87 protein-coding genes and 4 pseudogenes (2 of these 91 cut by a window edge) are annotated in these 115,343 nt (G+C 71.8%); 53 read left to right on the forward strand and 38 right to left on the reverse strand.

The genetic code is table 11. The features are described 5' to 3' along the window. On the reverse strand, positions 1–203 hold the 5' portion of the coding sequence (locus tag ACFYST_RS00275; protein ID WP_387858778.1) for a hypothetical protein. 61 nt of this gene lie to the left of the window's left edge; 203 of the gene's 264 nt are visible here — the first part of the coding sequence; it begins with the start codon at positions 201–203; the stop codon falls past the left edge of the window. 27 nt (positions 204–230) lie between these two features. Further along, complete coding sequence (locus tag ACFYST_RS00280) at positions 231–575, reverse strand: serine hydrolase (RefSeq protein ID WP_387858779.1); 345 nt, start codon at positions 573–575, stop codon at positions 231–233. 169 nt (positions 576–744) lie between these two features. Between ACFYST_RS00280 and ACFYST_RS00285 the strand changes: the two genes are divergently transcribed. The 3 genes from ACFYST_RS00285 to ACFYST_RS00295 all read left to right on the forward strand — a co-directional run bounded on the left by ACFYST_RS00285 (position 745) and on the right by ACFYST_RS00295 (position 5,001). Then, positions 745–2,409, forward strand: a complete 1,665-nt coding sequence (locus tag ACFYST_RS00285; protein WP_387858781.1) for a serine/threonine-protein kinase — start codon at positions 745–747, stop codon at positions 2,407–2,409. Then, positions 2,406–4,109: a serine/threonine-protein kinase gene (locus ACFYST_RS00290; protein ID WP_387858783.1), complete on the forward strand. Its 1,704-nt coding sequence runs from the start codon at positions 2,406–2,408 to the stop codon at positions 4,107–4,109. The genes ACFYST_RS00285 and ACFYST_RS00290 overlap by 4 nt, the downstream gene beginning before the upstream one ends. A gap of 481 nt (positions 4,110–4,590) precedes the next feature. Next, positions 4,591–5,001, forward strand: a complete 411-nt coding sequence (locus tag ACFYST_RS00295) for a hypothetical protein (protein ID WP_387858784.1) — start codon at positions 4,591–4,593, stop codon at positions 4,999–5,001. Between the two features lie 388 nt (positions 5,002–5,389). Here the strand turns inward: ACFYST_RS00295 and ACFYST_RS00300 are convergent. Next, positions 5,390–5,632 (reverse strand): annotated as a pseudogene (locus ACFYST_RS00300) (transposase); the annotation flags it as partial. Positions 5,633–6,031: 399 nt separating this feature from the next. Here ACFYST_RS00300 and ACFYST_RS00305 point away from each other — a divergent pair. The 8 genes and pseudogenes from ACFYST_RS00305 (at position 6,032) to ACFYST_RS00340 (ending at position 20,631) form a co-directional block, all read left to right on the forward strand. Continuing rightward, positions 6,032–7,492 (forward strand): hypothetical protein, encoded by a 1,461-nt coding sequence (locus tag ACFYST_RS00305; protein WP_387858786.1) that lies wholly within the window; start codon positions 6,032–6,034, stop codon positions 7,490–7,492. A 22-nt stretch (positions 7,493–7,514) separates the two neighbouring features. Continuing rightward, positions 7,515–8,039, forward strand: coding sequence for a hypothetical protein (locus tag ACFYST_RS00310; protein WP_387858788.1), 525 nt, complete (start codon positions 7,515–7,517; stop codon positions 8,037–8,039). Positions 8,040–8,669: 630 nt separating this feature from the next. Next, positions 8,670–8,756, forward strand: a pseudogene (locus ACFYST_RS00315) (hypothetical protein); the annotation flags it as partial. Positions 8,757–8,963: 207 nt separating this feature from the next. After that, positions 8,964–16,529, forward strand: a complete 7,566-nt coding sequence (locus tag ACFYST_RS00320) for a LamG-like jellyroll fold domain-containing protein (protein WP_387858790.1) — start codon at positions 8,964–8,966, stop codon at positions 16,527–16,529. 317 nt (positions 16,530–16,846) lie between these two features. Further along, positions 16,847–17,131 (forward strand): hypothetical protein, encoded by a 285-nt coding sequence (locus tag ACFYST_RS00325; RefSeq protein WP_387636500.1) that lies wholly within the window; start codon positions 16,847–16,849, stop codon positions 17,129–17,131. A 422-nt stretch (positions 17,132–17,553) separates the two neighbouring features. Continuing rightward, a complete protein-coding gene (locus ACFYST_RS00330) occupies positions 17,554–17,883 on the forward strand; it encodes a hypothetical protein (RefSeq protein ID WP_387858792.1) in 330 nt (109 codons plus the stop codon). A 1-nt stretch (position 17,884) separates the two neighbouring features. Then, positions 17,885–18,910: a hypothetical protein gene (locus ACFYST_RS00335; protein WP_387636495.1), complete on the forward strand. Its 1,026-nt coding sequence runs from the start codon at positions 17,885–17,887 to the stop codon at positions 18,908–18,910. Next, positions 18,907–20,631 (forward strand): hypothetical protein, encoded by a 1,725-nt coding sequence (locus ACFYST_RS00340; protein ID WP_387858794.1) that lies wholly within the window; start codon positions 18,907–18,909, stop codon positions 20,629–20,631. The genes ACFYST_RS00335 and ACFYST_RS00340 overlap by 4 nt, the downstream gene beginning before the upstream one ends. A gap of 48 nt (positions 20,632–20,679) precedes the next feature. Here ACFYST_RS00340 and ACFYST_RS00345 read toward each other — a convergent pair whose 3' ends face one another. Next, a complete protein-coding gene (locus tag ACFYST_RS00345; RefSeq protein ID WP_387636490.1) occupies positions 20,680–22,395 on the reverse strand; it encodes an APC family permease in 1,716 nt (571 codons plus the stop codon). Positions 22,396–23,041: 646 nt separating this feature from the next. On the opposite strand from ACFYST_RS00345, the gene ACFYST_RS00350 reads away from it, so the two are divergent. Both ACFYST_RS00350 and pcaB read left to right on the forward strand, forming a co-directional pair. Beyond that, on the forward strand, positions 23,042–24,961 hold the full coding sequence (locus tag ACFYST_RS00350; protein WP_387858796.1) for an FAD/NAD(P)-binding protein: 1,920 nt from the start codon (positions 23,042–23,044) through the stop codon (positions 24,959–24,961). 11 nt (positions 24,962–24,972) lie between these two features. Continuing rightward, positions 24,973–26,370, forward strand: coding sequence for a 3-carboxy-cis,cis-muconate cycloisomerase (pcaB, locus tag ACFYST_RS00355; RefSeq protein WP_387858798.1), 1,398 nt, complete (start codon positions 24,973–24,975; stop codon positions 26,368–26,370). A gap of 115 nt (positions 26,371–26,485) precedes the next feature. On the opposite strand, the gene ACFYST_RS00360 is transcribed toward pcaB, so the two are convergent. The 3 genes from ACFYST_RS00360 to ACFYST_RS00370 form a co-directional block, all read right to left on the reverse strand. Beyond that, positions 26,486–26,767: a MerR family transcriptional regulator gene (locus tag ACFYST_RS00360; protein WP_387860039.1), complete on the reverse strand. Its 282-nt coding sequence runs from the start codon at positions 26,765–26,767 to the stop codon at positions 26,486–26,488. A gap of 1,018 nt (positions 26,768–27,785) precedes the next feature. Next, positions 27,786–28,040, reverse strand: coding sequence for a hypothetical protein (locus ACFYST_RS00365; protein ID WP_387858800.1), 255 nt, complete (start codon positions 28,038–28,040; stop codon positions 27,786–27,788). Then, the gene (locus ACFYST_RS00370; RefSeq protein ID WP_387858802.1) at positions 28,015–28,701 is read right to left on the reverse strand and encodes a type III effector protein; all 687 of its coding nucleotides are present in this window, start codon (positions 28,699–28,701) and stop codon (positions 28,015–28,017) included. Before ACFYST_RS00370 ends, ACFYST_RS00365 begins: the two co-directional genes overlap by 26 nt. Positions 28,702–28,810: 109 nt before the next feature. On the opposite strand from ACFYST_RS00370, the gene ACFYST_RS00375 reads away from it, so the two are divergent. The 3 genes from ACFYST_RS00375 to ACFYST_RS00385 all read left to right on the forward strand — a co-directional run bounded on the left by ACFYST_RS00375 (position 28,811) and on the right by ACFYST_RS00385 (position 30,122). Next, complete coding sequence (locus ACFYST_RS00375) at positions 28,811–29,245, forward strand: Hsp20/alpha crystallin family protein (protein ID WP_387636477.1); 435 nt, start codon at positions 28,811–28,813, stop codon at positions 29,243–29,245. Positions 29,246–29,379: 134 nt separating this feature from the next. Further along, positions 29,380–29,721: an STAS domain-containing protein gene (locus ACFYST_RS00380; RefSeq protein ID WP_387858804.1), complete on the forward strand. Its 342-nt coding sequence runs from the start codon at positions 29,380–29,382 to the stop codon at positions 29,719–29,721. Next, positions 29,718–30,122 (forward strand): DUF2267 domain-containing protein, encoded by a 405-nt coding sequence (locus tag ACFYST_RS00385; protein ID WP_387858805.1) that lies wholly within the window; start codon positions 29,718–29,720, stop codon positions 30,120–30,122. The genes ACFYST_RS00380 and ACFYST_RS00385 overlap by 4 nt, the downstream gene beginning before the upstream one ends. A 177-nt stretch (positions 30,123–30,299) precedes the next feature. On the opposite strand, the gene ACFYST_RS00390 is transcribed toward ACFYST_RS00385, so the two are convergent. Further along, positions 30,300–31,292: an alpha/beta fold hydrolase gene (locus ACFYST_RS00390; RefSeq protein ID WP_387858807.1), complete on the reverse strand. Its 993-nt coding sequence runs from the start codon at positions 31,290–31,292 to the stop codon at positions 30,300–30,302. 821 nt (positions 31,293–32,113) lie between these two features. Between ACFYST_RS00390 and ACFYST_RS00395 the strand changes: the two genes are divergently transcribed. The 3 genes from ACFYST_RS00395 (at position 32,114) to ACFYST_RS00405 (ending at position 36,323) form a co-directional block, all read left to right on the forward strand. Beyond that, positions 32,114–32,647 (forward strand): PH domain-containing protein, encoded by a 534-nt coding sequence (locus tag ACFYST_RS00395; RefSeq protein WP_387858809.1) that lies wholly within the window; start codon positions 32,114–32,116, stop codon positions 32,645–32,647. A 366-nt stretch (positions 32,648–33,013) separates the two neighbouring features. After that, complete coding sequence (locus ACFYST_RS00400) at positions 33,014–33,436, forward strand: hypothetical protein (RefSeq protein WP_387858810.1); 423 nt, start codon at positions 33,014–33,016, stop codon at positions 33,434–33,436. A gap of 121 nt (positions 33,437–33,557) precedes the next feature. Beyond that, entirely contained in the window at positions 33,558–36,323 is a 2,766-nt protein-coding gene (locus ACFYST_RS00405) for a tetratricopeptide repeat protein (protein ID WP_387858812.1), read from the forward strand. A 7-nt stretch (positions 36,324–36,330) separates the two neighbouring features. Here the strand turns inward: ACFYST_RS00405 and ACFYST_RS00410 are convergent, their stop codons facing one another. From ACFYST_RS00410 to ACFYST_RS00425, 4 genes are all read right to left on the reverse strand, one after another. Next, positions 36,331–38,310: a hypothetical protein gene (locus ACFYST_RS00410; RefSeq protein ID WP_387858813.1), complete on the reverse strand. Its 1,980-nt coding sequence runs from the start codon at positions 38,308–38,310 to the stop codon at positions 36,331–36,333. Then, positions 38,307–39,170 (reverse strand): protein phosphatase 2C domain-containing protein, encoded by an 864-nt coding sequence (locus ACFYST_RS00415; protein WP_387858814.1) that lies wholly within the window; start codon positions 39,168–39,170, stop codon positions 38,307–38,309. Before ACFYST_RS00415 ends, ACFYST_RS00410 begins: the two co-directional genes overlap by 4 nt. A 164-nt stretch (positions 39,171–39,334) precedes the next feature. Next, positions 39,335–40,018, reverse strand: coding sequence for a VWA domain-containing protein (locus ACFYST_RS00420; RefSeq protein WP_387636449.1), 684 nt, complete (start codon positions 40,016–40,018; stop codon positions 39,335–39,337). Between the two features lie 187 nt (positions 40,019–40,205). Beyond that, positions 40,206–40,676 (reverse strand): hypothetical protein, encoded by a 471-nt coding sequence (locus tag ACFYST_RS00425; RefSeq protein WP_387636447.1) that lies wholly within the window; start codon positions 40,674–40,676, stop codon positions 40,206–40,208. A 244-nt stretch (positions 40,677–40,920) separates the two neighbouring features. On the opposite strand from ACFYST_RS00425, the gene ACFYST_RS00430 reads away from it, so the two are divergent. Next, a complete protein-coding gene (locus ACFYST_RS00430; RefSeq protein ID WP_387858815.1) occupies positions 40,921–41,688 on the forward strand; it encodes an SDR family NAD(P)-dependent oxidoreductase in 768 nt (255 codons plus the stop codon). A 12-nt stretch (positions 41,689–41,700) separates the two neighbouring features. Here ACFYST_RS00430 and ACFYST_RS00435 read toward each other — a convergent pair whose 3' ends face one another. Both ACFYST_RS00435 and ACFYST_RS00440 read right to left on the reverse strand, forming a co-directional pair. Then, positions 41,701–42,147 (reverse strand): MarR family winged helix-turn-helix transcriptional regulator, encoded by a 447-nt coding sequence (locus ACFYST_RS00435; RefSeq protein ID WP_387858817.1) that lies wholly within the window; start codon positions 42,145–42,147, stop codon positions 41,701–41,703. Between the two features lie 219 nt (positions 42,148–42,366). Continuing rightward, positions 42,367–43,716, reverse strand: a complete 1,350-nt coding sequence (locus ACFYST_RS00440; protein ID WP_387858819.1) for a YhgE/Pip domain-containing protein — start codon at positions 43,714–43,716, stop codon at positions 42,367–42,369. A 267-nt stretch (positions 43,717–43,983) separates the two neighbouring features. Here ACFYST_RS00440 and ACFYST_RS00445 point away from each other — a divergent pair, with 267 nt between their 5' ends. The 10 genes from ACFYST_RS00445 (at position 43,984) to ACFYST_RS00490 (ending at position 58,193) form a co-directional block, all read left to right on the forward strand. Further along, positions 43,984–44,655, forward strand: a complete 672-nt coding sequence (locus ACFYST_RS00445; protein ID WP_387858821.1) for a MerR family transcriptional regulator — start codon at positions 43,984–43,986, stop codon at positions 44,653–44,655. Positions 44,656–45,275: 620 nt separating this feature from the next. After that, positions 45,276–47,255 carry a TOMM precursor leader peptide-binding protein gene (locus ACFYST_RS00450; protein ID WP_387858823.1) on the forward strand — a complete coding sequence of 660 codons (1,980 nt, stop codon included), beginning with the start codon at positions 45,276–45,278 and terminating at the stop codon, positions 47,253–47,255. 105 nt (positions 47,256–47,360) lie between these two features. Further along, positions 47,361–47,534 (forward strand): hypothetical protein, encoded by a 174-nt coding sequence (locus ACFYST_RS00455; protein WP_387636431.1) that lies wholly within the window; start codon positions 47,361–47,363, stop codon positions 47,532–47,534. Positions 47,535–47,714: 180 nt separating this feature from the next. Further along, the gene (locus tag ACFYST_RS00460; protein WP_387858825.1) at positions 47,715–49,643 is read left to right on the forward strand and encodes a TOMM precursor leader peptide-binding protein; all 1,929 of its coding nucleotides are present in this window, start codon (positions 47,715–47,717) and stop codon (positions 49,641–49,643) included. Between the two features lie 170 nt (positions 49,644–49,813). Continuing rightward, complete coding sequence (locus ACFYST_RS00465; RefSeq protein WP_387858827.1) at positions 49,814–51,361, forward strand: SagB family peptide dehydrogenase; 1,548 nt, start codon at positions 49,814–49,816, stop codon at positions 51,359–51,361. 93 nt (positions 51,362–51,454) lie between these two features. Then, complete coding sequence (locus ACFYST_RS00470) at positions 51,455–54,106, forward strand: lantibiotic dehydratase (protein WP_387858829.1); 2,652 nt, start codon at positions 51,455–51,457, stop codon at positions 54,104–54,106. Next, the gene (locus tag ACFYST_RS00475) at positions 54,106–55,170 is read left to right on the forward strand and encodes a thiopeptide-type bacteriocin biosynthesis protein (protein ID WP_387636421.1); all 1,065 of its coding nucleotides are present in this window, start codon (positions 54,106–54,108) and stop codon (positions 55,168–55,170) included. The genes ACFYST_RS00470 and ACFYST_RS00475 overlap by 1 nt, the downstream gene beginning before the upstream one ends. Continuing rightward, entirely contained in the window at positions 55,167–56,408 is a 1,242-nt protein-coding gene (locus ACFYST_RS00480) for a hypothetical protein (RefSeq protein ID WP_387858831.1), read from the forward strand. Before ACFYST_RS00475 ends, ACFYST_RS00480 begins: the two co-directional genes overlap by 4 nt. After that, positions 56,401–57,351: an ATP-binding cassette domain-containing protein gene (locus ACFYST_RS00485; protein WP_387636416.1), complete on the forward strand. Its 951-nt coding sequence runs from the start codon at positions 56,401–56,403 to the stop codon at positions 57,349–57,351. The genes ACFYST_RS00480 and ACFYST_RS00485 overlap by 8 nt, the downstream gene beginning before the upstream one ends. Continuing rightward, complete coding sequence (locus tag ACFYST_RS00490) at positions 57,348–58,193, forward strand: ABC transporter permease (RefSeq protein WP_387636413.1); 846 nt, start codon at positions 57,348–57,350, stop codon at positions 58,191–58,193. Before ACFYST_RS00485 ends, ACFYST_RS00490 begins: the two co-directional genes overlap by 4 nt. A 101-nt stretch (positions 58,194–58,294) precedes the next feature. On the opposite strand, the gene ACFYST_RS00495 is transcribed toward ACFYST_RS00490, so the two are convergent. Continuing rightward, the gene (locus ACFYST_RS00495) at positions 58,295–59,812 is read right to left on the reverse strand and encodes an alpha/beta hydrolase (RefSeq protein WP_387858833.1); all 1,518 of its coding nucleotides are present in this window, start codon (positions 59,810–59,812) and stop codon (positions 58,295–58,297) included. A gap of 40 nt (positions 59,813–59,852) precedes the next feature. Here ACFYST_RS00495 and ACFYST_RS00500 point away from each other — a divergent pair, with 40 nt between their 5' ends. Then, positions 59,853–60,782, forward strand: a complete 930-nt coding sequence (locus ACFYST_RS00500; protein ID WP_387858835.1) for a MerR family transcriptional regulator — start codon at positions 59,853–59,855, stop codon at positions 60,780–60,782. 106 nt (positions 60,783–60,888) lie between these two features. Here ACFYST_RS00500 and ACFYST_RS00505 read toward each other — a convergent pair whose 3' ends face one another. The 6 genes from ACFYST_RS00505 to ACFYST_RS00530 all read right to left on the reverse strand — a co-directional run bounded on the left by ACFYST_RS00505 (position 60,889) and on the right by ACFYST_RS00530 (position 67,391). After that, complete coding sequence (locus ACFYST_RS00505; protein WP_387858837.1) at positions 60,889–61,959, reverse strand: SDR family oxidoreductase; 1,071 nt, start codon at positions 61,957–61,959, stop codon at positions 60,889–60,891. A 51-nt stretch (positions 61,960–62,010) separates the two neighbouring features. Continuing rightward, a complete protein-coding gene (locus ACFYST_RS00510; protein WP_387858839.1) occupies positions 62,011–63,294 on the reverse strand; it encodes a wax ester/triacylglycerol synthase domain-containing protein in 1,284 nt (427 codons plus the stop codon). Positions 63,295–63,501: 207 nt separating this feature from the next. Further along, positions 63,502–64,272: a class I SAM-dependent methyltransferase gene (locus ACFYST_RS00515; protein ID WP_387858841.1), complete on the reverse strand. Its 771-nt coding sequence runs from the start codon at positions 64,270–64,272 to the stop codon at positions 63,502–63,504. 38 nt (positions 64,273–64,310) lie between these two features. After that, positions 64,311–65,459, reverse strand: coding sequence for an N-methyl-L-tryptophan oxidase (gene solA / locus ACFYST_RS00520; protein ID WP_387858843.1), 1,149 nt, complete (start codon positions 65,457–65,459; stop codon positions 64,311–64,313). A 120-nt stretch (positions 65,460–65,579) separates the two neighbouring features. After that, complete coding sequence (locus ACFYST_RS00525) at positions 65,580–66,170, reverse strand: hypothetical protein (protein ID WP_387636396.1); 591 nt, start codon at positions 66,168–66,170, stop codon at positions 65,580–65,582. Between the two features lie 222 nt (positions 66,171–66,392). Beyond that, a complete protein-coding gene (locus ACFYST_RS00530) occupies positions 66,393–67,391 on the reverse strand; it encodes a zinc metalloprotease (protein ID WP_387636394.1) in 999 nt (332 codons plus the stop codon). Positions 67,392–67,751: 360 nt separating this feature from the next. Here ACFYST_RS00530 and cynR point away from each other — a divergent pair, with 360 nt between their 5' ends. The 3 genes from cynR (at position 67,752) to ACFYST_RS00545 (ending at position 71,263) form a co-directional block, all read left to right on the forward strand. Beyond that, positions 67,752–68,660 carry a transcriptional regulator CynR gene (gene cynR, locus ACFYST_RS00535; RefSeq protein WP_387858845.1) on the forward strand — a complete coding sequence of 303 codons (909 nt, stop codon included), beginning with the start codon at positions 67,752–67,754 and terminating at the stop codon, positions 68,658–68,660. Between the two features lie 191 nt (positions 68,661–68,851). Next, the gene (locus ACFYST_RS00540) at positions 68,852–70,150 is read left to right on the forward strand and encodes a cation:proton antiporter (protein WP_387858847.1); all 1,299 of its coding nucleotides are present in this window, start codon (positions 68,852–68,854) and stop codon (positions 70,148–70,150) included. Positions 70,151–70,282: 132 nt separating this feature from the next. After that, positions 70,283–71,263 carry an alpha/beta fold hydrolase gene (locus ACFYST_RS00545; RefSeq protein WP_387858849.1) on the forward strand — a complete coding sequence of 327 codons (981 nt, stop codon included), beginning with the start codon at positions 70,283–70,285 and terminating at the stop codon, positions 71,261–71,263. 31 nt (positions 71,264–71,294) lie between these two features. Here ACFYST_RS00545 and ACFYST_RS00550 read toward each other — a convergent pair whose 3' ends face one another. The 7 genes from ACFYST_RS00550 to ACFYST_RS00580 form a co-directional block, all read right to left on the reverse strand. Beyond that, complete coding sequence (locus ACFYST_RS00550; protein ID WP_387858851.1) at positions 71,295–71,933, reverse strand: class I SAM-dependent methyltransferase; 639 nt, start codon at positions 71,931–71,933, stop codon at positions 71,295–71,297. A 318-nt stretch (positions 71,934–72,251) separates the two neighbouring features. Further along, entirely contained in the window at positions 72,252–72,770 is a 519-nt protein-coding gene (locus tag ACFYST_RS00555) for an isochorismatase family cysteine hydrolase (protein WP_387858852.1), read from the reverse strand. 92 nt (positions 72,771–72,862) lie between these two features. Continuing rightward, positions 72,863–74,053 carry an ATP-grasp domain-containing protein gene (locus ACFYST_RS00560; protein ID WP_387858854.1) on the reverse strand — a complete coding sequence of 397 codons (1,191 nt, stop codon included), beginning with the start codon at positions 74,051–74,053 and terminating at the stop codon, positions 72,863–72,865. A 13-nt stretch (positions 74,054–74,066) separates the two neighbouring features. Then, a complete protein-coding gene (locus tag ACFYST_RS00565) occupies positions 74,067–75,362 on the reverse strand; it encodes an MFS transporter (RefSeq protein ID WP_387858856.1) in 1,296 nt (431 codons plus the stop codon). Positions 75,363–75,441: 79 nt separating this feature from the next. Continuing rightward, a complete protein-coding gene (locus tag ACFYST_RS00570; RefSeq protein WP_387858858.1) occupies positions 75,442–80,451 on the reverse strand; it encodes an amino acid adenylation domain-containing protein in 5,010 nt (1,669 codons plus the stop codon). 44 nt (positions 80,452–80,495) lie between these two features. Then, complete coding sequence (locus ACFYST_RS00575) at positions 80,496–84,212, reverse strand: amino acid adenylation domain-containing protein (RefSeq protein WP_387858860.1); 3,717 nt, start codon at positions 84,210–84,212, stop codon at positions 80,496–80,498. Between the two features lie 211 nt (positions 84,213–84,423). Next, positions 84,424–85,701, reverse strand: a complete 1,278-nt coding sequence (locus ACFYST_RS00580; protein ID WP_387858862.1) for an acetyl-CoA carboxylase biotin carboxylase subunit family protein — start codon at positions 85,699–85,701, stop codon at positions 84,424–84,426. Between the two features lie 261 nt (positions 85,702–85,962). On the opposite strand from ACFYST_RS00580, the gene ACFYST_RS00585 reads away from it, so the two are divergent. Further along, positions 85,963–87,108, forward strand: coding sequence for a LuxR C-terminal-related transcriptional regulator (locus ACFYST_RS00585; RefSeq protein WP_387858864.1), 1,146 nt, complete (start codon positions 85,963–85,965; stop codon positions 87,106–87,108). Positions 87,109–87,139: 31 nt separating this feature from the next. Here the strand turns inward: ACFYST_RS00585 and ACFYST_RS00590 are convergent, their stop codons facing one another. After that, positions 87,140–88,177 carry an aldo/keto reductase gene (locus ACFYST_RS00590; RefSeq protein ID WP_387858865.1) on the reverse strand — a complete coding sequence of 346 codons (1,038 nt, stop codon included), beginning with the start codon at positions 88,175–88,177 and terminating at the stop codon, positions 87,140–87,142. A 93-nt stretch (positions 88,178–88,270) separates the two neighbouring features. Between ACFYST_RS00590 and ACFYST_RS00595 the strand changes: the two genes are divergently transcribed. Continuing rightward, positions 88,271–88,876, forward strand: a complete 606-nt coding sequence (locus tag ACFYST_RS00595; protein ID WP_387858867.1) for a TetR/AcrR family transcriptional regulator — start codon at positions 88,271–88,273, stop codon at positions 88,874–88,876. A 75-nt stretch (positions 88,877–88,951) separates the two neighbouring features. Here ACFYST_RS00595 and ACFYST_RS00600 read toward each other — a convergent pair whose 3' ends face one another. Continuing rightward, entirely contained in the window at positions 88,952–89,836 is an 885-nt protein-coding gene (locus tag ACFYST_RS00600) for a LysR family transcriptional regulator (RefSeq protein ID WP_387636359.1), read from the reverse strand. Between the two features lie 103 nt (positions 89,837–89,939). Between ACFYST_RS00600 and ACFYST_RS00605 the strand changes: the two genes are divergently transcribed. Together ACFYST_RS00605 and ACFYST_RS00610 are read left to right on the forward strand one after the other, a co-directional pair. Beyond that, positions 89,940–90,401 (forward strand): PACE efflux transporter, encoded by a 462-nt coding sequence (locus ACFYST_RS00605; RefSeq protein ID WP_387636356.1) that lies wholly within the window; start codon positions 89,940–89,942, stop codon positions 90,399–90,401. A gap of 143 nt (positions 90,402–90,544) precedes the next feature. After that, the gene (locus tag ACFYST_RS00610) at positions 90,545–92,056 is read left to right on the forward strand and encodes a M1 family metallopeptidase (protein WP_387858869.1); all 1,512 of its coding nucleotides are present in this window, start codon (positions 90,545–90,547) and stop codon (positions 92,054–92,056) included. A gap of 66 nt (positions 92,057–92,122) precedes the next feature. Here the strand turns inward: ACFYST_RS00610 and ACFYST_RS00615 are convergent, their stop codons facing one another. Beyond that, the gene (locus ACFYST_RS00615; RefSeq protein ID WP_387858871.1) at positions 92,123–92,365 is read right to left on the reverse strand and encodes a hypothetical protein; all 243 of its coding nucleotides are present in this window, start codon (positions 92,363–92,365) and stop codon (positions 92,123–92,125) included. Here ACFYST_RS00615 and ACFYST_RS00620 point away from each other — a divergent pair. Beyond that, positions 92,364–93,527, forward strand: coding sequence for an aminotransferase class I/II-fold pyridoxal phosphate-dependent enzyme (locus ACFYST_RS00620; protein WP_387858873.1), 1,164 nt, complete (start codon positions 92,364–92,366; stop codon positions 93,525–93,527). The two genes, ACFYST_RS00615 and ACFYST_RS00620, sit on opposite strands and share 2 nt — an antisense overlap. Here the strand turns inward: ACFYST_RS00620 and ACFYST_RS00625 are convergent. Beyond that, complete coding sequence (locus ACFYST_RS00625) at positions 93,477–94,229, reverse strand: serine hydrolase (RefSeq protein WP_387858875.1); 753 nt, start codon at positions 94,227–94,229, stop codon at positions 93,477–93,479. The two genes, ACFYST_RS00620 and ACFYST_RS00625, sit on opposite strands and share 51 nt — an antisense overlap. An 81-nt stretch (positions 94,230–94,310) precedes the next feature. On the opposite strand from ACFYST_RS00625, the gene ACFYST_RS00630 reads away from it, so the two are divergent. The 9 genes from ACFYST_RS00630 to ACFYST_RS00670 all read left to right on the forward strand — a co-directional run bounded on the left by ACFYST_RS00630 (position 94,311) and on the right by ACFYST_RS00670 (position 104,844). Continuing rightward, positions 94,311–94,799 carry a hypothetical protein gene (locus ACFYST_RS00630; protein ID WP_387636344.1) on the forward strand — a complete coding sequence of 163 codons (489 nt, stop codon included), beginning with the start codon at positions 94,311–94,313 and terminating at the stop codon, positions 94,797–94,799. Next, positions 94,796–97,201 carry a tetratricopeptide repeat protein gene (locus ACFYST_RS00635; protein ID WP_387858877.1) on the forward strand — a complete coding sequence of 802 codons (2,406 nt, stop codon included), beginning with the start codon at positions 94,796–94,798 and terminating at the stop codon, positions 97,199–97,201. The genes ACFYST_RS00630 and ACFYST_RS00635 overlap by 4 nt, the downstream gene beginning before the upstream one ends. A gap of 213 nt (positions 97,202–97,414) precedes the next feature. After that, positions 97,415–98,614, forward strand: coding sequence for an FAD-dependent oxidoreductase (locus ACFYST_RS00640; RefSeq protein WP_387858879.1), 1,200 nt, complete (start codon positions 97,415–97,417; stop codon positions 98,612–98,614). A 78-nt stretch (positions 98,615–98,692) separates the two neighbouring features. Beyond that, the gene (locus tag ACFYST_RS00645) at positions 98,693–100,108 is read left to right on the forward strand and encodes a rhodanese-like domain-containing protein (protein WP_387858881.1); all 1,416 of its coding nucleotides are present in this window, start codon (positions 98,693–98,695) and stop codon (positions 100,106–100,108) included. Continuing rightward, positions 100,105–100,908: a sulfite exporter TauE/SafE family protein gene (locus ACFYST_RS00650; protein ID WP_387858883.1), complete on the forward strand. Its 804-nt coding sequence runs from the start codon at positions 100,105–100,107 to the stop codon at positions 100,906–100,908. The genes ACFYST_RS00645 and ACFYST_RS00650 overlap by 4 nt, the downstream gene beginning before the upstream one ends. A gap of 178 nt (positions 100,909–101,086) precedes the next feature. Next, positions 101,087–101,866 carry a GntR family transcriptional regulator gene (locus ACFYST_RS00655; RefSeq protein WP_387858884.1) on the forward strand — a complete coding sequence of 260 codons (780 nt, stop codon included), beginning with the start codon at positions 101,087–101,089 and terminating at the stop codon, positions 101,864–101,866. A gap of 139 nt (positions 101,867–102,005) precedes the next feature. Beyond that, the gene (locus tag ACFYST_RS00660) at positions 102,006–102,377 is read left to right on the forward strand and encodes a hypothetical protein (protein WP_387636329.1); all 372 of its coding nucleotides are present in this window, start codon (positions 102,006–102,008) and stop codon (positions 102,375–102,377) included. Positions 102,378–102,438: 61 nt separating this feature from the next. Further along, entirely contained in the window at positions 102,439–103,344 is a 906-nt protein-coding gene (locus tag ACFYST_RS00665) for a 2-hydroxyacid dehydrogenase (RefSeq protein ID WP_387858886.1), read from the forward strand. Between the two features lie 303 nt (positions 103,345–103,647). Further along, positions 103,648–104,844, forward strand: a complete 1,197-nt coding sequence (locus ACFYST_RS00670; RefSeq protein ID WP_387858888.1) for a lytic transglycosylase domain-containing protein — start codon at positions 103,648–103,650, stop codon at positions 104,842–104,844. Positions 104,845–104,893: 49 nt separating this feature from the next. Here the strand turns inward: ACFYST_RS00670 and ACFYST_RS00675 are convergent. Beyond that, a pseudogene (locus tag ACFYST_RS00675) lies at positions 104,894–106,449 on the reverse strand (multicopper oxidase family protein). Between the two features lie 94 nt (positions 106,450–106,543). Further along, complete coding sequence (locus ACFYST_RS00680; RefSeq protein ID WP_387858889.1) at positions 106,544–106,948, reverse strand: hypothetical protein; 405 nt, start codon at positions 106,946–106,948, stop codon at positions 106,544–106,546. Between the two features lie 185 nt (positions 106,949–107,133). Here ACFYST_RS00680 and ACFYST_RS00685 point away from each other — a divergent pair, with 185 nt between their 5' ends. Next, positions 107,134–108,006 (forward strand): universal stress protein, encoded by an 873-nt coding sequence (locus ACFYST_RS00685; protein WP_387858891.1) that lies wholly within the window; start codon positions 107,134–107,136, stop codon positions 108,004–108,006. Between the two features lie 64 nt (positions 108,007–108,070). Here ACFYST_RS00685 and ACFYST_RS00690 read toward each other — a convergent pair whose 3' ends face one another. Then, positions 108,071–109,219, reverse strand: coding sequence for a glycosyltransferase (locus ACFYST_RS00690; RefSeq protein WP_387858893.1), 1,149 nt, complete (start codon positions 109,217–109,219; stop codon positions 108,071–108,073). Between the two features lie 66 nt (positions 109,220–109,285). Next, positions 109,286–110,470, reverse strand: coding sequence for a radical SAM protein (locus tag ACFYST_RS00695; RefSeq protein WP_387858895.1), 1,185 nt, complete (start codon positions 110,468–110,470; stop codon positions 109,286–109,288). A 314-nt stretch (positions 110,471–110,784) separates the two neighbouring features. Between ACFYST_RS00695 and ACFYST_RS00700 the strand changes: the two genes are divergently transcribed. The 4 genes and pseudogenes from ACFYST_RS00700 to ACFYST_RS00715 all read left to right on the forward strand — a co-directional run. After that, positions 110,785–111,192 (forward strand): hypothetical protein, encoded by a 408-nt coding sequence (locus ACFYST_RS00700; protein WP_387858897.1) that lies wholly within the window; start codon positions 110,785–110,787, stop codon positions 111,190–111,192. 282 nt (positions 111,193–111,474) lie between these two features. Then, positions 111,475–112,698: a hypothetical protein gene (locus ACFYST_RS00705; RefSeq protein ID WP_387858899.1), complete on the forward strand. Its 1,224-nt coding sequence runs from the start codon at positions 111,475–111,477 to the stop codon at positions 112,696–112,698. 8 nt (positions 112,699–112,706) lie between these two features. After that, positions 112,707–113,336: a HEAT repeat domain-containing protein gene (locus tag ACFYST_RS00710; RefSeq protein ID WP_387858900.1), complete on the forward strand. Its 630-nt coding sequence runs from the start codon at positions 112,707–112,709 to the stop codon at positions 113,334–113,336. 48 nt (positions 113,337–113,384) lie between these two features. Then, positions 113,385–113,477, forward strand: a pseudogene (locus ACFYST_RS00715) (IS5/IS1182 family transposase); the annotation flags it as partial. Positions 113,478–113,639: 162 nt separating this feature from the next. Here the strand turns inward: ACFYST_RS00715 and ACFYST_RS00720 are convergent. Further along, complete coding sequence (locus ACFYST_RS00720; RefSeq protein WP_387858902.1) at positions 113,640–114,911, reverse strand: MFS transporter; 1,272 nt, start codon at positions 114,909–114,911, stop codon at positions 113,640–113,642. A gap of 15 nt (positions 114,912–114,926) precedes the next feature. Further along, positions 114,927–115,343, reverse strand: the 3' portion of a protein-coding gene (locus ACFYST_RS00725) for a class I SAM-dependent DNA methyltransferase (RefSeq protein ID WP_387636313.1). Its footprint extends 387 nt past the window's final position; only the last 417 of its 804 coding nucleotides appear in the window; its start codon lies off the right edge, out of view; the stop codon is at positions 114,927–114,929.

Genomic DNA, 115,343 nt, shown 5'->3' on the forward strand with positions numbered 1-115,343 from the left:
CCCGTCAGGTGGAATTCGTTGTTCACGTACAGCACCTGCTTGGTGCCGTCCTCGCTGCTCAGCCAGTTGCTGAGGCAGCCGAGTACAGCGCCGTTGTGTCCCCAGGCCCACTGTCCGCAGGGCAGTTGCAGGTGTTCGACGCCCAGCCCGTACGCGGAGGTGCCTGAACTGTCCATCGGTACGGTGTTCTTGAGTTCGGCCATCTGCGCGGGCCGCCAGGAGCTGTCCGGTCAGCAGGGCGCGGGAGAACGCGGCCAGGTCGTCCAGGGTCGACACCATGGCGCCGGCGCTCCCGTAGATCTGCACGTGTTGGAGACCGTGACGTCCTGGGTGTAGAAGATCACCGGGTGCAGGTAGCCGTGGAGGTAGTTGCCGTACAGCGCGGGATCGACGGTGGGGAAGCTGGTGTCGTGCAGCCCGAGCGGTTCGATGATGCGCCGCTGGATTTCGGTGGCTGCTTCGTCGCCGGTGACGGCCTTGACCATCATGCCGGCCAGGACGTAGTTGGTGTTGGCGTAGCTCCACTGCCGGCCCGGCGCGGAGACGGGCGCGCGCTTGGAGAGCGCGAGGTCCACCAGACTCTGCGGGGGCCAGGGCTGGTTGGGCTGGGTGTTCAGTGCGTACTGGATGCCGGGCTCGGGATCAACTTTGGCTTGAGTGAAAGGAGTTGGCCGCCTGCTCGGGACCCATCTAGCAGGCGGCCAAGCGGCAAGGCATTAGACTCACGGGCAAGGGGGACCTGGCGTGCAATCACTGGCATCTCACGACCCGACGCACATCGGACCGTTCCGCACGGCCGGGGTGCTCGGACAGGGCGGCATGGGGCAGGTACTGCTCGGGGTGGCGCCGGACGGGCGGCTCGTCGCCATCAAGCGGGTGCACGCCGACCTCGCGGAGGACCCCGGGTTCCGCTCCCGCTTCCGGCGGGAGGTGGACGCATCCCGCCGGGTCTCCGGGGCGTACGCCGCACCGGTCATCGCCGCCGACCCCGATGCGCCCACCCCCTGGCTCGCCTCGCTCTTCCTCGCCGGGCCGACCCTCGCCGAGGCGCTGGAGGCGGGCGGGGCGCTGCCCGAGCAGACGGTGCGCCTGCTCGCTGCCGGGCTCGCGCAGGCGCTGGCGGAGGTGCACCGGGTCGGGCTCGTGCACCGGGACCTCAAGCCGTCGAACGTCCTGCTGACGGCCGACGGCGTCCGGGTGGTGGACTTCGGGATCGCTCGCGCCGCCGACCACGAGACGGTGCTCACCCGCACGGGAGCGGTGATCGGCTCGCCCGCGTTCATGTCGCCCGAGCAGGTGCGCGGCGAGCAGCCGGGGCCGGCGAGCGACGTCTTCTCGCTCGGCGTCACACTCGTCACGGCCGCCACCGGCCGTAGCCCGTACGCCGGTGACTCGCCGCTCGCCGTCATGCACGCCGTCGCGCACGGCGTGCCCGACCTCGCCGCGGTCCCGGCCGGGCTGCGCCGGATCGTCGACCCGTGCCTGGCGAACGAGCCGGCCGACCGGCCGACGTCCGGTCAGCTCCTGGAGCTGGTGGGCCCGCTGGCCCCGACCGCACGCCCGTGGCCGGCGAGCGTGTACGCGCAGATCGAAGAGAAGAGAAGCACCGCGGCCCGGCTGGCGCAGGCCGCGCCCCCGGCCGCCCCTGCTCCGGCGGTGACCGCCTCTGTGGCCACCGCCCCCACCATGGCCGCCCCTGCTCCGGCGGTGACCGCCTCCGTGGCCACCGCCCCCACCATGACCGCCCCCGTCGCGCCGCCCCCCGCCCCGCGCCGCCGCCCCCGCTGGCTCGTCCCCGTCATCGCGTCCTGCGTGGTGCTCGCCGCAGTGGCGGCCGTGGTGCTGACAGCCGGCCCGGACAAGGTGTACCAGGCGGTGGCCCCCGACCCCGTGCCGACACCCGGCAGCACCCCGCTCGCCGAGGTCGCCGACAAGTACACCAAGACCCTCCCCACCTGCGCGCAGGCCGACCGCAGCATCAAGGCTCCGGCCGACTTCGGCGTGCCCAGCGGCAACAGTGACGGCGTGGGCCAGGAGCCCGGCCCGGACGGGCAGCAGCATCCGGCGAACTCCTGCGTCTGGAACAGCCGCTCGGGCGACGAGGTCGGGGTCTACTGGGACCTCTTCCTCTCCCGACCGGGGGGCCTCACCGGTGCCCAACTCGCGAAGCAGCATTACGAGGGCATGTACCTCGGCGCCAAGACCCCGCGCGACCCGAACCTCGGTGTCGGCGAGGAGGGCATGTGGTACGCCACCCCCGATGACGCCAACTGCGAGCTGTACGTCCGGGACGTCAACGTGGAGATGTTCATCATGGTCAAGGGCGTCCACTACCCGAGGGGGGCGGTCTGCCAGAACCTCGCCAAGGACATGGCCCGCCAGGGCCTGGCGGCGGTGGCGGCCCTGTGAGCGGAGAGGACCAACTGCCCCGGCAGGCCGGACCGTACGTGCTGCTCGCCGAACTGGGCCGGGGCGGCATGGGCCGGGTGCTGCTCGGCGTCACACCGGACGGGCGCCCGGCAGCGGTGAAGCTGGTGCACGCCCGGCACGCGGCCGAGCCCGACTTCCGGGCCCGCTTCCGGCGCGAGGTGGCCGCATCCCGCCGGGTCTCCGGGGCGTACACGGCGGCCGTACTGGACGCCGACCCGGACGCCGAACAGCCCTGGCTGGCCTCCGTGTTCGTGGCCGGCCCGTCGCTCGCCGCAGCCGTCGGGAAGGCCGGCGCACTGCCGGGACCGGCACTGCACCGGCTGGCGGTCGGCCTGGCAACGGCCCTGGCGGAGATCCACCGGGCCGGCCTGGTACACCGCGACCTCAAGCCCGAAAACGTGCTGCTCGCCCAGGACGGGGCCCGGGTCATCGACTTCGGCATCGCGCGCGCGGCGGAGGGGCGGGAAACCACCGAGCTCACCGGCACCGGCTGGGTGATCGGTTCTCCGCAGTTCATGTCGCCGGAGCAGGCGGACGGCCGGGAGCTGACTGCGGCGAGCGACGTCTTCTCGCTCGGCTCGGTGCTGGTGCTGGCGGCGACCGGCCACAGCCCGTTCGCCGGCCCGTCCGTCCTGCAGACGCTCTACAACGTCGTGCACGCCGAACCCGACCTGACCGCCCTGCCGCCGGCCCTGCACGGGATCGTCGCGCGCTGCCTGGCCAAGCAGCCGGCCGACCGCCCCACGCCGGCCGAACTACTGGCCCTGCTCGGGCCGGTGCCCCCATCGGCCGAGCCGTGGCCACCCGCCGTGCAGCTCATGGTGGCGGCGCAGCGGGCCCGCGCCGAGCATTTGCTGAGCGGTGGGGCCGAGCACCCGGCGCCGCCCACCGCGGCCGCCCCGCCGACCGCGCTGCGCACTGTGCCCGACCTCCCCGCCGCACCGCCCCTTCCCCGCCCCCCACTGCAGCTCATGGTGGCGGCGCAGCAGGCCCGCGCCGAGCAGCCGCTGAGCGGTGGGGCCGAGCACCCGGCGCCGCCCACCGCGGCCGCCCCGCCGACCGCGCTGCGCACTGTGCCCGACCTCCCCGCCCCACCGCCCCCTCCTCGCGCCCCACGCCATATCAGGTGGTGGGTCGTGGGCGGGCTGCTCGCGGCCGGACTCGGCATCGGCGGCTACCTGATGCTCAGCCAGAAAGGCGGCGGCAGTGAACTGCCCGACGCCTACTACACGATGCCGACCTGCGCGCAGATGGCGCCGGTTATTCCGATGAAGGGTCAGCTGCGGGCGGACAAGGGATCGGACACGAACATCGGGAACCACGCCAAGACCGAGTGTCACTGGTTCCCCACGGCCCCCCTCCGCCAGGGCGATCCGATCCCGGACGAGAGCGGCATCATCTCCTGGGAGATGTACCGTTCGACCCGCGCCCAGAACGGCACCCGGGCTGCCGAACAGGACTTCGCCGGGACGGGCAACCGGCCCGAGACCGGCCTGGGCTTCGGCGACCAGGCCGACTGGCTCGACGCCACCACCACCGGCCCCAAATGCCAGCTCAACGTGCGCGCCGGCAACCTGGTGATCCGGGTGTACCTGAAGCGCGACACCTACCCGGACTGCGAGGCGTCGGCCCGGGACGTCGCGAGGGCGACCCTGGCGGCCATCCCGGCGGGAGCGTGAGCCGCTCCCGTCTCACCCCTCAACCTTGTTGATCCCTGCCAGCAGCGCACCGCAGCGTTCCGGCTCCTGGAGGGCGTCAACAGTTGGGGCACTTCGCGGCATGGAGCAGCCGGGTGTGCCGCCAGGGGTCGGGCGACCGGCGGCGGCGCAACGGGCGCCAGGCTCCTTCGCCCAGACCTGCGCCCAGTCCAGGCCGGCCTCGAACCGCGCGTCCGGCATCGACCACAGCATCCCGAGCCGCCCAGCATGTCGACCTGGTGTGGCGCCGGATCACCAGCCGAAGTGCTTTATCCGCTGGTCCGCCGGCCGGCGGCTGAGGTCGTCGCCTGGGCGTTGCCCGATGGCCTCGTCGTGTACATGCGCGCCTGCTAGCATCGCGACTCGCGCGGACTTGTGGGGGACCGTGCACGGGGAGAACGGAGCGAGATCCATGAGCGTACCCACTGAGATCTCACAGTTTCGCCTGGGCCACCGAACGAGCATGACCCGCACCGAGGGGCTGCGCAGTACGACCTATCGGTCGCAGTGGCACCTGTTCCCGCTCGGCGCGAGCCGACGCCCGGAAACGGGGTCCGTGGTTCTCGACGTAGTGTGCGGAGACTGCCGCGTCCCCATCAGGGTCGTGCTGGAATCCGAGCCGACCGCCGCGCAGAAGCAGCGGACCCGCAGCACGCTCGGCTGGCTCCTGCTCGTGGCGGGGATCGGCCTTGTTGTCATCGCTTGCCTCATCGGCGGCAGCGGCGCGGGTGCCGGCTTGGCAGGCGTGACCGGCTTGTTGGCCGTGGCCGCCAGCTTCGGCGTGCGCAGCGGGGCAAAGACCTATTCGGGCGTCCGCGTGGACCGCGACCAGCCCACCACCACGAACACCCCGCACCGGATCTTCGTCCGCTGACGCCGCCGAACGATGGCAGGGTCTGCTCTGTGCTGCCCGGGTGCCCGCGCTGGAGGTGCGCGCCGTCATGGAGGTCAACCGAAGGCCGACGCGTCCCGGCGACTCGCACCAACTGCTCGACGGTCGTGTCGAGTTGTGAGTAAGTAAGGTAGTAGGCGATCTCGTCGGGCTTGGTCAGGCTGCGGCGGGCCAGTGCCCACCGCCGACGGACCTGGGTCTCGTCCTGGTGGTCGTACTCGGCCACGGCGGGCAGCCGGACGGCCGCCCAGTGGTAGACGCGCGGGCCCTTGGCGCCGTTGCCGCACGAGATCCGTCCCCAAGCCTCGGCCGGGGCCCGGGCGAACAGCCGGTCGATGCGTGGACAGCCTGCGCTGAACTGGGATTTGGGCACTGCCAGGACATGGCCGACGCCGGACTGTTCGAGCAGGCGCCGCAAGCGGCCCTCCTGCCCGTTGGCCGAGTCCGCGGTGACCCAGGCGATGGGCAGCTCGGAGGCAAGCGCACGCAGCACCATGGCCTTGGCCAGGTCGCCCTTGGTGTGGAAGTCCCGTTCATCGGGGATCTTCGCCGCGCGGCAGCGGTCCCGGTCCGCGGCCCAGGACTTGGGCAGGTAGAGCTCCCGGTCGACCAGGGCCCGGCCACGGGCGCCGGTCCGCCCGCGACGAGGAGGGCTTCGGCAGCTTCGACGATCGCCTGCCGCTTCACGGCCGCCCGTCGCGTCGTTCGGGAGGACTCTTTCGCTGCCACGGGGGCGACTTCACACTCGCCCGGTATTGGAACCACTTCCACCATTGGCATGGCTTCCAGTAGTGTCCGTGACGGCGAGTCGCGTTGTTGTCCGAGCGCCAGACTGTCACAACTGCCTTACGGCGGAGGGGCATTGGGGTGAGCGGCGAAGCGGTCGAGGGGAAGTCGAGAGCCGCCGGGAATCTGACCTGTTGCGCCTGGTCGCGCTGAAACGCCTGAGATCGGTACCCCGACTCGCGGCACCCGCGAATGCCCGGCGCTGTGCACTCACCTTGGAGATCCTGTGACCGATCAGGGAAGTGCGGGGAAGTCGGCCGAGCCGGGTCCGGTGCGCGGTGCGGCGGTGGCCGCGGTGTGCGTGGTGGTGGCAGGGGCTCTCGCCACCGCGTCGGGGACGTGGTTCTCGCCGCAGTGGAAAGCGGGTTGGCTGATCACGGGCCTCGGCCTCGTCGCGGTGGCCGTGGCGTGGCCCCGGCGCATCCGCGAGGTGCCGGCCGACGAGGTGAAGAGGCGGGCGACCGCCGTCCTCGCCTTCGCCTGGGTCCTGGTGCTGTGCGTCGCGGCGGTGGCCTTCGCGCTGACCGTCAGCGTCTGGTTCCACGGCCGTGACCTCGACGACACCGCGACGCTTCGGGTCCAGGCCCTGACGGTGGAGTGCGAGGACTCCGGTGAGCACGGGCAGAAGTGCCACTACTCCTACGTCGTGAACGGGCGGGAGTACCTCGGCGACGGCAACTTCGGGGGGTCTCTTCCTGTGACGCTGCGGGTCGACCCGGCCCACCCGGGAGACCTGGGGAGGGCGGACCAGGACTACAAGCTCCTGTGGGTCGGCATCGTGCTCTCCGCGCTGACGGCCGCTGGGGCGGCGTGGGGGCTGGTGGACGGTGAACGGGACCTCGCTCGGCTTGGTCGCGACGGTTACGCACCTGAGCCGGAGCAGGATACGCCGGAGGCGCGGAGCATGGCCGAAGCGGAGGGGTTCGGTTCGTTCGTCGCCAGGAAGAAGATGCCGGGCAGTGCCGTCTTCGTCGGCGGGTGCATGGGCGCGGTCCTGCTCATCGTTTTCGGGGTCGCCCTGGTGGCGGCCACGGGCTTCGGGTCGGCCCCGAGCCTGGTGGGAGTCGTCCTCCTTGTCGCGGCGGTGGCCGTCGTGGTGCTCACCGTCCGACGCGACAGACGCGACACCGCCAGGGCGCCCATCGTGTACGGGTACGAGTCCGGCATGGTCATCGCCTCCGAGCGGGGATGCGAACCCCATTCCTGGCAGGACGTCGTCCCTTTCGAGTTCATGCAGGCCCTGAGGAGCAGCAGTGGCCAAGGGAGCAGTTCACGAACCTCCTACCACCGCTGCCTGGAGCTGCGTTCCCCCGCCGGCACCAAACTGCTCGGATTCCTCGGGCAGCGGGAGGTGGACCGGTTCGCCGAGCTGCTCGCGGCCTACGAAGTCCCGCGGGCCCAGGAGCGACTCGACCGGGGAGAGTCGGTCACCTACGGCCAATTCACCCTGAGCGCCGCCGCGTTGACCGTCGACGGCACGGCGCACCCGTGGCGGGACATCCACCACCTCACCACGGCCGACCACGAGGTCGGCGTCGTCATCCGCACCGGGGAAACGATCTCCGCGTTGCCCGGCGAGACGCCGCACCTTCGCGCCCTCCGCAGCCTGATGGCGCACCGGATCCGGAACGGCGGATCCCTCACGGCCGAAGCCGAAGGCGAGCCGGGCGGGGGCGCCCACTCCTGACCGGCCCGTCCGAGGCGACACCATGCAGGAAGGAGCGGGTCCGGACCCCGCGAAGACGCCCGGCAAGGAGTGGGCAGGGCTTGATGAGCGAAGCAGGGAGGGCACGCCGGCCATGCAGGACGGGATCGATCCCAGGTTTGCCGCGGTCGACGCCGCGCTCGATCGGGGCGACCCCGACGCCGGTACCGAGGTGATCAAGCTGGTCTTCGCGAGCGACGGGTTCGAGGCTGTCGCGGCGAGGGTCGAGCGTGCTCTGGGAGCCGACCGGTTCAAGGTTCGGCAGCTGGCCTGCGTGGCCGCAGGCGACCTCGCCCGAACTTCGGGCCGCCTGACTCCCGGCATCTACGCGGCACTGCGAGCGGAAGGACTCGGAGGGGTGGCGGACACGGCGATCAGGGACGCTCTGACCTTCATCCCGTTCCGGCAACTGTCCTGGTGGTTCCGATGGACCTGGATCCGGCTGACCGTACTGGAGGGGATCGAAGGACGATGGCTGCGCGCCGTCGACGCCGTCGAGACCGCGCGTGAGGCCTGGCGGGCCAGGTAGCCAGGTCCGGACGCCCCGAATGGCCGGGCCGCCGGTGACGCGGCAGGCCGGAGGCGTGGGATTCGCTCCGGGCAGGGCGATCCTTTCGAAGAGGTCGCGGGTGAGGAGTACGTCCGCTGCAAGCCCGGATTCTCTGGGGCGGGGCGGGGCGGGGCGCAGGGCCGGGGCACGGTGGGGTGCGCGGTCGGCTGCCGGGTTCCGGTGCCGGTGCAGCGCGGTGTCGCGCCGGACCGGCAGTCGCTTCCGACGCGGTACCTGCGCGGGCAGACCCGGTGGCGGTGCGGCGGGCCGCGTGCCTGACTGTCCTTCCGGTTGCCGCCGGCCGGGGTGGCCGGCGGCCGTGCGGGGAGGGGCATGCGAGGCCGTAGTAGGCGGCCATGAAGCGGGTGATCTGGTCGGTGTGGTCGGTGAGTTCGGGCAGGTGGAGGGTGGTGGCTTCGCGGACTTGGCGGGCGAGTTCGCCGGTGTCCTGGGCGGCCGGGTCGACGTAGGGCTCCAGGCGGCGGACGAGTTCGAAGCTGCTGGAGACGTCCACGGCGCGCATGGCCTTCTCCAGGCCGAAGCGGGGCGCGTCGGCGGGGATCACTTCGGGGAGTTTGCGGCTGACGAAGGTGACGCGGTGCAGGACGCGCCAGCACGTGCGAGGGCGGCATGCTCGCGGACGTCGTCGTCGCGGTGGCGAGCATCGACCCGGTGATGGGTGGCGTCGACCGCTGAGAGCCGCCGCACCGCCGACCGGGCCAGGGGCGGCCGTGCCGGTTCCGGATGAGGCCGGCCACCCGGCGCGCGGCGGGGGGAATGCGCCCTTGACGATGGTGATCCTCTGCGACAGGTTGATTGCACTGTGTGCACATCGGGGGTTGGCAGTGACCTCGGGTGCGCATGAGTCCATCACCGCGAAACAGCGTCCCGGGAGCACCCTTCGTGACCGAAGACCAGCATCTGCTCAAGGTCTACAGCGACCGCGCCTACGTGCACACCACGACAGTTCGGCACCAGGGAAGTACGGTCGCGTTCGCGATGGACGATCAGCGGCGGATCGTCTACAGCGTCCTGGACCTGTCGCAGCACGACGAGGCGAAGGGCGAGGCGGACGCGGCGTACTGGTCGGAGGACCCGCTGCCGCTGCGCTTCCCGGCGGAGGTGGCGCGGGTCGGCTACGCGGTGGCGGGCACGGTGCGGATGCCCGTCGTCAAGCGCGGCGGGCGGGTCGAGGCGGACGCGGCGGAGCGGCTGGAGGAGCAGGAGCTGGACCGGTTCCTGTCGAGCACGGCCCGGCTCGGCGCCGCCGCCCCCTTCCAAGCGATTTCCGACGGCACCCACCTGTACGTGCTGCGCCAGTCGGTGCGCGCCGACCATCCCGACGCGGTGTTCCGGCTCGCCGACGGCACCGGTTCCTCGGGCGACCCGGCCCGTACCGACTACCTGGCCAGGGACGGCGAGGCCAGGCTCGCGGTGGTCGACGCGACCCTGCTGTGCGACCGCTTCGTGCTGGCCGGCGGCGAGTTGAAGCCGGTGCTGGAGGTCCGCTACCGGCGCAGCCGGCACAAGGGCCGCCCGGACTCCGCCAAGGACAGCCTCGGCACCCAGGACATGGAAGGGCGGCCGTTCGTCGAGCCGACCCAGGAGCTGTCCTTCGTCCGCAACCTCTCCGGCGGCCGCTTCACCGCCCTGCTGGTGCCCACCGCGGTGCACGGCCGGGAGCGCTGGCAGATCTTCGCGCACAACGACGCCGGCGGCCGGATCGACGGCTTCAGCGTCGAACGCGGCCGGGACGGCCTGTTCAACACCCAGGGCACCCAGGCCTGGACCAGCCCCGACCCGCGCTACCGGGACGCCGTCCACGAGGGCGCGCCCGGCGCCTGTCCGTTCACGGGCCGGCCGCTGGTTCCGGCGACGGACGAGGGCGGGCGGGCCGGGACGGCGCTGCGCTTCGACGGCGTGGACGACGTGGCCGAGCTGCCGAGTAGCGCCCTCGACCTGGCCGACCGCGACTTCACGGTGGAGTTCTGGGCCCGGCGCACCGCCACCGGTGGCCGTCAGGACTTCCTGATCGGCCACGGCGCGACCAGCGGCGTCCGGCTGCGCACGCTGCACATCGGCTTCCGCGGCGACGACACCTTCACCTTCGCCTTCTACGGCGACGACCTGAACATCCCGCAGCGCACCACGGACACCGACTGGCACCACTGGGCCTGCGTCTTCGTCCGCGACACCCGCGAGCAGATCGTCTACCGCGACGGCGTCGAACTCGGCCGCCGCACCACCGAGATGCCCTACGCCGGCCTCGGCGGCCTCACCCTCGGACGCGGCATCCGCTCGTACGGGCGCGCCGAGCTGGACGAGGTCCGGATCTGGCACCGCTCCCGCGGCGGCGCCGAGATCGCCGCCGACCGCGGCCGCCGCCTGGTCGGCAACGAGCCGGGCCTGGCCGTTTACTACCGCTTCGACGAGGGCTCCGGCACCACGCTGCGCGACCAGACCGACCACGCCCGGCACGCCGCGCTGAGGGGCGGCCCCGCCTGGGTCACCTCCGAGGCCCCGGTCGGCGAGGACTCCGCGGTGAGCCGGAGCAGTTTCGGCTTCACCGGGCGCCGGGTGGTCTCCGGCCTGTCCGCGCTGCTGCACCACCAGCAGGAGGCCGCGCCGGCCGGCTACGACCAGTCGGCCAAGCCGGTCAAGCGCCAGGCCAGGGTGCTGCTGGCCTGCACCACCGGCGGGCCCGACCCGGCGACCGGCGCGGCCACCGAGGAGGCCTACGTCGCCACCCTGGACCTGGGGGTGGGCCGGGACGGCCGACTGGCCCAGGTCCCCGAGGAGTTGACCCTGCCGGTGCTGGCCGCGCCGGAGTCCAGCGGGAACGTGGAGGCGGCCGGCGAGCTGGACGCCCAGGTGGCCCGGCTGGGACGGGACATCGCCGCCACCGAGGCCGAGATCACCCGGCTCCAGCTGGAGACCGCCGAGACCCCGGAGGTCGAGCGCCAACGGGCCGAGGCGCGCGCCACGTTGGAGAACGATCCCGCCTACTGGCGCTACCGGCTGCGGTTCAAGCTGCAGAAGGACGGCAAGGACCAGTACCTCGCGGTGAACGGCGACAGCAAGGAGCGCGTCGCCCCGCTGGTGCGCACCGCCGACAAGCAGGCCGCGTCGACGGTCTGGACCTTCGAGCCGACCGGCACCACGTTCAACGGCTTCACCTGCTATTTCGTCCGGAACGCCAACTCCGGACTCGACATGAACGTCGACGACCGCAGGACCGGCAACGACATCCCCCTGATCCAGTACCCCCGGGAGGCCGACAACGGCGCCACCCACTTCGCCCTCGACACCTGGAACGGCAACAGCCTGGTGGCCCGCCACAGCGGCAAACCGATCGCGGCCCGGGACAGTCAGGGCGACCGCATCGTCCAGTACGACTACGGGGCGGTCAACTCCTCCGGCGAGAGCATCCTGATCCTGGAGCGGATCGACAACTCGCTGAAGTCCAGCCCCGCCACCGACCGGCTGAACCAGCAGATCGCCGAACTCACCGATCGCCTCCAGCTCCTCGCCACCAAGCAGGACCGGCTCGGCCAACTGCGCCGCGACCTGGCCGCCCAGCAGGCCGGCCTCGCCGTCACACAGGACGAACTGGGCCGGCTCACCGGCGGCGTGCGCGGCTCCGACGACATCGCCCTGCCGGTGCCGCAGCTCGCCGTCGACCGCACCGGGCTGAGCGGCTCCGGCGCGCTGCTGGGCTTCGCCCGCGCCGCCGACCGTCCGTTCCTGCTGGACAGCGCCACCGGCAACGTGGTGCTCTACTTCCGGGGCTCCAACGGCCAGTTCTTCGCCGCCTACTACGACACCCAGGTGCTGCGCTCCTCCCGGCAGCTGCCCTCCGGCGGACGGACGGTCTCGTTCACCGCCCGGGATGCGGCCACCGACCTCGGCCCGACCGAGATCACCGTCGAGGCCGGGGACGGACCGACGCAGGTCACCCTGACGATCCGGCACGACGGGCAGACCGAGAAGTGGTCCCATCTGCCGCGCCGGGCCGAGGACTTCGCCGCCGTGGTGAACGGCGCGGCCGAGCAGCCCGTGACCATCGGCACGGTGCTGCGGATCGACGGCGACGTGGTGCAGTTCAGCGAGGGCACTCTCGCCCCGCTGGCCGGCCCCGGTTTCGTGACCGTCGGCGGCCACGGCTTCCGCTTCGAGGGCAGCCACCCCGCCGGGTCGAAGTCGCTGCGCCTGGGCAAGGGCGCCGAGTTGACCCTGCTGAAGCCCGGGATGAGCGTGCAGCGGGTGCGCTACGACCACCGCTGGTCCACGTCCTCCCAGCCCGGTGCCGTCCTCGCCGAGGGCTCCCGGCTGATCACCGTCGACCCGGGCGGCCTGGCGGAACTGCCCCTCGGCCGCGCGGACGGCCTGGTGCGCGGCCACGGCGGGCGCTGGCGCGCCGACATGCCGGGCCGCGCCTACGCCTTCGACGGCAAGGGCCGCTACCTTGCCCTGCCCGCCGGGCAGTTGACCCGGGCCGGAACCCCGGGCGACCTCACCCTGGAGACCTGGATCAACCCGGAGCGGGCCGAGGGCCCGGTGCGGCTGCTGCACGCCAACGCCGGGGACGCCCCGTACGGCCTCGGCCTGCTCGGCACCCAGGCGGTCTCCGGGCTGGTCTTCGACGGCGCGGACGACGCCGCCGTGGTGCCCGGTGCCTTCGGCTTCGGGGACGGCGACTTCACGGTGGAGTTCTGGGCCCAGCGCACCGCGGTCGACAGCCGGTCGCACTACGTGCTCGGCCACAGCGGAGACCAGGGGCGGGCCGGCGAGAGCCTGCACATCGGCTTCCGCTCGAACGGCCGCTTCACCTTCGCCTTCTACGGCGACGACCTGGACACCACCCAGTTGTTCGGCGACACCAAGTGGCACCACTGGGCCTGCGTCTTCCAGCGCGAGACCCGCCAGCAGGTGATCTACCGGGACGGCCAGGAGATCGCCCGGCGCACCGCCAACGCTCCCTACCGCGGGCAGGGCCGGTTCTCACTGGGCACGGTGCTGTTCAATCCCCGCGAGTTCGCCTCCGTCCGGCTGGACGAGGTCCGGCTCTGGTCGAAGTCCCGCGGGGGCGACGAGCTGCGGGCCGACCAGGGGCGGCGGTTGAACGGCACCGAGCCGGGGCTGCTCGGCTACTGGACGTACTCGGCACCGGCACCCGGTGCGCAGGCCGTACTCGCCGACCGCTCCGGCAACAACCGGCACGCCGAACTGCGGGGCATGCCCACCCCCGTCCCGGCACGCTCGCCGGTCGCGGACGGCGGCTACCGGGTCGTCGCGGCCGTCGGCGACCGGCGGGTGGTCAGCCGGGAGACCTTCCCGCTGCGCGAGTGGGGCCACCTCGCGCTGGCCTACCAGCAGTCCTGGGCGGTCGAGTTGGCCGGCGAAGCCCACCTGGAGGTGCCGGACGACGACGCGCTGGACATCGCCGACGACCTGACCCTGGAGGTGTTCGCCCGCGTCGACCGCCTCGGCGAGACCCAGGGCCTGCTCTCCAAGGGCCGCACCGCCGACGGCGTCGGCGGCAGCGTGCCGTACCGACTGGTCGTCCTGCCGGACGGGCGGCTGGAGTTCGCCTTCGAGGAGCCCGACGGCCGGGCCGTGCGCTTCACCTCCACCGAAGGCGTGAAGGCCGGGCAGTTCCACCGCATCGCCGTGGTCCGCAAGGGCGGCCGCTCGATGCAGGAGCAGAAAGGCACCCAGCAGATCACCGTGGCCGGTGCCGACGGCAGGCCGACCACCCGGAGCGTCGAGCTGGTGGAGTCGCTCGCCGTCCGCGAGTGGCAGGACATCCGCTTCCACCTGGACGGCCGGGAGGCCGGCGCCGCCCGCTACGAGGGCCCCGGGCCGCGTGGCAACGACGCGCCGCTGGAGCTCGGCCGGGCCCGTGAAGGTGCCACCGCACAGCAGCTGACCGGGGTGCTCGCCGAGGTCCGGATCTGGGGCACCGCCCGGGATGCCGCCCGGCTCGGCACCGCCGTCACCGCCCGCGACCGCGGCCTGGTCGCGCACTGGCGCTTCGAGGAGAACACGGGCAGCACGGCGGCCGACGCCACCGGCTCGCACCCGGCCCGGCTGCGCGGCGCCCGCTGGGTGCGCAACCCCGACCCGCGCGGCAGCGTCTTCCGGCTCTACCGCAACGGCGTCGCCGTGGCCTGCGACCCGGCCGGCACCCCCGGCGTGCCCGACACCGCCGCCTTCGCCGACAGCGGCGACCCGCAACTGACCCTGGGCGCCGTGCTCAAGGGTGGCAAGCCCGCCGAGGCCTTCGACGGCGTGCTGGAGGAAGTGCGGATCTGGCGCACCGCCCGCACCCACGAGCAGCTGCTGGACAACCTGTTCACCCGGCTCAAGGGCGAGAAGGAGGACCTGGTCGCCTACTGGCCCTTCGACCGGGACTCCACCGAGGCGGACAGCGCCCAGGTCCGCGACGAGGGCCTGCGCGGCAATCACCTGGACTTCGGCCCGGCGGCCACCCGCCCGCGCACCGTGCTCTCCGGCGCACCCGTCTCCAACGACGCCGCCCAGGTCCGCTCCGCCCTGGCCGGGCTGCGCACCCCCTTCCACCAGAGCATCTCCGCCGCCCCGGCGGTCGCCGAGTACGCCGACATGCAGTACGGCTCGCGCGGCGAGGCCTTCGGCGTCCTCAAGCGCGCCTACAGCTACCTCCAGGACGGCCGCTGGCACCTGATCACCGGCTACAAGGTCGGCGAACTGGTCAGCGAGTGGGTCAGCCAGATCCAGTTCGACCCCCAGCTCATCGGCTACGTCGAGGGCGCCCCGCCGATCCCCTCGGAGAACCTCACCGCAGGACTGACCGACCCCGGCAGCGACACCTTCGAGGGCGCCTCCACGGTCAGGCTCACCGAGGCCGAACAGGTCGTCCGCTCGCTGTCCTCCGCCAAGGAACGCAGCGTCGACGCCGCCTTCGGCTTCGCGCTCTCCAACGAGGTCGATGTCGACGTCTGGATGATCACCGCCCCGCTCGGCTTCGGCATCGCCAAGTCCATCGCCAAGGGCGGGGTCTCGGCGAGCGTGCGCGGCAACCTGGAGTTCTCCAACAGCTGGGCCGAGGACACCTCCGTCTCCCAGGGCGAGAACACCGCCCGGACCACCAAGGTCTCGCTCACCGGCCACTGGGAGGACCCGGGCCGGCTGCTCAACCCCACCGCCGGACGCCGCTACGTCCCCGCCAACACCGGCTTCGCCGTCGTCCAGTCGCAGACCGCCGACGTCTTCGCGCTGCGCCTGGCACACAGCGGCGCCCTGGTCGCCTACCGGATCCAGCCCAACCCGGACATCCCCAAGGACTGGAACGTCGTCCCGTTCCCGATCAACCCCCGCTACACCAAGCAGGGCACCCTGGACGGCACCGTCGGCTTCGACGAGCGCGGCAAGGTCGCCGACCCCGACTACCGGGGCGGCCGCGACCGCGGCGAGTACAGCTACTTCAAGCCCCGCGAGGCGTACGCGCTCAAGCGCCGCATTCAGCGCGACCAGCAGCGCCTGCACAGCTACTACGACAGCGTCTCCACCGAGACCCACGCCCCCGACCCGCTCGCCCAGAAAGCCGGCCGGGTGCTCGGCGGCGCCATCGGCGCGGACGCCGCCCCGGCCCGCGGCCGGGACGCCACCGACAGCGCCACCGGACAGGGCTTCTCCCGCCGCGACCTGGTCAACACCTACGTGTGGACCGCCGCCGGCGGCTTCTTCGCCGAGACCACCGAGACCACCGACGTGGTCAGCGAGACCACGTCCGGCTCGTACTCACTCTCCGGCTCGGTCGGCACCTCGATCGGCACCTCCTTCCAGATCGCCGGCATCGGCATCGGCGCCCAGCTCGACGCCTCCGTCGGCGGCGGCATGACCGCCACCCGGGCCCGCGGCAAGGAGGCCACCCGCTCCTTCGGACTGGAGGTCGAAGTCGCCCCCAGCAGCAACCTCCAGAGCTACGACACCGACCGCAACCCGGTCTTCGACCAGGACGGGAACCCCGTCAAGGTACCCGGGAAGGTCGACGCCTACCGCTTCCTCAGCTTCTACCTCGGTGAGGACAGCGAGCACTTCGACAGCTTCTTCCACAAGGTCGTCGACCCCACCTGGCTGAACAACGGCAACGACCCCAACGCGGCGGCGCTGCGCCAGGCCCGTCAGTCGGACCGCAAGCCGCCGTGCTGGCGGGTCCTGCACCGGGTCACCTTCGTCAGCCGGGTCCTGCCCGACATCCCGCCGGCCGACGCGCCCCCGCTGGAGAAGGCCATGCGGCAGCTGGACGTGGAGAGCAACTACGAACTCGTCCGCCGCCTCGACCCCTACGTGAAGGGCGCCGCCACCGGCCTGCCCGAACTGTCCGCGGCCACCCGCACAACGCTCGCCCGGGAACTGCCGGAGCTGCTCCCGCACGCCGACGACGTGATCGGTTTCCTCGCCCAGTACTACGGCGTGGAGGCCTGAGAGGGTCGCCTCCTGTCCGTCCCCGCTGCTCACGCAGGGCAGCGGGGTCGGACAGGAGGCCGTCGGTGCGGCCGGCCAGGTTGCCGAGTTCGGCGCTCTCCACGGCGGCGGCCTCGCACGGGGGTACCCCGGGGCTTCTCGGCGGCGACACCCGCCACCAGGCCGGGAACACGGTGCAGGCGGAGCGCGAACGTCCCGGCGGGCCGGTCGCGCACCGACTGCACGTCACTTTTCCGCCCTACCACGGGAGCCCGGACACGCGACCGGGAACCTCCGAAAGCACGTCGCCGCACCCGACGGCACCCACACTGGATCGTATGGACACCGAAGACGCTCCCACGCCCCGCCGCGAGGTCTACGACGCCGGCACCAAGGACACCCTGCCCGGCACCCTGGTGCGCTCCGAGGGCGACGACCCGAGCACGGACGAACTGGTCAACAGCGTCTACGACGCGCTCGGCACCACCTTCGACTTCTTCCGGGACGTGTACGGCAGGGAACTCCCTGGACGGCGAGGGCGGCCCGCTGCGGGTGACCGTCCACTATCGCGAGAAGTTCCCGGGGACGTGGTCGCGGCCGGCCGTCGACGCGGGGGCCGATGACGTCCCCGATCCTGTCGGTACTCCTTCGGTTCTCGACAGGTTCCCGCCGCTGCTGGTCCGGCGCGGGATTCACGGGGTGCGGACCGGCCGCCTCGGCGGCCGTCGGCGGACCGACGGCCGGCGAGGACCGGGATTTCCGACTGGAGGTGCGCCGGCTTCTCCTCGCCCTCGGTGCACAGCTGCTCCGCGTTCGACGTCTGCACTTGGTCCTCCGGCGGTGGCCATGCCCCGTCCAACGATCGCGCAGGGGAAGCGGTCGCACCCGGACCTGGCTGCTCACCCTGTTGGCGGCCCGGCCCGGCCGGGCGCCGGTGTCGGGTCGATCGCCGAGTTCGACTGACTGTTCATCAGTGACTCGCGGGTGTCCGAGCGTTGGGCCGGGTACGCTGGGCGCAAGGGTTGGCGGCTGGCTGGGGGCGGGCGTGGGGACCAGGATTTCGGTGTCGCTCAAGGGGCCGCTGGGGCTGGATGACGCGTCCCGGCTGCTTGAGGAGCTGGCCGCGCAGACGGGCCTCGGCTGGCGCGAGGAGCCGGTCGACGAGGGCAAGGTCCTCAGCGGTGGCCTGGTGGAGATCCTGCTGGTGGCCGTGGTGAGCAAGACGACCGAGCTGGCCTTCGAGGTGGTGCTGGAGCGGGTGAAGCAGGTCGTCGAGCGCTGGCGCGAGGAGCGGCTCGACAGGCCGGAGGCGTCGGTCGACGCGCAGGCCCTGCCCGGCACCGAGGCGACGGGTGAGCAGGAGCGGGACGGCTGAGATGGCCTCCCGGGCGTTGGTGATCGGACCGGGCGAGTACGCCGAGGACTCGGGCCTGCCGGGCCACCCCACGATCCGCGCGAGCGCCCTGATGTACGGGCACGCCCTGGCCGGCGACGCGATGTGGGGCCCGGAGAGCTACCGCGTCCTGGTCGGCGAGCAGGCGCGGACCGCGGACGACGTCATGCGGGCGTTGCAGGGGGCCGCGGACGCGACCGGGCCCGAGGACGTCCTGCTGGTGGTCTACGTCGGCCACGGCCAGTACTGGAGCGACGTGCCGGGCGGTCAGGTCCACTTCTCGGTGGGGTCCTCGTACAAGGACAAGCCGTGGACCTGGCTCTCCAGTTGGTACCTCTACCGCGCCATGCGCAAGGCCAAGGCGCGGCTGAAGGTCCTGATAGCCGACTGCTGCTACTCCAACATGCTGCCGATCCTGAGCGGAGGGGACGAGGCGCTGGTCCTGCCCGGGGTGCTGGGCCGGCGGGACGAGGGCAGCTGCGTCTTCACGGCCGTCAGGAACGTCAGGGCCGCCGACGCCGAGGGCTGTTCGAGCCTGCCCGCACCGCTGGACCGGTGCACACCGTTCAGCGGACACCTGCTGCGCGTCCTGCAGGGCGGCACCAAGGACCACAAGGACCGGCTGACCATCGGCCTGTTGCGCGAGGCGGTGCGGCGGGAGATGGAGGGCTGCGCGCACCAGGCGCCGGGCATGCTGCTCAACGACGCCCGGGACGGCACCCCGCTGTTCACCAACCAGATGGAGCGCCGGCTGCGGGATCAGAGCCAGGTGCCGGCCAGTGCCGAGGACTGGATCCGGCATCTGATGCTCGATCAGGACTACTTGCTCGACGTGCTGTTCGGGGACGAGCGGATGGTCGGGGACATCGTCGGCACGCTGAGCAGGAGGCCCGACGACGCCAGTCAGTCCCTCGCGCGCCACCTCGACGAGAAGGCGAACACGCGGTTCCAGGAGGCCGAGACCTTCGCCCGGTACTGGAACCGGGTGGAGCGGGCGCCGCGCACATGAGCGGCAGTCTGCCGGGCGAGGCCGCCGGGGGCGGCCCGGAGCGCCCCTCGGCCCTCGGCTACGGGTGGGTGACCACCTGCTCGATCGAGAGCTTCGTGCGCCGCATGCAGGCCATCCGGCTGGGCACGGCCAACGACGACGGGGCGCAGCCCGCCACCGCGATCCGCCTGCTGCACGTGTTCGCCGTCAGTCGTTCCATCGACGATCTGCTCACGGCGGCCTCGACGTCGATGCCCGCGTCCAGCCCGGCCCTCCCCGCGCGGGACCGTCTCAACTACTGGGACTCCGTCAACATGCTGGCGACCGCGGCCCTGTGCCGCAGCGCCGAACAGGCGGCGGAGCTCGCGTGCAAGCAGTGGGAGGCCGAGGGACGCGGCGCAGCGGGGCGGGGCACACCGCTGACCGACGGCATCGTGCACGACGTCGCCTGCCAGCGGACCGCGCCGGACGTCGCCGTCTTCGTCCGGGAGTGCCGGCGGGCGCAGGGGCCGGTGGACAAGACGCTGCGCGTCTTCACCCGGCCGAGCTCCGGACGGACCAATCTCGACAAGGCGCTGCTCTACATCCTGCTGCGCGAACAGGGCTGCGACCCGGAGGCCACCAAGCTGCTCCTGCAGACCCTGTCCACGATCGACCGGCACGGTTCGACGCAGGCGGCGGACACCGACCCGGCCGAGTTCCACGACCTGGTCGGGGCGCTCTACCAGCTCAGCCCGGCCGAGCAGATCCTGGAGAACTGGGTCGATGCCCAACTGGCCGACCCGGAGCAGGTGATCGCGACCAGGCGGATCGTCGCCCGGCTGATCGCCAGCGAGACGGGCAGCCCCGACACCCTGGTCGAACACGTCGGCGCCCGGTTGTCCCGGCACGACATCGTCGAGATATGCGGCCAGTTGGCGACGACGCGGCCCGAGAAGTGCGACGAGATCCGCCGGCACGCCGCGGCCCGGAGCAGCAACGACGAGCTCGCCGAGCTCGTCATCGCCTGGCACCGCTCCCAGATCCTCACCCGGACCACCAAGGACCTCCTCGCCGACGTCGTCGCCGTCGGGGTCGGCGGGGCCACCGGACCCCGGCCGCGGTCGAGGGTGGCCGACCTGGACAAGGTGTTGGCGAACTTCAACGCCGAGGCGGAGTGCCGGCGACTGCTGTGGATCGCCGCGGCCGAACAGGTCGAGGGCCGCTCGGGGATCGAACTGGCCGAGCTGCTCGGCCGAGTCGAGCGCACCAGCGACCGCTACCGGGTGGCGCGCAGGACCGCGCGCAAGCTCACCGCGCACGTGCTCGGCGACGGCGCCGACCCCGCCCTGTTCGTCGACTACGTCACGAGGCTGCGCGTCGACGGGCGCTCGGACGCCGTCTTCCTCGCCCTCAAGGAGTTGGCGGACCCCTCCGACCCAGGCAGCTGGTCCGAGGGGTCGGCGCTGGTCATCGCGGAGATCGCGGTCCGCCTCTACGCCCGGGACGCGGGGCGCGACGGCTGGGACCTGCTGGAGCGCTGCCTGGAGAACGAGCAGCGCATCAGCCACCAGGACGTGGCGGCCGTCGTCGCCCGGCTGCGCGAGCCCGACAGCACGCTGCCGGCGGACCGCAGGCTCTTCCTGCTGCGCGCCACGGTGGGCCGCTGGTCCGACACCCACGCCCGGGAGAACGCGGTCGAGTTGCTGCGGGAGAAGGGCTACGACCCGGAGGCGGCGGAAGTCGTCCGCTCACTTCGTTAGGCGGCGGAAGTCGTCCGCTCACTTCGTTAGGCGGCGGAAGTCGTCCGCTCACTTCGTCAGGTCGGGGGCGGGCGTCGGCGCCGGCAGCAGCGGGGCCTCCTGCCCCACGTGCTGGCGCGAGGTCCTGACCAGGATCTCGAAGGCGCCGAGCGCCAGGGCGGCCACCAGCACGCCCACCGCGAACTCCTGGTGCGTCCCGACCGAGGAGTTGCCCAGCAGCGTCAGCAGCATCAGCGCGGCCAGGTAGGCGGTCAGCCAGATCGCCGCCCGGGCCGCCGCGCTGGTGCGCCAGTGGCGCAGGAGCGTGACGTGCTCCTTGGCGTCGTAGATCCGTCCGAGGAGTGGGAGTCGGCGCGAGAGGACGGGGAGTATCAGCAGCAGGGCGCTGCCGCCGGCGAGCGAGGCCATGGAGCGCCACATGCTTGCCCAGCCCGCGCCGTAGAGGATCAGCGCGATCAGCGTGAAACTCACCCGGGCCAGCCCCTCGTGGACGGTGCGCCGTCGCAAGGAGTGCCGGCCCAGCTTGCTCCGCAGCGAGACCAGGACCACCCCGGGGAAGGCGTAGATGATCAGCGTCAGGACCCCGGTGACGGCGGTCAGCGGGGCCCAGCTCCCGCCGGCCAGCCACAGCACGATCGCCCCGATGAAGAAGTCGGCCAGCAGGATCAGCCAGTAGACGTCGTAACGCTGCCGCAGCGAGGCCCTGCGGGCGCTCTGCAGGCCCCGGTGCGTGAGGTGGGCCCGGCTGAGCGCGGCGACCTCGCGGGTCACGGCCTGTCCGAAGACGAGGCCGGCGCCGAACGGCGAGGCCACGGCGTCGATCCTGAGCAGCCACCCCAGAACGTTCAGGTCGGCGGCGAACGCGAAGTCGACGAAGGGCGACTCGGGCCCGTCCACGGCCTGGTGCGAGGGGGACCCCAGCGGCTGCCAGTGCGTCTGGTACCGGCCGAAGACCACCTGCAGCGCGATGTACAGGGCGGTCGAGCCGACTATCGTCCCGAAGACCGCCCAGCGCAGCCGGGCCGCCTCGCCGATCCCGCGCCGCTTGACGTTCCCGGCGAGTTCGAGTGGCGCCTGGAAACCCACGTAGGCGTAGATCACGCCGCTGTTCACCACGGCGGCCAGCACCGCACTGCCGCCGTGCCCGCGGGGATCGGCGGCCGACGGCAGGATGCCGCGCTGCACGCCGTGGGTGAGCAGCAGCGCGACGGCCAAGACCGGGACGGCGACCTTCGCCAGGGTCAGGGCGGTGGAGAAGCGGAACAGGAGCCGCGGTGCAATCAGGTTGACCGCACATATCAGCATCATGAAGGCCAGCGTGTACCCCCAGCCCACGAGGGTGAGCCGGTGGTCGACGAGCAGCCCGGGGAGCTTCCAGGACAGGCCCTGGGTCATCGCCAGGGCCTCGCTGGCCGAGTTGATCGCGTAGAAGATCCACAGCCCGGCGGCGATCACGGTCGCCACCAGCGGTCCACTGCTCTGCAGAGGCAGGAAGATCAGCCCGCCGGTCTTGGGCGCGGCACTGCTCAGTTCGACCATGACCCAGGCCACCACCAGCATCAGCCCGCCGCCGACCAGCCAAGCCAGCCAGGCGCTGGAACCGGCCTGCTCGTACGCCTTCTGCGCGCCCACCAGCCAGCCCGACCCGAAGACGCCCCCGGCCGCCAAACCGACGAGATGGTAAACCGGTAACCGGCGTTGTTCGTCCTCGTCCTCGATCCGCACCGCCTGTCCGCTGCCGCGCCGCGCCTCGTGGACGCTCACTTGGGCCCTCCCCGACGTTCACGGTGCTGGCGCCCCCACGCACAGCATCGAAAGGTTACAGAACGCGGCACGATCCGGGTGATGGTCCGTCAGGAAATTGCTACGCAACGATAATCCGGTCAGCAGCCGGTGCCGGGGTCCGGGCGGCTCGCTGTCGTCCACTGTCCCGTGGCCGGGCCCGGGTCAGCCGCAGTGGCTCCAACTGCTGCTCCAGGAGGTGCCGTCGGCTTCGCTCCCGCCGGTCGCGTGCAAACCACCTCAGTATCGTCTGGGCAGGTCAAATGCCCTTTCGGGCCAGGAAGTTCGCGAGACCGTTGACTCCGTCGCCGATCGCCGGGCAGGATGCCGATCATCCAGGCAGACACGGCCGGAATCACACTCTCTCCACCCGTACCTTGCAAGGTCTCCGCAACAGATGCACAAGGACAGGAGGGGGCCCAGTGGGGAACGTCTGCACGGTTGCGACGGAGCCGGACGTCCGGCCGAGCCGGTCGGTGCTTCTCGGATCGCATCGCATCAGCCCCGTGGACGGGATGTTCGTCACCCGGCGGGGACACCGGGGTGGGACGCGGGCCGGGGGCGCTCGCCGCACCGCCCCCAGGGCGGGCCGTGCCGTGCTGCCCGGCCGGGCGCGGTGACGGCGGTCATGACGGAGACCCGCATGCGAGTGGCCCTGATCGGTGCGGGCCCCCGCGGTCTGTCCGTACTGGAGCGGCTCTGTGCCAACGAGCGGATCAACCCCTCCCCGCGTCCCCTGACCGTGCACCTGATCGACCCCGACCCGCCGGGGGCGGGCAGGGTCTGGCGCACCGACCAGTCGCGGCACTTGCTGATGAACACCGTGGCGTCCCAGGTCACCGTGTTCACCGACGACAGCGTACGGATCGACGGCCCGGTGGAGCCCGGGCCGAGCCTGTACGAGTGGGCCCGTTCGCCGTACGGGGCCGAGGCCGACGTGCTGGCCGAGGCAGCCTCGCTGGGCCCCGACTCCTACCCCACCCGCGCTTTCTACGGGGCGTACCTGCGGGCCGTGTTCCAGCGCCTGGTCGAGCGGGCCCCGCGGCACGTCACGGTCCGGGTGCACCGCTCCCGGGCGGTCGCCCTCACCGGTGAGGGGTCTCAGCGGGTCCGGCTCGCGGACGGCGGCACGGTCGACGCACTGGACGCCGTGGTGCTGGCCACGGGGCACGGACCGGCCGTACTGGGCCCGGAGGAACAGCAACTCGCCGACACGGCAGCGGGATTGGGGCTGCGCTACCTGCCGCCGGGCAATCCGGCCGACGCCGACCTGAGTGTCGTCCGGCCGGGAGAACACGTTCTGCTGCGCGGCCTCGGGCTGAACTTCTTCGACCACCTGGCGCTGCTGACCGAGGGCCGGGGCGGCACGTTCACCCGCCGCGGCGGCCGGCTGGTGTACCGGGCCTCCGGCAAGGAGCCTGTGCTGTACGCGAGTTCGCGGCGCGGTGTGCCGTACCAGGCTCGTGGCGAGAACCAGAAGGGCGCCTACGGGCGGTACGTCCCGAGACTGCTCTCGGTCGAGTTCGTCAGCGCCCTTCGCCGGCAGGACGCCCCGCTCGACTTCCGTCGCGACCTGTGGCCGCTGATCGCCCGCGAGGTCGAGAGCGTGTACTACGGCGCGCTGCTGGACGTCCGCGACCGCCCGGCCGACCGGGGGCCGTTCACCGAGCTCTACCTGGCCGCCGAACGGCCGGAGCGGCGGGCTGAACTCCTGCACGCGTACGGCATCGACCGGGCGGACCACTGGGACTGGGAACGCCTGGCCCGACCGTGCGCGGGCCGGGAGTTCGGCGACCGGGCGGAGTTCCGGTCCTGGCTGCTGGAGTACCTGTCACAGGACCTCCGGGAGGCCCGCGCCGGCAACCTCCGGGGCCCGCTGAAGGCCGCGCTGGACGTCCTGCGCGACCTGCGCAACGAGATCCGGCTCGCGGTGGACCATGGCGGCCTGGCCGGCGACTCGCACCGCGAGGACCTGGAGCGCTGGTACACCCCGCTCAACGCGTTCCTGTCGATCGGTCCACCGGCCGCCCGGATCGAGCAGATGATCGCGCTGATCGAGGCGGGCGTGCTCGAACTCACCGGCCCCGGAACCACGGTGGGCGTCGACGCCGACCGCCGGGCCTTCGTCGCCCGTTCCGGCCGGGTGCCGGGGCCGCCGGTCCTGGCCACGGTGCTGATCGAGGCCAGGCTCCCCGAACCGGACGTTCGCCGGACCGCCGACCCGCTGCTGCGGCACCTGCTGGACAGCGGCCGGATCGCTCCCTACCGGACGTCGGGCGCCGGCGGTGACGAGACCGGAGGCCACGAGACCGGGGGACTGCACGTGACCGGCCGCCCGTACCGGGTGGTCGACGCCGACGGGAGGGCGCACCCGCGCCGGTTCGCCTACGGGGTTCCCACCGAGGGCGTCCACTGGGTCACGGCGGCCGGTATCCGTCCCGGGGTGGACTCCGTGACCCTGGGCGACTCGGACGCGATCGCACGCGCCATACTTTCGCTCCGGCCCGTGGGGCACCGGGAAACCGACAGGACAGGAGTCAGCGCGTGACACTTGAGACCGTGCCATCCGAGGCAGAGGCGGACACCGGTCTGCTCTCGCCGGTCCGGGCCGGCACCCCGATCGAAGGCGCGGTCGGCGACCGGGCCTGGCTCCAGGCGATGCTGGACGCCGAAGCGGCGCTGGCCCGGACCCAGGCCGGACTCGGAGTGGTGCCGGCATCGGCGGCCGAGGCCATCACCGCCCTCGCCCGGGTCGAGAACTTCGACGTACGGGCGCTCGCACTGGCCTCCCGGGAGACCGCCAACCCGGTGGTCGGCCTGGTCCGGGCCCTGACCGAGCTGGTGGCAGCCCGGTACCCCGAGGCGGCGGAGTACGTCCACTCCGGCTCGACCAGCCAGGACATCCTGGACACCGGGGCGATGCTGGTCGCGGCCCGCGCCCTGCGGATCATCCGGGCGGACCTGGACCGGGTGGCCGAGGCGCTCGCCGCACTGGCCGAGGCCCACCGGTCCACCCCGATGGCGGGACGCACCCTCGCCCTCCAGGCCGTGCCGACCACCTTCGGCCTGAAAGCCGCCGGATGGCGGCAGTTGGTGCTGGACGCCGACCACCGGCTGGCGCTGGTCGAGCAGACCGGTCTGCCGGTCTCGTTGGGCGGCGCGGCCGGCACCCTGGCCGGATACCTGGAGAACGCCCGCGCCGCCGACCCCGCCACCGACGACGACCCGGCCGGCTACCTCGACCGCCTGGTCGACGCCTTCGCCGCCGAGACCGGACTGGCCCGGCCGGTCCTGCCCTGGCACGCGCTGCGGACCCCCATCGCCGACCTGGCCGCCGCGCTCGCGTTCACCGCCGGGGCACTCGGGAAGATGGCGGTCGACGTACAGGTCCTGACGCGGACCGAGATCGGCGAGGTCGGCGAGCGGCCGGTGGCCGGACGCGGAGCCTCCTCCGCCATGCCGCACAAGCAGAACCCGGTGCACTCCACTCTGATCCGCAGTGCCGCACTCCAGGTCCCGGTCATCGCCACCGGTCTGACGCAGTGCCTGATCACCGAGGACGAACGCTCCGGCGGCGTCTGGCACGCCGAGTGGCAACTGCTGCGAGAGGCACTCCGGCTCACCGGCGGCGCCGCGCACACCGCGGTGGAACTCGCCGAGGGTCTGCAGGTCCGGCCCGAGCGGATGGCGGCCAACCTCGCACTGACCGGCAGCCAGATCGTCTCCGAACGCGTCTCCGCCGTCCTCGCCCCCCTGCTCGGCCGGGCAGCCGCCCGATCCCTGTCCTCCCGGGCCGCCGCGACCGCCGCGGCCACGGGCCGGGAACTCGCCGAGGTACTCGCCGAACTCCCCGAACTGAAGGACGTGTTCACTCCGGAGGCGCTCGCGGTGCTGTGCCGCCCCGAGGACTACCTCGGCGCCGCGGAACCACTGGTCGACCGGGCCCTGCGGCTCTGACCCCGGCGGGCAACGGTCGGCCGGTGCGCCGGAACGGGGGCTCGCCCCCGGGGGCGGCCTGCGGTGCGCGGCTGTCGCCCGCCGCGGGCCGGTTCTCGTTGCCCCGGCGGGCGGGTCAGGTGTCGGCGGCGGGTTCCTGGCCGTGCTGGGAGGAGCGCAGTTGCTCGTTGATGCGCAGGGCTTCTTCGAGTTGGTCCTCGAGGATGATGATGCGGCAGGCGGCGTCGATGGCGGTGCCCTGGTCGACGAGGTCGCGGGCGCGCATGGCGATCCGTAGCTGGTAGCGGGAGTAGCGGCGGTGTCCGCCCTCCGAGCGCAAGGGTGTGATGAGGCCCTGCTCGCCGAGGGAGCGCAGGAAGCCGGGGGTGGTGCCGGTCATCTCGGCGGCGCGACCCATCGTGTAGGCGGGGTAGTCGTCGTCGTCGAGGGAGTCGGGGGTATGCGGTCGGACGGTTGCCGTGGTCACTGCACCTCTTCTTGTTGTGTCGGTGGACGCGTTGAGGGGCCCCGGGGCGTTTCGGCTCCCGGGGCCCCGAAGGGTTTTACACCATCTGTCGGCCTGTGGCCGACTTCCTCATGTCCGCCTCGCCCCGAGAGAGGGGGCGTGCGGGGATCGCGTATGCGTGACCGGAAACCACCGTCCTTGCCTTGGGGTCTTCGGAATCCGCCCGGGTGATCTTCACGGGCCGGGCGATCCTGATGGCGCTCTGTGCCCTCCGTTCATCCTCTGGACTGGCCGATTACTGCGAACTGCGGGTACTTCCAACTTCCGGACTCCCAGCACGCGCGCCGGCAGCCTGGCGCCTTCACTGGGATACCGCGTACTGCGACTGCCGGTACTGCCCGACTCAACTTCACTTGCCGGTCATGCACTTACCGCACTGCGGTACCGCTCGGTGGCGGCCCCTGATACCTGCGGGCCACCTGGCCCGGTCGCCAGCCCCGTCGCCGTCCTGCACCTGCTGTGGCTCCGGGACTCCGCTACCGCGCCGTCTTTGCGTCACCTTCTTCACGCCCACCTGCCCGGCGTGTCCTGCGTCCTGCTGAACTGCGGTACCGCTCGGTCTGCGACCCCTGATACCTGCGGGCCGCCAGGCCCGGCCGCCGGCCCTGTCGCCTACTGCACCATCCGTGGCTTCAGAACCCTGCAACCGTGCCGACCTGTGCACTTGCGTACTGCTGCCCGCCAGTTCGTGTCTGGCGGGTACCGCTCGACCTCGTCTACGAGAGAAAAACTAGCCACGGTGCGCGGCAATGTCTACTCCAGCGAGCGCAGATTTTTCCGTGTCGGCGAGGTAGACAGTCTGCGCCCCGCGCGCGGGGGAGCGGCCGGTCGCCGCCGCTGGGGATGGGGGCGACCGGCGAGGGCGGGGCACGGGCGCCGGGTCGGACGGCTGCGGTGGCTTCCGGCCCGGTCAGGTCGGCCGGTTGTCCGCCGGTGTGGTCGGGGGGCTGCCCGGGGCGGCGGCGGGCAGCGGCCAGTCGGGATGGGCGAGCCGGCGGCGCAGGGCGTCGAGCCGGGCGAGGTGGTGGTCGAGGGCGGCGGTGACGGTGCTCGTGGTGGCGGCTACTCGTGCTTCCAGGTCTTGGATCCGGTCCAGGATGTCCTGCCAGCGCCTTTCGGGGGCGGCGGTGGCGACGGGGTCAGGCGCGGCGTCGGTCGCTGTCATCGCGGAGCTGGGTGGTGTGGTGGGTGAGGGTGTCGAGGCGGGTGGCGAGGTCGGCCTGATCGGTGCCGAGGTGGGGGCGGATGGCGGCGAGGGGCTCTATGAGGTCGGCGGGGTCGGTGGCGCCGAGGGCGGCGGTCAGCGCGGCCTGGGCGGAGTGGGCGCCGGGGGTGAGTGCGGTCATGGTGATCCGGGCTGCGAGGACCCGCAGCTCGGCGGCGTTGTCGCGGGCCCAGGCGGTGACCGTCCGGTCGGCGGCCCGCCGGTCACGGACCGCCTTGACGCGTTCCACGCCGGTGGCGGCCTGCGGTGTGCCACCGGCGGGCTTGAGGCGCAGGTAGCGGTTCTCGGCGGCCTGGCGGCTGGCGACGCCCATGGGCCGGGCGAGGTCGGCCCAGGTGGCGCCGGCCTCCCGGGCGCTCTCCACCAGGCCGGCTTCCCACCCGGCGAGCTGGGTACGCAGCTCGCGCAGCAGCATCAGGGCGGCCAGGGCCTGCTCGGGGCCTTCCTGCCCGTCAGGGGAGGCCGGGGGCCGGGACGCGGGGTCCTGGGCGGTGCGGACGGCGTCGTCGATGGCGGCCAGCGCCGCCGCGGCCGCCAGGAACGAGGCGGGCTCGACCGGCTGGGGAGGACCGGCGGCGGGTCTGCGGGGCTTCTCACTCATGAAGTCACTCTATACGCGACACGTGGACTTGTCATCGGATGGATGACGCGCTACAAAGGTGTCAGGTGAAGCGCACTGGCACCCATTCGATCAGTGGAGGTGTTTCGCGATGCTGTTGCGCACTGACCCGTTCCGCGAGCTGGACCGTCTGACCCAGCAGTTCCTGGGCAACACGGGGACCTGGTCGCGTCCGGCACCGATGCCGCTGGACGCCTACCGGGCCGGCGACGAGTACGTGATCTGCTTCGACCTGCCGGGGGTGGACCCGGAGGCGATCGACATCGACGTCGAGCGGAACATGGTGACCGTCAAGGCCGAACGCCGCCCGCGGCACCAGGGCGAGGACGTGAAGTGGGAGCTGTCCGAGCGCCCGCTCGGAGTGTTCTCCCGCCAGGTCATGCTCTCCGACACCCTCGACCCCGCCGGGATCACCGCCGACTACGACGCCGGCGTGCTGACCCTGAAGATCCCGGTCGCGGAGAAGGCCAAGCCCCGGAAGGTCGCGATCAGTCACGGCGGCGACCGCAAGCAGATCCAGGCCTGACCAACCCCCGGTGCCGTTCCGGCCGCCCCCTGATCTCTCCCCCCTCGATCGCAAGGGCGGCCGGAACACCCCCGACCCCCAACGGCCGGCCGCTTCCGCCCGGACCGGCCCACCCGCAGCGACGTGGCAACGCCATGAACGGCCAGAGCAACCACCCCTTCATCGTGCGGGTGGACGGCGAGATCGACCTCGACACCGCCCCCGCGCTGCGCCGTGCTCTGGCCGCCGCGCTCGAGGCGCACCGGGAGGTGGTGCTCGATCTGTCGGAGGTGACGTTCATGGACTGCGCGGGCCTGGGCGCCCTCGTCCGGGCCCGCAACCAGGCCGACCGCAGCGGCAGGCGCCTGATCCTGCGCGGAGCCGGCCGCCGCGTCGTCCGGCTGCTCGAACTCACCGGTCTGCACCGGCGCTTGGCCGTCGAGCCCCGAGCGGGCACGGTCGCGCCGGACATTGGAACGGAGGGAGAACCGCGGTGACTCTTCGATGGGAGGCGTTCCTGGACGAGGTCCGGGAGCGCGGCGAGTACGACACCCCGCAGGAGGCCGAGCGGGCCGCCCGGGTCGTCCTGGCCCTGCTCGGCGCCCACCTGGTCGGCGACGCGCGCGCGGAACTGGCCGCCCGCCTGCCGGAGACCATGGCCCTGATCCTGCTCAACCCCTTGCAGGCAGCCGAGCCGCTCAGCCCGGAGCGGTTCGTGCGCGCGACCGCGGCCTGGATCGAGGGAGCCACCGAAGCCACGGCCCCGTGGGACATCGGCGCAGTCCTGTCCACGGTGGCCGACGCCGCCGGCGACGACCTCACCAGGCGGATCCTGCTCCAGCTGCCACCCGGCTACGACCTGCTGTTCGGCCGCCCCACCGCACGGACACGCCCCTGACCACCCGCTCACGCCGCCGGTCCGCCGGCGGCCGGCCCCTGGAAGGCCCACGGTCATGACTCGACGCTGTGCTGGCCCTCCTGGGCTCCCAGCTCACCGGCGACGAACGCTGCGACCTCGCCGCAGTCCGACGTGTGGCGAACGGTTCGTCGGCGCTTGGGCGCCTCGGTGAGGTGGTCAGGGGCGTCCGAGGAAGTCGAGCAGCAGAGCGGTCAGTTCCTCGGGGTGTTCCTCGTAGATCCAGTGGCCGGAGTCTGCGATGGTCACGCCGGTGACGTCGGAGGCGTACGCCTTGGCCTGCTCGCCGACGGCTGGGCCGAGGCTGCCCGACGCGCCGATGGCGAGCACCGGCATCGGCAGGGGGGTCTGCCGGAACCGTGCGTTGTCCTGGATGTCCTGCGGGAACGCGCGGAACCACGCCAGGCTCGCCCTCAGGTGGGCGGGGTCGCGCAGGTAGTGGGCGTACACCCGGACGTCCTCCGCGGTGACGGCGCCCTTGACGCCCTCCAGGCCGTCGATGAAGCCGGCGATCCAGGTGGTCTCCCGGCCCCGGATCATGTCCTCCGGCAGGCCGTTGGTCACGTTGAAGAACCCGAAGTTCCACACCCCGGGGCCGTTCTTCGTCAGCGCGGGGAACTGGTAGATGCCGTCGTCCGGGATCGGGGCCTCGCTGAGCACCAACTTTCTTACCGTGGAAGGGTATTGCGCGGCGTACGAGTAGGCGACCATGGTGCCGATGTCGTGGCCGACGACCCGCACGTCCTGGTCCTTGCCGAGTGATGCCAGCAGCGCGTGGACCTCGGCGGCCATCGTCTTCTTGTCGTAGCCCGAGGGCGGGGCGTCGCTCTGGCCGGCGCCCGGCAGGTCGGGGGCGACGACCGTGTAGTGCTCGGCGAGGGCGGGCATGATGCGGTGCCACTCGTACCAGGTCTGCGGGTAGCCGTGCAGCAGTACCAGGGTCGGGCCGTGGCCGCCGATGACGTAGTGCAGGCCGATACCGGCCGCGACGGTGCGGTGCTCGCTGAACCCCGAGGGGAGTCGCTCGCCGGCGGAGGCGGGTTCGGGGGGCGCGGCGGCGCTGATCGCCGTCGCGCTCGGTGCGACGGCTGCCGCCGGAGCCGCGCCGAACGGTCGGCGGTGATTGCGGGTTCCGGGCCGGGAGAGTTCCACGCGGTGCTCCAAGGACGCTGAGGGACGACGGCTGACGGTGGATCGGTGGCCCCCTGGCGGGGCGGCACGGACCGGTCTTCGGGGGCGGGTGCTGAAAGGGCCGAGGAGCCCGGCGTCGATCCGGAGCGACTTCGACCATGGCGGCGGCGTTCTTGAGCGTGAACTCCTCGACTGCGGCGAGGGCGCCGGTGTATTCGGCGATCACCGGTGCGGCGGCCTGCGCCGGCATCGCCTCGAGGCAGGTCTCGAAGATAGCCCAGGCGTTGCTTGCGGGTCGTGGTTCGCGAAGCGCGGAGCGGGTTCCAGGTTCACCACGTCCTCGCCCGGGAGCGGCGAGGCACCCCGCTTCGCCGGCGGGGGAGTGCGCGTGGACGAGGCGCGTGACCTGTGCCGATCGTTCGCCCGCCGGGTCCGGACGCAGTGGCGGGGCGTCGTACGGACCGCCTGGGTGGTGTCGAAGGCTTCGAGCCGGTAGCGGGCGCGCTCGATCGCCGACGGTGGAGAGCGCCCGGTCCGCGCGCGCCGGCGTACGCGCGGGCGGGCCAGGGTCCTGATGGCTCGTTCGTCCGGGCCGGTTGGCGTGCGGGCAGTGGTCGGTGGGGCAGTGGGTGCTGGTGCGCCGGGCGGCGTCCGGCAGGAGGCTGAGCGTGGGGCCGGGCTCAGGAGGGCGGGGGTCCTGGCCTCGGCCGGGGAGGTTGCCTTCGCCCGTTCCCCGGGTGGCGAGGGTTCGTGTCTGTGGAGGGCGTGACGGCGAGGTGCTGGAGCGGCGGTGATTGGTAAGCCCGTGGGCGGACGGGAGGTGGTGTGCCAGGATGCACATCATGCTTACTGTGGACCGCCACCTCGCCGAGGACGAAGACCTCGTTTACGTCACCCGGCAGCATTGGACGCAGCTCGTCGGCGAGTTCGTCGTGCTGTGCCTCACCTGGGTCGTGGCGGGCGGGATCCTGTGGCTGCTGCCCAGCGGCGAAGGCTGGGGCAGGGTGGGAAGCTACGTGGTGCTCGCCGCGGCGCTGTTCGTCTCCCTGCGGTACTGGCTGATCCCGCTGATGAAGTGGCGTGGCACGGTCTACATCCTCACCACCAAGCGGCTCCACCTGCGCAGCGGCTTCCTGACCAAGACCGGTCACAGCGTTCCGCTCCTCCGGGTGAACGACATCTCGTTCGAGGCTTCGCTGTGGGAGCGGATCATCCGTTGCGGGACGCTCAACGTCGAGTCGGCCTCCGAGCAGGGGATGTTGACGCTGAGGCATGTTCCGGACCCCGAGGGCCTGAAGAACAAGATCTACGAGGCCATGGACGAGGCGCAGGAGCACCAGCACGGGTCCGACGGGATGACCTCCACGACCCGATGACCGGGGCGGCTCCAGCGGCCCCGCCTCCGCCGCGCCCGGGTGAATCGAGGCGTCGGCGCCCTGGCTGACGCTGTAGGCGCAGCCGACGATGGTGAACGACTGTGCGGCCGTGCTTCGGGTCCCCGGCCGGCTGCGGGCGCCGCCGGGATTGTCGGCAGGTGGCAAGGCATCGTGGGGGCAGACACCGCGGGGCCGAAGGTGCACCTGCGTGGCGGCCTCGATGTCGGACGGTGACGGGGCGCGAGCCGGTGCAGCAGATCTCCTGGACGACCTGGTCCGGCACCCCTGCCGGTTTGGAGTAACAGGCCCGGTGGCACGCGTAGTTGGCTAGCCTGGTGGGTGACCGGACGGCTGGGAGGAGACGTCGTGCCCGATGTGGATGTGATCGTCGGTCAGGTCGTGCCGGCGATCGGCGCAGCAGTCGGTGCCTACGGGGTGGAGGTGCTGCGGCGGACGCAGGATGCCGCAGCCGGGGCCACGGTCGGGCTGGGGCAGCGGTTGCTGGCCAGACTGCTGCACCGCGCCCCCGCGCCGGCGCCGTTGGAGGCGGCGGTGGAGGACCTCGCCGAGGACCGGCTGAACCCGGACGCGCTGGCCGCGCTGCGGCTGCAGGTCCGCAGGCTCCTGCTGGCGGACCCGGAGCTGGCCGCGCAGGTGGCCGCCATGCTTCCGCCGGTGCCGGCCGCTTCGCCAGTCCAGGCCGACGGGGAGCGGTCGGTGGCCGTCGGGACCAACCACGGCGGAAGGATCACCACGGGCGACAACTCGCCGATCTCGGGGCCGGAGTGACATCCGCCGGGCCCTGGCCCGGCACGCCCGTCGGGGCCACCGGCCAGCGAGCGGTCCTGATCGCCGGGTCGAACTACGGTCAGATCACCACGGGCGACAACTCGCCGATCTCGGGGCCGGAGTGACATCCGCCGGGCCCTGGCCCGGCACGCCCGTCGGGGCCACCGGCCAACGAGCGGTCCTGATCGCCGGGTCGAACTACGGTCAGATCACCACCGGCGACCACTCCCCGATCACCGTCACGCGGCTCCCGCCGCTGCGGGCGATCGACGAACTTCCGCCTACCGCGGGGCCGGTGGGGATCCCCGGCCGGGTGCAGTCGTTCGTCGGACGGCTCGACGCGCTGTCCCGAATAGCGCGGGCCCTGGCGCCGGGGCCCGGCGTGGTGGTGCACACCGTGCACGGTCTCGGTGGCGTCGGCAAGAGCGCACTGGCCGCGCAGTACGTGTGCACCCACGGCCACCACTACTCACAGGTCGTGTGGTTCACGGCCGACGACACCACCGCGATCGCGGCAGGTCTGCGCAGGTTCGCCCTCGCCCTGGAACCCGCCGCGAGCCTGCTGGCCTCCGAGGCGCTGGTCGAACGGGCGCTGGCCTGGCTGTCCGCGCACGATGGGTGGCTGGTGGTGCTCGACAACGCGACGGCGGCCGACAGCCTCGCTCCGCTGCTCGCCGGGATCTCCGGCTCCGGCCGGTTCCTGATCACCAGTCGCAGTTCGGTCGGATGGCAGCGGATCGGGGCCGACACGCAGGTGCTGGAATCGTTGGGCGCGGAGGAGTCGCTCCGCCTGCTGGCCGCGAGTACGGGCCGCGGACCCGCCCCGCCGCCCGGAGGCCGGGAGGTGTGCGAGGCGCTCGGCCACCTGCCACTGGCCGTCGTCCAGGCGGGCGCGTACCTGGCGCAGACCGCCACCGGGGCGCACGCCTACCTCCGGCTGCTCGCCGAGCAGCCCGTCGTGGCCTACAACAGGGGCGACGAGCACACCGACCCGGACCGGACCATCGCCCGGATCTGGCGCATCACACTGGACCGTGTCGCCGACACCCCGTTGGTCGGGGAGGTCCTGCGGGTGCTGGCCTGGCTCGCGCCGACCGGCATTCCCCGCCGACTGCTCGACGGCCTGGCCGCCGAACCGGAACTCGCCCACGCGCTCGGGCGCCTGACGGCATACAGCATGATCGCCCGCCGGTCGGAGGGGCCCGACGGGGGCGGCTTCCTGACGGTGCACCGGCTGGTCCAGGCGGTGGCCCGGACGCCGGATCCGGCGGATCCGCACCGGTCACCGGAGGCGATCGCCAGGGCCCGCGCGCGGGCCACCGGTCTACTGGTCGGGGCGATGCCCGAAACCACGAAGGACGTGCGTCACTGGCCCGTCTGGCGGTGGCTGACGGAGCAGATCGCGGCCCTGGCCGAACATGCGGACCCGGCCACCGACGACCTGAAGACCGCGGCCGCCCTGAACCAGGCCGGGATCTTCCTGGGTTCGCAGGGAGACCTGGCGACCGGAATCGCTTTCGTGAACCGGGCCCGGGACGGATTCCGGAGACTGACCGACCGCGCCGACCCGGACACTCTGGTCTGCACCAACAACCTCGCCGACCTACTGCGCGAGGCCGGTGACGCCAGGCGGGCGATCCGGTTGTTCGAGGACATCCTGGACGATGTGCGCCGGGTCTTCGGCGAGGAGGACCCCAGGACGCTGCGGGTGTGGACCAACCTCGCCGGCGCCCAACTGGCCGCCGGAGAAGCCCACCGGGCGATCGCCGTGCTGAAGCTGACCTTGGACGGCTACCGCCGGGTGAAGGGTGACGGGCACCCCGACACCGTCACCTGTCGTGAAAGCCTGGCTGTCGCGTACAGCGCCGCCGGAGACCTCGCCCGGGCGCTGCCCCTGCTCGACCGCAACCTCGCCGACTACGAGAGGATCCTCGGCCCCGACCACCCGAACACGCTGCACTCCCGCAGCAACGTGGCCACCGCGCAGCTCGCCCTCGGCGACAGCCGGCGGGCGGTTCCCCAGCTGAAGCAAGCCCTTGCCGACAGTCTCCGGGTCCTGGGCCCCGACCACCCGGACACACTGACGATCCGCAACAACCTCGCGGGCGCGTTCGCCGAGGGCGGGGACTTCGCACAGGCGCTCCCCCTGCTCGAACAGAACCTCCACGACCGCCGGCGGATCCACGCCGAAGACCACCCGTCGACCCTGCTGGCCCGTCACAACCTGGCCCACGCCCGACTCGACGCGGGCGATCCGGAAGGGGCGCTGGCGATGCTTGCCCCGGTCGCCGCCGACGCGCGCCGCGTCTTCGGCGAGGAGCACCCCACTGCGCTGCGCATGGCTTCGAGCCTCGCGAACGCCTACGACGCCGTCGCGGAGTACGGGATGGCGATCGAGCTGTACCGGGGGACGCTCGCCACCGCCGTCCGGGTCCTCGGCGAGGACCACCCGGAGGTGCTCATGATCCGGAGCGGCCTCGGCCGCACCTGCGTGATGGCGGAGGATGCCGAGTCTGCGATCCCGCTGCTCGAACAGACGCTGGCCGCGAGCCGGCGGGTGTTCGGCCCGGAGCATCCGATGACCCTGACGGCGCGCAGCGATCTGGCGACGGCGCGGGCCGAGTGCGGGGGCTACGACGCGATCGTCCAGGAGCTGGAACACCTCCTGGCGGACGTGCGGCGGATCTTCGGGGAGGAACATTCGCGCACGCTGGACCAGCTCGTCCTGCTCGCCGACGTCTACGACCTGGTAGGGCTGACCGATCGGGCCGTCACCGCGTGGCGCGCTGCCCGGGCGATCTCCGGGCGGGTCCGCGGCGAGGAGCACCCGGACACCAGGAGGGCCGCCCGGTGCCTGGCGGCGGCGCTGCGCGCGGCCGGGGGCTGACCGGGGCTCAGAGGTTCCGGTAGCAGACGGTGTAGGCCAGGTCGGTGTAGGTCTTAGGGGACCAGGTGCCCCAGCCGTAACGGCCGCAGAATCCCGGGGCGTTGTAGGTACTGGTCCGGCCGACGACGATCACGTTGGCCCGGTCGCAGGGGGCTTTCGTGAAGGTCGCGTGGTTGGCGGGGCCGGTTTGGGCCAGGCACTGGTTCACCACCGCCCGTCCCAGGTCGTCGGGATAGCGCATCTCCAGACAGAGCGTCACGCTCTGGCTGTCCAAGCGGGGGACCGGGAACTGCATGACCTTCTGGGCGCTCGGAGCGGCGCCGCAGAAATTGGCGTCGGCCGGCCCCTGGTGGCGTGCCAGGACGGTGAAGGCACCTGTCTGGCAGGACAGTTGGACCCACGAGGTGCCGGGCTCGCCGTACACGCACTGACCGGGCCGGGCGTAGTACGCGTCGCCGTGCTCGTACTGGTAGCTCAGGCAGAGGACCAGGTTGTAGCCCGGGTAGGAGAAGTTCCACGTGTCGGCGGGGATGTCGTCGCAGCGGCTCTGGTCCGTGGTGCCCTCAAAGACCCGCAGCACCTTGAACACCCCGTTGCCGCAGTCCGCCGGTTCGAGTCGGACGTCCTGCCCGCTGCCGTCGGCGCCGAAGCACTGACCCGCCCGGGCGGTCCGGATCGGGTCGGGCGGTGGCGCGGTCGGACTCTCGGCGGTCGGGCTCTCGACGGTCGGGCTGGGCGGATCCGGCGCCGGTCGAGTCGGCAGGACGGAGGCCGGCGGCACGATCGGCGGCGGCTCCGGGACGACGAAGTGGGACACCGGGGGTTGTGGGGCGGGGTCGGACCGCGGGGTGGAGTCGCCGTCCGACGAGCCGAACAGCAACGCTGCGGCGACCACGATTGCGAGCAGCCAGCCGACGGCCTTGCCGCGTTTCGGAGGCGGGACCGGCGGGACGGTGGTGGGTGGGGTCGGCGCGGGTGCCGGTGCACCACCCGGCCTCACCGGGCCCGGCCTCACCGGGCCCGGCCCCACCGGGCCCGGTCGTGCCGTGTGCGGTCGGGTGGGTGAGGTCGGCCGGGGTGGGGGCGGCGAAGGGGGCCGCGGCGACGGTGCGGCGGGCTTGGTCGAGGCGTTGACGAGGGCACGCTCCAGGGCGGGGAGCCACTCGCCGGGGGTCGGGCGCGCGTCCGGCCGCGACTGGCTTCCGGTGGCCAGGTCGGCCAGCTCGGGGTCGATGGACGACAGGACCCCGGGGTCCGTCGCGCTCTGGTCCCGGGCGATCAGCCGGATGGCCATCAGTCCGAACTTGAGGGCGTCGCTGTGCGGCGTCGCCTTCTCCTCCCCGTCGTGGCCCTGCCACTCCGGGGTCTCCAGCTGAGGCATCGCGCTGTCGCCCCGGAAACGCATCGCGTCGCAGTCGAGGAAGAAGCACGTGGCGGTGGGCCCGGTGGCGAAGAGCACGTTCCTCGGCGACAGATCGCCGACGGCGATGCCGAGTCGGTGCATCCGCTCCAGGGTGCGGGCCAGTTCCCGGAGCAGCGCCAGCCGGTCACGGGGGGTGATCTTCAGGCCGATCCGGGCCACGTAGTCGTCGCTGTTGAGCAGGAACTCGAAGTTGGCGGGTTTGCGTTCCGAACCCACCGGGCTGAGCCCCCGGTAGTCGAACCTGAACCGCTCGGGCACCTTCCGCATCAGGAAGCCGGTGACGGCGCCCTGATGGGTCACCAGGGCGTCGGGCCAGGCGGCATGTTCGCGCAGCCAACGGGCATCGTCGTCCGGCACCCCCGGGAGGTCGACCATGGACTGCAGCACCCCGGAGCGGAGGGAGGGCAGGACGGCCGGCAGGTACTCCTTGTAGACGGCCGACGCCAGGCCGGCCGGACGGCCGCGGACCGAACGGACCGAACGGACCACGCCCTGGCCGCCCTTTCCCAGCTCCGCGCCCAGGACGAGGTCGGAGAGGCTGACCGTCGGAGCCGGCGAGGTCACGGCAGGGGCCCCGGCTCGGCGACCGGCCAGAGAGCGATCAGTGTCCGGTCGTCGTCGAAGGTCTCCCGGGAGAAGTCCAGGACGTGTGCCAGCCAAGCGGCGGACGGCTCGGTGGCCAACTGCCGGGCGAACAGCGCGCCCACCAAGCCGGTGCCGTCCCCGAGCGGATCGCCGAATCCATCGGTGCCCACCAACAGGACCTGCCCCGCAGTGAGTTGACAGCCGGCCAGTTCCGCCGGTTCGGGGCAGCGGGGCAGCGGCACCACCGCGTTGGAGACAACCTCCGCGTCCGGAGCCGACTTGGGTGCGAACAGCGCGCGGTACGCGGCATGGCGGAGATCCAGGGCCCAGGCCCCGGAGTCGCCGACCCGGGAGAGGGCCACGTCCAGGCCGCCGGGGACCGGGCACGCCGTCCCCACCACGAGGGTGGTGGCGAGCAGCCGCTCCACCTTCGCCGGGTCGGGGGCCGGGTCGTCGAGCAGGGCTGCGCCGCGTTCGAGCAGGGCGGCGGCCGCGTCGCGCAGGACGGCGGCCCACTCGACAGGGCGCTGACCGGCGTCCAGTCGGTCGAGCACCGCTCCGAGCGCGGCCTCGCAGGCAAGCGCGGAACCGAGTTCGGGGACCTCGGCAGCCGACACCCCGTCGGCGACGGCGAACACGATCGTGCCCGAGGCGGCGTGCACGGCCGCCGCGGCCGAGTCCTGGCGCGGCTTGCCGTAGTAACGGTGGGCATTGCCGCGGACGGAGGCCATGCGCAGCTGCGCGCGGGGCGTGGACCAGCCGTCGGACTCGGTGTCCGCACGGTAGCTGCGCCCCTTGGGCGGCCTGGGCTCGAAGACGGCACCGGCGCGGTCGACCACGATCGGTGGCCAGACGGTCGGGTCGGGCGGCGCCTTCGGACGCGGCGGGATCTCCGGCCGTGGTGGCGTCTCGGGGCGAGGTGGTGTCTCGGGGCGAGGTGGTGTGAGGTCGACCGGCGTTGCCGGTGTCCGGGGCTGCGGGCGAGGGTTCGGCAGACTCATGGTCACACCATGTCAATGGGTACGCGCATGATGCTGGGGTCCGGCGGCTTGACGAGCAGTTCGCCGGCGCCCCTCGCCAGCGCACCGCCCGACTCCATCAGACTCTGCGTCAAGGTCTCGAAGAACCCGGTGATGGCCTTCCCCACGTTTGTCCCGGGAACGGCGACGAACGCGAAGTCGGGGCGGGTGGCGATCTCCGCGATCGTCCGCGGCTCGGCCTGGCCCACCCCGAACGCGATGATGTTCGGGGCCGCCCTGGTGATGCTCCGATCGACCAACCGCCCATGCGGCTCCCGCCACGACTCCCCATCGGTGGGGGCCCCGTCGCTCAGGAAGAAGACCACCGGTCGGTGCACCTGGTACCCCTCCTGCTTCAACCGGCGGACGTCGTCGGGGATACGCGCGAGCAGGTCCTCGAAGGCCGCGCCGTAGCAGGTCAGCCCCCGGATGACGAAGCGGGGCAACTGCAGTTCGTTGCGCACGTCGGAGAGCGGCAGGCGTTCCTCGACGTCGTCCGAGAAGCCCAGGATCGCCAGCCGGACCTTCGCCGAGATCATCGGTGCGCCCCGCAGCGCCTCGTGCAGCGAGACCAGGCCGTCTGCCAGTTCCCGTTCGCACACCGCCATCGATCCGGACTCGTCGGCCACCACGTAGGCGGGCAGCAACACGCCCCTGACATCTGGCATCGGTATTTCCCCCTTGCCGCATCCCCACAAGCTTCTGACAGTTGCAGTCGGGTGGCGAGACCGTGGACTCCGCGCACAGGACACCGCGAGGAATCCTCGGCGGCCGGCTCGCCCCGGAGAGAGCGGTCCTGGCGTCGCTTGCGACTCGGGACAGCTCGGCGACACGTGCCAGGCCGTCACCGGAAGCTCAGAAGCCTCCCGTGACGTATCGGGCTGTCGCACCTTGCAGGTACAACTCCACTTGGTCGCGTGAGAAGCCTTCGTGCTTGGCCGTGTACTCGGCGATCAGGCGGGACTGGTAGACGACTCCGTCGTTCACCTGGAATCGGGACTGTCCGGGCGGAGGAGCGCCGGGCCCGATCTGTTCCTTGACGAACACGGCCATCGGCTGCGGCTGAAGGGCCTTCAGTTCCGACGGATGGGCCTGTTGGAGTTGGACCAGGTAGGCGTGGATGTGCTCGACGGGCTCCGAGCCGTTGAACACGTACTCCATGACGTTACGCAGGAACGCGTTCAGCACCCCGAACATCGCCGGCCCGGCCGCCTGGACGTCGGCTTCCAAGTCCCTGGCCTGACCTCCTTCCACCACCATGTGATGGAGGACGCGGTGCGCGGCACGGGCCGCCAAGAACAGCGCTTCGTCTGACGACTTGCCCATGAGTCCCCCCGCCGCCCGGTTCCGCCCTGCGCAGGATGACACACGTCGAAAGCCTGGCACAGGGCATTGGCGGTCCTTCACCGGTTCTGGCGATCCGCCTATGCCTGAGGCAACTGCTCGGCACCATCGGGAGCTGAGTCCGAGCCCAAGCTCAGGGCGCCTCCGAAACCAGCCCGCTCCACCTGAGCCGCCGCCTCTTCGCCTGGATATTTCCGCAATCAGTGCCAAGGGCTACGGTGAGGCCATGCCCGAGCAGACACCTCGCAGATTCCATGGGCGGGTCGCCCTGGTCACCGGCGCCGCCAACGGCATCGGCGCTGCGACGGCCCGGCGGCTGGCCGCCGAGGGCGCCGCGGTGACCGCCGTCGACATCGACGACGACGCCGGCCGGGTCCTGGTCGATTCCCTCGTCCGGGAGGGCGGCCGGGCCGAGTACCGGCACGGTGACGTGTCCGCCGCCGCCGTGTGGGACGGACTGGCCGCACACGTCCGGGACCGCTACGGGCGCCTGGACGTCCTGTTCAGCAACGCCTACACCGTGACCGTCAAGCCGGCCCACGAACTGGCGGAGGACGAGTGGGACCGCCAGCTCGCGGTCACCCTGAAGGGATCCTGGCTCGCCGTGCGGGCCTTCGCCGACCTGTTGCGCGCGAGCGAGGGCTCGCTGGTTCTCGCCTCCTCGGTGCACGCGCTCGTCGGCATCCCGGGCCACCCCGCGTACGCCGCGGCCAAGGGCGCGCTGTGCTCGATGGGCCGTCAACTCGCCGTGGAGTACGGGCCCGAGGTCCGGGTGAACACCGTGCTCCCCGGCCCGATCATGACGGCGGCCTGGGACCGGGTGGACGAGGTCGGCCGGGCGAACAGCGTGGCCGAGACCGTCGCCAAGCGCTTCGGCCGCCCCGAGGAGGTCGCCGCGGCGGTGGCCTTCCTGGCCTCCTCCGACGCCTCCTACATCACCGGTACGACCCTCGTGGTGGACGGCGGCTGGTCCGCCGTCAAAGCTTCCTCCTGACGTGAGCGAAGATCAGTCGCGGCCGTCGCAGCGCACGTGCGGAACGAGGGTCTGCCCGTCGTGTCGCAGGGAGTGCTCCATGCTGCCGAGCAGCTTGGAGAGGGTCCGCTGTTCGTCGGCGTCGAGCGTTGCCAGTAGGCGCTGTTCGCATGCGCGGTAGTGGGCGAGGAGGTGGTCGACGAGGTCGAGGCCGTGTTCGGTGAGCCTGAGGTGGATGATGCGCCGGTCGTGGTCGTCGCGTTCGCGGATGATCAGTCGTTGCTGCTCCAACTTGTCCGCGCGGGTGGTCATTCCGGAGCAGGTGACCAGGTCGAGGGCGGCCAGTTCGCCGGTGGTCAGGCTGTGGGCGGGCCCGGCCTGGCGCAGGGTGACGAGCACATGGAAGCCGGTGGCGGTGAGGCCGTGCCGCTTGAGGAGGGGCTCCAGCCGGGTCTTCCAGAGGGTGGCTATCCGGTACATGCGGCCGAGTGGCTGCGGGGACGGCGCGGCCGGGGGAGGGGTCTCGGGGCGGGGAGCGCGGGCGAGGGTCTTCGGTGTGGTTCGGCCGGGTGGAGCGGGAGTTCTTTCGGGTGTGTGCCGGGGCACGGGGGCCTTCCAGGTGTCGTGCGGGCATACGGGGGCGGTGCACCGGCGGTCCGGCGTCGGCGCGGGGCCGGCGTCGGACGGTGCGTGGGCGGGTCAGCCGATCGGGGCGGGTTGCGGTGCGGGTGTGTGGGGCGCGGTGCGGTGCAGGCCCTTACGGTCGTAGAGGCGGGTGATGGCGAGGCCGAGGAGGAGAGAGACCGCGAAGCCGATGCCGACCATGCTCCAGGCCCGTCCCAGTCCGGCCTCGGCCTGGGCGTCGAAGTAGAGGATGGAGCGGACGCCGTCGACGACCTGGCGGAAGGGTTCGAAGTCGGCGAGGAACCGGTAGAACCCGGGCAGTGCCTCAAGGGGGATGGTGGCGCCGGCGGATGGGATGGCCAGGCCGATCAGCACGAGCATGGAGATGATCGGGCCCGGGGTGCCGAAGGCGGCGAGCAGGGCCAGGGCGGTGATGCCCATCGATGCCGTGGCGCAGGTACCGAAGATCCACAGCTGGGGCAGGTGGGAGGCATCGATGCCGACGACGCCGACGGCGGCGGCCATGGCCAGTGCGGAGGTCGCCATCGACAGGACGGCCATGAGGACCGAGCCGACCGCGAAGTGCCGTACCCGGCTGAGGTGTTGCACGGGCTTGGTGGTGCGGAACGGGCCCTTGTCGCTGGCGATGTAGCCGAGTGCGGTGTCCAGCTGGGTGTGGATGACGTTGGCGCCCAGCATGCCGCCGAGGACGAGGACGAGGGTGTAGAAGAACGCGCTCAGTCCGAGGCCGCTGTGGTCGCCGAGCGGGTGGCCCTCCTCGATCGCGGCCTTGACCGGGTCGGCGATCATCAGCTGTGCGGCGGCGCCGGGGGCGGCGGGGTGCTCGGTGGAGCCGGAGGCGGCGTGCGGTTGGGCCTGCTGGCCCAGCTGCCGGGTGAGCTCCTGGCCCACCTGGGTGGAGACGGTGTGGACGACCTGGCGGTTGATCTCGGACGCCATGTTCGAGCCGAAGCTTCCGGCGGCGGGGTTGGTCAGCACGGTCATGGTCGGCGGGTGCGGATCGTGCTGGGGCGGGCCGCCGAGGGCGGCCACGGAGGCGGAGAAGTCGTCCGGGATGACGAGCGCGCCGAACACCTTGTCCTTGGCGAGGAGGTCGTCGGCGGTTCGGCGGTCGACCTGCTTCCAGGCGACCTTGCCCTTCGAGCCGGGGTCCTGGGCGATCTGCGGGGTGATCTGCTCGCCCAGGTTGACCTGCTTGCCCGCGACCTGGGTGCCCCGGTCCGCGTTGACCAGTGCGATCGGCAGGTCCTTCATCGAGCCGACCGGGTTGTTGTTGGCGCCCAGGTACAGCAGGGAGAGGACGAACGACAGCAGGCCGAGGATCACCGCGGACGGCAGCCACAGGCTCTTCCTGCGCAGCAGTCCGCGTGCGCTGGCCCTGAGCGCGTGGGGCGGTTCAGACATGGCTCCTCCCACAGCGGTGGCGGGTGGCGGGGGCCTGTTCGTGGGACCCGGGTCCGGTGGGGCGTGGGGCTGGCATGGTGCTCCAGTTGCGATGTCGCGTCGGGGTGGCGCTCAGGGGCGGAAGTGAGCGGTTTCCGGCATCGCGCCTGGTCGGACGCTTGCTAGAAACCTTCACTTTCTAGCTCAATAGTGGCACTACCGAACAGGGGTGTCCATCTGGGGGTCTGGAAGACTGGGCGCATACCGAACAGCCGAGTGAGCGAGCGCATGAGGATCTCCGACCTGAGCCGCCTGACCGGGACACCGGTCGGGACCATCAAGTACTACCTGCGGGAAGGCCTGCTGCCGCCCGGCCGATCCCTCGGGGCCACCCTGACCCTGTACGGCGACGAACACGCCCAGCGCCTGCGGCTGATCCGCGCCCTGACCGCCCGCGGCGGCCTGTCCATCTCCGCCGCCCGCGACGTCCTCACCGCGATCGACCAGCCGCTCGAACCGCTGGACACGCTCCGCGTCGTCCACTACGCCCTGCCCACTCCGGTCGACGCCGCCGAGACCGACGCGGTCGACGAGCAGGCGCCGCGGGTCGACCAGCTGCTGGAGGCCATGCGCTGGGAGATCTCCGAGGAATCGCCGCACCGCAGAGCACTCGCCGCCAGCCTGATGGACCTCAACCGCCTCGGCATGGAGTACGGCACGGAGGAACTGCTGCCCTACGCCGAACTCGCCGCCGCCGCAGCCCGACTGGACCTCGACCGGCTCGAACACATCGAGGACCGCCTCCGGCTCGCCGAACACGCGGCCATCGTCGTCCTGCTCCTCGAACCCGTCCTGGCCGTGCTGCGCCGCCTTGCCCAGGAGGACGAGTCCCGTCGCCGCGCGGCGTGGGCCCGCACCGGCGACGGAACGGACCCGCGGTCCACGGCACACCCGGAGTAGGTGGCGGTGAGCTCGTCCGGTTCGGCCTCGGGTGCTTCGGCGAGTTCGCGTGCGCCGCCACGCCGGCCTCCGCCGCACCGACACCATCGTTGAAGGCCTCTCCGGGCCGGCCGCCGTGGGTTGTGGAGGGGGCCGCGGCACGGTGGAGCCGGCACGTGAACCGCGGCGCCCGCGCCGATCGCGCTTTCCGGGGATGGCCGGTCAAGGGCTTTGGTCGAGACCAATGGGTTCCGATCGCCCATTTTGCGGGGCGCGAAAGTGCAATCGGTGATGGTGTCGCTACGATCCGGCATTCGCGCGGCGTTGCCCATGGCTACAAAAGTGGTCCAATCGGGCACGGGTTGCCGAGATTTGCACAGAGTGTTGACGTGCCCTAGACCAACCAACACACTCTTCCTCGGTGGACGCGCGTAGCGTCGCCCCACAGTCGGCGCATGATCCCGCGAGAGGACGCTATGCGAACCGCCGAAGATATACCTCTGGCAGGCGTAAGACCCCGGTTGCGCAATGACGTTGTATTCCTTCGCGTCGACACCGGAATTTATCTGAGAAGTTCAGAGACATCGTGTGTTCTCAAAGGCGCGGGCGCCTATGAATGGATGTCTGTCCTCGGCCCCCGAATGACGGGTGAACGCACTGTCGAGGAAATATGCGAAGGCCTGGACGAAAACCGGCGCAAGACCGCCGTCGGCCTGATGCGCACCTTGCTCGACAGGGGTTTCGCCCGTGCTGTTCCGGGCGCGGGCACGGGGACGCTGCCGGCCGAAGTGCTGGACAGGTTCGCGCCGCAGATCAACTTCGTCGAACATTTCATGCACGCGGACCAGCGGACGCCACAGGAGCTGTTCGCGCGCTTCCGCTCTTCCCGGGTCCTGGTCAGTGGCTCACCGAGTGGTGTCGCGGCGGCGGCGGTGCGCGGTCTGTTGCGCAACGGGCTGGCCGAGGTGTCGCTGGACGACGCGGCGTGGGGACGGGAGTTCGAGAGCGAGACGGCCGGGCTCGCCGACGCGGGCGCACCGGCACAGGTCGTGGTGCTGCCGTCAACTCCCGAGGACCTGACGGAATTCGACGTCGTGGTGGCGGTCGCCGACGAGTCGGACAGCAGCGCCGTGCTCGACCTGACCAGGCGCCTGCACGGAGCTCCGCAGGGTCCTCGACTGATCCCGGTGGTGGCCGACCCGACCCGCATGGTCGTCGGTCCGATCTCCGGACCCGGTGAGCAGCCGTGCTGGGTGTGCGCCCAGCTTCGTCTGTCGGCCAACTCCGATCCGCGTCGGACGGCCGACCTCTGGCGCCGACTGGCGCTCGGCCCGACCGGCGCCGGGGCCCCGAGCGGCGATCCGGTGACACAGTCCATGGTCGGCAACGCCTTGGCGTTCGAGATCTTCCGGCTGCGCACCGGGCAGTTGCAGATGGATGACGAGCGGCACGCCGTGATCCAGGACCTGACCACGCTCGAATCCCGCCGCGAACGCGTGCTGCCCCATCCCGGATGCCCGCTGCGCCACCAGGCGGTGCCGCCCGAGGAGGTGCTTCCGCCCGCGGACGACAGCGACGCCTATGGACGCGCGGCTGTTCTGGTCTCCCCGGAACTGGGCGTCATGTCCGGATGGACCGACGAATCGATTCGGCAGATCCCGCTCAAGACGGGCCGGGTGCGGCTGGGTCCGGCCCTGGCCCTGACCGACGCGGCACGTGAGATCGTCGCGTTCGACATCGACACGGCCCTCGTCGCCCGCACCCGCTCGGTGCAGTCGGCAGTCGCCTGCTACGTGGGCCGGCTCGGCTCCCCCGGGCTTTCGGACGGAGAACCTGCGGCCGACGCCGAAGCGGTCCCGGCCGAACGGCTCGGCCTGTTCAGCGGCTTGCCCACGGCCGGTGCGCGGGCGGCGGGTCCGATGGTGGCCGCCGTGTCCCTGTACGACGAAAGCCGGTGGCAGGTGCCGGCCGCGGCAGTCCACCCGCTGTCACCGGCCAACTCCCTCCTCACGTTCGAGCCGAGCCCCGCGGGCGCGGCGGTCGGCTGGACCGCCGAGGAGGTGCGGGAGCGAGGACTGTGTTCGGCGCTCGCCCATCGCGGACTCGTCCTTGCGGTACGCGGCGGTGAACCGGCCGTCCCGCTCTCCGAGGAGTGGCTCGGCACCGACGACGAGACGGCCTTCGCGCTGCGCAGCCTGCGGCCCATCGGCCGGTCCGCCAGGGTGTGGGCGCTGCCCGGTGCCGCACCGTCCTTCGCCGTTCTCGCGATGGTCGAGGACTCCGAGGGGAAGGTCGACTGGGCGGTCGGCTCGGCGCTGTCCGTACGTGCCGCGGTACGCGAAGCGGTGCGGGACGCCGTCGGACTCGCGGTCGGCCGCCACTACGAGGGCGCACCCATGGACTTCGGCGACCCGCTGATCGCGGACTTCGATCCCAGGGTCCTCGTCCCGGCCGACGCGAAGACCGAGTGGTCCTTCGACCAACTCGACGTGCCCATGTCCGAAGCGCTCGCCCGGCTGGAAGCCGAGGGAACACGCGCGCTGTTCGTCGACACCACACCGATCGATCTGAGGGCAGTCCGCGGAATGACCACAGGCACGGTCCTGCTCGCCGCGAAGTAGCCGGACAGTCGGCCGGTCCGCGCCCACTCGAGGCGCGCCACGGTTCTCGGAACGTCCCGTTCCGGGTGGCACAACCCGAGCACATCCCGAGAAAAGAGGATTGCCATGTCCGTTGAGCTCATGAACGAGCTGAGCGCTCTCGAGAGCGCGACGTTCGAGGTCGAGGAGATGACCGACGAGTCCGTCGAGCTGGCCTGGTCCAGCTCCAGCTGCTCCTGCTCCAGCTGCTGCTCCTGCTCCACCAGCAGCTGCTGCTCCTGCTCCTCGAGCACCAGCTGACCCACGGCTGACCAGGTCGCCGGGCACCTGCCCGGGACCAGGCACATGGGCTGAAAACGTGCGGCTGCTTGGCAGGACGGTCCCCGTCGACAGGAGGGGTCTGTCCGTGAAGTGGCAAGCAGCCGCACACCCCTATCTTCTCATCGACTGGGTGGACGGATGAATGTGGAGTCGAGCGCGGTGACCACCGTGACGGTCCCGGTTGGCCCCGGGGTGGTCGAGGTCGTCCGCGACCATCTGGCCGGGTACGCCGCTGCGGGCGTCACGGTCGACGTCGGAGTGCTCGGCCTGCCTGAGCGCCACGCGCCGAGCGGGGCGCGGAGGGCCGACGGTCTGGTCTACCCGGTGCGCCTGTACGGCGGAACGGTACTGATGGGGCCGCTGCACCGGGCCGACGGTACGAGTCAGCCGTGCGGGCTCTGCCTGGAACGCCGCTGGCTGGCGCTGCGCCCCGTCGAGGAGCGCAAGCCGGTCGAGGACGGCGCGGACGTGTGGGTGGCGGGTGACGACGCCCTGCTCACGCCCTTCGCCATGGAACAGATCGCCCAGATCGTCCACACGGAGACGGCCGACGGCCGACTCGCCCCCGGGGACCGCCGGATCGGGCGCATCGTGGAACTCCGGATCCGCGATCTGACGGTCAACCGGCACGAGCTGGTCGCCGACTCCGAGTGCGAGCGGTGCGCCACCCCGGTACCGGACACCGCCGAGGGCGCGATGCTCCCGCTGAGCCCCCGGCCGAAGCCGGGCCCGACCAGCTACCGGGGCGCGTCGGCGGCGGACCTGAACCTGCCGACCGCCGGTCTGGTGAACGAGGTGTGCGGAGCGCTGGCGAGCGCGGCACGACGTGTGTACCAGTGCAGCGCCACTCTGCCGGTCAGCGGGTACTTCCGGGTCCGCAGCAAGTACGACTACCACGAGATGTGGTGGAGCGGGCAGTCGCAGAGTTCGGCCAGCAGCGAGCGGTACGGCGTCCTGGAAGGCATGGAGCGGTACGCCGGGCAGTTCCCGCGGGCCAAGCAGACGCAGACGTACGCCAGTTACAACGAACTGAAGCCGAACGCGCTCGACCCCATGGCGATGGGTTCGTACAGCCCGGAGTTCTACACCGGGCACCACGACTACTACCAGCCGTACCACCCTGACACCCCGACCCACTGGGTGTGGGGCTACTCCTTCGGGGAGCAGCGTCCGCTGCTCGTGCCCGAGCAGTTCGTCTTCTACCTGGACCGCCGGCCGGACCGGAAGTTCGTCCAGGAGTGCTCCAACGGCTGTGCCAGCGGCAGCAGCGTGGAAGAGGCACTGCTGCACGGCATGCTCGAACTCATCGAGCGGGACGCGTTCCTGCTCTGCTGGTACGGCGCGGCCAGACTGCCCGAGATCGACCAGTCGACCCTCGTCGACGAGGAGATCAGGTTCGTCCTGGACCGGGTGGCCCGGCTCGGCTACCGGATGCGGCTGTTCGACATGCGCGTCGACGTCCCGGTGCCCGCCGTGATGGCGGTGGCCGAGCGCCTGGACGGGGGACTGGGCAAGCTGTGCTTCGCCGCCGGCGCGAGCCTGGACCCGGTGGAGGCGGTGCGCGCCGCCATCGCGGAGACGGCGTCCTACATCCCGGGGATGGACGAACGGGTGGAGGCGAAGCTGCCGGCGCTGCGCGAGATGGCCGCCGACTACAACCAGGTGCACGAGCTCACTCACCACGCACTGCTGTACGGGCTGCCTGAAATGGCGTCGACGGCCGACTTCCTGCTGGAGGCGGCACCGCTCCGGTCGATGGACGAGCTGTACGGTCCGTGGCTCGCGCAGCGACCCGCGACCCTGGACCTGGCGGACGACGCCCGGTTCGTGATGGAACGTCTGCGCGAGGCCGGCAGCGACGTCGTGGCGGTGGACCAGACCTGCCCCGAGCAGCACGGCACCGGCATCCGCACCCTGTGCGTACTGGCGCCCGGGCTGGTGCCGATCGACTTCGGCTGGGAGCGGCAGCGCGTGCTGGGCCATCCGCGGCTCCAGGCGTACCTCGACGGAGAACTGGCCGAGATCCACGCCCGTGACGAGGGGTTCGGTCCCACGGGGCTGAACCGCAGGCCGCACCCGTTCCCCTGAGCCGTCCCGTCGGGTTCCGCGCGCTGTCCGTCCGGTGCGGAACCCGGCAGTGAGTCCCGTCCGTCACGTCGGCCCGCCCGCGGGCCGAAGGAGGAAGTCCGGTGTCCGTAGACCGAACGCAGGTCGTGAAAGGCTATGTCGAGTCTGTGTTCCGGCGCGGTCGGGAGCCGATGGAGCCGGTCGGTTTCACCCCCGACTGGGACGACCAGCCGTCCCGGCACAAGACCTACCTGGGGGTGCGGCGCTTCCCGCTCCCGGCGGGCGTCGGCCTGGCGCTGGAGGACACCGCGGAGGTTCTCTTCGGTGAACCGCCCGTCGGCCGCGGGGCGCCCTGGACCCTCGACTCCCTCGCCACGCTGCTGCGGCTGTCGTACGGCGTGCTCGACCGCAGGCTGCGGGTGAGCTGGAACCAGGACAGCCATGTCCGGGTGCTCTACCCGGAGGCGCTGTGGGGGCGCGGTACCGCCTCGGGGGGCGGCATGTACCCGCTGGAGGTCTACTGGGTGGCCGGGCCCGGCAGCCCGCTGCTTCCGGGTGTCTACCACTACTCGACGGCGCACCACAGCTTCGAGCGGCTGCTTGCCGGTGACCTCACGGACGAGGTCCGTGCGGCGTGCGAGTCCGGGGACGGGGACGGGGCGGCGGACGGGTTCCTCGTGGTGACCGTGCGTTTCTGGAAGAACTCCTTCAAGTACAACAGCTTCTGCTACCACGTGGTGACACAGGACGCCGGTGCGCTGCTGGGATGCTGGGAATTGATCGCGCGGGGAACGGGCCGGCGCCTCACTCGCACGCTGTGGTTCGACGACGAGCGGCTGAACCGCCTGCTCGGACTCGAAACCGATCAGGAAACCGTACTGGCCGTGGTGCCGATGCCGTTCGGCCCGCCCGCGGACCGGGCGGCCCAGGTCGATCCGGTGGACCGCGGCGGTCTCATCGACCGGCCGAGTTTCGAGCGATCGGCCCGTCCCCGCACCTTCGAGCAGATCGAGCAGGTGCACCGCGCGGTCCTGGCGGACCGTCGTGAGCGCCCGCGGCCCTCGGTGGCCCGCGGCCTCGTGCCGCGGGAGCCCGCCGGGGGCGAGGAGGTCGACCTGCCCGGGCCGCTGACCGGCCGGCTCGGCCGGGACGTCGGCCGGGCCCTGCGCTCGCGGCGGACCAGCTTCGGCTCGTTCACGCGCTCCCGCCCCCTGCACCTCGACGAGTTGGCGACCGTGCTGGCGGGCACGGCGGCGGGGCAGCGGTACCTCTCGGACGTGGTGCCCGACGAAGTCGGGCTGACGGGTCTGTACGTCCTGGCGAACCGCGTCACCGGCCTGCCGAGCGGCACCTACCGCTACGACGCCGCCGGGCACCGGCTGCGGGTCGTGTCCGAGATGCCGCTCGCCGAGAAGCTGCAGCGCAGTTACTACCTGAGCAACTACAACCTGGAGCAGGTCGCCGCCGTACTGGCGATCTCCGGCCGGTGGCAGAGCACGCTCGATGCCTACGGCAGCCGCGGCTACCGCGTTCTCAACTCCGAGGTGGGCGCCCTGTCACAGACGGCGTACACCACCGCTGCCGCGCTGAACGTCGGCTGCGGAGTGGTGCTCGGCTTCGACAACATCGCCATCGACGAGGCGGTCGGCCTCGACGACGGCGACGAGCGCACCTTCCTGTTCGTGCTGCTCGGCCACGAACGCGCGGACAGCGCGGACTACGACTACCGGCTGGTCTGAGAGGGCTGATCCGTGAAATCCAGCGCGCCGCCATCGACGATGCCCCGCACGGCGTCCGCAGCGACCCCGCCCGATCACCGGAGCACGGAGCACGTGACCTGGCACCTGGTGCCGAGGTTCATGCTGCGTGTCGGTGGTCTTCCCTTCGAAACCGCGGCCGCTCTGGCGACTCCGGCGACCGCGGCATGGGGGGACGGCGTCCTCGACGCGCGGCACCGGCTGAGCGAGCGCGCGGCCCGGATCGCCGACTCCCTGCAAGAACGCGTGGCCGACAACCTCGACGATCCCCAGGCGCGACGGGCACTGATCAATCTGCGTCGGGACGTCTTCAACGCCCGTGCCCCGCGCGGCCTGACCGCGGCCGAACCGCTGCTCTCGGCCGACGAACTCGACGAGTTGCACGCGTGGTCGGCCGACCGGCAACGACACGACGAACTGCTGCGGACCGGTTCGGGAGTCCTCGGCGACGAAATCGCCGCGGTCCGAAGGGAGTTGCGCCGCGTCGCGACGGAGACCGATCTGCGCCACGGCGTCCAGTTGTCGTCCCCGTCACTGGACGAATACCTGGACGACTTCCTGCGGCGTGCCGACGGACCGCTCAGCAAGCGGGAACGGCGCATCGAGCGGTCGCTGCTGGAGTACCTGCTGCGCACCGCGTGCAAGACCAGCCCGTTCAGCACGCTGACGGCCGTGTCCGCCGGCGCCTTCGCGGAGGGCGACGGCAGGCCGCTCACCGCCTCCGTCCGCGGCTGGGGCAAGCAGGGCAGCACCCGGCTGAACATCGCCCTGCTCGCCAGACTGTCGGACCAGCTCACCGGAAACCCGGAGGTCCGCCGCGATCTGCCGGTGAGAGCCACCAGCGGAACACAGGTGCACCGCGACCGGGTTCGCTACCTGCGCAAGCTCCGCGGTGCCGACGGCGACGCGGATGCCGCGGTCACCCTGGACGCCGTGCACGAGAGTCTCTTCTACCTGCCGGGCGGGGAGGCCATCACCGATGTCCTCACGCTGTTCCGCGACGGCAGGACGCTGCGGTTCGGCGACGCCGTACGACAGCTGTGCGCGATGGACGGCAAGCGGCCCGAGCAGGACGTGGAGCGGTACCTGGCCCAGCTGCTCAGGCTGGGGCTGCTCGTTGTGCCGGATCTGGACATCGACATCCACGACCCGGACCCGGTCGCCACGTACCGGAAGGGGCTGTCGCGGCTGGGAACGGACCGGGCCGACGACATCGCCGTGCTCGTCGGGCGGATGGGTGCGGACGTCGAGCGATTCGCGGACGCCGGCCTGCCCGAGAGGCGTGAACTCCTCTCCGGGATAAGGGAGTCGGCGGCACAGGCGCACCGTCTCGCGGGCCGCGGCGACACCCCGGTGCTGCGCACCCTGGTCTACGAGGACACCACCCTGCCCGGACTGACGGTGACCGGTGACGCCTCGACCTGGACCCGGAAACTCACCCCCGGGCTCCAGCAACTCGCCAGGATCCTCCCGGCGTTCGACGGAAACCTGGTACGCAGACTCGTCACCAAGGGATTCTTCCGGGCACGCTACGGGGAAGGCGGGCGCTGCGAGGACTTCCTCTCGTTCGCCCACCAGTTCAACCAGGACTTCTACGAGAACTACAACAAGCGGCTGATGCGCCACCAGCGCTTCGACGGCACCGACTTCCGTCACTACGACAACTGGTTCCGGCAGGAGGAGATCACGGCGGTCGACCGTGCGCGAGCCGCGGTGGCCCGGGAGATGGACCTCCGCTACCGGAGCGCCCGCGCCACCGGAGCCGATGTCGAGCTGGACGAGGACTTCCTGGCCACGGTGGAGGGGCTGCTGCCCGGGCACGAGCGCCTGCGCTCGCTGTCCTTCTTCCTCCAGATCGCCGAGGACGGCACCGAGGACCCGCTGGTGGTCGTCAACCGGGTCTACTCCGGACTCACCCTGCTCTTCTCGCGGTTCGCGCACTGCTTCGACGAGGGCCTCACCACGTCATTGCGCCGGTCGCTGGACGACGCCGTGCCGGAGGGAGCCGTGTTCGCCGAACTGAAGGGCGGCTACGACACGACGAACCTGAACCTGCATCCGGTCGTCACGCCCTACGAGATCGTCTGCCCCGGAGAGACCAGCTTCCGGCCGCCGCACGAACAGATCCCGGTGGAGGACCTGGTCGTCGAGCACGACGCGGCCACCGACCGGCTGCTTCTGCGCTCCCGCGCACTGGGCGTCGAGGTGATTCCCGTCTACCTCGGCTTCCTGCTTCCGATGGCACTGCCGGAGGTGCAGCAGGTACTGCTCAACTTCTCCTCCACCACCATGGTCCAACTCGACCTGTGGGAGGGCACCGGCATCCCGGAGCGCGACAACGGCGCGACTCCGCGCGTGCGGCTCGGAAACGTGGTGCTGCAACGCAAGTCCTGGCGGTTCGCCGCCGACCAGCTCCCGCCCGCGACAGCCGGCCAACCGGACCACGAGTGGTTCCTCGCATGGCGGGAATGGCAGCGGGCGGCCGGGCTGCCCCGCCACGTGTTCGCCGGTCTCGGCGGCGAACGCAAGCCGCAGTACGTGGACTTCGACTCGTACACGTGCCTCCGGCTGTTCGAGGCCGCAGTCCGCAAGAGCGACTCGGCGGTGACACTCACCGAAATGCTGCCCGGCCCCGACCAGCTGTGGCTGCGTGACGACCGGCACCGGTACGTCACCGAACTCACGGTCGAACTCAACGGAATCAAAGCAACGGATGCGGAGCGGTGATGGGCGCCGATCAGGACGCGAACGACGGCGGGCACATCGAGGCGGAACCGGACGGCGACGGTTGGATCAGCCTCCACGTCTTCTACGCCGCCAACGCCAACCCGGTGCTGGTCAACTGCGTGCGGCCGCTGGTGGAGAGCCTGCGCGAACAGGGTCTGCTGCGCTCGTGGTTCTTCATCCGCTACTGGCTGGAGGGCCCGCACATCCGGCTGCGCCTGCTGCCGGCCGAGGCGTCGGCGATCGCGAAGGTCGCCGAGGCCGCGCGAACCGCACTCGAGTCGTACCTGCGCGAGCGCCCCGCCCTGTACGAGGAGGACCGCAACGCCAGCGGTGACCTGTACAAGAACATGTTCCTGGCCGAGTACAGCGAGGAGCGCTGGAACGAGCTGTACGGCGCCGAGGGCACGATGCCGTTCCGGGACAACAACAGCGTCGCCCGCATCCCCTACGAACGAGAACTGGACCGGTACGGGGGCCCGGCCGGAATGGAACTCGCGGAGTGGCACTTCCAGGAATCCAGCGAGACGGTGATGACCCTGCTGGAGACCACCAACGTGCACGTGCGCACCGTACTGCTGGGCCAGGCCGCGCAGTTGACCGCGGGACTGTGCTTCGCGTTCCTGCGCGACGAGGAGGCGGTGGCCCGCTTCCTGGTCAACTACCGCATGATGTGGGAGGCCTCGTACCAGGAACCCAGCGACGACCAGCACAAGCGCTTCGACCGCAGCTACGAGCGGATGAAGGACCGGCTGGTGGCCCGGCTGGAGCACGTGCGGGACAGCGCCAGGGACGCCTCCTCGACAGCACCCACCCCGCTGGAGCGATCGTGGCTCGCGCACTGCGGCGAACTCCGTGACAAGGTACTGGGAATGACCGACGCGGGGTCCCTGACCTTCCGCGACGGACCCGTGCAGGACCCGCAGGTCGCACTGGCCATCGTGCTCAGCTCCTACGTCCACATGACCAACAACCGGCTCGGGGTGAGCATCCTCGACGAGATCTACCTGTCGTACATCCTGTGCAAGGCACTGTCCGACACGGCTCCGCAGGAGGCGCAGCGGTGACCGGCACCGCCCACGACCGGCCCCGGCTCCGGCCGGAGGTGGCACTCGGCCCGGGCATGCGCTCCGGCCCCAGGACCGTTCACCACGTCAAGGACGCGCGCACCGGCTGCTACTACCGGGTCGGTTCCCGCGAGTACTTCGTCATGGGACTGATGGACGGACAGCACACGATCGAGGACATCGGGCGCAGTTACGTCGACACCTTCGACCGCAGACTGGGCCCCGAGCACTGGCAGCAGATCTTCACCATGCTCGGCCGCTACCAACTGCTCGACGGGTACGCCGACGACGCGGCGCTGGACAGGCTGAAGCAGGCCCACGAGGCGAAGCAGTCGGCGCGGCAGGGCTGGCTGCGCCGGCGCTGGGTGATCCTGCGCCCCGATCAGCTGTGCGCCACCTTGGCGAGCCGCCTGTCCTTCGCCTTCCGCACGGCGTTCCTGGTCCCGGCGTTCGTCCTGCTGGCCGCCGTCCAGCTGTTCGTCTGGACACATGTCGGCGCCCTGGCCCACGAGGCGACGCATCAGAAGCACCCGATGATCACCCTGCCGCTCTCGGCGCTCGTGGTGTGGGGAATCACCGTGCTGCACGAGTTCGCCCACGGCGTGACGTGTCGTCACTTCGGCGGCAGGGTAACGGAGATCGGAGTCAGCTGGCGGTTTCCCATGCTGGTCCCCTACTGTCGCACGGACGACATCGTGCTGTTCCAGCGGCGCAGGGCCCGGGTGGGCACCGCGTTCGCCGGCATCTTCGTCAGCTGGTTGGCGCTGGTGCCGGTGGCGGCCTGGTGGTGGCTGGCCGGTGACGGCATGTTCGGCCGGCCGCTCGCCGCCGGTCTGTTGCTCTTCGGCAGTGGTGCCACGGCGATCAGCCTGCTGCCAGTTCTACGATCGGATGGTTACGTGATGCTCACCCACGCGCTGAACATCGCCGATCTGCGCCGCGAGTCCTTCCGGTTCTGGCGGCTGCGACTGCGTTGGCGCGACCCGGCCGCCCGGGAAAGCCTCAGCGCCTACCCGCCCCGCGACATCCGCACCTACGCCCTCTACGGGAGCGTCTCCCTCCTCCTTCTCCTCTCGGCCTACGGCGCGATGATGTCGGTGTGGTTCAGCAGCCTTCAGCACTGGGTAGGGCCGACGTGGGCAGTGGTGATTCTCGCCGCGGAGACCGCGGTGGCCGCCGGTGTCCTTTCAGCCGTCGCCCGCGGCAGCTCGAGCGAACGGCGGACCACCGGTGAGTGACAGCGACGACTACGCGATCCGCACCAGCGGACTGACCAAGCAGTACGGCCCGGACACCGGCGTGTTCGACCTCGACCTGCGTATCCACCGCGGGGAGGTCTACGGATTCCTCGGCCCCAACGGGGCAGGAAAGAGCACCGCCATGCGCATGCTGGTGGGGCTGATCCGGCCGACCTCGGGAACCGCCACGGTGCTGGGCCACCCGGCCGGGACCCCGCGCAGCCTGCGCGGGGTGGGGGCACTGATCGAGGCCCCGGCCCTGTACCCGCACCTGTCGGGCCGGGACAACCTGCGCATCCTCGCCGGATACGCGTCCGTACCCGCCACCCGCATCGGGGAAGTCCTCGAGGAGGTCGGGATGGCCGCCAAGGCGGACGCCGCCTTCCGCACGTACTCGCTCGGCATGAAACAACGACTCGGGGTGGCCGCCGCACTGCTGAAGGACCCCGCGCTGCTCATCCTCGACGAGCCGACCAACGGTCTCGACCCCGAAGGCATGGCGAGCATGCGGGAGTTGATCACCGGGCTGCGCCGCGACAACCGCACGGTACTTCTGTCCAGCCACATGCTGGGCGAGGTGGAGCACGTGTGCGACCGGGTGGGTGTGATCCGCCGGGGCCGGCTGATCGCCGACGGCACGGTGGAGGAACTCCGCCGGGGCGTCGGCGAAGGCGGGCTGACGGTCGCCGTGGACGCGCCCGAGCGCGCCGCCGAGCTGGTACGCGAGTTGCCGGCCGTCCGCTCGGCGACGGTCGTCGACGGGGAACTGCAGGTGGCTGTCGACCCCGGTGAGGCCGCCGCGATCAACCGGCTGCTCGTGGTGAACGGACTGGAGGTCAGCGAACTCCGCAAACGGGTCCTCTCGCTGGAAGACGTGTTCTTCGACCTGGTCGAAGAACACCGGCCCACTGAACCGGCACCCGTGGAGGCGGCCAACCGATGAACGGTGTCCTTCGAGCAGAGCTGCTGTCGACGCGAAAGCGCCCCGGCGCCTGGATCATCGGCGGGGCGTGGGTCGCGCTGTCGGTGGCCTTCGGGATGGCGGTCCCGTACATCATCTGGCTGGCCATCAGGAACAAGCCGATCGGATCGTCCGGTGATCCCGAGGAGTTGATCAACGGTCTGCTGCCGGACAAGTTCCTGTCCGGCACCGTCAGCCTGTACCCCATGTTCGGCAGTGCGCTGATGCTGATCCTCGGCGCCGTCCTCGTCGGCGGGGAGCACCGATGGGGGACCTGGGGCACGCTTCTGGTCCAAGGGCCCAGCCGCACCTCGGTGGTGCTCGGGAAGGCCGGGGCCGTGGCAGCGGCGTCACTGTGCATCTCGGTGCTGGTGGTGGTGGTCGGCGCGGGAGCGAGCGCGCTCATCGCGGCGCTCACCGGCCGGCCCGCGCACTGGCCGGACACGGCGACGCTGCTGGCCGGAATCGGCGCCATCTGGCTGATCAGCACGGCCGCGACGAGCCTGGGCATCTTCCTGGGCGTTCTGCTGCGCGGCACTGGGGCCGCCATCGGAGTGGGCCTGCTCTGGCTGCTGGCGGTCGAGAACCTGGTGTCCGGACTGGCCGGCACCCTGTCCGCACTGAAAGGCGTCCAGAAGCTGCTGATCGGCCCGTGCGCGGGCTCCCTCGCCACCGCCCTCGACCCGTCGGGCAAGCCCAACACGTCGATCCCCGGGGTCGTCTCGGTTGCCGGACCGCTGACCGCGAGCATCGTGCTGGCGGCGTACGTGGTGGTGTTCCTCGGCCTCTCCGCGCTACTCGTCTCGCGCCGCGACATGACCTGATCGGCAGGCCTGCCGTGCGGATGTGCAGGCCTGCCGTGCGGATGTGGAAGTCGGACACGGATCCCCCGTTCCCGCCCACACCGCTCAACGCGGGCGTTCGGTCAGGCGTGGAGGTGTGTGAGGACGGCGGACAGTGCGTGCCGTACGGCCTCCCGGGTCTCGTCCGTGGGGTCGTGCACGTCGAAGCCGTGCATCGCGTGCGGTACGTCCACGAGTTCCAGTGCCGCGCCGCACTCGTCGGCGGCTGCCAGGAACGCGGTGACTGTCGCGGCGATCTCCGGTGCCTCGAGCCCCACCCGGGTCAGCACGACCGGCAGTCGGCCTGCCTTCGGCAGCACTGCGGCAGGGGCGAAGCGCGGGTCGACGCCGATCCAGCCGGTCAGTGGGGCCAGGACCGGGTAGGTGGCGGCGACGCAGCGCAGCCAGGGCGGAGGAGCGGCCAGGTGGTCGGACATCAGTAGGCCGCCGCCGGAGAAGGTCCACAGGGCGATCCGGTCCGCGTCGACGCGCGGATCCGCCCGCAGTACGCGCAGTGCCTCGGCGATGTCCGCCGCGGCTGTCGGGTAGTCGGACGTCGCGTGGAGCCGGTGGGCGACGACCGCGCCGATCACGCCCTGGCTCGCCGCGAGCCGGGCGTAGCCGACGTAGAGCGGCCAGTCGCGGGGCTCGGGCACCATGTCGCGCGGTAGCGGGCCGCCGTGCACGAAGAGGATCGCCGGGCGGGGGCCGTCGTCGTCGGCCGGGTCGGGCAGGTGGAGGTCCAGACGCCCGGTGCGTTCCCGTGCCGCTACCGGTGCGTCGAGCAGGAACGGACGCTCGTGGAGCGGCGTGATGTTCGCCGGGGTGAGCCGGTGGCCCTCTCCGGCGGCGGCGCGCAGCAGGGTCGTGGCCAGCTCGTCGGGGCGGGAGAGCATCGGCCAGTGGCCCGTCGCCAGTTCGAAGAAGCCCACGCCCGGCTCGGCGAGGGACTGGAACTGCGGCATGCCCGACGTCACCAGTTGCTGCACGGCCTCGATGGTGAACCCGCTTGCCGTGCACAGGATGCCGCTGGTCGGCACGTCTTTCAGCGCGCCGGTCAGCCGCAGCGGCTCGGTCAGCGTCCGGCCCGGCTGCGGGGCGGCGAGCGAGGACAGCCGCTCCAGGTCGGCCGGCGACAGGCCGGTCGTGTTGCCCCACCTCTGCCACTGGTCGGGCGCGGGCGCGGGTACGGTCGCGTCCGGCTGCTCGCGCAGCAGCGCCTGCACGTCGGTGTCGGGCACCAGGGCGAGGGGAAGGTCGCCGTCCTGCGGCAGCCCGGAGTCCAGGTAGACGATCCGGGTGACCCGCTCCACGCGGTGCTGCGCCGCGCCGAGCACCGGGTGGATGGCGTAGTCGTGGCCGACGAGCACCACCTTCGGTGCGGTGACCCCGTCGATCAGCCGCACCACGTCGGCGATGTGGGTCTCCAAGCCCGTCCCGCCTGCGGGCGCCGTGCCGCCGCCCGTGCCGGTCAGTGCCGCGGCGTGCACCTCGGCGCCCGCCTCGCGCAGTTTCTCGCCCACCCGGTCCCACAGCGGCCCGCCCGTGAACGGGCCGGAGGCCAGGATGAACGCGGTCCGAATCTCATGATCGCTTCGCATGCGGGTACGGTAGGAACTCCCCTAACGGGAGGTTCAAGTGGTGCTGCCGCACAATCTGTTGACCATTGGTGAGCTCGCCGAGCGCGCCCGGGTGAGCGTGAAGGCAGTGCGTTTCTACTCCGAGCAGGGCCTGCTCCCCGAGGCCGGCCGCAGCGGCGGCGGACACCGCCGTTACGTCCCGCAGGCGCTGGAGCGGTTGCGGCTGATCCGCTCGCTGCGCGCGCTGGACGTGCCGCTGCCGGAAATCGCCCGTGTGGTCGAGAAGGAGACGGGCGAGGACGGGGACGGGGACGGCTTCGACGATGGTCTCGAGGCCGTCGTGGCCAGGCAGTTGGACAGCCTCGGTGCCGAACTCGCCGCGCTGCGCTGGCGGGAGGCGGCACTGCGGCTGCTGCACGAGGCCGGGGCCGCGGAGCGCGCCGAACTCCTGCGTCTGGTCGGCGCGCTCGGCACACCTCCCAGCACGGAGACCCTGGCCCGCTACTGGCGCGGGCTGCTGCCGGTGCGGCTCCCCGCCCGGCTGGTGGCCGCCATCGTGGAGGCGGCGGTGCCGCCGCTGCCGGAGCAGCCCTCGCCGGCACACGTGCTGGCCTTCGCCCGGCTGCACGAACTGACCGCGGCCATGAACGACGCGTGCCTCGCGGAACACCGGCCCTCGCCGCCACGGCCGGACATGCTCTACGACGGCCTGCGCGAGGCCTACGACCTTGCCGCGCCCGCCCTGCTCGCCGGTCGCGGCCCCGCCCCGGGCGAGGCCCTGGACTGCTTCGTCACCGCCCACGCCCGGGCGAACGACCGCCGCGACACCCTCGACTACCGCCGCGAACTCGGCCGTCACCTGGCGGTGGGCGACCACCCCGCCATGCGCCGCTACTGGGCACTCGCGGGCGAACTGACCCCGGGCCCCACTCTCGGCGCCGCGAACACCTGGCTCAGCTCCGCGCTGGCCGCGCAACTCGCCGCGAACTGACGGCGGGTGGCCGGGGGGTGATGGTGTGTCCGCCCCGTGGGAGTCGCGGGGCGGGGTGGGCGCTGCCTTGTACGGTCCCGCCGGTCGTGCGGAGGTTTGACCGTGCTTATGCCACCGGGTTCGCGCTGGCGGTGTGTTTCCGGGGGCCGGGGACGACGTGCTTCTGGAGCAGCCACGCCATGTCGTTCGCGAAGAGGGAGCGGGCGGCCGCCTTGTCGATCTCCGGTACCCGGTGGCTCGCGGGCAGTGTGGAGGCCGGGAAGCTCTCGCCGTCGCCGAGTGCGAGCGCGCTGACGTAGAGGTTGCCGAGCGCCCGGCGCACGGACCGGCGGGTGGTCTCCCATTGCGGGTAGGCCGTCAGCTCGGTGGTGAACGGGTCCAGGAGGGCGGGGCGTTGGAACGGCAGACCGGCGGCGGTCATCGTGGCGCCGAGGGCGTCGATCCACTCGGCGACGGTGAGGGCGGACGGGCCGGCCGTGGCCCAGTACTCGCGGGGGAGCGGCGACCCTTCCACGGCCAGGCGGGCCAGTGCGTTGACGGCTGCCGCCACGTGGTCGCGCGGGACCATGTCCACCCGCTGTTCGGGCCGGCCGAAGACCGCGGGCAGTCCGGAGGCGATGAACATCATGATCCGGTGCATGTTCTGCAGCTCGGGCATCGCCCCGTCCGGGGAGTCGCCCATGATGATCGAGGGGCGGATGATCGACCAGGGCTGCGTGCAGGACCGGATCCGGTCGTCGGCGGCGGCCTTCGACCGGTGGTAGGCGGACGGCCGTGAGGAGCACACCGCGCCGACCGTGTCCTCCCTGGCGGCCTGCGTGTGACGCCCGGCGAAGGCCGTCGAGGCGTAGAGCAGCGGGCTGCCGGCCGTCTCGGCGAGTGCGACCATCTCCGCCGCGCCGCCCTCGTTGACCGCGTGCAGGTCGTCGGCGGACGCCGTGTAGCGGACGTTGCCGGCCAAGTGGACGATCACGTCGGCCTGTTGGGCGAGTTCCTTGAAGGTGGGGGTGTCCAGACCCAGCTGTGGAGCCCGCAGGTCGATGCCGACCTGCCGGCATGGCAGGTCGACCGGGCGGCGTCCGGTCAGGGCCACGATGTCGAACGACTGGGCCATGGCCGGAATCACGGCCGAGCCGAGGACTCCTGAGATCCCGGTGACCAGGGCGACGGGTCGCATGAAGGGTGCTCCACTTCTTTCGTTTTCGTTCGTTGTCACGGCTCTGCGCCGTCACGTGCCGAGGCGTAATTCGGGACTCGGTTCGTGCTGATGCATTTCGAGGAAGAGGTTGCGGAATGTCTCGACCAGGAGTTCGCCCGGCAGCTTCTTCCGATGGAAGACCGAGCATCGGACGGCTGTTCCGGTCGTGGCGAACGACACGTAGGCGTCGAGCGCGAGCGAGGAAGGAGCGGAGTGCGCGACGGAAGCGCCGGTCAGGCGGGCGCCTCCGATTTCCAGGTGCGGGAGGGAGACGGAACTCGCGGTCAGCCCGATGTTCACGATGACCGGCCTGGCCGCTCTCTTGGCGAGTGCATTCGGCAGGAGGGAGAGAACGGCGCGTCGGGTGTCCCGTTCGTTCGTGCGGCGGGCGTTGCTCGTCTGTTCGCGGATGCTTTGGAGTGCGTCCTGCGGCGAGAGCGGAGTTCCGGGCGGAATTCTGAGGAGATATCCGGCTGTGAAATTGCCGGGCGTGTACCGCTCGGAAGGGCGCCGGATCGACATCGGGACGAGCAGCGTCGTATGGCGCAGGCCGACGGCCCGTACGGCGCGGGCGAGGGTGGCGAGGCACAGGTCGTTCTCCGTGACGCCCCGGCTCCTCGCGGCGGCCGCGAGGAGTGGCCGTTCGATGTCCCTGAAGTGCCACTGCAGCGGGGCCGGGGAGCCCTCGACCGCTTCCGTCCTCGGGCTCTCCCGGGTGGCGCTGACGTCCCTGGCGATGTTGATCACCGCGCGGGCGGTCGCCCGGCGTCGGGGACGGAGCCCCACGGGTTCGCCGTGCGGATCGCCCAGCAGGGCCTGGAGGTGCTGGACGATGCCGACCCCGTCCTGGAGGGCATGATTCGCGCGATAGATCACCGTGAACCGGTGCGTGCTGTATCCAGAAAGGAAGTGAATGTCCCACTGCGGGGCCGGTGCGGACGGGAACGGGCGGTCGAAGAGTTCGGTGACCGCGGCCCGAAGGGCGTCCTCGTCGGAGATGTCCGGGCGGACGGAAAAGGTGATCGATTCAGCCGGAGTTGCGGTGCGCCACCATTTCGATTTCGCCGAAGCCGGGCAGGTGAGGGCGAGGGTGGGGAGTTTCGATGCCTGTTCGTGGATTTGCTCACGCAGAGCGGCCGTGTCCGGAAGACTGCCGGTGAATTCCAGAATGAATCCGCCGATCAGGGCGGGGGACAGATCCAGGAACACTTGATCGACCGGGCCGATACGTCGCGCGCGCCGTTGCCGCGGCATTGTCATGGTGACCCTGGACTCTCTGCTTGTGCGATGGGAGGAATGGCCGTCGTCGCGCACCGGTCGAGATCCTGCCCTGACGGCATGACAAATGCCAAGCCGATCACGCTATCGAGTGATTTATCGGTCGATCCAGCGGCGCAGGGTGCCGCCGCCGGCGGCGCGGGCGAACGCGCGGTCCAGCTGGTCGCGCAGTTCGCGGACTCCGGTGCGGTCGACGACGGCGGGTCGGCAGCCGGGCCTGATCGACCGCTACCGGTGGCTTCGTCAGCTGTGCGGCTTGTGCAGGACCAGGAGTTCGGCGGGCTGCGGCACCGGGCGGGGGACGGTTTCGGAGTCGGCCTCGGCGCGCAGGGTGCTCAGGCCGGATTCGATCTCCGCTTCGGAGAGGTACTGGAATATCGAGAGTGCGCGGTGGCTCAGCCGTTCGTAATAGGCTTTTCGACTGGTGGCGAGGTCCATTTCCCAACGGTGGGTTCCGCCGGGTCGGAGGCCCGCGGCGGTGAAATGGCCGATGGTCTCCGCCATTCCGGGCAGGCGGGATTCCTCGATTCCGTGGGCGCTCGGGAAGTACGCGGAGTGGGCCCGCCGGTATCCCCGTCCGGCGAAGAACCCGTGGATCAGGACGCGCCCGCCCGGCCGGGTGACGCGGGCGGTCTCGGCGGCGGCCCGGGCGGGGTCGGAGAAATGCTGGACGACCTGGAAAATCAGCGTCAGGTCGCAGGAGGCGTCAGGCAGTGGAATGCTCTCGGCGTTTCCTCCGCGGTAGTCGACGCGGGGGTGGGAGCGGCCGGCCCGGGCGACGGTCAACATCGGTTCGGACGGTTCGACGCCGACCACCAGGGCGTCGAACGCCTCGGCGAGCAGTGGGGTGAACCGGCCGGTTCCGCAGCCGAGGTCGAGCACCGTCCGGGGGCCGGGGTGGCCGGCGTGCCGGACGAACAGGTCGACCCACTGCCGCATGGTGTGCGGCGGCAGGTGCTGCCCGTCGTCGTAGGCGGCCGCCACGTGCTCGCTGTACTCGGCGTCGGAGAACACGGACGGCGGCCCCTCTCGGTGCGGCGCTCGGGTCGGTGTCAGGCGAAGCGGTGCGGGTCGAACTGGGCGACGGGCAGCCGGGTCGAGCCGTCGCAGGCGAAGTCGGCGGCGATCTCGCCGATCACGGTGGCGAACTTGAAGCCGTGTCCGGAGAACCCGCCCAGCAGGGTGAGGCCGGGCAGTTCGCGGCGGGGGCCGAGCAGGAAGTGATGGTCCGGGGTGAGGGAGTACATGCAGGAGGTCATCCGGACCGGGTACGGGTCCACGTCGAGCAGGGTGCCGCGGATCGCGTCCGCGAAGCGCTCGGCGTCCTGCCGGTCGGGCGGGCGGTGGCCGGCAGCGGGGTCGGTGGGCTCGTAGATGCCGGGCCAGGTGTGCAGGCCGACCTTGACGGTGGCGCCGTCGGTGGACGGGAAGCCGTAGCAGTTGTGGTCGCCGCTGGAGTCGCAGCGGACGAAGACCGGGAACCGGGCGGGGGCGAATGCCGCGGGGTCCTGGGCGCGGAACCAGCCCATCACCCTGCGTTCGACGGTGATCAGTCCTGCGGTGCTCGGCAGCAGCTGCCGCAGCCAGCCGCCCGCCGCCACCACCACGTGGCGCGCCGTCAGTTCGTGGTCGTCGAGCACCACCCGCGGGCGGCTCGGGTCGGGGACGATCTCCCGGACGGCCGTCCCGTCGAACACCTCGGCCCCGCTCGCCACGGCCGCGTCCACGGCCGCCGTGACCGCGAGTTCGGGCCGCAGCACCCCGGCTTCCTCTTCGTAGAAGCCCCGAAGATCGTCGGTGACCAGGTACTGCGGGAAGTCCCGCCGCAGGTCGTCGGCGGACAGCAGGTCGTACTTGAGATCGTGCGCCTTGGCCGAGGCCAGCGGCCCGGCGATCACCGAGGAGTCGGCCGGTCCGATCATCAGGCCGCCTGTCCGGTCGAGCAGGCTCCGGCCGGACGTCTGCTCGAGTTCCTGCCAGAGCTTCCAGGCCCGCTTCACCAGCGGGACGTACGCGGTGCCCTCGGCGTAGGCGGTGCGGATGATGCGGGACTCGCCGTGGCTGGCACCCCGGTCGTGTCCCGGCGTGAACTGCTCGATGCCGATGGCCCCGACCCCGCGCCGGGCGAGCTGCCAGAGGGCCTGGCTGCCCATCGCGCCGAGTCCGACGACGATCACGTCCGCATCCACCGAATTGGTCATATTCGACAGCTCCACACTCGTGTGTCGGAATTCTCCGAACCGGTCGGGACCGGACATTGCATGAATTTCAGGGATTTCATGAATGTCGGGTAGCGGGCCGAGCTGCTGCGGGTGGAACTCTCAGCGGGGGGATTTCCGGAGGTGCAGGGCGAATCCCTCGCTGACCACCCAGGATTCGAGAAGGCGTCTGATGTCCGAGTCGGCCAACGGTTCGCGGCTGATGATAGCCGCGCCCGCAGCGGGGTTCAAATCATGGTCGTAAGCCATCCAGACCCCGGGGATGACACTCGCGTTCGACGGGATGCGACTGAGAAACCTGTACACCAGGGTTTCGCGATGGGTTTTCCCGGAAAAGGTCATGACAATATGATCCGCTTCGTCGATCAGAGACCCGCCGCGATAGCTGAGCACCGGCGGGGTCAGCGCGAGATCGGGGCCGATCGGACTCGCCGAACTGTGCCGCTCGATCACGTGCCGGGTCCTGACGCCCGTCCGGATAACGATCGTCCCGTAGCGCAGCACCGGCTGCCCCGAGAGGTAGCTGAAATGGTAGGAATACCAATGGCCGGCCATCGGATGGGCCTGCAGCCTGCGGGCCGGGTACAGCGCGAGGTTCGCCGCGGGTACCACCAGGGCGCCGAGAACGGCTCCGACCGCCGCGGAGATCAGCCAGTTCGGTTCGGACGCCGACACGCTCAAGTACTGGAGCATTGCAGTCCCCCTGCGATCCACCCCGTCCACCGGCCCCCATGGTGCCCGGCCCGGGCCGGTTCCACCAGAGGGCCAACAAGACAGTGGGACAAGGGAGTTGACCGCCCCGAGGAGGTCGACGCGCCCGGCGGCGAAGAACGCTGTGGGTGTGTCCGGGAACATGCGTGCCGGCGGGTGCGTGGCGGTGTCGCCACGTACCCGCCGGTGTCGGGGCGGTGGGTGTCAGATCCGGTAGGCGGCCCAGGAGCTGGCCATGCGGGCGACCTGGCCGGGGGTGAACTGCGTCATGCAGGAGTCGTAGGTGTAGTCCATGAAGTTGTGGATCGGGTCGACGCCGGTGGCGGTGCAGGTGTCCCGGCCGGTCGGGCACTGGAAGGCGGCGCTCTTCTCGGCCGGGGTGTCGGCGACGTAGTCGCCCTGGCCGCCGCAGCCGCCCTGGAAGGTGTGGTAGAGGCCGAGCCAGTGGCCGACCTCGTGGGTGGCGGTGTCGCCCTCGTTGTAGTTGGTGGCCGAGCCGCCGGGGAACGAGGTGTCGAGGATGACCACGCCGTCGTCCTTCGGGTTGGACTTGTAGCTGCTCGGGAACGTCGCCCAGCCGAGCAGTGACTGTCCGAGGCTGGCGCTGTACAGGTTGAGGGCGCCTGCGCCGCCCTTGCGCAGCGCGTTCTTCATCGCGCTCTCGGCGGTGGAGCCCGGCGCGACGCCGTTGTACCAGGTCGCGTTGTCGGTGTAGTCGGTGGAGACCAGCTGGAACTGGAACTGGCTGGGGGTGTTGCCCGCGCCCTGGCCGCTGTAGGCCGCGTTGAGGACGTCGATCTGCTTGGCGATGGTGGTGGCCGACAGCTTGCCGGTGGTGCCGGAGTGGACGACGTGCATGTACACCGGGATGGTGGTGGCCGCCGTCACGCCCGGGGCGAGCAGGGCGCCGCCCTGGCCGGAGGCAGCCAGCTCGGCGACGCGGGCGTTGAGGTCAGCCTCCATCGTCTTGACCTGCGCGTCGGTGACGGCGTTGGGGTCGTGGCCGGTGGTGTTGCCGGCGGGCTTGCGGGCCGCGGCGTCGTCGTTGGTCGCCGCACCGGCGCACTCGGTGGAGGCCGCGGCCTGCGCGGTGGTGGCCGTGGAAGGGGCGGCGAACTGAGCGAGGCCGACGCCTGCGACCAGCGCTGCGGCGCCGAGGATCCTGCCGACGGTACGCGAGGGGACGCGAACGGAACGACGCATCTGCGCTCCTGGGGAGTTGTGGGGGACGGCGGTCGAGGGGGCCGCCGGGGGTCAAGGCTACGCAAAGGGGCATGTCCGCGTCAGGCGTGTTCCGGCCTCGAGATTCTGACGACGAATCGGACAAAGTTCGAGAGTTTGAGCGGCTCACCCCGGTCGCACACGGGGGATTTCCCGTCGCGCGCGCGGGCGTGGCGCCGACCCCCGGCTGTCCGAAAACCGGCGGTCCGCCGCCGGGTGCGCCGACCCTCACCGACGAGCCTCCGCAGCCTCGCTCGTGAGATCCGCCATGCATGACCAGCGTGCATAGCCTCCTTGAGGCATCAGCGGCAGAAGTAATTGGTGATACCTATAGTGGCGCCCATGGCTCAAGTCGAACTGCGTCACCTGCGCTACCTGCTCGCCGTCGCCGAGCAGGGCAACTTCACCCGCGCCGCCGAGGAGCTGCACATCTCGCAGCCCACGCTCTCCCAGCAGATCAAGCAGCTGGAGAAGACCCTCGGCGTTCAGCTGCTGGACCGCAGCGGCCGCACCGTGCGGCTCACCGACGCGGGCGCCGTCTACACCGATCGCGCCCGGCGCGCGCTGCGCGACCTGGCCGCCGCCGAACGCGCCGTCCACGACGTGCAGGACCTCAGCCGCGGCCACCTGCGCCTCGGCGTCACGCCGACGTTCACCGCGTACCTGGTCGGCCCGCTCGCGGCCGAGCTGCACAGCCGCCATCCCGGCATCGACCTCACGCTGACCGAGGCCACCCAGGACCGCATCGAGGCGGCCCTGCTCGCCGACGACCTCGACCTCGGCATCGCCTTCGCCGGCGACCACCTCCCCGGCCTGGCCGGCACGCCGCTGTTCACCGAGACGCTCGCCCTGGTGGCCGGCACCGAACGGGCCCGCGCCATGCCCGACCCGCTACCGGTCAAGGCCCTCAAGGACAAGCAACTCGCGCTGCTCACCGGCGACTTCGCCACCCGAGGGCACATCGACGAGTACTTCGCGCGCCATCGCAGCACCCCGCGCATCTCGGTCGAGGCCAACTCCATCCAGGCGCTCACCGAGATCGTTCGACGGACCGACCTGGTCACCGTCCTCCCCGACGCCCTCACCCACGACCACCCCCACCTCGCCCCCGTCCCCCTCGACCCGCCCCTGCCCACCCGCACCGTCACCCTGCTGCACCGCGAGGGCGCCTATCAGAGCGTCGCCGCCCACGCCTTCACCCGCATCACCCGCGACCTCGTCCGCAGCCGGGGGTACACGCTGCCCCGGTGAGCGAGCGGCCCAGGCGGAGGGGGAATTGAAGAGGAGGTGCGCGAGGGGCGCAAGGTGTGACGCCGGGGCGCGGGCCGGGCGGTCGTGCTCCTGCGGTGCGGGAGGAACGCTACGTCGACGAACCGGCCGTGCCGATAACGCACAGGACGCCACGCCAACTCCCAGGAAGGCGCACGCTCTTGGACGGCTCCTTGACGACCGCGATGGCCGATGTCGCGGTCATCCTGCTGATCGGACTGCTCCTGTCGCCGCTGCGCACCCGGCTGCGCCAGCCGGTGGTGGTCGGTGAGATCGCGGTGGGGGTGATCCTCGGTCCGAGCGTCCTCGGGCTGTTCCCGGGCGACCTTCCGCACCTGCTGTTCCCGCCCGAGGCCCGGGTGCACCTCCTGGGGATCGCCCAACTGGGCATCGTCTTCACGCTGTTCGCCGCCGGGTGGGAGCTCGACCTGAAGCAGCTGCACGGGCGGATCCGCGTCGTGCTGGCCGTCACCGTCACCTCGGTCGCGGTCCCCCTCGCCTGCGCGGCGGCCCTGGCGGCCGCCCTCACGGTCGGCCGGCCGCGCCTCGTGGGCGGGGCCGGTTCCCCGGTGCTGCTGACGGTGTTCCTGAGCATCGTGCTGTCGGCCACCGCGCTGTCGGTGATGGCGCGCATCGTGGGGGAGAACCGGCTCCAGGCCACCCGGACCGGCGCGATGGCCGCGGCCTGCGGGGCGCTCACCGACCTCGCCGTGTGGTGCGCCGTCGCCTGCCTCGCCCCCGCGGCGCACGGCGACGGCGCGAGCCACCTCGTTCTCGCCCTCGTCGAACTCGCCTGCTACTCGGCGGGGATGGCGTTCCTGGTCCGCCCGCTGCTGCGACGACTGCTCCGCCGCCCGGCCGGCGGTGGGCACCCGTCGCTCGCCCTGCTGGCCCTCGGCAGCGGGGTCCTGCTGTCCGCCTGGACCGCCTCTTTCCTGGGCGTTCACCCGGCGGTCGGCGCGTTCGCCTTCGGGCTCGTCATGCCGCGCGACGCCGCGCAGGGGTTGCGGCAGGCCGTCGAGGCGCCACTGCGCAACGCCGGGGCGCTGCTGGTGCCGGTGTTCTTCGCGCTCACCGGCCTGTCCGTGGACCTCGGCGGACTCGGCTTCGCGGGCCTGGCGGCGGCTCTGGTGGTCCTGGCCGTCATCTGGGGCGGCAAGTTCGCCGGTGTCCGGATCGGCGCCCGGCTGGTCGGCGTGCCGCGCCGCGAGGCGGTGGCCGTGGGCGTACTGCTCAACACCAAGGGCCTCGGCGAGGTCCTTATCCTGACGATCGGCCGCGACCTCGGCATCATCGGCGACCGGCTCTTCACGATCCTGCTCGTCGCCGCCGTTTCCGCGACCCTGCCCGTCAACCCGATCATCCGGCGCCTCACCCGTTCGACCGAAGCGGCAGCCGGCACCGCCGTCCTGCCCCACCAGCAGGTCGCCGTCGGCGGTTCCGTGGGTACCGACGACGCCCACAGGGCGTGAACCGTGTCTGCCCGGGCGGTTTGCCGAAGTGGCAACACGGCTTGTTCGCCGTCAACTGTGCGCAGCACCATCGGGGTTGATCCGTCGGGCGACGGATCCGGCGCGCAGTGGGCCGGGATCTCGGGAGGTTTCATGTCAGCAGGGACCGCAGGCGTCACCCATCGGTTGGTCTCCTCGCCCGCCGGCCGGATCCACCTGGTGGAGCAGGGCACCGGGCCGCTGGTTCTGCTGGTGCACGGGTTTCCGGAGTCCTGGTACTCCTGGCGTCACCAGTTGCCGGCGCTGGCTGCGGCCGGGTACCGGGCGGTCGCCGTCGATGTCCGTGGGTACGGGCGTTCCAGCAGGCCCGGGGAGATCGACGGGTACCGGATGCCCGACCTGGTCGAGGACAACGTCGCCGTGGTGCACGCCCTGGGTGAGGAGCGGGCGGTGGTCGTCGGCCACGACTGGGGCTCGGTCATCGCCGCGAACTCCGCTCTGGCCAGGCCGGACGTCTTCCGCGCGGTGGGGCTGCTGAGCGTGCCCTACCGCCCGCGGGGCGGGCCGAGGCCGAGCGAGATCTTCGGGCGGATGGGCGGCGACGAGGAGTTCTACATCTCCTACTTCCAGGAGCCGGGCCGGGCGGAGGCCGAGATCGAACCGGACGTGCGCGGCTGGCTCGCGGGCTTCTACGCCGCGCTGTCCGCCGACACGATGCCCGCGGCCGACGCGCCCGACCCGCATTTCCTGGTCCGGGGCGGCCGGCTGCGGGACCGGTTCCCGGTCGGGCGGCGGCCTGCCTGGCTCAGCGCGGAGGACCTCGACGTGTACGCCGGAGAGTTCGAACGAACCGGTATGAGCGGCGGGTTGGCGCGCTACCGGAACATGGACCGCGACTGGGAGGACCTCGCCGCCTTCGACGGTGTCGCCATCACCCAGCCGTCGCTGTTCGCCGGCGGCGGCCTGGACGCCTCCACCACCTGGATGGCCGATGCGATCGCGGCATACCCGGAGACCCTGCCGGGCCTGCTCTCCTGTCACGTCCTCGACGGCTGCGGGCACTGGATCCAGCAGGAACGCCCCGCCGAGGTCAACCGGCTGCTGGTCGACTGGCTGGAGTCCCTGCCCTCCTGAAGCGGCCCGCGACGGGAGGCCTGGAGCGGGGTCAGTCCTGGGCGCGGCTCAGGATCCAGACGGCATAGGCGTCGTTCGCGGGGTGCAGCTGGTAGGTGCCCGCCCGCAGGTCGGCGCGCAGGCCGGCGGCCGTCAGGTCCGCCTCGAACTCGGCCGGGGTGTAGGTGCGGGCGTGCGCCGGGGCGTCCTGGAGGTGGAAGCCGACCAGGATGCGGCCGTTCTCGGAGAGGACGGCGCGCATGGCGCGCAGGGCCTCGCGTTCGGTGTCCTCGGCCAGGTAGAGCATGACGTTGCCGACGCAGACGACCAGGTCGAACGGGCCGTCGTCGGGGCGGAGGTCGAGGATGTCGCGCTCCTGGATCGGCAGCCCGGGGTAGGTCTCCCGGGCCTGCCGGACCAGTGCCTCGTCGGGCTCGATCGCGACCACGTCGTGCCCGCGCCGCAGCAGGGCCGCGGTGACCCGGCCCATGCCGGCCCCGGCGTCGAGCACCCGGGCGCCGCGCGGCAGGAGCGTGTCGGCGAGTCGGGCCTCGCCGTCGATGTCCTCGCCGGTGGAGACGAGCTCGGCGAACCGCTTGCCGAAGTTTCCGCTGTTTCCCGCCTCCTGCCAGCGGGTTCGCCGCGTCGCCGTCGGTATGGGCTCGTCGTGTGCCGGGGTGGTGCTGTCCATGGTCCGCATCCTACGGCGATGACGAAGCTGCCGGTCAGGGGCAGTGAACGGCCGGCGATCAGTTCCGGGCGCCGACGGCGGTCGTCGTCAGGGCCGGCAGGCGCATCGGGGGCTTCCTCGCACGGTCGGGATCGAGCGGGATCCCGACCGTGCACGTGGCCGCCCTGCCGCGGCGGAGCGGCACGCGGTGGGGGAGTCGCCTGGCGGCACCGACGCGAACCCCCCCCGGGCGGCGGAACCGGAGGGACGACGGCGGGCCCCCGCCGATCCGGCCGCGCCGCCCGTTTCCACCGCGGCGGGGCCGGTGCCGGCGGTGGGTCAGGAGGGCTGGGCGAGGGTGGCGGCTTCGGTGGCGGTGGTGACGGTGCCGAAGCGGGGGAAGGTGTGGCGGAAGGCGTGGTCGTGTTCCTCGGCGGTGAGGGCGGCCATGGCGTCCTCGACGAAGTGGACCTTGTAGCCGTGGTCGACGGCGGCGCGGGCGGTGGATTCGACACCCATGTTGGTGACCAGGCCGGCCAGGACGAGGGTGTCGATGCCGCGCTCGCGCAGGTGGGTGTCGAGTTCGCCGCTGTGGAAGGCGCCGATGGCCTGCTTGGTGAACAGCAGGTCGCCCTCGGCGAGGACGCCGTCGACCAGTTCGCTGCCCGGGGGCTGCTCGGGAATGCCCGGGCGGTGCACCTGGACCACGACGACGGGGACGCCGGCGGTGCGGTAGGCGTCGGCGAGGGTGCGCGCGGTCGCCACCACCTCGCGGCCGCTGCGCGGCTTGAACTCCAGGTCGACGATGCGGGTTTGGAGGTCGATGAGCATCAGGGCGAGGCGTCCTTGAGTAGTCACGGGGTGACTCTAGCGAGTGCCGGCGCACCCGCGTGCCGCGAGGGGAGAAGGGGACGGGGCCGGGGTCCGGGACCGGCCCCGCCGAGGGGGTGTCAGGGGGTGGGCTCCGTTTCGACGAGGAGGGTGGCGCGGACGTCGGCGACGGCCTTCTCCAGGGATTCGGGATCGGCGGCCTCGACCAGGACGGCGGCGGGGCGGTCGGCCGAGCAGCGGATCGGGCCGACGGTGTCACCGGGGCGGACGCCCACGTGGACGCGGGCGACGCCGGGGCGGCCGCGCAGGTCGGCGGCGCCGTGGACGGCGACCACCCGGCCGGGCGTGGCGGTGGGGAACAGGCTTGCGCTGCAACGGAGTTGGCGGGCGCGTTCGACCGCCGGGGTGGGCAGGCCGAGGGCGAGCCGGACCACGGCCTCGTACAGGTCGAGGCCGTGCACCAGGCCGACGGCGTCCATGATCGAGTCGCCGGGGGTGCGGACGGCGACCTCGATGATGGCGGGGCCGTCGGCGGTGAGCCGGAATTCGAGGTGGACGATGCCGGTGCGCATGCCGAGCGCCTGGACGACCTGGCGGCCGAGTCGCTGACCGGCCGCCACGGTGGCGGGGGCGGCGGTGCCGACCCGGTGCGCCACCTCGACGAAGTACGGCGCGGGGCCGGTCTCCTTCTCGGTGACGTTGCCGAGCAGTACCTGCCCGTCCCGGACCAGGCCCTCCCAGCTGAACTCCGGTCCGGTGACGGCGGATTCGACCAGCAGCCGGCCCTCGCCGTCGCGGCGTCGCACCACGTCCGCCCAGGCGGCGGCGTCCGGGACCAGCTCGACGCCGGAACTGCCGGACGAGGAGAGCGGTTTGACGACGACGGGCAGCCGTTCGGCGGCCCAATCGGCGGCGGCGCCGAGCCGTTCGGTGACGGTGGAGGCGGGTTGCGGGAGCCCGGCCGCGGCGAAGACCGCCCGCTGGAGCGCCTTGTTGCGGGAGACCACCGCGGCGCCCAGCGACGGCCCGGGCAGGCCGTGCCGCCCGGCGGTGAGCGCCGCGGCCAGCACCTGCGGTTCGCCGAGCGCCAGCACCCCGTCAGGGGACCAGCGGGCGGCGGCGCCGAGGGCGGCCTCGGACCACTGTTCCTCGGCCGTCCCGGCGACCGGGAAGACCTCGTCGACCAGGTCGCGCAGCAGGGCCGCCCGGCCGGGTGTCTCCACCAGGCCGACGGAGGCCCGCAGCCGCTTGGCGGCGATCAGGTAGGGCAGGCCGAGTTCACCGACCCCGACCAGCAGCAGTTTGGGCATGGTCGGTGTCCTCTCAGCGCGCGGGGGCGGGGGCGGGTTCGGCGGCGGGTTCCTCGGACTTGTTCAGGCCGAGCTCCTCGGAGAAGGAGGTCTTCCGGTAGGCCAGCCACATGAACAGGCCGGGGACGGCGGCGACCAGCGTCATGATCACCACGGTCGGGCGGTAGATGTTGCCGGCGAGGAGCGCGGCGGCGAGCGCGGCACCGGCGGGGCTGGTGCTGTTCATCAGGGTGCGCATGAAGGTCATGGTGCGGCCGCGGACCTCCGCCGGGATGCGGACCATCCGCACCACCTGCGAGGAGACCGTCATTGGCGCGGAGAGCAGGTCGGACAGGACCAGGCCGATCAGAATCACCGGCAGGTTGAGGATCAGCAGCAGGCCGAGCGAGGCGCCGGCGAAGATCTGCAGCAGGCCGATCCGGCCCATCTGCTTGTCGGAGGGCTTGAGCGCGCCGGCGATCAGCGAGCCGATCAGGCCGGCGCCGTTGGCGGCGGCGAGCAGCAGGCCGAGGGTCTCGGCGCCGCCGGGCAGCGCGTTGTGGGCGAGCCACGGGTTGGTGACGCGCAGCATGCCCATCGCGCAGTTGAACAGGGCGAAGCCGACGGTGATGCTCAGCAGCACCTTGTCCCGCTTGAGCAGGGCGAACACCGGGCCCCAGCCCCAGTTTCCGGACTTGGGCTTCTTCCCGGTGGCGGTGGGGGCGGCCGGGGCGGCGGGTTCGGGACGGGAGAGCGGGGCGCGGATCGCCCAGATGGCCAGCGCGAAGAGCAGGTAGCTGGCCGCGTCCAGGGCGAGCACCGCCTCGCCGCCGATCACCGGGATGAGCACACCGCCGAGCGCCGGACCGGCGAAGCCGGCCGCGCCGTACGCGATGGTCTCCAGCGCCGCGGCGGGCTGCAGCTGCTCCTTGGGGACCAGCTCGGGCACGATGGTGGGCACCGCGCCGAGCGGCACGATCTTCAGCAGGCCGTAGGTGCCCGCCACCGCGTACAGCTGCCACAGCGGCACGTCGCCGAAGAGCGCGATCAGCGGGACGCCGGCCACGATGACGCCGCGCAGCACCGAGTCGCCGATCAGCACGAACTTGCGGGAGAAGCGGTCGAGCAGCGGGCCGACGAAGGCGCCGCCGACGATGACCGGCATGGTGTAGCAGATGGCGAGCACGCCCAGCGCGCCCGCGCCGGCCTTGGAGATGGCCAGCCAGGACAGTGCCGTCCAGGTGGCGCCGTCGCCGAGCAGGTTGAGCACGGAGGCCGACCACAGCAGTCGGTAGTCCCGCAGGCGCAGGACGGACAGGTAGGACTTCATCGGGGATCTCTCATCTCAAAGGGGTGAGGCGGTGGGGCCGGTGCGGCGGGGTGCCGCACCGGCCCGGGGTGCGGGGTGATCAGCCGGTGGGCGCGGCCTGCTGCCAGGCCTCGCGGACGATCCGGGCCGCGTCGGCGGCCCTGGTGCGGATGAAGTAGTGGCCGCCGGCGTCGAGTTCGCACAGCCGCAGGTCGGGGGCGACGAGCTTCCAGTCCTGGTGGTACTGCGGGTACTCGACGGTGGTCCGGTCGTCCTGGGCGACCACGAAGGTCAGCGGCGCCCGCAGCGGGGTGCCGGCCTGCTCGCGCACCGCGAGCAGGTAGCGGTGGCTGGACTCCACGTCGTGCCGGAACAGGGTGGCGATGGTGCGGGCGCGGTCCATGGCCAGGCCGTCGTCGATGCTGTAGCCGGTGCGCTCGATCAGCCAGTCGACGATGTCCTGGTCGGACATGCCGTGCAGGATGCCGATCGCCTCGTGGATGTCCTCGACGGGGTTGAGCAGCTTGGCGCCGATGACCAGGTGGCGCAGGTCGGCCTCGCGGCGCTCCAGCTCCCGGGCGGTCTCCACGGCGACCGCGGCGCCGCCGCAGTGGCCCCACAGCAGGACCGGGCCGTCGATGTGCCGGGTGATCTCCTCGGCGACCAGGCGGCCGGTGGCGGCGGCGTCCAGGCACGGTTCGTCGGAGCGGTGCAGGTCGTGGCCGGGCAGTTCGACGGCGTACACCGCGATCCGGTCGTCGAGGGCGGCGAGTTCGCGGGCCAGCGGGACGAAGTTGGCCGCGTTGCCGGCCGCGTACGGGAAGCAGATCAGTGTCGCGTCGGGGGTGCCGTCGGGCACCGTGAGCGGCTGGAGGTGGCCGGGCTGCTCGTCGTTCTGTTCGGCGGAGCGTTCGGCGGCGGCGGCCAGGTCGCCGAGGACGGGGTAGCGCATCACGTCGACCAGCGAGACGGTGCCGTCGAGCAGCATGCCGACCCGCAGCGCGGCCAGTGAGTTGCCGCCGAGTTCGAAGAAGTCGTCCCCGGCGCCGATCCGCGAGGCGGGGACGCCCAGCACCTGCGACCAGGCCTCGGCGATCCGGCGCTGCACGGCGGACGGGCCGCCGGTGGTGGGTGCGGTGGCCGGCGCGGGGGCCTCCAACTCCGCGTCCGGGGGCAGGAGTTCGCGGTCCTCGGGGGCGAGGGCCAGCTCCGGGGTGACGGACGGGCCGTCGGGGTCGGCGGTCATCAGGCCGAGGACGGTGAGGTAGTAGCCGCCCATCCGGTCGATCTGCTCGCTGTTCAGCACGTCGGCGTGGTGGTGCAGGCTGAGCCGCACGTTGTCCTCGAAGAAGTGCCGGGAGAACTCGGCCCGCAGCACGAACTCGGTCTCCGCCTGCACCTGCACGTCCAGCAGCGCGAACTCGGGGAGCTTCTTCAGCTCCTTCAGCAGGTAGAAGTGGGTGAAGTTGAAGACCGTCTCGAACAGCGGCCGGTGGGCGCCGGCGTCCTGCTTCATCCGCGCCATCGGGTAGCGCCGGTGCGGCAGCAGGTCGATTTCGGCCCGGTAGACCGAGCGGATCAGCTCGGCCCAGCTGCCGCCGGACAACTCGATGCGGAACGGCACGGTGTTGAGGAACATGCCGATCGAGCGGTCGGCGCCCTCCAACTCCGGTCGCCCGCTGTGCTCGTAGCCGGTCAGCACGTCGGTGCGGCCGGCCAGCAGGCCGAGCACCCGCAGGTGGGCGGCGAGCAGCACGTTCTTCACGGGGACGCCGAGCTGGTCGGCGAGGCGGACGATCCGGGCCGACAGTTCGGCGGGGATCGGCACCGGGCGGATGCCGACCGCGAACTCCTCGCTGTCCGGCACGGCCGGGCGCGGCACCGCGGTGCTCTCCGCGCCGTCCAGCATGCCCGCCCAGAACTCGCGCGCGGCCGGGGAGTTCAGCGCGCGCAGCTCCAGGCCGACGTGGTTGCGCAGGTGGTCGCCGGGCGCCTCGGGCATCGGGCGGCCGTCGCGCAGCCGGTAGTAGATGTCGAACAGCCGGGTGTGGACGAGGTTGATGCTCCAGCCGTCCAGCGCCGAGTTGTGCAGGCTGATGTTGTACCGGTACAGGTCGTCGCGCAGCACCTGGACGTGCAGGCTGATCAGGCCCGGCTCCTCCCAGCGGAAGCGCCGGCCGCGCTCCTCCTTCACCCACTGCTCGTACCAGAACTGCTGGGCGTCGGGGGTGCGTCCGCGCAGGTCGGTGATGGTCAGCGGCAGCGGCACCTCGGAGCGGACGATCTGCAGCGACTCGGAGAAGCCGGTCAGGTGGAAGGTGGTGCGCAGGATCGGCGCCTGCTCGACCAGGATCCGCACCGCCTCGGCGAACAGCCCGGCGTCGAACGGGCTGGTGATCAGGTAGCTGATGATGTCGTGGTACTGCGCGGTGCCGCGGGTGATCTCGCTCTGGAAGATCAGGCCGGCCTGAAGCATCGACATCGGGTAGGCGTCCTGGGCGTCGGCGGGCAGCAGCGCCCGGTCGGCCTCGGAGATCAGTGAGAGGGGCGCGAACTCCTGGCTCTCGCCGGTGCGTTCGGCGCCCTCCCGGTCGAGCAGGGCGGCCAGTTCGGCGACGGTCGGGTGCTGGAAGAACTCCTGGAAGGTGAACTCCAGCCCGTGCCGGCGGCTGCGGGCCAGCACGCTGACGAAGTGGATCGAGTTGCCGCCGAGCGCGAAGAACGAGTCGTGCACGCCGACCCGCTCCAGGCCCAGCACCTCGCCCCAGATCCCGGCCAGCCGCTGCTCGGTGGCGCCGCTCGGCGCGGTGTACTCCGGCCCGGTGAAGGTGTCCGCGGGCAGCGGCAGGGCGCGCCGGTCGAGCTTGCCGTTCGGGGTGACGGGCAGCGCGTCCAGGCGCACCACGCGGGCCGGGACGAGGTGCTCGGGCAGCGCGGCCCGCAGGTGCTCCTTCAGTTCGCGCTCGTCGGGGCCGCCGGCCGGGGCGACCGCGTAGCCGTGCAGCTGGAGCTGCCCGTCCGCGCCGCGGTGCGGGATCACCACGGCCTCGGTGACGGCGGGGTGGCGGCGCAGCTGCTCCTCGATCTCGCCGGGCTCGATCCGGAAGCCGCGGATCTTGACCTGGTTGTCGATCCGGCCCAGGTACTCGACGGTGCCGTCGGGCAGCCAGCGGGCCAGGTCGCCGGTGCGGTAGACCCGCTCCTCGCCGTCGAAGGGCCGCTCGACGAACTTCTCCGCCGTCAGCTCCGGCCGGTGCAGGTAGCCGCGGGCCAGGCCGGTGCCGGCGAGGCACAGCTCGCCGGGCAGGCCGATCGGCTGCGGGCGCAGCTTGTGGTCGACGACGTGCAGGCGGGTGTTGTCGATCGGCGCGCCGATCGGGACGCGGTGGGGACGGCCGTGCACCTCGTGGTGGGTGACGTCGACGGTGGCCTCGGTCGGCCCGTACAGGTTGATCAGCCGGCTGCCGGGCAGCACCTCGGCGAACCGGGCGGCCAGGTGCGGCGGGAGCGCCTCGCCGCTGGCGAAGGCCTGCCGCAGGGTGGCGAGGGCGCCGGTCGCGCCGGTGCCGTGCGCGTAGTCGAGGAAGACCGCGAGCATCGACGGCACGAAGTGCAGGGTGCTGACCCGGTGCCGTTCGACGGTGCGGATGATCGTCTCCGGGTCCTTCTCGCCGCCGGGGGCGAGCAGGCAGACGGCGGCGCCCCGCTGGCCCCACCAGAACAGCTCCCACACCGAGACGTCGAAGGAGATCGAGGTCTTCTGCAGCACCACGTCGCCGGGGGCGATCGGGTAGGCGCGCTGCATCCAGCCGATCCGGTTGACGGCCGAGCGGTGTTCGACGGCGACGCCCTTGGGGTTGCCGGTGGAGCCGGAGGTGTAGATCACGTAGGCGAGGTCGCGGGCGGTGCCGAAGCTCTCCAGGTCGCCGTCGGCGTCCGCGTACGAGGAGGGGTCGTCGAGGTCGACGATCGCGGTGCCGTCGGGCAGCAGGCCCAGGTGCGCGGTGCGGGCGAGGACGAGGGCGGCGCCGCTGTCGCGCAGCAGGTAGTGGACCCGCTCGGCCGGGTAGGACGGGTCGACCGGCAGGTAGGCGCCGCCCGCCTTGAGCACGGCGTACACGGCGGTGAGCATCTCCACCGAGCGTTCGGCGACCACCGGGACGACGGTGTCCGGGCCGACGCCCCGCGCGACCAGGGTGCGGGCCAGCCGGTTGGCGCGGGCGTTGAACTCGGCGTAGCTGACGCTCTCGCCGTCCAGCACGACGGCCGGCGCGTCCGGGGTGGCCCGGACCTGACGCTCGAACAGCTCGTGCAGGCGCGGCCCGTCCTCGAACGGCGCGTCGGTGGCGTTGGCCTCGGCGAGCCGGGCGGCGTCCTGACCGGTGAAGAGCGACAGGTCACCGAGCGGGGTCTCCGGCGCGGCGGCCCAGCGCTCCAGCAGCAGCGCCAGGTGGGCGCCGAGCCGCCGCGCGGTGCCGGCCTCGTAGCGGCGGCCGTCGCAGTCCACGGTCAGGTACAGGCCGTCGGCCTCGCGGCGGACGTCGAAGCGGACGCCGGCGGCCGGGGCCGCGGCGTGCAGGCCCGCCAGCCGGACCACCACGTCGAACAGCGGGTTGTCGCCGGCCGGGGCGGTCAGCCCGGCCTCCGCGGCGAGCACGTCGAGCGGGTAGTCGCGGTGCTCCAGGGCGCCGAGCACGGCCTCCCGGGTGCGGGACAGCGCGGTGCGCAGGTCGGTGTCCGCGTCCAGCGCGAGGTCCAGCGGCAGGGCGTCGCCGAGCGGCTCGTGGTCGGCCGCCGGGTACGGCTGGGCCAGCGTCAGCTCCTCGCCGGCGCCGTAGCGGTGCAGCAGGGCGGCGACGCCGGCGGTCAGCAGGGTGTGCAGCGCGTCCGGGCTGCCCTTGGTCAACCGGTCGAGCACGGCGGCGAGTTCGGCGCCGAGCGCGGTGTCGGCGGTGACCCGCGGCGCGTCGTCCGGCATGCCGTGGTGCAGGTCGGTGGGGAAGGCGGAGCGGTACCGGCCGGGCCGGATCAGGCCCTTCCAGTAGGCGGTCGCCAGCGGGCGCTGCGCCGCGATGATCTTGCGTTGTCCGAAGGTCTCGTGCTGGGCCATGGTCTTCTCCTCTGGGTGTGGAGCGGGGCCGCCCGGGGCGCGGTTCACAGGTCGAACTCGATGGCGACGGCCGCCGGGGCGACGGTCGGTGCCGCGGGGCGGATCAGCCGGCCGACGGGCGCGTGCGGGTCGGCCAGCGCGCCGTCGACGATGTCGAGCAGCAGGCGGACGAAAGCCTCGGCGGTGGCGTGGTCGAACAGGTCGGTGCTGTACGCCCACACCGCCTCGACGGACTCGCCGGCCTCGTGGAACTGGAGGTTCAGGTCGAACATGGTGTGGGCGGTGTCGGTGTCGGCGAACCGCGGCCGCGCGCCGAGGAAGTCGCCCGGTCCGACCCCGCCGCCCTGGAAGGCGAGCATCGCGTCGAACAGCGGGTTGCGGCTGTAGTCCCGCTCCCCGGCGACCAGTTCGACCAGGGTGTCGAACGGCTGGTCCTGGTGGGCGAAGGCCTGCACCGCCTGGTCGGCGACCGCCCGCAGGTGGTCGGCGAACGGGGTGCCGGGTTCGAATCGGCTGCGCAGGCAGATCGTGCCGGCGAACATGCCGGGCAGCCGCTCGGTGCCCGGCACCGTCCGCCCGGCGGTGGGGACGCCCGCGGTGACGTCGTGGCTGCCGGTCACCGCGGACAGGAACAGCGCGTGCGCGGCGGCCAGGAAGCCGAACACGGTCACCCGGTGGCGGGACGCCAACTCCCGTATCGCACGGGTGCGTTCGGGCCCGAGGTCGAAGGCGGTCCGGTCGCCCGCGGTGCCCCGGGTGGCGGGCCTCGGCCGGTCCACCGGCAGGTCGGCGGCGGGCTGCGGCTCGGCGAACAGCTCCAGCCAGTACGGCCGGTGCTCGCGCTCGGCCATCGCCTCGCCGTGCTGCCGCCACCAGTGCGCGTAGTCGCGGTACTGGTGCTTGGGCTCGGGCAGCGGCACGCCCCGGTACAGGTCGGCCAGTTCGGCCAGCAGCACCGCCACCGAGGTGCCGTCCGCGACGATGTGGTGGACGTCCAGCAGCAGCCGGTCGTGGTCGCCGCGCGGGAAGAACGCGGCGCGCAGCAGCGGCGGTTCGGCCAGGTCGAAGGGCCGCAGCAGCTCGCGCACCGTCCGCTCCTCGCGCTCCAGCGCGAACGGCACCTCGGACAGCACCTGCTGCCGGGGCTCGTCGCCGTCGTGCACGAAGGCGGTGCGCAGCACCTCGTGACGTGCGATCAGCTGCCGCAGCGCCGCCTCCAGCGTGTCCGCCCCGACCTGCCCGGCGGGCAGGTCGACCACCAGCGGGACGTGGTACTGGGTGGTCGACGGGTCCTTCAACTGCTCGACGTAGAGCCTTTTCTGCTGCGGGGTGACCGGGTGGTCGGGCAGCTCGGGCGCGGTCGGCAGCTCCCGGACGCCCGCGTCGGCGGGCCAGTCGGCGGCCTCGGCGAACGCCGCGCGCAGCAGCTCGGCGACCTCGCGCACCGTCGGGTGGGTGAGGATCAGCACGCCCGAGAAGTCGACGGCGTACTCCCGCTGGACGTCCCCCGCGAGCATCGCGGCGGTCAGCGAACTCGCGCCCAGGTCGAAGAAGTCGTCGTCCAGGCCGACGAGTTCACGGCCGAGTACCTGCTGCCAGCGCTCGCACAGGAAGCGCTCCAGCTCGTCGCGCGGGGCGGCGTAGCCGGCATCGGGTGCGGCGGCCTCCGGCAGTGGCAGCGCCGCCCGGTCGACCTTGCCGTTGCGGGTGAGCGGCAGCGCGTCCAGCCGGACGATCCGGGCCGGCACCAGGTGCTCGGGCAGCCGGGCCGCCAGGGCGGTGCGCAGGGCGGCCGGGTCGGCGGCGGCGTCGGCCGCGACGTACCCGCACAGGTACTTCTCGCCGGTCTCCGGGTACTGCCGGGCCACCACCACGGCCTCGCGCACGCCTGGCTCCCGCATCAACTGCTGGGCGACCTCGGCGGGTTCGACGCGGAAGCCGCGGATCTTGACCTGGTGGTCCACCCGGCCGAGGAACTCCAGCGCGCCGTCGGGCAGCAGCCGCACCCGGTCGCCGGTGCGGTACAGCCGCCCGCCGCCGCCGAAGGTGTCGGGCACGAAGGCCCGCTCGTCCAGGTCGGGCCGGCCGAGGTAGCCCGCGGTCAGGCCGTCGCCACCCACCAGCAGCTCGCCGGGGACGCCCACGGCCTGCAGTCCGCCGTCCGGATCGACCACGTACGCCGTGGAGTTGGCGATCGGCCGGCCGATCGGGATGCGCTCGCCGAGCGGGCGGGTGACCGGGTGGGTGGTGGAGAAGGTGGTGTTCTCGGTCGGCCCGTAGCCGTTGGTGACCTTCAGGCCCGGGCAGGCGGTGAGCAGCTTGTCGATGTGCGGGACGGACAGCGCGTCGCCGCCGACCAGCAGTTCGCGCAGGCCGGTGAGCAGGGCCGGGTCCTGGTCGACCAGTTGGTTGAAGAGGGCGGCGGTCAGCCACATGGTGGTGATGCCGCGTTCGCGCACCGCCCGGCCGAGCGCCCGGGCGTCCAGGATCACGGAGTCGTCGACCAGGTGCAGGGTGCCGCCGTTCAGCAGCGGCCCCCAGATCTCCAGCGTGGCGGCGTCGAAGACCGGCGCGCCGGTCTGCAACACCCGCGTGTCCGGGCCGAGTTCGGCGAAGTCGCTGCCCCGCACCAGGCGCACCACGCTGCGGTGGTTGATCGGCACGCCCTTGGGCCGGCCGGTGGTGCCGGAGGTGTACATCACGTACGCCGTCGCTTCGGCGGCCGCCGGACTGTCCGGGCCGGTCGGGTCGCCGTCGGCGGTGTCCCAGGACAGGAGCGGCAGCGGGGCCGGGAGGCCCGGGTCGGAGGTGAGCATCAGCACCGCGCCGCTGTCGGCCACCGTGTACGCGACCCGCTCCTCGGGGTGGCCCGGGTCGACCGGCACGTATGCCGCGCCTGCCCGCAGCACCGCCAGGGTGGCGACCACCATCGCGGCGGTGCGCTCGGCGCGCAGCGCGACCCGGCTGCCGGGGACGACTCCGGCGGCGCGCAGCCGCCCGGCCAACCGGGCGGAGCGGCGGTCGAGTTCGGCGTAGCTCAGGGACTCGCCGTCCGGGCCGACCAGTGCGGTGCGCTCGGGGTGGGCGGCGGCCTGCTCGGCGAACAGCGCGGGCAGCGAGGCGTCGCGCGGGTAGTCCACGGCGGTGGCGTTGACCTCGTGCAGCACGAAGTCGCGCTCCTGCGCGCCGATGATGCCGGTGTCGGCGACGCGCTGGTCGGGCCGCTCGGCGAGGGCGTCGAGCACCAGGGCGAGGTGCCGGGGCAGGGCCTCGGCGAGGGCCGGGTCGACGGCGTCGGCGTGCACCCGGACGTCGAGCCGCAGTTCGGCGCCGTCCTCGGTGGCGCACACGGCGAGGTCGAACGGCAGTGGGTGCGCGGCGAGCGCCTGCGGGGTGTCGGCGAGCAGCACGCTCTGCGGGCCGGTGCCGCCGTCGGCGGTGCGCAGCGCCTCGGCGGCGAGGGCGGTGAACTCGGCGAGGGTGGCGGCCGGATCGACCCCCACCTCGACGGCGGGCAGCGGCCGGCCGGCCGCGTCCAGGCGGCCGAGCGGGACCAGGTCGGCGCCGGTGTACTTGCGCAGTACCAGTAACAGGGCGGCCAGCGGGTCACCGCCGGTGCGGGGCAGGCGGACGGTGGTGTGCCGCAGGTCGCAGCGGCCGGTGCAGGGCCGGGCGCCGGGCAGGTCGAGCGGCCGCTCGGGACGCTCGGGAGGTCGGGAGTGGGGTGGATCGGCGGGTGCGCCGAGGCGATGGCGGTCCACGGACGTGCGCTCCTTCGATGGTGGGACGGACACGGTTGGGCCGGGTCTGGTGCTCGGGGACGCGCGGCGGTGAGCCACCCGGCGGCCCCGGTCGGGGGCGGGCCAGGCGGCGGCCGGTGGAGCGGGGCGGGGCGTGCGGAAGCCTCGTCGCGGCCAAGAGGCTTGTGGCCTGCGACGGGAGGGGCGGAGGAAGGCCCGGTCGGGGGGTCGCTCAGTGGGCGAACACGGGCGTGAAGAGGCGGTCGATCTCGGCGCCGATCCGGCGCAGGGCGTCGTGGTCACGGGCGATGCCGTAGACCACGCCGAGGCAGCCCTGGGTGCCGTCGCGCCAGTCGAGCGGGGCGCCGGGGGTGGCCCGCCACTCGACGTACTGGACGCCGGGGATGGCGCCGATCCGGTCCGCGCCGTTCAGGCTGACGACCTGTCGGGCGGTGGCGGGGGCCACCAGGTAGCGGCGGAAGGCGACTTGGCGGAACGCCGGTCCGTCGTCGGGCAGCGGGAGTCCGAGTGCGGTGCGCAGGGCGGCGGCCAGCAGGTTGTAGCCGGCCGAGCGGCCCAGCACGTCGTTGACGTAGCCGCCGATCCGGCCGTTGACCTCGATGACGCGTGGGCCGCGGTCGGTGAGTTTCAGTTCGGTGTGGGTGACGCCGACGGTGACGCCGAGGGCGTGCAGGGCGCGTTCGGTGAGCGCGGTGCACTGCTCGGCGAGGTCGGCCGGCAGCACGCCGGGCAGGAACTGGCCGACCTCGCGGAACGGTTCGGCCAGCGGGAACTTGCCGGTGACGCAGACGTGTCGGACTTCGCCGTCGCGGACCAGTGACTCCACCGAGACGTAGTCGCCCCAGTCGGCGCCGGCCGCCGCCGGGTCGCCGGTGAGCAGCTCCTCGACGACGTACTCCTCGTCGCCGTCGGCGGTCAACGCGCCGAGCAGGTCGGCCAGTTCGGCGGTGGTGTCGACGCGGTGGGTGGCCCGGCTGCCCGCGCCGCGGCGGGGCTTGACCACGGCGGGTGCGCCGACCCCGGTCAGCGCCCGGTCGATCTCCGGCGGCTGCCGGACGGCGACGCAGCGTACGGCGTCCACCGCGGCGGCGGCCAGCGCCTCGCGCTGCAGGTACTTGTCGGTGAGCCGGCCCGCGGTCGGGCCGTCGTGGTAGGGCAGGCCGAGCCGGGCGGCGAGTTCCGCCGTGGCGTGGATCGCGTACTCGCTGAAGGTGGTGATGCCGTCCGGCATCAGCTCCGCCAGTGCGCGTGCGGTCTGTTCGGGGTCGGCTCCGGTCTCCAGCACGTCGGCGAACCTGCGCAGTTCGGGCAGGATCCGGGCGACGTGCGGGCGGTCGGGGTCGCACAGCAGGACGACGCGGCACAGGCCGCGGGCGGCGGCGACGATCTCGGCCGGTCCGACCGCCCCCAGGTCGTAGACGACCGCGAGCAGGGGCAGCCGGTGCGGGGAACGCCGGTCGGGGGACACGAAGTTGGGTGCGCTGGACAACTGACCTGCTCCGTTCGAAGGCGTGGGTTCGTACGGCCGGGTGTCGGCGGTCAGCCCCACCCGAGGTCACGGATGAAACGTGTGGACATGGTGATAACCCGTCAGATCCGGGCAGCAATCGGTCATCGCCGCTCAGGAATTACTGTGCATGATCAAAATCGTCGGTGGCGTGTCCGGTGGGGCTCGTATTCTCGCCACGTAAGAAGACGATGGGCGACAAGTGAGGATCAGGTGGAAACCAGTACGCAACTAGATCCATCCGTGGCCCGCGCCGTCGGCGCCGAGGTGTACCGCCACCTCGCCGACCACGGCCCGGCCTCCCTCGCGGAACTCCACGCGGCCCTCGCCGCGGACCGCGTGGACCTCGACTTAGCCGTCCGGCACCTGCTGGAGCTGCGTCTGGTCCGGCAGGCCCCCGACGGGCACCTGCGCGCCGACACCCCGGCCCGGGCGGGAATGGAGGCGCTCGCACCCGCCGTCCGCGACCTGGTCCGGCACCACCGCGAACTCCAGGAGATGCACAGCACCCTGGCCGCGCTGCTGCCCGTCTACGAGTCCAGCACCCTCGGACGGGTCGCCGGAAAGCAGGTGGAACGCCTCACCGATCTGGCGTCGGTGCGCCGCACCATCACCGAACTCGCCGCCCGCAGCACCACCGAGGTGCTCGCCTCCCAGCCCGGCGGCGCCCGCTCGGAGGAGGTGCTCAGCGAATCGCTCCACCGCACCGAGTCCCTGCTGAACCGCGGCGTGCGGATGCGCACCCTCTACCAGCACACCGCGCAGTACGACCAGAACACCGTCGAGTACGTCCGCAAGGTCACCGCACTCGGCGCCGAGGTCCGCACCGTCAGCGACGCCTTCGTCCGGGTGATCGTCTTCGACCGGGCCACCGCCCTGATCGAACTCCGCGACGAACCGCTCGGCGCCGCCCTGGTCCAGGACCCGAGCGTGATCGACTTCGCCGTCGCCTCCTTCGAACGCGCCTGGGTGGCGGCCGACGAGTTCCCCGCCGTGCAGCAGCGCCAGCGCGTCCGGGAGACCTCCAACAACATCAAGTCGTCCATCGTGCGGATGCTGGTGCAGGGCTACGAGGAGAAGCTGATCGCCAAGCGCCTCGGCATGTCCGTGCGCACCTGCCAGCGGCACATCTCCGAGATCATGCGCCGGATCGGCGCGCGCAACCGGCTGCACGCCGGCTACCTGCTCCGTGACGAGCTGGCCGGCCTCAGCTTCCCGCCCCCCGACGACGACCTCCCGGCCGGGCCGGCCACCACGGCGGCGCCCGGGGCCGACCACGAGGAGGCGACCGCGGAGGCCGGGAACGCCGCGGCGGCCGACGAAGTCAAGGGGGCCGCCCCACCGGGCACCGTTCCCAGACCCGCCGGCCGCTCCCGCACCGCGGGGTGATCCGCGCTTCGCCCGGCTCTCCCGCCGAACCTCAGCCCGCCATCGGCGGGTTGAGCCGGGCGAAGCCCTCCTGACGGCGGTACGGGTAGTAGGGGTACGGCGCGGTGCGGGCGCTCGCCGCGTCCAGCCGGGCCACCTGCTCCGGCGTCAGCTCCCAGCCCACCGCGCCGAGGTTCTGCCGCAGCTGCTCCTCGTTGCGGGCGCCGATGATCACCGAGGAGACGGTGGGCCGGCGCAGCAGCCAGTTGATCGCCACCTGCGGGACGGTGCGGCCGGTCTCCTCGGCGATCGCGACCAGCGCGTCCACCACGTCGTACAGCAACTCCTCGTCCACCGGCGGGCCGTAGTCCGCGGTGGCGTGCAGGCGGCTGTCGGCCGGGAGCGGGGCGTCGCGGCGGATCCGGCCGGTGAGGCGGCCCCAGCCGAGCGGGCTCCACACCATCGCGCCGACGCCCTGGTCCCGGCCGAGCGGCATCAGCTCCCACTCGTAGTCCCGGCCGACCAGCGAGTAGTAGACCTGGTGCGCGACGTAGCGGGGGCGGCCGTACCGGTCGGCGGCGGACAGCGACTTCATCAGCTCCCAGCCCGCGAAGTTGGAGGCGCCGGTGTAGCGGATCTTCCCGGCGCGCACCAGGTCGTCCAGGGTGGCCAGCACCTCCTCGACCGGCGTGCCGGCGTCGAAGGCGTGCAACTGGAACAGGTCGATGTAGTCGGTGCCGAGCCGGCGCAGCGCGGCGTCCACGGCGGTGATGAGCCGGGCCCGGGAGGTGCCGGCGTCCAACGGCCCGTCACCGGTGGGCAGTCCGGCCTTGGTGGAGATCAGTACCTGGTCGCGGCGGCCCTTGACGGCCTGGCCGAGGACCTCCTCCGACGCGCCGTCGGAGTAGACGTCGGCGGAGTCGAACATGGTCAGCCCCGCGTCGATCGAGATGTCGAGCAGGCGGCGGGCCTCCCGGGCGTCGGTGGTGCCCCAGTTGCCGAACAGCGGACCGTTGCCGCCGAAGGTGCCGGTGCCCAGCGAGAGGGCGGGGACGACGAGGCCGGACGCGCCGAGGCGGCGGTATTCCATGACGGAAGCTCCTTCGCTAACGGGACTGTGGTGCCGTTAAGATGGGGCGACCGTAACACGTTGCGCCGCGCTAATGGAACGGGAGTCCCGTTAATGAGTTCACCGACCCCTTCGGGCATGCAGCGACCCGGCGGCCGCACCGCCCGCGTCCGGACCGCCGTGCTGCGCGCCGCCGAGGACGCGCTCGTCGAGGTCGGCTTCGCCGGACTCGACCTCGGCGACGTCGCCCGGCGCGCCGAGGTCGGGCGCACCACCGTCTACCGGCGCTGGGGAACCGTCGGCGCGCTGCTCGCCGAGGTGCTCACCGACATGGCGGAACAGTCACTGCCGCGCGCCCGCACCGGATCGCTGCACGGTGACCTGCGCGCCAACGCCCGGCTCGTCCAGCAGACCCTCGCCGACCCCCGGCAGGGCGCCCTGTTCCGCTCCGTGCTGGTCGCCGCCGCCGGAGACCCGGTCGCCGCCGAGGCGCTGCACCGCTTCTACCAGGTCCGGGTGGCGGAATGGGCCCCCTGCGTGACCGAGGCCGTCGAACGCGGCGAACTGCCGGCCGGCACCGACCCGGAGGAAGTGGTCCGGGCCGTCTCCGCGCCGCTCTACTACCGCATGCTCACCACGGCCGAACCGCTGGACGAGGCCGCCGCCGACCGGGCCGCCGCTGCAGCCGAGGCCGCCGCCAGGGCGGGAGCCTTTCGCTGAATCCTCAGCGGTGGCTGCGGTGCATCTCCACGCTCTGTCCGCCGAGGCGGAGCTGACGGACCTTTCGCTGAATCCTCAGCGGTGGCTGCGGTGCATCAGCTCGACGATTTCCCCCGCGGCCCGGCGCAGCGGCTTCCTGCGCAGCCAGGCCAGGTGGACGGGCAGGGGCACGCCGTTCTTGGTGTTGTCGAACTCCAGCACCCGCAGCCGGCCGGCGGCGACCGCCTCCCGGATCGCGTGCGTGGGCAGGTTGGCCCACCCCGCGCCGCCCTGCACCAGGTCGAGTGCGGCTTCCACCGCCTCCACGTGCCACCGGTCGTCGGAGATCAGCAGCCGGCGGTCGGCGGGGTCGTCGGGGCCGGCCAGCACGATCTGGCGGCTGGTGCTCAGGTCCTCCAGCCGCCGCAGGTCGGCGGGCAGGCTGGGCGTGTCGACGGTGGCCGACGCCACGGCGACGAAGGTCACCTCTCCCACGGCGGCCCGGGCCTCCTCCCGGTCCACCTGCGGGGGAGCGGCCATCAGTGCCAGGTCGATGCGCTCCTGGTGCAGCATCGCGCGCACCCGGTCCTGCGGGGCGCGCTGCAGGTTGACGCGCAGCAGCGGGTAGCGGGCGCCGATCCGGATCACGGCGTCCAGCAGCTCCCGGTCCCGGATGCCGGCGGCCACGGCGACGGTGAGCGTGCTCTCCAGGTCCTGCGACAACTGCGCGGCGTGCACCTGGAGCAACCGCAGGCCGCTGGCCAGGGTGCGGGCCTGCGGCACCAGGGCCATCGCCTGCGCGGTGGGCACCGCCTCGCGGTGGGACCTGTCGAACAGCGGGTAGCCGAGTTCGGCCTCGATGTTGGCGATGCCCATGCTGACCGCGGAGGGCACCCGGCGCAGCGCGCGGGCCGCGCCGGAGAAGGAGCCGTGGTCCACTACGGCCAGGATCAGCGTGATGTCGTCGCTGGAGAGCGCCATGCCGGCTCCACCTGTCAGTGTTCCTGAAAGAACCTTGCTTTTTTCGCCAGACTACCTGAACTAGCTTCTTCTCTCTCGGGCAGGCGAAAGAGGAGCAACCACCATGCAGGGGATAAAGCGGAAGCTGGTCTACGTCGGGGGGTACGAGATCCTCGGGCTGGTGATCGGCACCTCGGTGATGACACTGCTGACGGGTGACTCGATGTCCTCGACCGGACCGCTGGCGATCATGATCACCGTCACGGCGACGCTGTGGAACATGGCGTTCAACTACCTCTTCGAGGCATGGGAAGCGCGCCGGGCCGACCGCACCCGCACCGTGTGGCGCCGGATCCTGCACGCGGTGGGGTTCCAGGCCTCGCTGGTCTGCTTCCTCGTCCCGCTCATCGCGTGGTGGCTGGAGCTCACACTGGTCCGGGCATTCCTGCTCGACCTGACGTTCATCATCTACGTCCCCTTCTACACCTTCGCCTACAACTGGGCCTTCGACCGGATCTTCGGGGTTCCGGCGTCGGCGGTGAACGTCGTGGCTTCGGACGAGCAACTCCTTGTTGCACAGCCGTAGTTGACGGACGGTCCGGTGTCTGTGGCGGCACCGTCTCGATGGTGTGTTTCTTCATGAAGTTCTCACCGCCGGGGAGTAGGCGGGCGGTCGCCGGGACAGGGATCGATCCGACCCCATCGTCTCGGTGATCCCTGGAGGACCACGTGCGCAAGAGGTTGATCGTTTCTGCGGCCAGCGCCCTGAGCCTGTTCCTGGCCGTCCCCGCCTCGGCTTCCGGCTTCCAACCGGGCGCGGACGGCCTGGGGGACCCGTACTACCCCACCCTCGGCAACGGCGGGTACCACGTCTCGCACTACGACGTCCGGCTGAAGTACCAGCCCGCCACCGACGAGCTGGAGGGCACCACGACCATCCTCGCCACCGCCACCCAGGACCTCTCCCGGTTCAACCTCGACTTCGCGCTGAAGGTCTCCGAGATCCAGGTCAACGGGCGGCCCGCGACCTTCGCCACCAGCGGAGACCAGGAGCTGGAGATCACCCCGGCCCGGCCGCTGGCCCACGGGTCCCCGATCACCGTCGTGGTGCGGTACAAGGACGTGCCGTCGACGGTGCAGAAGTACGGCGGCTTCACCGCCTGGAGCCGAACCCCGGACGGCGCGGTGGCGGCCGGCGAGCCCGTGTCGGCCGGCTGGTGGTTCCCGAGCAACGACCACCCCAGCGACAAGGCGACCTTCGACGTCTCGGTGCTGGTGCCGGACGGCACCCAGGTGATCAGCAACGGCGTCCTGACCGGCACCAGCTCGCAGGCGGGCTGGACCCGCTGGAGCTGGCGCGAGAACAAGCCGCAGGCCACCTACCTGGCGACCCTGGCGATCGGGAAGTTCGACATCACCCGGGACGTCACCGCGAGCGGGCTGCCCGTCTACAACGCCTACAGCAAGGACCTCGGGGACAACGCGGACGCCGCCAAGGCCAGCGTGGAACGCACCGGCGAACTGGTGGACTGGCTGAGCGGCTACTTCGGCGAGTACCCGTTCAGCTCGGTCGGCGGCTACGTGCCCAACCTCAAGGCCGGCGGCGCCCTGGAGACCCAGACCCGGGTCTTCTACGGACCCGGAGTGTTCGCCCGGGGATCCAACACCTCCGTCGTCGCGCACGAGCTGGCCCACCAGTGGTACGGCGACAGCGTCTCGCTCTCCCGCTGGAGCGACATCTGGCTGAACGAGGGCTTCGCCCAGTACGCGCAGTACCTCTGGTCCGAGCACGAGAACGAGGGCACCGCACAGGAGCTGGCCGACTACGTCTACGCCTCGCACCCCGCCGACGACCCGTTCTGGAAGGTCAAGCCGGGCGACCCGGGAGACGAGAACCAGTTCCACTGGGCGGTCTACCAGCGCGGCGCGGCCGCCATCCAGGCGCTGCGCAACACCGTCGGCGACGAAACGTTCTTCCGGATCCTGAAGGGCTGGCCCACCGAGCGCCGCTACGGCAACGCCACCATCCCGGAGTTCCAGGCCTACGCGGAGCGGATCTCCGGCCAGAAGCTCGGCGACCTGCTGAACACCTGGCTCTTCACCCCCGCCAAGCCCGCCGTCGGCCCGGGCCCGAACGCCACCGCACCGGCTGCGAGCCGGGCCGAAGGTCAGCTGCTGGCGGAACCGAAGTCCTGGCGGCAGATCCAGGAGGCCAACTCCGTTCACACGCACTGGAAGTGACGCTCCCGCAGTGAAGAGCCGGCGGTCCGTGGGGACCGCCGGCCCGGCCGATTCGCCGCAGGGCCGTCAGCCCCCGATGACGCTCTGGATCTCGTCCTCGCGCAGAACGACGTACTCCTCGCCGCGATTCGCCCCGTCCGGCAGGGACGCGTCGTGCGCGGCGGCGCGCGTGGCCTCCTGCTCCGCCTGCTCCTCGGGGGTCATGGCCGCCCACTCGGCCGCGTTCTTCTCACCGGTGGGCGGGGCAGATGTGAACCCGGGCGCGAATGCGGTTCCACCAGGGCTGTCGTACACATGGGGGATGGGCATGGGCACAGGAGCTGGACGAACGGCGCAGCCGTCGCTGTTCCGGATGCTGGAGCGGCACGAGTGGATCGAGGCCGAGCGGCTGCACCCCCGGGGCCGGGTGTTCGTGTCGGACTACAACGGCGCACACCCCTTCGTGGAGGCGTACCTGGGCGAGCTGGCCGACCTCGCGCCGCACCGCCTGACGGACGTGACCCGCTACTCGGCCCTGGACGAGGACGCGGCGCTGCGTGCCAAGATCGCCCGCATGCACTCCCGCCTCGACGGTGTGGCGTACGAGGCGCAGCACGTCGTCCCGGCGGGAGGGTCGAGCAGCCTGCTGGCGACGTTCGTGCTGTGGCTGCTCAGCAACGGCCACCGGCGGATTCACTACCTGCCGCCGGTCTACTACAAACTCGCCTACCTGCTAAGGGAGTTCGGGATCGAGCCGGTCCCGGTGGCCCGGTCCCACGCCCACCACGACGGCTTCGGCCTGGACCTGCCCGCCGAGCGGAGCGTCCTCGTCCTGACCGATCCCGTCTGGTACGCCGGGCGCCGCGTGCCCGGCCACGTCCTCCGGGCCGTCGCCGACTGGCAGCGGGCCACCGGCTCGCTGGTGTTCGTGGACGGCACCTTCCAGTACCTGCCGTGGGACGGCCGCCCGGGCGAGGCCAGCGCCCAACTACCCACCGAACAGACCGTGCGCCTGATCTGCCCCACCAAGTACCTGTCCATCCACGGCTACCGCGCCGCCCACCTGCTGGTGCCCGCCGCGCTGCGCCCGGCACTGGCGGACCTGCACATCAACCTGCACGGCGATGTCGCCGTCTCCGACCGGCTGTTCGCCCACCGCGCGGCCGACCTCATGCTGGCGGAGGGCAACGCCGGCCTGGTCGGGCACATCCGCGACAACCACCGGGCGCTGACGGCGAGCGGGGCGCTGGCCGCCCAGGTGCCCGCCGAGTGCGGCTTCTTCCTGTTCGCCCGTCCCTGCGCGCCGCTGGACCGTTTCCTCGCGATGGGCGCGGAGTACTTCGAACTCGACGGCCACGAAGGCCATGTGCGGATCAACCTGCTCAACCGGGCCGGACTCGACGCACTGGTCGCCGCCACCACCGGGGAGGGGGACGCGGTGTCAGCGGCCGGCGGCGGCGATGGCCTGCCGCCGCTGCCACACCGCGCGTGAGATCCGGGCCAGCAGGCGCGCGGCGGGATCCTCCACGTCGTGACCGCTGGCCAGCGGCCCGGTGTAGCACACGGCCAGCACGTACGGCGGCGCGTCGTCGGGGTGGACGAGCGCGGCGCTGTGCCGCAGGCCGGGGAACCAGCCGTTCTTGCTCGCCAGGCGGGTACCGGGCGGCAGGCCCGCGGCCAGGTCCACCCGGTGCGCGTTGTGCTCCAGCAGCGCCAGGACCTCGCCCTCCAGCGACTGCAGCAGCCGGACCAGGTCCAGGGCGCTCACCCGGTTGTGCACGCCGGCGTCGCGGGCCGGGTAGTCCTCGATCCCGCGCGGGCTGCCACCCGTGGCCCCGGCGCGCCGCCACACCTCGGCCACCGCCTCCGGGTCGACCTGTTCGAGGCACAGGTTCGTCGCCAGGTTGGAGGAGTGGGTGACCATCCGCCCGGCCAGCCAGCGCAGCGGCACCCGCTCGCCCAGGTGCTCCCACGGCAGCGGATCGCTGTCCCAGGAGCGGCTGTTGCCGTACACCGCACCGGTCAGCGACCGGAAGCGGTTCACCACCGGCACCCGCGCGTCCCAGTCGACTCCGCTGCGGTACAAGGCCGCCAGCACCGCCACCTTCATCGTGCTCGCCGCATCGTGCGGTACCTGCGCACCGCGCGCGAACACCGGAGCACCCTGCCCGGGCGCCACTACCACCGAGAGCACCGTGCCATCGTAGGGGCCCGCCGCGATGCCTACTCCGAAGTAGGACTGATTGGTCGTCACAGTTCTCCGTAGAGTGGTGAGTTGACCTATTCGCAGACCTGGGGGGCAGCCATGGATGCCGAACTGATCAGCCTCGCCAACAGCGCCGGAACCACACTCGTCCAGTTGATGGCCAGCAGCGCCTGGGAACGGATCTCGGCGGGCGTCGCCAGGCTGTGGCATCGGCATCGGCCGGAGGACGCGGAACTGGTGGAGACCGACCTCGCCGAGATGCGCGCGGACCTGCTCGGGTCCGGGGCGGACCCGGCGGCGCAGCGGATGGCCGCGACCGCCTGGCAGATGCAGTTCCGTGCCCTGCTCGCCTCCGGGGGACCGGAGTTGGCGCAGGAGCTGAGGGTGCTGGTGGAGAGCGGGTTCCTGCCGGCGCCCGGCGCGCAGGGGACGTCGTTCGGCGGGAACGTGCAGATGAAGGCCGAGGCGAGGGACAACGCCACGATCAACCAGCTCGGCCAGGGCACGTTGATCGTGAACGCGGCGGTGCGCCCCGAGCCGGCGGCCGAACAGCGGTGAGAGACGAGGACGATGCCGGGCAGCCGCCGTCCGGCGGGCCGTCGTTCGTCACCCATGTCGGCGGCTCGGCCCAGGCGTTCGTGGCGGGCCGCGACATGGTGTTCCAGGGGCCGGGCCCGCGAGCCCTCGCGGGACTGCCGACCGACTACGAGTACCTGATCGGCCGGCAGCCGCAACTCGCGGCGCTGCGCGAGTTCCTGTCGGCCTCGCCCGACGCGTTGTCGTTCACCCCGGTGGCGCTGATCTCCGGTTTCGCCGGTTCGGGGAAGACGGCGCTCGCGGTTTCGGCCGCCCGGCAGGCGCTGGAGAACGGGGAATTCGCCGGGGGTGTGGTCTTCGTCGACCTGAACGGGATCGGCCGTCCGCACAATGGCGGCGGGGCGCTCGACTCCGCTCTGCGTTCCCTGGGCGTCCGGCAGTCCGAACTGGGCGGGCCGATGGCCGAGCGCGCCAGGCTCTACCGGTCCCTGCTGCACGAACGCGGCCGGGAGCACGGCCCGGTGCTGGTGGTGGTCGACGGCGCCGAGGAGCCGGAGCAGGTGCTGCCGCTCCTCCCCGGGGACGAGGCGCACAAGCTGCTGGTGACCAGCCGCCGGATGCTGGCCGTCCCCGGTGCGAGGGTGGTGGTCACAGGGCCGTTGGGCAGCACGGACTCGTCGCTGGTGCTGATGTTCGCGGTCGAGCGCACCGGGCTGTCCCCGGGACGGGTCTCCTTCTCCTCGAGAACGGCCGACTTCCTGCCGGACCTGATGGAGGAGTGCGGTCACCTGCCCGCGGTCGTGACCTCGCTGGCCGCCCAGTTCACCCAGGACCCGGGTCTCACCGTCGGCGCGCTGTACGGACGACTGAAGGCGGCGATCGACTCGTACGCGCGGGGCGGGCCCGCGAACGGCCCGCTGCTGTCCGTCGTCCGCCGCGGTTTCGACGAAACCCTCCTCCGGCTCGGTCCGGAAGCCGCCGAGCTGCTGCCGCTGCTCGCACTCGCCGAGGGCCCCGACATCACCACGGACCAGGTCGGGTACCTGACCGGGGCGGGAGAGGAGGACCTCCGGTCCGCCCTCGCCGACCTGGCGGGACACCACCTGCTCGTCGAGGACCCGATCGGGTCCGACCGCTGGCGACTTCCCGGGTTCGCGCGCCGGGAGGCCAGGGCGCTGGCCGCCCGGCTCCCGGGGCCGGTCCGCACCGCCGCGCAGCGGCGCCTGCTCGACCAGTACGTGCGGATGGCCAGGACGGCGGACGAGGACAACACCGGTGCCACCGCCGCCTCACGAGTGGAACTGCGGGTCGGCCGCGAACTCGCCAAGGAGTGGTTCGACGCCGAACGCCACAATGTCGTCGCGGCCGTGACCATGGCGATCCGGGCGGGGCTCGACCAGCAGGCCGTGGACCTGGCCCTCCCGGTCGGCCGCCTGCTCCTGGACCGCCACCTGCTGAAGGAAGTCGGCGCCTGCACGAAGGCCGGGCTGGCGGCGGCCGAACGGATCGGCGACCGCTCGGCCGAGGCCGGGCTGGTCAATCTTCGGGGCGTGTGGCTCATTCGCCTCGGCCAGGACGAGAAGGCTCTCGGCCTGTACGAACGGGCCCGGGCGATCTACGCGGAGATCGGCGACCTGCTGGGTCAGGCCAAGACGTCCGCGAACATCGGCAACGTTCAGTACGCGCGCGGCGAACTGCGCCTCGCCTACGCCATGCTCCGCTCGGCGGCCGTGGACTTCCGGGAACTGGGTGACACCGGGAACGAGGCCGAGGCCACCCGGAACGCGGCCAACATCATGGTGGATGCCAAGGATTACGAATCCGCGCACATGCTGTACGGGCGAGCAGTCTCGATCCATCGGGACCGGGGTGACCAACTGGGCGAGGCATGGGCGCTGGAGGGCCTCGGCGATCTGTTCCTGCTGCTGGAGAATCCCCAGGAAGCGCTGTCCTGCTTCGGCGGGATGCGGGTCATCGGCCAAGTCGTCGAGGACCCCGGCGTACTGGGCTCGGCCCTGTACGGCGCGGCGCGCGCGATCTCCATGGGGAAACCCCGGCAGCGTCGCCAGGCCCAACCGCTGCTGAAGGACGCCGTGGTCCTCCTGGAGGCCGCCGGAGACCGGCGGAAACTGGCCGCAGCCTGCTACGTCCTCGGCGTGCTGCTCTACGAGGAGCGCAAGTACCCGGAGGCCCATGCGCAGCTGCAGCGGGCCGGCCTCATCCACTTGGAGGAGTTCGGGGACGAAGGGGCGGCCGGCGGGCCGATGGGACTGATGGTCGCCGCCGAACGGGCCATGGAGAACCGGGGTGTGGGCAAGAAGCTCCTGGGCCGGGTCTCCCGAGTCGGACACCGGCCTGCCTGGGAAGTGCCGAACGTGCGGGTGACCTCGTTCCGGCCGGGTCCGTGGGAGGCCGAGGACTGAACGGGGCCCGACGAGACACCGCCCACGACAAGAAACCGCCGCCGGCGCACTGACCGGTGGCGGTTTCCTGTCGTGGGCCGAGTGCGTTCGCGTCCGGGATGTGGCGCCGGCACCTAAATGTACGGACAAATTCGGCCGAATCCTCGCAGGTGGCTTGCGTGTTCGGCCTGCGCCGCCCTAACTTAATGTCCGTACATTTGAAGGGGGTCCTTGATGGCCAAGCAGCATCACCGGATCGTGATCATTGGCGGCGGTACCGCCGGGATCACCGTCGCGGCCCGGCTCCGCCGCGCCGGGGAGCGGGATGTCGCCGTGCTCGATCCGAGCGAGCGGCACTACTACCAGCCGCTGTGGACGCTGGTCGGCGGTGGCCGGGCGCCGCTGGCGGAGAGTGTCCGTTCGCAGGCGTCCGTCATGCCGAAGGGCGTCCGGTGGATCCGCAGTGCCGCGGTCGCCGTCGATCCCGAGGCGCGGGAGGTGGCGCTGGACGACGGCGGCACCGTCTCGTACGACCAGCTCGTGGTCTGCCCGGGCATCCAGCTGGACTGGGACCGCATACCGGGCCTGGAGGCGGGGCTCGGAAAGGACGGACTGTCCAGCAACTACTCGTACCAGCACGCCCCCGCGACCTGGCGCTTCATCCGCGAAACCCGTTCCGGCAGCGCGGTGTTCAGCATGCCGACGGGCGCCGTCAAGTGCGGCGGCGCCCCGCAGAAGATCGCCTATCTCGCCGCCGACTACTGGCGCCAGCAGGGCGTCCTCGACAAGATCGACGTCCACCTGGTGATCCCCGGCGCCGCGATCTTCGGCGTGCCGGAGTTCGCCCGCGTGCTCGACGGCGTGGTGCGCCGGTACGGCATCAAGGTCCACTACGGCAGCGAAGTCACCGAAGTGCGGCCCGAGGCGCGCGAGTTGGTCGTCACCGAGCTGGACGGCGGCGGCACCACGACGCTGCCGTACGACATGGCCCACGTGGTGCCGCCGCAGAGCGCCCCGGACTGGATCAAGCGCAGCCCGCTGGCCGGCGCCGACGACCCGGCCGGCTACGTCGAGATCGACAAGCACACCATGCGGCACGTCCGGTACCCGAACGTCTGGGCGCTCGGGGACGCCGGATCGTCACCGAACTCCAAGACCGGCGCCGCCGTGCGCAAGCAGGCGCCCGTGCTGGTGGAGAACCTGCTCGCCGTGCTGGGCGGCCGGGAACCCAGGGCGAGTTACCAGGGCTACTCGTCCTGCCCGCTGACCACCGCGCGCAACAAGATGCTGCTCGCCGAGTTCGACTACAGCGGACGGCCCGCCCCGTCGATCCCGGTGATCAACACCGTCCGCGAGCGCACCGACATGTGGTACCTCAAGCGCCGCGGACTGCCGTTCCTCTACTGGAACCTGATGCTCCGCGGGCTCGCCTGAGCCGAAGGCCGACCGACCCGCGTCACCGTCCCGCGCCGTTGCGGCGTCACCATCCCTGCCCACCCTCAGGAGCCCGTCATGCCCGAGAACGCCGGACCGCTGGTCCTCGAGCAGTTCTACCTCGACTGCCTCTCCCACGCCTCCTACCTGGTCGGCGACCGCACCACCGGCCGCGCCGTCGTGGTCGACCCCCAGCGCGACGTCAACGACTACCTCGTCACCGCCGAGCGCCACGGCCTGACCATCGAGCGGGTCATCGAGACCCACATCCACGCGGACTTCCTCTCCGGCCACCTGGAGCTGGCCGAGCGCACCGGCGCCCGGATCTCCTACGGCTCCGCCGCCGCACTCGACTTCGACACCGACCCGCTGGCCGACGGCGAGCGCCTCGCCCTCGGCGAGGTCGAGCTGGAGATCCTGCACACCCCGGGCCACACCCCGGAGTCGATCTGCGTGGTGGTGCGCGAGCACGCGGACGACGAAGTCCCGTACGGCGTGCTCACCGGCGACACGCTGTTCATCGGCGACGTCGGCCGCCCCGACCTGCTCAGCTCGCGCGGCCGGTCGGCCGACGAGATGGGCCGCCTGCTGTACCGCTCCACCCGCGCGCTGCTCGCCCTCCCCGACGACACCCGCGTCTACCCGGCGCACGGGGCCGGCTCGGCCTGCGGCAAGAACCTCTCCGCCGAGCTGAGCTGCTCGATCGGCAACCAGCGGCGCGGCAACTACGCGCTGGCCGACATGACCGAGGACGAGTTCGTCGCCGTGGTGACGGACGGTCAGCCCGCCGTGCCCGCCTACTTCGCGTTCACCTCGGTGCGCAACCGGCAGGCCCGCCCGGTCCTGGACGAGGACACCGGCGTCCCGTCGCTCACCCCGGACGAACTGCTCCAGGCACGGGCCGGCGGCGCGATCGTGCTGGACACCCGGGACCCGGAGGCGTTCGCCGCCGCGCACCTGCACGGCGCCGTCAACGTCCCGCTCGGCGGCCGGTTCGCCGAACTCGCCGGCCAGGTGCTCGACGCCCAGGACGCCATCGTGCTGTGCGGCGACCCGGACACCGCCGTCGAGGCCCGCACCCGGCTGGCCCGGATCGGCTTCGACCGCGTGCTCGGCGCCCTGGCCGCGCCGGTCGGCGCCGTCGGCGCCGAGCACCTGACCCGCGCGATACGGGTCGAGGCCGACGCCCTCGCCGAGCAGCTCGCCGCCGCCGACCTCGTGGTGCTGGACGTGCGCGGCCCCGGCGAGGTGCAGGAGAAGGGCACCGTCCCCGGCGCCCGGCTGATCCCGCTGCCCGAACTCCTCGCCCGCCTCGGCGAGTTGCCGACCGGGCAGCCGCTGACCGTGATCTGCGCCAGCGGCAACCGCTCCTCGGTGGCCGCGTCCGTGCTGCGCGCCCGCGGCTTCGACACCACCGACCTGCGCGGCGGCTTCGCCGCCTGGCAGGGCGAGGTCGCCCGCCCGGCCGGCGATGCGGACGGCGTCACGGCGTGAGCGTTCTGATCACCGCTCTGCTCTGCGGAGCCGTGGTCGGCGTGGCGCTCGGCGCGCTGGGCGGCGGCGGGGGAGTGCTGGCGGTCCCGGCCCTGGTGTACCTGCTGGGCGTCGCGCCCGCGGAGGCCGGGACCACCAGCCTGGTCATCGTCATCGCCACCTCGGTCACCGCGCTCGCCCGCCACGCCGGCGCCGGCACCATCGAGTGGCGGACCGGCTTCCTGTTCGCCGCGGCCGGCGTGCTCCCCGCCATCGGGGCGTCCGCGCTCGCCCACCGCATCCCGCAGGCGGTGCTGACCGCCGCGTTCGCCGTGCTGGCCGCGCTGGCCGCCGCGGCGATGCTGCGCGGCACCCGCACCGCGCGGCGCGCGCCGTCCGCGGAACCGGCCGACGCCGCAGGCCGGGGCGGTCGGGGCGGTCGGGGCGGTCGGGGCGGGCACCCGGGCACGCTCGCCGCCGGGGCCGGACTGGGGGCGGTGACCGGGCTGCTGGGAGTCGGCGGCGGCTTCCTCGCCGTGCCCGCCCTGGTGTCCGTGCTCCGGCTGCCGATGCGCAAGGCGGCCGCCACCAGCCTGGTGGTCATCCTGGTCAACTCGGTGGTCTCCCTCGCCACCCGGCTGACGGTCTCCGGGATGTCCCTGAACCTGGCGGTCTTCGGACCGTTCGTGGGCGCCGCCGTCCTGGGTGCCTGGGACGGCAAACGACTGGCGGCCAAGATCTCCGGCACCGCCCTGCAACGCACCTTCGCGGCCATGCTGCTCGCGGTGTCCGCCGCCATGCTGATCAGCGCCGTCGCCTGACAGCTCCGGTGCGAACGCTTCCCCACGACCGCTGCCCGGGACCAACCCGCCCGGGCAGCGGTCGCCGCGTCTCCCCGTATGAGCGGCCGGCGCCGATTTTGCACTGCCCCCGCAAAGGTACGAACATTCACTTCGTGCCCCGCACCACCCATCCCACCCACCACCCCAGGACGGCGCCGTGACCACCGCCCCCGGCCCCCGGCCCCTCGTCCGCGCCCCGGGGAACCCGCTCTGGGCACAACTCCGCGCCGACCTGCTGCGCCGGCTCGACGAGGGCGAGTTCAGCGACGTCTTCCCCGGCGAGCACGACCTGGTCGCCGAGTACCAGGTCAGCCGGCACACCGTCCGCGAGGCCCTGCGGAAGCTCCGCGAGGAGGGCCTGGTCAGCGCCCAGCGCGGCAAGGCCTCCCGGTTCACCGCGAACCGCCCGCTGGAGCAGGACGTCGGCGAGGCGTACAGCCTCTTCCGCTCCGTCGAGGAAGTCGGAGCCGTCCAGCGCAGCGTCGTGCGCGCACTCGACCAGCGCGCCGACGGCGTCATCGCCGCCCGCCTCGGGCTCGAGGAGTCCACGCCACTGATCTACCTCGAACGCATCCGCCTGGCCGACGAGGAACCGCTCGCCGTCGACCGGATATGGCTCCCCGCGGACATCGCCCGCCCGCTCCTCGAGGTCGACTTCACCCACACCGCGCTCTACGACGAACTCGAACGCCACTGCGGCAGCCGCATCTGCGGCGGCTGGGAACGCATCCGCGCCGTCGTCCCCGGCCGCGGCGAACGCATCCTCCTCGACTGCCCCCCGACCACCGCCCTGCTCGCCATCGACCGCCTCGGCCACGACACCCGCGGCCGCCTCATCGAATGGCGCCAGACCCTCGTCCGCGCCGACCGCTTCGCCGTCTCCGCCGCGTTCTCCAACACCGACTACCGCCTGGGCGCACCGATCCACGCACTCTGACCGTCGGACCGGGGCTGATGAGGCGTCAGAACCCTTGCGGCTCCCGTGTGACAGCCGGACGGCGAACTGGATAGTGTGTGCCGCCCTGGGAGGTGGCGCGTCGAGAGGGACGCGCCGGGCGGTGGGGAGGACCTGAGTGGTGGGGGAATACCAAGGCGGGTACCTGCCGGGGCCGGTGGCCCGGCGGCCGGTCGGGTACATCGTCGTGGTGGTGCTGTTCGCCGTGCTCGGTGGGCTGGTCGACGTGCTGTTCTCGTTCGGGATGCTGTTCGCCACGGACAGCTGCGGGACGGGAGGCGCCGGTGGCTCGGCGCCGGTGTGCACACCGGCCGTGTGGCTGCTCGCGGTCGCCCTTCCGTGGGCCGGTCTGCTGGCGCTGGTGCTGGTCGCCTCCCTGGGCGCCGTCCGGGCGCGCCGGCGCGGGCGTTCGGCCTGGCTCGCCCTGCCCGCCGCGCTCGGCGCCTATCTGCTGGCCTGCGCCCTGTCCTACCTGCTGGTCTTCGTGCTGTGAACGCGGGACGTCATCGAGGGGGCCCGGCGGGTCGGGGTGTCGGTGCGGCTAGGGTCGGGGCATGAGTGCTCGTTACCTCCTCCCGTACGCCCCCGATGCGATCGGCGGCCTGCCCGCCGGTCTCGACGCCCTCGTGTGGGACGGGGACGGGCCGGTGCCGTCGGACGACGCGCTCCGGGAGGTGGAGTTCTTCTGCCTGCCGTACCTGCGGCACGCCGCCGCGCTCCCGGTGATCCCGCACCTGTCGTCGCTGAAGGTGGTCCAGACGCTCACGGCCGGCATGGACGACGTCCTGCCGCAGGTGCCGGACGGTGTCGTCGCGTGCAGTGCGCGCGGACTGCACGATGCCAGCACCGCCGAGCTGGCGGTGGCGCTGATCCTCGCCTCGCTGCGGGGCATCCCGCACTTCACCCGCCTTCAGGACCAAGGGCGTTGGAGCCAGGAGTTCCACCAGTCGCTCGCCGACCGGACGGTGCTCATCCTCGGATACGGTTCGATCGGCCGGGCGCTGGCCGCGCGGCTGGAGCCCTTCGAGTGCGACATCGTCCGGGTCGCCCGCCGGGCCCGCCCGGAGGAACGGGTGCACGGCGTGGCGGAGTTGGCGGAACTGCTGCCGACCGCCGACGTCGTCGTGCTGCTGACACCGCTGACCCCCGAGAGCCGTCATCTCGTCGATGCTGGGTTCCTGTCCCGGATGAAGGACGGCGCGCTGCTCGTCAACGTCGCGCGCGGCCCCGTCGTCGACACCGGGGCACTCCTCGCGGAACTCACCGCGCAGCGGCTGCGGGCCGCCCTCGACGTCACGGACCCGGAGCCGCTGCCCGCCGACCACCCGCTCTGGCACGCCCCCGGTGTGCTGATCACCCCGCACGTCGGTGGCCCCAGCAGCGCGTTCCTGCCGCGGGCCAAGCGCGTGCTGCGCCGGCAGATCCTGCGGTTCGAGAACGGCGAGCCGCTCGCCCGCTGACGCGGATACGCCAGGGCCTGCCTTCAAACCCGCGTCGCAGCCCCGCGGCGTCTGGTGCGTGCTCTCGGCGTGCCGGGTGGAAGGCCTCGTACTGGGTGTACTTGGTCTTTCGCCCGGTGCGGCGAGAGTGCGTGCCTGGGGTACCTCCCAGCCCGCCAGGGCTGCGGGCGGGCTGTGGGGCAGGCGGGGGTTTGAAGGCAGGCCCTGGGCCTGCCCGGAACCTGACAGGCCGTCGGTTCGTCGGAACTGCTGACCGCGAGATCGGCGAAAGGGACCCGGATGGCACGGCGGATACGTAAACGGGTGTTTCTGCATGCGGCGGGCGTGATGGTGGCCCTGGCAGCGGCGACGGCATCCACGGCACCGGCGGAACCACTGCCGGCGCGGGCCGCGGGGGCCGGCCCGCTCGCCGCCTTCACGGATGACGGTCCGGTCGACCTGCCGGACGGTCAGGTGCCGTTGGACGGTGGCGGTGCCCGTCCGCTGCCCCAGCCGCCGGCGTCGGCGGACGGGGCGCCGAGTGTGGAGACCGTCGCGCTCCAGGACGGGGGAGGCGCGCGGCTGCCGTCCATCGTCTTCGACGCCTACCGCAAGGCGGAGGCGTCGCTCGCCAAGTCGTCCCCGGGATGCCACCTGCCGTGGCAACTGCTCGCCGCGATCGGCGAGGTGGAGTCCGGGCAGGCCGACGGCGGCCGGGTGGACGCCAACGGGACGACCTACCGCCCGATCCTCGGCCCGGTCCTCGACGGGAACGGCTTCGCGGCGATCCCCGACACCGACGGCGGCCGGTACGACGGAAGTGCCGCCTGGGACCGGGCCGTCGGTCCGATGCAGTTCATCCCGTCCACCTGGGCGACCTGGGGCGCGGACGGCAACGACGACGGCAAGGCGGACCCGAACAACATCTGGGACGCCGCACTCGCCGCCGGCCGGTACCTCTGCGCGGGCGGCCGCGACCTGGCCGTCCCCGCGCAGCTCGACCGGGCGGTCCTCGGCTACAACCACTCCGCCGAGTACCTGCGGACGGTCCGGGCGTGGATGGCGCACTTCCAGGCCGGCGTCTCGGTCACCCCGCCGGCACCGGCGCCGACGCCGACCATGACCCCGTCTCCGTCCGCGCCGAAGCCGAGCCCGAGCGCCGACCGGTCGCCGAGCGCCGGCCCGTCGCCGGCGGTCTCACCGTCGCCCACGGCAAGCGGGTCGCCGTCGCCGTCGCCGTCCGCCTCGCCGAGCGGGACGCCCTCCGGCTGCCCGTCGCCGACGGCAGGTCCCACCGTGAGCCCGAGCCCGAGCGCATCGGCGTCAGCGTCCTCGTCGCCGTCCCCCTCGCCGACGACGAGCGCATCGCCGTCGCCGTCGCCGTCCGCGACTCCGTCGGGTTCGCCCTCGCCCGGCTGCAACGCTCCTTCGCCGACGGCATCCACGTCCTCGTCGCCGTCGCCCTCGGCGCGGGCCGGCAGCGTCCCGTCCGCGTCCCCCGGAGCCGCTCCGGTCAAGTGAGGTTGCCGGGACCGGCGCACAAGTGCCGGTCCCGGTAGGTGAGTTGCTGTCAGGCGCGGTAGGCGACCAGGCCCATCATGCCGCTCTCGCCGTGGTAGGCGTTGTGGCAGTGGACCATCCACTGGCCGGGGTTGTCGGCGTCGAAGTCGCAGACGATTCGCTGCTTCGGCTTGACGATCACGGTGTCCTTGCGCGGTCCCGTGTCGCCCACCTGGAAGGTGTGGCCGTGCAGGTGCATCGGGTGCCACATCTCGCTGGCGTTGGTGAACTCCAGCCGCACACGCTGTCCCTGGCCGACCAGGAACGCGCCGGCGGCCGGGTCGTTCATGTCGAAGCGCCGCCCGTTGATCGACCAGTCGTAGCGGGCCATGCCGCCGGTGAGTTGGAGCCGGTGCGTGACGTCGGGGGTGCGCGCGGCGAGCCGGACGCCCTGGTCGGCGCGGAGCTGATCGGCGGTCAGCAGCCTGCCGTCCAGCTCGGTCGGCCGGAAGGACGGTTCCGGGGCCTGGCCGGAGCCGGTGCGGATCAGGGCCGTGCCGGTGGCGTTCTTGCCCTCCGCGAGGGACACCAGCGGGAACACCCCGTCCTGGAGGGTGACCAGGACGTCGTACCGTTCGCCCATGCCCAACAGCAGCGCGTCGACCTCCTGGTGCTCGACCGGGTAGCCGTCGGAGTGCGTGACGGTGAGCCGGTGCCCGCCGAGCGCGACCCGGTAGGCGGTGTCGCCGCCCGCGTTGATGATCCGCAGCCGCACCCGGGCCCCGGGCCTGGCCTGCTTGACCGCCGGGGCCGTGGGCAGCCGGCCGTTGATCAGGTGATGCGGGTGGTTCACGTCGCCGGCGTCGCCGCCGAGCAGCGGGCTGGCGGCGCCCATGAGCATGAACTTCATCGACATCCCGCCGCCGGTGGACGAGGGACTCTGCCCCATGTCCATCCCGCCCATGTCCATCCCGCCCATGCCGTGGTTCATGCCCCCATGCCCTTGGAGAGTTCGGCGAACGCCTCGTCGGGGGTGCCGGTCACGCCGTCGAGCCAGTCGTCCAGGACGACGACCCACTCGTCGTCGTACTTCAGCGGCTCGTGCGGGTCCTCGACGATCAGCGGTCCGTACAGTCCGCGGTCGAGCTGCACCCCGACGTGGGGGTGGTACCAGTACGTGCCGGGCCGGTCGGCGATGAAGCGGTAGTCGAAGCTGCCGCCGGCCGGTACCTCGCGCATGGTGACGGGCGGGACGCCGTCCATGTCGTTGCGCAGCGACAGGCCGTGCCAGTGGATCGAGGTGGGCGCGGCGAGGTTGTTCGCGAGCTGGGCGACCAGGGTGTCGCCGGCGGTGAGGCGGATCTCCTGGCCGGGCAGCTGCCCGCCGAAGGTCCAGGTGTTGACGGTCGTTCCGCCGAGGTCGACGGGGGTGGCGGCGGCGGTCAGCCGGACGGTGCGTTCGGCGCCGCCGGTGGCGCGCTTCGTCTCGGCCGCCGCCACGGCGGAGCCGGACGGGCCGACGAGGGCGGCGGAGCCGCCCTCCGGGCCGGAGCAGGCGGCGAGCGCTCCGCCGCCGGCCAGGCCCAGGCCGGCGAGCAGTACGGAGCGTCGGTTGATGGTGGTCATCGTTCCTCTTCGCGGGTGCGCGTGGCACGGCCCGGCCGTGCCGGTGGACGTGGGCAGCGGCGGCCGCCGGGCATGCGGCGGCCGCGGCCCGCGCCTATATGCGCAGCACCGAGAGGAGTGACGGATCGGGCGGGGACGGCCCGGCAGGGTGCCGGCCGTCGTGCGGGCCGCCCGCTTTCATGCCGGGCGCCGCGGCGGCGGGCACCGGGTGCGCGGGCGGCGCGGTGAGCACCGGCCCGCGGACGTCGGTTCCGACGCAGTGCATGCCGGTCGCACACTGCTGACCGGCGGGGGAGTGGGCGACCTGCCCGTGCGGCACCGAGCTGCCCGCCGACGTGGCCGTGTGGTGAGCCATGCCCGGCATCGCCGGGGACGCCTCGGCCGAGATGCTGTGGTGCACGAGCAGGGCCAGCGCCGCGACCAGCGCGAGCAGCAGCGCGTGGAACAGGCGGGCCCGTGGCCGGCGTGCCGGTCCTCCGAACGTCCGCGCCGCTGCCATCTGCTCCCGCCCGCTCCCCTGGCTCGTCCCGGCCACCGTGCGTCAACGGTAACCGCCCTCACACCGGGACAGATCCCCGGCGGCCGAGGTGCTCCGGCGCGCGGCTTCCCCCGGTGCCGCATACCGTGCGAGAGGGGAGCCGACGAGGTCCGGCGGGCGAGGCCCGAGGGCTCACTGGAGGACTGATGGCAGCCACCGATCCGGGCCGTTCGATCGTCCTGGGCGTCGACGCGCTCGGCGATCACGACGACGCGCTGCGCTGGGCGGCGGACGAGGCGGAACGTCGAGGCCTCCCGTTGCGCATGATCCACGTCGTTCAGCCGTCTCCCCGGAGCATGCGCGTGCTCGGGGCGGCCTTCCAGCAGGACCAGAGGCGGGTCGGACGCCGGCAGCTCCACCTCGCCGGCCGGCTCGCCCGGACGCGGCACCGCGAGCTGGAGGTGTCCGCCGAGATCCTGGAGGGGGCGCCGGGCCCGGTCCTGGTCCGGGCCTCCCACGAGGCCGCGTACGTGGTGCTCGGCTCGCGCTCGCTCAGCCGGGTCGAGGAACTGCTCAGCGGCTACTCGATCACCGTGCCGGTGAGCGCGCAGGCCGACTGCCCGGTGGTCGTGGTCGGCGGGCGCCAGGAGGAGCCGGACGACCCGCCCCGAATTGTCGTCGGAGTCGACGGCAGCGCCTCCTCGGCCGTCGCCTTCGCCGCCGCCCTCGAACTGGCGCGGCACCGCGACGCGACGGTGCGGGCCCTGTGGGTGTGGCAGCGGCCACGCCTGGCACGCATCGACGAGGACGCCACACTCGACGAACTGCGCCGCACGTTGGCCCACACAACGGCCGGACAACTGGCCGCGAACCCGGACGTGCCCGTCACGAGCGAAGTCGTCCCCGGCCATCCTGTCCGGGTGCTCGCCGACGAGTCCCGGCACGCGCTGGCCGTCGTGGTCGGACGACGCGGCAGCGGCGGCTTCACCGGCATGCGGCTCGGCTCCGTGCCCCGCGGGCTGCTGCACGAGGCGAGCTGTCCCGTCGTCACGGTGCCGGGCGTGGCCGAGCGGGACTGACGGCGGGGCACGTCCTGGACTCTCCGCGCCGGGGGCACTTCTTCTTATACAGGGTGAAAAGGTGTCATCGGGCGGTTGCTTCGACGATATCCGCAGCCACAGCAGCACTCTTGATGTCGCAGAGCTCAGCGCTCAGCGCTTCCACTCGGCTCCGCATGACCGAATCGGCGAGCGCTTTCTCCAGCGCACTTACGGGTGTGGAGTCCGTCGGCAGGGGAGCGGCGACGCCTGCCCGCACACATGCCTTCGCCAGCACGGGTTGTTCCCCTCCGACGGGTGAGACGAGCTGCGGCCGCTTGTGGAGCAGAGCACACAGCACGGGAGAAGTCGTGGCGTTGCTGACGACGAGGTCGGCGTGCTTGACGATCGGAGTCATCCACGGCTTGCGAACAAGGAGCAGATCACGACCCTCAAAGTCGGCGACTGCCACCGGGTCGTTACGCCCCACCTCGATCGCAACCCGGAAAGGCGAATTCGAGAAGAACCTCGCGATGTCCGGTGAGGCGCCTTTCCTGCCGAAAGTACGCCCTAGGTGCACATACAGCAAAGGCTTGTCGCTTGAGTCCAGGAATCGGTTGACCGCTTCCATGTCGACCTGACTCGGCGGCGGCTCCCACCAGCAGGGGCCGACATTCCTGACGCGTTCCGGAAGGATTGCGCCGGGAAGTTCGAGGTCGGCGTGGCCGCGCAGGAGAAGTTGATCCCCGATGAGCGGACTCTGGAGGTCGCCCGTTCGTATCGGCCCGAGGCCGAGTTCCGAGCGAAGTTCGGAGTAATGGCGAAAGGTTTCCTTGAGCCGCCATTCACGGGTGTCATGCAACTGCGGCTCGGCGTCTCCCCCGGCGGTATAGGGCCACAAATATGCAGCCAGGCCCATCACGATTACCGGGATGTTCAGGCTCTCAGCAGCAAGGAGGGCGCCGTGGCACAGAATCGACGTGATGAGGACGTCGGGGCGGGATTCCTTGCCGGCGCACCTGACCGCCGTGTACTGTTCGGCGCCTTCCTGGTACCAGTGGGCGGCATTGAACGATCGAGTGGCTCCGTAATCTGCCGAAGAGAGGAAGTCGAGGCGGGCGGAGGAAGCGACGTCGGCGGCGGCCGGGCGGCCAATCATGGTTACGTCATGTCCTCGATTGCGGAGCTCCACGCCGACGGCGACGACCGGATACAGAAACCCGGGATCACTCAGCGGGCACAGCAGAACTCTCAAGGCATCTCCCTTTCGGCGCTAAAGCCCTTTCCCGTGGGCCGGATCAAGCTTCCCCTGGCGGTGGCGCTACAGTCGGCCGGTCGCGTACAGATAATCCAGTACCTGGCCGTCCACCCGGTCGTGGAAATCGGCGACCACCTCAGTCGGTGCCTGGTCGTATTCGTAGCCGCACTGTACCCAGCGGTCGCTCACCCGGTCAGCGGTCAGGTAGCCGTCATCGAGCGTGCCGACCTCGAAGCCATCCTTTCCCGCCGACTGCCAGCAGCTGTACAAGGTCCCGTCGGCATTGACCACAGCGCCGTACTTTCCGCCCGGGGCCGAGCAGGTGTGGCAGGTGGTCTTCATGCCGGGCCGCGTGATACGGAATCCGCACTCAAGTGCCATGACCTGCCACTCTACGAACTTCTGACTGACTTCGTCGACGTGCCGCAGATCGTTGCCGTAGCCGAAACCGGCGTCCCCGACCCATGCGAAGGACACAGTGCAGCGGCCAGGGTCGAGGTGTTCCTTCCACTGTGCGAAGACCTCGCCGATCCGATCGAAGTTGTGATGGGAGATATTGACCCTCAGCCCCCAGGAAAGGGTGGTGACATCGGTCGCCCGGGCCACATTCCGGACGATGGTATCGAAAGTGGCTCCACCGTTTCGGGTCACGCGGATTCGATCGTGATCTTCTCGGCTGCCGTCGAAGGTCACTTGTACGCCACTGAGTCCGGCGGCGTTGAGGTTTTTTGCGATGGTGGGCGTGAGAAGCACACCGTTGGTCGTCATCACCGCTGAGCGCAGGCCGATCGTCCCGCAGTGTTGCAGCAGCGCCAGGCAGCCGCGCGGATTGAGCAACGGCTCACCCCCGAAAACGACGAGGTCGAGGCTGCGCAGGCCGGCGCGCTCCATTTGGCTTTCCGTGAAATGCGCGATGCGATCGATGGTGGCGGTATCGAGCCGGTAGCCGTCGATGCGCTGGGGTTTGTTTCCACCGGCTGGATCGAGGCCGGTGTTCTGGAAACAGTAGCCACAGCCCAGGTTGCATGTTGTGGTGGGGAGCACGGTCAGGGTGTAAGCGGATGGAATGCGTGGACGGTAGGCCCCGTGGCTGTGAAGAAATTCTTCGATTTCTGCGCAGATCGTCCCGTCCTGGAGCACCTGTTCCGATTTCAGAAGGGTCCAGGTCTGGTTCCCGAGGAACCACCAACCGTGCGTGCTCCTGATCAGTCGTGGGGCGTCGATTTCGTCAACACGGGTTCCCAGCATGATCTCTCTTCTGAATAAGTCTTCTGAATAAGCAAGGGACGAGGAAAGCGGAGGGCGAGAGCTGAGGCGGAATCTGCTGCTTGCAGGGACGCAGCCGAAGCTGCGTCCCTGCAAGCGTGCTCACGGCACTCCACTCGGCGGAACGAGCGTCGGTCCGGGGGCGGTCAGCCTAGGTAGATCCCGCACTCAGGCCCGTCGCACTGGGACCGGTCAGCCAGTGACGCTCGGGCGCCTCCACCACCGCCGCCGCCCCCGCCGCCCCCACCGCCACCGCCCCCGCCACCGCCCCCGCCGCCAGTGGGGTCCGTGCCGCCATGGCCGCCGTCCACATCAGCCGCAGAGGCTTCGATGCAGTGGATGTGGACCCCACAGCCGCCGCCTCCGCCGCCTCCGCCGCCATTGCCATCGGCAACATCCATCAACTCCTGGGTCTTGGTGCCACCGCCTCCGCCGCCTCCGCCGCCTCCGCCTCCGCCGCCTCCGCCGCCCCCGCCGCCGCCCCCGCCGCCGCCGCCTCCGCCCCCGCCGCCCCCGCCGTCGATGTCTGCTTGCGTCTTACCTGCTGGGCCTGCCACCTTCATTGGTTCCACCGGCACTTCGAGGAAAATTTCGCAGCCCTGCGAACCGTTGGGGATGTCAGCCAGTCCCGCCCCCTTTCCCTTGCCGCCGCCGGGTTTTCCTCCTTGGCCAGTTTGGTTGGCAGCTGGACCTGGCAACTTTGATAGATCGACGTACAGATCGCACATGCCAGAGACGCATCCTGCCTGAACGTGTGTGATGGGCTGCTGCTCTCCCATACTTGACCTTCCATTGCCTTGCGTGACTGATTGGATGCATACAGATATAATCCTCAACTGGAAACCTGTCCCGTCCAGTCGTCTACTGGAGCTATGGTTTCGCTCCAATGGCAGAGTCTCGGGGGCCAGGTGACGAGTGCACCAACAGCCTGCGGCTGGTCCCCCGATCGGCTCGATGTTTTCGCTCGGGGTACGGATTCGGCTCTGATGCACAACGGCTACGACGGTGGTTGGTCGGGCTGGGAACGCCTCGGTGGCATGCTGGCCAGCGCCCCCAGTGCCATCACCCGGGAGGTCGGGAAGATCGATGTGGTCGCATGCGGCACCGACTCCGCCATATGGCACAACAGCTACGATCACGGTTGGTCTGGCTGGCAGTCCCTGGGCGGCACTCTCACCTCATCGCCAACCCTGTGCGGCTGGTCCCCCGATCGGCTCGACGTCTTCGCTCGGGGTACGGATTCGGCTCTGATGCACAATGGCTACGACGGTGGTTGGTCGGGCTGGGAACGCCTCGGTGGCATGCTGGCCAGCGCCCCCAGCGCCATCACCCGGGAGGCCGGGAAGATCGATGTGGTCGCATGCGGCACCGACTCCGCCATATGGCACAACAGCTACGATCACGGCTGGTCTGGCTGGCAGTCCCTCGGCGGCACTCTCACCTCATCGCCAACCCTGTGCGGCTGGTCCCCCGATCGGCTCGACGTCTTCGCTCGGGGTACGGATTCGGCTCTGATGCACAACGGCTACGACGGTGGTTGGTCGGGCTGGGAACGCCTCGGTGGCATGCTGGCCAGCGCCCCCAGTGCCATCACCCGGGAGGTCGGGAAGATCGATCTGCTGGCCGGCGGGTCGGACAGTGCGATCTGGAGCGGTACCGCTCAGGCATCGGTTCCGCCGGTCGCTGCCCCCGCCGCGCCCAGCGCCAGCGTGCGCATTCACGCAAAGATCATCGCACCGCCCAGTGTCCCGCTGGATGACTCCTTGGCCCGCATGGTCGAAGTTTACGCAACGCGCGGAATATCCGTGGAGGTGGGCTCCACCGAAACCTTGAATATTCCAGAGCTCAGCGACGTCGAGGTCGGACAGTGCGTGATGGGGCAGACCTCGGCCGAGCAGAACCAGCTGTTTTCCCATCGCGACAACGCGGGAGGGGCAGAAGCAGTCGTCTACTTCGTCCGGTCGACGATTCCGCCGTACAACGGCTGTGCCGCGCACCCGGACGGAGTCCCGGCCGTGGTCATCGCCCAGGAAGCCACGGAATGGACCATGGCGCACGAGGTCGGCCATGTGCTGGGGCTCCAGCATGTCAACGACAATCACCGACTTATGACGGGGAACGGAACGCGAAATATCATAAATCCACCGCCGGAGCTGGTGCCCGACGAGGGTGCGATCATTATGTCAAGCGAGTTCTCTCGGAGATCCTAGGAAGCCTTATGGCTGTCACGATGGAAGACGTCCTCAAGCTCCTCGCGCCGGAAGAGCCGAATTACGCCGGTGTCGAAGCGCTCGGTGCCGAAGGGGTGCCGTTCCTGGAGAGCCTCCTGCACGGAAGCGACCCGATGCTCGCCTCAAAGGCGGCGTATGCGGCGAGTCTGCTCCCGGCGGCCACAGGACACGACGTGGTGGCGGACGCCGCTCGGAGCGACAACCCGCTGCTCAGAGTCGCTGCTGCCGGTGCGACCCGGAACCTTCCGACGCCCTCGGCCGCCGTCGTTCTCGCCGATCTCGTCTCCGACAGCGATGCCAGCGTCCGCCGCAGGGCCAACATGGTGATCGAAGCGGACAGTGCTGACAAGGGTGCGGATGGAGGAGGGGGCTTCAGCCTGGCCGGCCTCGTCACAGCCATCAACCTCGCCCGGGGGACGAAGGGATCACTGGCGGGGCCAGCTGCCGACCGGAGCCGCGGCAGTCTGCTTCCAAGCGGCCCCAGCCCTGCGCAACCCGCCGCCCCGACGGCGACAGCGGCCGGTGACGTTTCGCGCGGACTCATGCCCGGTGAGCTGCCCCCCGGTAGCGGCCCCTCAAAACCGCCGCCCGGCCGGATGCCGGGAGAAGCTCTCTAAAGGCTGGCCCGTGCCCGGCAACCACAACGACTGCCGCGCGTTCGCCGACTCCCGCACCGCCGCCGACCGGGCCCGGACCTGACCGACTGGCAGAAGGACGACAACCGCTCCCACCGACGTGTGCGAGCACGCGTCGAACATGCCAGCTCCTGGGTTGCCCCGGACGACGCCGTCGCCGAGCGCGCCCCGCGCGTGGCCGTCACCGCTTCGCTGGGCGGACAGGGAACGGACCGGGTGCTCGCCACAGGGGCCACCAATGTCACCGATCCCGACGAACTCCACTGGCGTCAGCTCTGACGGAGCTCACTTCTGTGCGGCCGGGGCGGCCGCCGCGGGTTCCTGGACGGTGGCCGGGTCGGGCGTCGGCGTGGGGGCGGTGTTGACGGCGGCGCGCAGGCGTGGGCTGGTGGCGAGGGCGGCCAGGGGGAGCAGCAGGGGCGCGACCAGGACGATCGAGGCGGTCGGGCCGCCCGCGCCGGTGATCAGGAAACCGGTGATGCCGGGCCCGGCCCAGGCGATGCTGCCGGCCAGCAGGATGACCGCCGCCGAGATCCGGCCCTGGAGGTGGGTCGGGGAGTCCAGGCTGACCTGGAGGAAGACCAGCGAGCCGATCAGCGGCAGGAAGAAGACGATCACGCCCACCGCCGCGACGGTGAGCAGCATCGAGCCGAGCGCCACCAGCGGCGTGACCACCAGCCACACCGCCATCACGCCCAGCAGCACGGTGGCCGGCCGGAACCGGCGCAGGACCCACCCGGTGCAGATGCCGCCGACGATCCCGCCGCACCCGGCGGCGGTCAGCACCCAGCCGGCCGAGACCGGGTGGCGTCCCACGTCCGAGGCGCCGATCGCGGCCAGCAGTTCGATGGCGCGGCCCAGCAGGTTGATGTAGGCGACGACGCCCACCAGGAACAGCAGCGGACGCCGTCGGGCCACCCAGCCGAAACCCCGGGTGAGCTCGCCGGCCGTGTGGCGCACCGGACCCGCGCCGTTCCGGTCGGACGGCGGGCGCGGCAGGTGCTCGTACACCACCTGGGAGAGCAGGGCCAGGGAGAGCAGGTAGGAGACGGCGTCCACCAGGAAGGCGATCGGCGCGCCGAGGGTGAGCAGCAGCCCGCCCAGTGGCGGGCCGACGGCGATGGCGATGTTGGTGCGGACGATGGTTCGGGTGATCGCCTCCCGCCGCCGCTCGACCGGGACGGACTGCCGCAGGACGCCCGACTCGGCCGACGAGAACAGCGTCGAGACCACGGCCGTCGCCGCCGCGGCGGCCACCGCGACGACCGTGGTCAGATGGCCCATCGCCAGGGTGAGCACGAGCAGCAGCGCGATCACGGCCCGGCCGGCGTCGCAGAGCAGCATCAGCGACTTGCGGTTGACCGTGTCGGCGATCAGACCGCTGGGCAGTTTGGCGACCAGCTGGGCGACACCCACAGCCGTGGCCACCAGGGCCGCGTCCACCGCCGACCGGGTGGAGGCCAGCACCGCCAGCGGCAGGGCGAGCGAGGTCATCTCGCTCGCCATGTCGGACATCGCCTGGCTGACCCAGATGAGCGTGTAACTCCTGCTGATCACGGCCCGGTCCCGGTGTCAGCCGGCGGTGCGGCGGACGGCGACGTACAGGCCCTTGGTGTGGCTGTCCTCGTCCACCGAGTCGGCCATGCTGCCGTCGCGGTTCAGGCCGTGCGCGGCGACCAGGTCCAGGCCGGCCGCGTCCAGGAGACGGGTGAACTCCTCGACGGAGTGGTGCCGTTGGAGGTGGTCGATGCTCTCCCGGGACCACACCCCGGGGGCCTCGGCGGACCGCCGGAAGGCGGTCATGTTCAGCCGGAACCGCTCCGGGTCGCCGTTCTCGGGCAGGAAGCGGCCGCGCAGGGTCACGTGCAGGCCCTCCGACTCGAAGACGTGCGGCTCGTGCATCAGCCGGTAGCCGTGCCGGGTGTTGGCGTCGAAGACCAGCACACCGCCCGGGCTCATCACCTGGCCCAGGCTGACCAGGGCCTCGGC

Source organism: Kitasatospora sp. NPDC004614 (assembly GCF_042873675.1).
Taxonomy (GTDB): Bacteria; Actinomycetota; Actinomycetes; order Streptomycetales; family Streptomycetaceae; genus Kitasatospora.

What these genes read in the sequence shown, in the direction of transcription:
- ACFYST_RS00620 (WP_387858873.1), top strand. Translation starts at nt 92,364, where the DNA reads ATGGGCACAGGAGCTGGACGAACGGCGCAGCCGTCGCTGTTCCGGATG.
- ACFYST_RS00530 (WP_387636394.1), bottom strand. Translation starts at nt 67,391, where the DNA reads ATGCGTCGTTCCGTTCGCGTCCCCTCGCGTACCGTCGGCAGGATCCTC.
- ACFYST_RS00685 (WP_387858891.1), top strand. Translation starts at nt 107,134, where the DNA reads ATGGCAGCCACCGATCCGGGCCGTTCGATCGTCCTGGGCGTCGACGCG.
- ACFYST_RS00465 (WP_387858827.1), top strand. Translation starts at nt 49,814, where the DNA reads ATGGAGCCGGTCGGTTTCACCCCCGACTGGGACGACCAGCCGTCCCGG.
- ACFYST_RS00605 (WP_387636356.1), top strand. Translation starts at nt 89,940, where the DNA reads ATGCAGGGGATAAAGCGGAAGCTGGTCTACGTCGGGGGGTACGAGATC.
- ACFYST_RS00665 (WP_387858886.1), top strand. Translation starts at nt 102,439, where the DNA reads ATGAGTGCTCGTTACCTCCTCCCGTACGCCCCCGATGCGATCGGCGGC.
- ACFYST_RS00365 (WP_387858800.1), bottom strand. Translation starts at nt 28,040, where the DNA reads ATGACAGCGACCGACGCCGCGCCTGACCCCGTCGCCACCGCCGCCCCC.
- ACFYST_RS00380 (WP_387858804.1), top strand. Translation starts at nt 29,380, where the DNA reads ATGAACGGCCAGAGCAACCACCCCTTCATCGTGCGGGTGGACGGCGAG.
- ACFYST_RS00445 (WP_387858821.1), top strand. Translation starts at nt 43,984, where the DNA reads ATGAGGATCTCCGACCTGAGCCGCCTGACCGGGACACCGGTCGGGACC.
- ACFYST_RS00430 (WP_387858815.1), top strand. Translation starts at nt 40,921, where the DNA reads ATGCCCGAGCAGACACCTCGCAGATTCCATGGGCGGGTCGCCCTGGTC.
- ACFYST_RS00570 (WP_387858858.1), bottom strand. Translation starts at nt 80,451, where the DNA reads ATGGCCCAGCACGAGACCTTCGGACAACGCAAGATCATCGCGGCGCAG.
- ACFYST_RS00525 (WP_387636396.1), bottom strand. Translation starts at nt 66,170, where the DNA reads ATGCTCCAGTACTTGAGCGTGTCGGCGTCCGAACCGAACTGGCTGATC.
- ACFYST_RS00710 (WP_387858900.1), top strand. Translation starts at nt 112,707, where the DNA reads ATGGCTGTCACGATGGAAGACGTCCTCAAGCTCCTCGCGCCGGAAGAG.
- ACFYST_RS00360 (WP_387860039.1), bottom strand. Translation starts at nt 26,767, where the DNA reads ATGGGTCGCGCCGCCGAGATGACCGGCACCACCCCCGGCTTCCTGCGC.
- ACFYST_RS00450 (WP_387858823.1), top strand. Translation starts at nt 45,276, where the DNA reads ATGACGGGTGAACGCACTGTCGAGGAAATATGCGAAGGCCTGGACGAA.
- ACFYST_RS00495 (WP_387858833.1), bottom strand. Translation starts at nt 59,812, where the DNA reads ATGCGAAGCGATCATGAGATTCGGACCGCGTTCATCCTGGCCTCCGGC.
- ACFYST_RS00695 (WP_387858895.1), bottom strand. Translation starts at nt 110,470, where the DNA reads ATGCTGGGAACCCGTGTTGACGAAATCGACGCCCCACGACTGATCAGG.
- ACFYST_RS00395 (WP_387858809.1), top strand. Translation starts at nt 32,114, where the DNA reads ATGCTTACTGTGGACCGCCACCTCGCCGAGGACGAAGACCTCGTTTAC.
- ACFYST_RS00600 (WP_387636359.1), bottom strand. Translation starts at nt 89,836, where the DNA reads ATGGCGCTCTCCAGCGACGACATCACGCTGATCCTGGCCGTAGTGGAC.
- ACFYST_RS00340 (WP_387858794.1), top strand. Translation starts at nt 18,907, where the DNA reads ATGAGCGGCAGTCTGCCGGGCGAGGCCGCCGGGGGCGGCCCGGAGCGC.
- ACFYST_RS00455 (WP_387636431.1), top strand. Translation starts at nt 47,361, where the DNA reads ATGTCCGTTGAGCTCATGAACGAGCTGAGCGCTCTCGAGAGCGCGACG.
- ACFYST_RS00435 (WP_387858817.1), bottom strand. Translation starts at nt 42,147, where the DNA reads ATGTACCGGATAGCCACCCTCTGGAAGACCCGGCTGGAGCCCCTCCTC.
- ACFYST_RS00440 (WP_387858819.1), bottom strand. Translation starts at nt 43,716, where the DNA reads ATGTCTGAACCGCCCCACGCGCTCAGGGCCAGCGCACGCGGACTGCTG.
- ACFYST_RS00590 (WP_387858865.1), bottom strand. Translation starts at nt 88,177, where the DNA reads ATGGAATACCGCCGCCTCGGCGCGTCCGGCCTCGTCGTCCCCGCCCTC.
- ACFYST_RS00505 (WP_387858837.1), bottom strand. Translation starts at nt 61,959, where the DNA reads ATGCGACCCGTCGCCCTGGTCACCGGGATCTCAGGAGTCCTCGGCTCG.
- ACFYST_RS00705 (WP_387858899.1), top strand. Translation starts at nt 111,475, where the DNA reads ATGCACAACGGCTACGACGGTGGTTGGTCGGGCTGGGAACGCCTCGGT.
- ACFYST_RS00425 (WP_387636447.1), bottom strand. Translation starts at nt 40,676, where the DNA reads ATGGGCAAGTCGTCAGACGAAGCGCTGTTCTTGGCGGCCCGTGCCGCG.
- ACFYST_RS00615 (WP_387858871.1), bottom strand. Translation starts at nt 92,365, where the DNA reads ATGCCCATCCCCCATGTGTACGACAGCCCTGGTGGAACCGCATTCGCG.
- ACFYST_RS00700 (WP_387858897.1), top strand. Translation starts at nt 110,785, where the DNA reads ATGGCCGCCGTCCACATCAGCCGCAGAGGCTTCGATGCAGTGGATGTG.
- ACFYST_RS00420 (WP_387636449.1), bottom strand. Translation starts at nt 40,018, where the DNA reads ATGCCAGATGTCAGGGGCGTGTTGCTGCCCGCCTACGTGGTGGCCGAC.
- ACFYST_RS00680 (WP_387858889.1), bottom strand. Translation starts at nt 106,948, where the DNA reads ATGGCAGCGGCGCGGACGTTCGGAGGACCGGCACGCCGGCCACGGGCC.
- ACFYST_RS00335 (WP_387636495.1), top strand. Translation starts at nt 17,885, where the DNA reads ATGGCCTCCCGGGCGTTGGTGATCGGACCGGGCGAGTACGCCGAGGAC.
- ACFYST_RS00370 (WP_387858802.1), bottom strand. Translation starts at nt 28,701, where the DNA reads ATGAGTGAGAAGCCCCGCAGACCCGCCGCCGGTCCTCCCCAGCCGGTC.
- ACFYST_RS00560 (WP_387858854.1), bottom strand. Translation starts at nt 74,053, where the DNA reads ATGCCCAAACTGCTGCTGGTCGGGGTCGGTGAACTCGGCCTGCCCTAC.
- ACFYST_RS00640 (WP_387858879.1), top strand. Translation starts at nt 97,415, where the DNA reads ATGGCCAAGCAGCATCACCGGATCGTGATCATTGGCGGCGGTACCGCC.
- ACFYST_RS00490 (WP_387636413.1), top strand. Translation starts at nt 57,348, where the DNA reads ATGAACGGTGTCCTTCGAGCAGAGCTGCTGTCGACGCGAAAGCGCCCC.
- ACFYST_RS00325 (WP_387636500.1), top strand. Translation starts at nt 16,847, where the DNA reads ATGGACACCGAAGACGCTCCCACGCCCCGCCGCGAGGTCTACGACGCC.
- ACFYST_RS00645 (WP_387858881.1), top strand. Translation starts at nt 98,693, where the DNA reads ATGCCCGAGAACGCCGGACCGCTGGTCCTCGAGCAGTTCTACCTCGAC.
- ACFYST_RS00350 (WP_387858796.1), top strand. Translation starts at nt 23,042, where the DNA reads ATGACGGAGACCCGCATGCGAGTGGCCCTGATCGGTGCGGGCCCCCGC.
- ACFYST_RS00595 (WP_387858867.1), top strand. Translation starts at nt 88,271, where the DNA reads ATGAGTTCACCGACCCCTTCGGGCATGCAGCGACCCGGCGGCCGCACC.
- ACFYST_RS00550 (WP_387858851.1), bottom strand. Translation starts at nt 71,933, where the DNA reads ATGGACAGCACCACCCCGGCACACGACGAGCCCATACCGACGGCGACG.
- ACFYST_RS00310 (WP_387858788.1), top strand. Translation starts at nt 7,515, where the DNA reads ATGCAGGAAGGAGCGGGTCCGGACCCCGCGAAGACGCCCGGCAAGGAG.
- ACFYST_RS00565 (WP_387858856.1), bottom strand. Translation starts at nt 75,362, where the DNA reads ATGAAGTCCTACCTGTCCGTCCTGCGCCTGCGGGACTACCGACTGCTG.
- cynR (WP_387858845.1), top strand. Translation starts at nt 67,752, where the DNA reads ATGGCTCAAGTCGAACTGCGTCACCTGCGCTACCTGCTCGCCGTCGCC.
- ACFYST_RS00295 (WP_387858784.1), top strand. Translation starts at nt 4,591, where the DNA reads ATGACCCGCACCGAGGGGCTGCGCAGTACGACCTATCGGTCGCAGTGG.
- ACFYST_RS00545 (WP_387858849.1), top strand. Translation starts at nt 70,283, where the DNA reads ATGTCAGCAGGGACCGCAGGCGTCACCCATCGGTTGGTCTCCTCGCCC.
- solA (WP_387858843.1), bottom strand. Translation starts at nt 65,459, where the DNA reads ATGACCAATTCGGTGGATGCGGACGTGATCGTCGTCGGACTCGGCGCG.
- ACFYST_RS00475 (WP_387636421.1), top strand. Translation starts at nt 54,106, where the DNA reads ATGGGCGCCGATCAGGACGCGAACGACGGCGGGCACATCGAGGCGGAA.
- ACFYST_RS00375 (WP_387636477.1), top strand. Translation starts at nt 28,811, where the DNA reads ATGCTGTTGCGCACTGACCCGTTCCGCGAGCTGGACCGTCTGACCCAG.